The 115,343-nt window shown below is 72.6% G+C and carries 100 protein-coding genes and 2 pseudogenes (1 of these 102 running past the window's edge); 28 read left to right on the plus strand and 74 right to left on the minus strand.

What is annotated here, in order from left to right:
• Window positions 1-77 precede the first annotated feature (77 nt).
• From ACIBEF_RS15310 to ACIBEF_RS15330, 5 genes are all read right to left on the minus strand, one after another.
• A complete protein-coding gene (locus ACIBEF_RS15310; RefSeq protein WP_396793944.1) occupies window positions 78-677 on the minus strand; it encodes a restriction endonuclease subunit S in 600 nt (199 codons plus the stop codon).
• The gene (locus ACIBEF_RS15315; RefSeq protein WP_396793945.1) at window positions 674-4,165 is read right to left on the minus strand and encodes a DEAD/DEAH box helicase family protein; all 3,492 of its coding nucleotides are present in this window, start codon (window positions 4,163-4,165) and stop codon (window positions 674-676) included. Before ACIBEF_RS15315 ends, ACIBEF_RS15310 begins: the two co-directional genes overlap by 4 nt.
• Before the next feature lie 219 nt (window positions 4,166-4,384).
• The gene (locus tag ACIBEF_RS15320) at window positions 4,385-4,867 is read right to left on the minus strand and encodes a hypothetical protein (RefSeq protein ID WP_396793946.1); all 483 of its coding nucleotides are present in this window, start codon (window positions 4,865-4,867) and stop codon (window positions 4,385-4,387) included.
• On the minus strand, window positions 4,864-5,307 hold the full coding sequence (locus ACIBEF_RS15325; RefSeq protein ID WP_396793947.1) for a hypothetical protein: 444 nt from the start codon (window positions 5,305-5,307) through the stop codon (window positions 4,864-4,866). Before ACIBEF_RS15325 ends, ACIBEF_RS15320 begins: the two co-directional genes overlap by 4 nt.
• Before the next feature lie 342 nt (window positions 5,308-5,649).
• Window positions 5,650-5,913, minus strand: a complete 264-nt coding sequence (locus ACIBEF_RS15330) for a DUF6244 family protein (RefSeq protein ID WP_030489032.1) — start codon at window positions 5,911-5,913, stop codon at window positions 5,650-5,652.
• Between the two features lie 328 nt (window positions 5,914-6,241).
• Here ACIBEF_RS15330 and ACIBEF_RS15335 point away from each other — a divergent pair, with 328 nt between their 5' ends.
• Together ACIBEF_RS15335 and ACIBEF_RS15340 are read left to right on the plus strand one after the other, a co-directional pair.
• The gene (locus tag ACIBEF_RS15335) at window positions 6,242-6,526 is read left to right on the plus strand and encodes a hypothetical protein (RefSeq protein WP_396793948.1); all 285 of its coding nucleotides are present in this window, start codon (window positions 6,242-6,244) and stop codon (window positions 6,524-6,526) included.
• 280 nt (window positions 6,527-6,806) lie between these two features.
• Entirely contained in the window at window positions 6,807-7,358 is a 552-nt protein-coding gene (locus ACIBEF_RS15340) for a hypothetical protein (protein ID WP_396793949.1), read from the plus strand.
• Between the two features lie 61 nt (window positions 7,359-7,419).
• Here ACIBEF_RS15340 and ACIBEF_RS15345 read toward each other — a convergent pair whose 3' ends face one another.
• From ACIBEF_RS15345 to ACIBEF_RS15355, 3 genes are all read right to left on the minus strand, one after another.
• Complete coding sequence (locus ACIBEF_RS15345) at window positions 7,420-8,307, minus strand: hypothetical protein (protein ID WP_396793950.1); 888 nt, start codon at window positions 8,305-8,307, stop codon at window positions 7,420-7,422.
• 2 nt (window positions 8,308-8,309) lie between these two features.
• Window positions 8,310-10,856 (minus strand): FtsK/SpoIIIE domain-containing protein, encoded by a 2,547-nt coding sequence (locus ACIBEF_RS15350; RefSeq protein WP_396793951.1) that lies wholly within the window; start codon window positions 10,854-10,856, stop codon window positions 8,310-8,312.
• 97 nt (window positions 10,857-10,953) lie between these two features.
• Window positions 10,954-13,353: a hypothetical protein gene (locus tag ACIBEF_RS15355; protein ID WP_396793952.1), complete on the minus strand. Its 2,400-nt coding sequence runs from the start codon at window positions 13,351-13,353 to the stop codon at window positions 10,954-10,956.
• A 145-nt stretch (window positions 13,354-13,498) separates the two neighbouring features.
• Here ACIBEF_RS15355 and ACIBEF_RS15360 point away from each other — a divergent pair, with 145 nt between their 5' ends.
• The gene (locus ACIBEF_RS15360) at window positions 13,499-15,031 is read left to right on the plus strand and encodes a M1 family metallopeptidase (protein WP_396793953.1); all 1,533 of its coding nucleotides are present in this window, start codon (window positions 13,499-13,501) and stop codon (window positions 15,029-15,031) included.
• 118 nt (window positions 15,032-15,149) lie between these two features.
• Here ACIBEF_RS15360 and ACIBEF_RS15365 read toward each other — a convergent pair whose 3' ends face one another.
• From ACIBEF_RS15365 to gltB, 4 genes are all read right to left on the minus strand, one after another.
• Window positions 15,150-15,638 (minus strand): hypothetical protein, encoded by a 489-nt coding sequence (locus ACIBEF_RS15365; protein WP_396793954.1) that lies wholly within the window; start codon window positions 15,636-15,638, stop codon window positions 15,150-15,152.
• 69 nt (window positions 15,639-15,707) lie between these two features.
• On the minus strand, window positions 15,708-17,105 hold the full coding sequence (locus ACIBEF_RS15370) for an MFS transporter (RefSeq protein WP_396793955.1): 1,398 nt from the start codon (window positions 17,103-17,105) through the stop codon (window positions 15,708-15,710).
• A 174-nt stretch (window positions 17,106-17,279) separates the two neighbouring features.
• Window positions 17,280-18,815, minus strand: a complete 1,536-nt coding sequence (locus ACIBEF_RS15375; protein WP_396793956.1) for a glutamate synthase subunit beta — start codon at window positions 18,813-18,815, stop codon at window positions 17,280-17,282.
• A complete protein-coding gene (gene gltB, locus ACIBEF_RS15380) occupies window positions 18,808-23,511 on the minus strand; it encodes a glutamate synthase large subunit (RefSeq protein ID WP_396793957.1) in 4,704 nt (1,567 codons plus the stop codon). Before gltB ends, ACIBEF_RS15375 begins: the two co-directional genes overlap by 8 nt.
• 144 nt (window positions 23,512-23,655) lie before the next feature.
• Between gltB and ACIBEF_RS15385 the strand changes: the two genes are divergently transcribed.
• Entirely contained in the window at window positions 23,656-24,501 is an 846-nt protein-coding gene (locus tag ACIBEF_RS15385; protein ID WP_396793958.1) for a GNAT family N-acetyltransferase, read from the plus strand.
• Between the two features lie 36 nt (window positions 24,502-24,537).
• Here the strand turns inward: ACIBEF_RS15385 and ACIBEF_RS15390 are convergent, their stop codons facing one another.
• A complete protein-coding gene (locus ACIBEF_RS15390; RefSeq protein ID WP_357222586.1) occupies window positions 24,538-25,725 on the minus strand; it encodes an NAD(P)/FAD-dependent oxidoreductase in 1,188 nt (395 codons plus the stop codon).
• Window positions 25,726-25,734: 9 nt separating this feature from the next.
• Window positions 25,735-26,913: a prolipoprotein diacylglyceryl transferase gene (lgt, locus tag ACIBEF_RS15395; protein WP_396793959.1), complete on the minus strand. Its 1,179-nt coding sequence runs from the start codon at window positions 26,911-26,913 to the stop codon at window positions 25,735-25,737.
• Window positions 26,914-27,015: 102 nt separating this feature from the next.
• Here lgt and ACIBEF_RS15400 point away from each other — a divergent pair, with 102 nt between their 5' ends.
• Window positions 27,016-27,564 carry an NUDIX hydrolase gene (locus ACIBEF_RS15400; protein WP_396793960.1) on the plus strand — a complete coding sequence of 183 codons (549 nt, stop codon included), beginning with the start codon at window positions 27,016-27,018 and terminating at the stop codon, window positions 27,562-27,564.
• A 21-nt stretch (window positions 27,565-27,585) separates the two neighbouring features.
• Here ACIBEF_RS15400 and trpA read toward each other — a convergent pair whose 3' ends face one another.
• Genes trpA through trpC form a run of 3 tightly spaced genes read right to left on the minus strand, consistent with a single transcriptional unit; the run spans window position 27,586 to window position 30,471 of the window.
• The gene (trpA, locus tag ACIBEF_RS15405; protein ID WP_396793962.1) at window positions 27,586-28,389 is read right to left on the minus strand and encodes a tryptophan synthase subunit alpha; all 804 of its coding nucleotides are present in this window, start codon (window positions 28,387-28,389) and stop codon (window positions 27,586-27,588) included.
• A 1-nt stretch (window position 28,390) separates the two neighbouring features.
• Complete coding sequence (gene trpB / locus ACIBEF_RS15410) at window positions 28,391-29,629, minus strand: tryptophan synthase subunit beta (protein ID WP_396793963.1); 1,239 nt, start codon at window positions 29,627-29,629, stop codon at window positions 28,391-28,393.
• Window positions 29,630-29,667: 38 nt separating this feature from the next.
• On the minus strand, window positions 29,668-30,471 hold the full coding sequence (trpC, locus tag ACIBEF_RS15415; protein WP_030334428.1) for an indole-3-glycerol phosphate synthase TrpC: 804 nt from the start codon (window positions 30,469-30,471) through the stop codon (window positions 29,668-29,670).
• 485 nt (window positions 30,472-30,956) lie between these two features.
• Between trpC and ACIBEF_RS15420 the strand changes: the two genes are divergently transcribed.
• Window positions 30,957-31,226 (plus strand): hypothetical protein, encoded by a 270-nt coding sequence (locus ACIBEF_RS15420; protein ID WP_396794044.1) that lies wholly within the window; start codon window positions 30,957-30,959, stop codon window positions 31,224-31,226.
• A 98-nt stretch (window positions 31,227-31,324) separates the two neighbouring features.
• Here the strand turns inward: ACIBEF_RS15420 and ACIBEF_RS15425 are convergent, their stop codons facing one another.
• The 4 genes and pseudogenes from ACIBEF_RS15425 to ACIBEF_RS15440 form a co-directional block, all read right to left on the minus strand.
• Window positions 31,325-31,912: a Trp biosynthesis-associated membrane protein gene (locus ACIBEF_RS15425; protein ID WP_396793965.1), complete on the minus strand. Its 588-nt coding sequence runs from the start codon at window positions 31,910-31,912 to the stop codon at window positions 31,325-31,327.
• Complete coding sequence (locus tag ACIBEF_RS15430) at window positions 31,909-33,462, minus strand: anthranilate synthase component I (RefSeq protein WP_396793967.1); 1,554 nt, start codon at window positions 33,460-33,462, stop codon at window positions 31,909-31,911. The genes ACIBEF_RS15425 and ACIBEF_RS15430 overlap by 4 nt, the downstream gene beginning before the upstream one ends.
• A complete protein-coding gene (hisI, locus tag ACIBEF_RS15435) occupies window positions 33,459-33,893 on the minus strand; it encodes a phosphoribosyl-AMP cyclohydrolase (RefSeq protein WP_396794045.1) in 435 nt (144 codons plus the stop codon). The genes ACIBEF_RS15430 and hisI overlap by 4 nt, the downstream gene beginning before the upstream one ends.
• Before the next feature lie 261 nt (window positions 33,894-34,154).
• Window positions 34,155-34,439, minus strand: a pseudogene (locus tag ACIBEF_RS15440) (phosphoribosyl-AMP cyclohydrolase); the annotation flags it as partial.
• Window positions 34,440-35,031: 592 nt separating this feature from the next.
• On the opposite strand from ACIBEF_RS15440, the gene ACIBEF_RS15445 reads away from it, so the two are divergent.
• From ACIBEF_RS15445 to ACIBEF_RS15455, 3 genes are all read left to right on the plus strand, one after another.
• Window positions 35,032-35,787, plus strand: a complete 756-nt coding sequence (locus ACIBEF_RS15445) for an ABC transporter ATP-binding protein (RefSeq protein WP_396793969.1) — start codon at window positions 35,032-35,034, stop codon at window positions 35,785-35,787.
• On the plus strand, window positions 35,784-36,539 hold the full coding sequence (locus ACIBEF_RS15450) for an ABC transporter permease (protein WP_396793970.1): 756 nt from the start codon (window positions 35,784-35,786) through the stop codon (window positions 36,537-36,539). The genes ACIBEF_RS15445 and ACIBEF_RS15450 overlap by 4 nt, the downstream gene beginning before the upstream one ends.
• Window positions 36,540-36,633: 94 nt before the next feature.
• A complete protein-coding gene (locus ACIBEF_RS15455; RefSeq protein WP_396793971.1) occupies window positions 36,634-37,230 on the plus strand; it encodes a TetR family transcriptional regulator in 597 nt (198 codons plus the stop codon).
• Window positions 37,231-37,385: 155 nt separating this feature from the next.
• On the opposite strand, the gene ACIBEF_RS15460 is transcribed toward ACIBEF_RS15455, so the two are convergent.
• The 3 genes from ACIBEF_RS15460 to ACIBEF_RS15470 form a co-directional block, all read right to left on the minus strand.
• Entirely contained in the window at window positions 37,386-38,135 is a 750-nt protein-coding gene (locus ACIBEF_RS15460; RefSeq protein WP_396793973.1) for a DUF2470 domain-containing protein, read from the minus strand.
• Between the two features lie 84 nt (window positions 38,136-38,219).
• Entirely contained in the window at window positions 38,220-40,001 is a 1,782-nt protein-coding gene (locus tag ACIBEF_RS15465) for an ABC transporter ATP-binding protein (RefSeq protein WP_396793974.1), read from the minus strand.
• Window positions 39,998-41,881, minus strand: a complete 1,884-nt coding sequence (locus ACIBEF_RS15470) for an ABC transporter ATP-binding protein (RefSeq protein WP_396793975.1) — start codon at window positions 41,879-41,881, stop codon at window positions 39,998-40,000. The genes ACIBEF_RS15465 and ACIBEF_RS15470 overlap by 4 nt, the downstream gene beginning before the upstream one ends.
• Before the next feature lie 172 nt (window positions 41,882-42,053).
• Here ACIBEF_RS15470 and ACIBEF_RS15475 point away from each other — a divergent pair, with 172 nt between their 5' ends.
• The 3 genes from ACIBEF_RS15475 to ACIBEF_RS15485 all read left to right on the plus strand — a co-directional run bounded on the left by ACIBEF_RS15475 (window position 42,054) and on the right by ACIBEF_RS15485 (window position 45,722).
• A complete protein-coding gene (locus ACIBEF_RS15475) occupies window positions 42,054-42,683 on the plus strand; it encodes a TIGR03085 family metal-binding protein (RefSeq protein WP_396793976.1) in 630 nt (209 codons plus the stop codon).
• Window positions 42,684-42,810: 127 nt separating this feature from the next.
• Complete coding sequence (locus tag ACIBEF_RS15480) at window positions 42,811-43,758, plus strand: terpene synthase (protein ID WP_396793977.1); 948 nt, start codon at window positions 42,811-42,813, stop codon at window positions 43,756-43,758.
• Window positions 43,759-43,895: 137 nt separating this feature from the next.
• Window positions 43,896-45,722, plus strand: a complete 1,827-nt coding sequence (locus tag ACIBEF_RS15485) for an AMP-dependent synthetase/ligase (protein WP_396793978.1) — start codon at window positions 43,896-43,898, stop codon at window positions 45,720-45,722.
• A gap of 65 nt (window positions 45,723-45,787) precedes the next feature.
• On the opposite strand, the gene ACIBEF_RS15490 is transcribed toward ACIBEF_RS15485, so the two are convergent.
• On the minus strand, window positions 45,788-47,242 hold the full coding sequence (locus ACIBEF_RS15490) for a PLP-dependent aminotransferase family protein (protein WP_396793979.1): 1,455 nt from the start codon (window positions 47,240-47,242) through the stop codon (window positions 45,788-45,790).
• Between the two features lie 59 nt (window positions 47,243-47,301).
• On the opposite strand from ACIBEF_RS15490, the gene ACIBEF_RS15495 reads away from it, so the two are divergent.
• Together ACIBEF_RS15495 and ACIBEF_RS15500 are read left to right on the plus strand one after the other, a co-directional pair.
• Entirely contained in the window at window positions 47,302-47,973 is a 672-nt protein-coding gene (locus tag ACIBEF_RS15495) for a YitT family protein (protein ID WP_396793980.1), read from the plus strand.
• Between the two features lie 101 nt (window positions 47,974-48,074).
• The gene (locus ACIBEF_RS15500) at window positions 48,075-48,536 is read left to right on the plus strand and encodes a hypothetical protein (RefSeq protein WP_396793981.1); all 462 of its coding nucleotides are present in this window, start codon (window positions 48,075-48,077) and stop codon (window positions 48,534-48,536) included.
• A gap of 5 nt (window positions 48,537-48,541) precedes the next feature.
• Here ACIBEF_RS15500 and hisF read toward each other — a convergent pair whose 3' ends face one another.
• The 12 genes from hisF to hisD all read right to left on the minus strand — a co-directional run bounded on the left by hisF (window position 48,542) and on the right by hisD (window position 56,751).
• Window positions 48,542-49,309, minus strand: coding sequence for an imidazole glycerol phosphate synthase subunit HisF (hisF, locus tag ACIBEF_RS15505; RefSeq protein WP_112582731.1), 768 nt, complete (start codon window positions 49,307-49,309; stop codon window positions 48,542-48,544).
• Between the two features lie 73 nt (window positions 49,310-49,382).
• A complete protein-coding gene (locus ACIBEF_RS15510) occupies window positions 49,383-50,378 on the minus strand; it encodes an NADP-dependent oxidoreductase (RefSeq protein WP_396793982.1) in 996 nt (331 codons plus the stop codon).
• Between the two features lie 46 nt (window positions 50,379-50,424).
• Window positions 50,425-50,856 (minus strand): organic hydroperoxide resistance protein, encoded by a 432-nt coding sequence (locus ACIBEF_RS15515; RefSeq protein ID WP_396793983.1) that lies wholly within the window; start codon window positions 50,854-50,856, stop codon window positions 50,425-50,427.
• Between the two features lie 5 nt (window positions 50,857-50,861).
• Window positions 50,862-51,308, minus strand: coding sequence for a MarR family winged helix-turn-helix transcriptional regulator (locus tag ACIBEF_RS15520; RefSeq protein ID WP_396793984.1), 447 nt, complete (start codon window positions 51,306-51,308; stop codon window positions 50,862-50,864).
• A gap of 81 nt (window positions 51,309-51,389) precedes the next feature.
• The gene (locus tag ACIBEF_RS15525; RefSeq protein ID WP_112582733.1) at window positions 51,390-51,779 is read right to left on the minus strand and encodes a RidA family protein; all 390 of its coding nucleotides are present in this window, start codon (window positions 51,777-51,779) and stop codon (window positions 51,390-51,392) included.
• Entirely contained in the window at window positions 51,776-52,501 is a 726-nt protein-coding gene (gene priA / locus ACIBEF_RS15530; RefSeq protein WP_357202526.1) for a bifunctional 1-(5-phosphoribosyl)-5-((5-phosphoribosylamino)methylideneamino)imidazole-4-carboxamide isomerase/phosphoribosylanthranilate isomerase PriA, read from the minus strand. The genes ACIBEF_RS15525 and priA overlap by 4 nt, the downstream gene beginning before the upstream one ends.
• Window positions 52,502-52,515: 14 nt before the next feature.
• Window positions 52,516-52,839 carry a hypothetical protein gene (locus ACIBEF_RS15535; protein WP_396793985.1) on the minus strand — a complete coding sequence of 108 codons (324 nt, stop codon included), beginning with the start codon at window positions 52,837-52,839 and terminating at the stop codon, window positions 52,516-52,518.
• Window positions 52,840-52,875: 36 nt separating this feature from the next.
• Window positions 52,876-53,508 (minus strand): imidazole glycerol phosphate synthase subunit HisH, encoded by a 633-nt coding sequence (gene hisH, locus ACIBEF_RS15540; protein ID WP_396793986.1) that lies wholly within the window; start codon window positions 53,506-53,508, stop codon window positions 52,876-52,878.
• A 13-nt stretch (window positions 53,509-53,521) separates the two neighbouring features.
• The gene (locus ACIBEF_RS15545) at window positions 53,522-53,692 is read right to left on the minus strand and encodes a hypothetical protein (RefSeq protein ID WP_167362522.1); all 171 of its coding nucleotides are present in this window, start codon (window positions 53,690-53,692) and stop codon (window positions 53,522-53,524) included.
• A gap of 58 nt (window positions 53,693-53,750) precedes the next feature.
• A complete protein-coding gene (hisB, locus tag ACIBEF_RS15550) occupies window positions 53,751-54,362 on the minus strand; it encodes an imidazoleglycerol-phosphate dehydratase HisB (RefSeq protein WP_396793987.1) in 612 nt (203 codons plus the stop codon).
• On the minus strand, window positions 54,359-55,432 hold the full coding sequence (locus ACIBEF_RS15555) for a histidinol-phosphate transaminase (protein ID WP_396793988.1): 1,074 nt from the start codon (window positions 55,430-55,432) through the stop codon (window positions 54,359-54,361). Before ACIBEF_RS15555 ends, hisB begins: the two co-directional genes overlap by 4 nt.
• Window positions 55,429-56,751 carry a histidinol dehydrogenase gene (gene hisD, locus ACIBEF_RS15560; protein WP_357259618.1) on the minus strand — a complete coding sequence of 441 codons (1,323 nt, stop codon included), beginning with the start codon at window positions 56,749-56,751 and terminating at the stop codon, window positions 55,429-55,431. The genes ACIBEF_RS15555 and hisD overlap by 4 nt, the downstream gene beginning before the upstream one ends.
• 106 nt (window positions 56,752-56,857) lie before the next feature.
• Between hisD and ACIBEF_RS15565 the strand changes: the two genes are divergently transcribed.
• A complete protein-coding gene (locus ACIBEF_RS15565; protein WP_357202537.1) occupies window positions 56,858-57,565 on the plus strand; it encodes an LON peptidase substrate-binding domain-containing protein in 708 nt (235 codons plus the stop codon).
• On the opposite strand, the gene ACIBEF_RS15570 is transcribed toward ACIBEF_RS15565, so the two are convergent.
• From ACIBEF_RS15570 to mraZ, 25 genes and pseudogenes are all read right to left on the minus strand, one after another.
• Entirely contained in the window at window positions 57,480-58,310 is an 831-nt protein-coding gene (locus tag ACIBEF_RS15570) for a DUF2567 domain-containing protein (RefSeq protein WP_396793989.1), read from the minus strand. The two genes, ACIBEF_RS15565 and ACIBEF_RS15570, sit on opposite strands and share 86 nt — an antisense overlap.
• A gap of 56 nt (window positions 58,311-58,366) precedes the next feature.
• Window positions 58,367-60,046, minus strand: a complete 1,680-nt coding sequence (locus ACIBEF_RS15575; RefSeq protein ID WP_396793990.1) for an AAA family ATPase — start codon at window positions 60,044-60,046, stop codon at window positions 58,367-58,369.
• A gap of 74 nt (window positions 60,047-60,120) precedes the next feature.
• Window positions 60,121-61,152: a hypothetical protein gene (locus tag ACIBEF_RS15580; protein ID WP_396793991.1), complete on the minus strand. Its 1,032-nt coding sequence runs from the start codon at window positions 61,150-61,152 to the stop codon at window positions 60,121-60,123.
• A gap of 42 nt (window positions 61,153-61,194) precedes the next feature.
• The gene (locus ACIBEF_RS15585) at window positions 61,195-62,139 is read right to left on the minus strand and encodes an RluA family pseudouridine synthase (RefSeq protein ID WP_357202546.1); all 945 of its coding nucleotides are present in this window, start codon (window positions 62,137-62,139) and stop codon (window positions 61,195-61,197) included.
• A complete protein-coding gene (gene lspA, locus ACIBEF_RS15590) occupies window positions 62,136-62,753 on the minus strand; it encodes a signal peptidase II (RefSeq protein WP_396793992.1) in 618 nt (205 codons plus the stop codon). Before lspA ends, ACIBEF_RS15585 begins: the two co-directional genes overlap by 4 nt.
• Before the next feature lie 64 nt (window positions 62,754-62,817).
• On the minus strand, window positions 62,818-63,237 hold the full coding sequence (locus ACIBEF_RS15595) for a TraR/DksA C4-type zinc finger protein (RefSeq protein ID WP_091407724.1): 420 nt from the start codon (window positions 63,235-63,237) through the stop codon (window positions 62,818-62,820).
• 225 nt (window positions 63,238-63,462) lie between these two features.
• A complete protein-coding gene (locus ACIBEF_RS15600; RefSeq protein ID WP_396793993.1) occupies window positions 63,463-64,962 on the minus strand; it encodes a potassium/proton antiporter in 1,500 nt (499 codons plus the stop codon).
• Between the two features lie 22 nt (window positions 64,963-64,984).
• A complete protein-coding gene (locus ACIBEF_RS15605; protein ID WP_355007667.1) occupies window positions 64,985-65,290 on the minus strand; it encodes a DUF167 domain-containing protein in 306 nt (101 codons plus the stop codon).
• Window positions 65,291-65,301: 11 nt separating this feature from the next.
• The gene (locus tag ACIBEF_RS15610) at window positions 65,302-66,051 is read right to left on the minus strand and encodes a hypothetical protein (protein ID WP_396793994.1); all 750 of its coding nucleotides are present in this window, start codon (window positions 66,049-66,051) and stop codon (window positions 65,302-65,304) included.
• An 80-nt stretch (window positions 66,052-66,131) separates the two neighbouring features.
• Window positions 66,132-66,941 carry a DivIVA domain-containing protein gene (locus tag ACIBEF_RS15615; protein WP_396793995.1) on the minus strand — a complete coding sequence of 270 codons (810 nt, stop codon included), beginning with the start codon at window positions 66,939-66,941 and terminating at the stop codon, window positions 66,132-66,134.
• Window positions 66,942-66,985: 44 nt separating this feature from the next.
• Window positions 66,986-67,291 carry a YggT family protein gene (locus ACIBEF_RS15620; protein WP_030334503.1) on the minus strand — a complete coding sequence of 102 codons (306 nt, stop codon included), beginning with the start codon at window positions 67,289-67,291 and terminating at the stop codon, window positions 66,986-66,988.
• Between the two features lie 30 nt (window positions 67,292-67,321).
• Window positions 67,322-68,014, minus strand: coding sequence for a cell division protein SepF (locus ACIBEF_RS15625; RefSeq protein WP_238667380.1), 693 nt, complete (start codon window positions 68,012-68,014; stop codon window positions 67,322-67,324).
• Window positions 68,015-68,206: 192 nt separating this feature from the next.
• The gene (locus ACIBEF_RS15630; protein WP_396793996.1) at window positions 68,207-68,950 is read right to left on the minus strand and encodes a YggS family pyridoxal phosphate-dependent enzyme; all 744 of its coding nucleotides are present in this window, start codon (window positions 68,948-68,950) and stop codon (window positions 68,207-68,209) included.
• Window positions 68,951-68,959: 9 nt separating this feature from the next.
• Window positions 68,960-70,075, minus strand: a complete 1,116-nt coding sequence (gene ftsZ, locus ACIBEF_RS15635; protein ID WP_091407710.1) for a cell division protein FtsZ — start codon at window positions 70,073-70,075, stop codon at window positions 68,960-68,962.
• 244 nt (window positions 70,076-70,319) lie between these two features.
• A complete protein-coding gene (locus tag ACIBEF_RS15640; protein WP_396793997.1) occupies window positions 70,320-71,138 on the minus strand; it encodes a cell division protein FtsQ/DivIB in 819 nt (272 codons plus the stop codon).
• Window positions 71,135-72,700 (minus strand): UDP-N-acetylmuramate--L-alanine ligase, encoded by a 1,566-nt coding sequence (gene murC / locus ACIBEF_RS15645; RefSeq protein ID WP_396793998.1) that lies wholly within the window; start codon window positions 72,698-72,700, stop codon window positions 71,135-71,137. The genes ACIBEF_RS15640 and murC overlap by 4 nt, the downstream gene beginning before the upstream one ends.
• The gene (murG, locus tag ACIBEF_RS15650) at window positions 72,697-73,803 is read right to left on the minus strand and encodes an undecaprenyldiphospho-muramoylpentapeptide beta-N-acetylglucosaminyltransferase (protein WP_355007673.1); all 1,107 of its coding nucleotides are present in this window, start codon (window positions 73,801-73,803) and stop codon (window positions 72,697-72,699) included. The genes murC and murG overlap by 4 nt, the downstream gene beginning before the upstream one ends.
• Window positions 73,803-75,194: an FtsW/RodA/SpoVE family cell cycle protein gene (locus tag ACIBEF_RS15655; RefSeq protein ID WP_396794046.1), complete on the minus strand. Its 1,392-nt coding sequence runs from the start codon at window positions 75,192-75,194 to the stop codon at window positions 73,803-73,805. Before ACIBEF_RS15655 ends, murG begins: the two co-directional genes overlap by 1 nt.
• Window positions 75,195-75,648: 454 nt before the next feature.
• Window positions 75,649-76,773 (minus strand): phospho-N-acetylmuramoyl-pentapeptide-transferase, encoded by a 1,125-nt coding sequence (mraY, locus tag ACIBEF_RS15660; RefSeq protein ID WP_030334519.1) that lies wholly within the window; start codon window positions 76,771-76,773, stop codon window positions 75,649-75,651.
• Window positions 76,770-78,167 carry a UDP-N-acetylmuramoyl-tripeptide--D-alanyl-D-alanine ligase gene (gene murF, locus ACIBEF_RS15665; RefSeq protein WP_396793999.1) on the minus strand — a complete coding sequence of 466 codons (1,398 nt, stop codon included), beginning with the start codon at window positions 78,165-78,167 and terminating at the stop codon, window positions 76,770-76,772. The genes mraY and murF overlap by 4 nt, the downstream gene beginning before the upstream one ends.
• On the minus strand, window positions 78,164-79,687 hold the full coding sequence (locus tag ACIBEF_RS15670) for a UDP-N-acetylmuramoyl-L-alanyl-D-glutamate--2,6-diaminopimelate ligase (protein ID WP_396794000.1): 1,524 nt from the start codon (window positions 79,685-79,687) through the stop codon (window positions 78,164-78,166). The genes murF and ACIBEF_RS15670 overlap by 4 nt, the downstream gene beginning before the upstream one ends.
• A gap of 91 nt (window positions 79,688-79,778) precedes the next feature.
• Window positions 79,779-81,986: a peptidoglycan D,D-transpeptidase FtsI family protein gene (locus tag ACIBEF_RS15675; RefSeq protein WP_396794001.1), complete on the minus strand. Its 2,208-nt coding sequence runs from the start codon at window positions 81,984-81,986 to the stop codon at window positions 79,779-79,781.
• A gap of 3 nt (window positions 81,987-81,989) precedes the next feature.
• Window positions 81,990-82,595, minus strand: a complete 606-nt coding sequence (locus tag ACIBEF_RS15680; protein ID WP_396794002.1) for a hypothetical protein — start codon at window positions 82,593-82,595, stop codon at window positions 81,990-81,992.
• Window positions 82,585-83,695, minus strand: a pseudogene (rsmH, locus tag ACIBEF_RS15685) (16S rRNA (cytosine(1402)-N(4))-methyltransferase RsmH). Before rsmH ends, ACIBEF_RS15680 begins: the two are co-directional and overlap by 11 nt.
• A 206-nt stretch (window positions 83,696-83,901) precedes the next feature.
• Window positions 83,902-84,333: a division/cell wall cluster transcriptional repressor MraZ gene (gene mraZ, locus ACIBEF_RS15690; RefSeq protein ID WP_030488958.1), complete on the minus strand. Its 432-nt coding sequence runs from the start codon at window positions 84,331-84,333 to the stop codon at window positions 83,902-83,904.
• 355 nt (window positions 84,334-84,688) lie between these two features.
• Between mraZ and ACIBEF_RS15695 the strand changes: the two genes are divergently transcribed.
• From ACIBEF_RS15695 to ACIBEF_RS15710, 4 genes are all read left to right on the plus strand, one after another.
• Window positions 84,689-85,936: a MurT ligase domain-containing protein gene (locus ACIBEF_RS15695; RefSeq protein ID WP_396794047.1), complete on the plus strand. Its 1,248-nt coding sequence runs from the start codon at window positions 84,689-84,691 to the stop codon at window positions 85,934-85,936.
• Window positions 85,926-86,645, plus strand: coding sequence for a glutamine amidotransferase (locus tag ACIBEF_RS15700; protein WP_355007678.1), 720 nt, complete (start codon window positions 85,926-85,928; stop codon window positions 86,643-86,645). The genes ACIBEF_RS15695 and ACIBEF_RS15700 overlap by 11 nt, the downstream gene beginning before the upstream one ends.
• Window positions 86,642-87,325 carry a TVP38/TMEM64 family protein gene (locus ACIBEF_RS15705; RefSeq protein WP_396794003.1) on the plus strand — a complete coding sequence of 228 codons (684 nt, stop codon included), beginning with the start codon at window positions 86,642-86,644 and terminating at the stop codon, window positions 87,323-87,325. Before ACIBEF_RS15700 ends, ACIBEF_RS15705 begins: the two co-directional genes overlap by 4 nt.
• Before the next feature lie 143 nt (window positions 87,326-87,468).
• Entirely contained in the window at window positions 87,469-88,686 is a 1,218-nt protein-coding gene (locus tag ACIBEF_RS15710; protein ID WP_396794004.1) for a hypothetical protein, read from the plus strand.
• A gap of 154 nt (window positions 88,687-88,840) precedes the next feature.
• On the opposite strand, the gene leuS is transcribed toward ACIBEF_RS15710, so the two are convergent.
• Entirely contained in the window at window positions 88,841-91,681 is a 2,841-nt protein-coding gene (gene leuS / locus ACIBEF_RS15715) for a leucine--tRNA ligase (RefSeq protein WP_396794005.1), read from the minus strand.
• Between the two features lie 402 nt (window positions 91,682-92,083).
• Between leuS and ACIBEF_RS15720 the strand changes: the two genes are divergently transcribed.
• From ACIBEF_RS15720 to ACIBEF_RS15730, 3 genes are read left to right on the plus strand one after another with little or no spacing between them, the layout of a single operon-like run.
• On the plus strand, window positions 92,084-93,139 hold the full coding sequence (locus ACIBEF_RS15720; protein WP_355007681.1) for a MoxR family ATPase: 1,056 nt from the start codon (window positions 92,084-92,086) through the stop codon (window positions 93,137-93,139).
• A gap of 1 nt (window position 93,140) precedes the next feature.
• A complete protein-coding gene (locus ACIBEF_RS15725; RefSeq protein WP_355007682.1) occupies window positions 93,141-94,439 on the plus strand; it encodes a DUF58 domain-containing protein in 1,299 nt (432 codons plus the stop codon).
• A 16-nt stretch (window positions 94,440-94,455) separates the two neighbouring features.
• Window positions 94,456-96,927 (plus strand): DUF3488 and DUF4129 domain-containing transglutaminase family protein, encoded by a 2,472-nt coding sequence (locus ACIBEF_RS15730; protein WP_396794006.1) that lies wholly within the window; start codon window positions 94,456-94,458, stop codon window positions 96,925-96,927.
• Window positions 96,928-97,286: 359 nt separating this feature from the next.
• Here ACIBEF_RS15730 and ACIBEF_RS15735 read toward each other — a convergent pair whose 3' ends face one another.
• From ACIBEF_RS15735 to ACIBEF_RS15775, 9 genes are all read right to left on the minus strand, one after another.
• Window positions 97,287-97,685: a DUF3040 domain-containing protein gene (locus ACIBEF_RS15735; RefSeq protein WP_396794007.1), complete on the minus strand. Its 399-nt coding sequence runs from the start codon at window positions 97,683-97,685 to the stop codon at window positions 97,287-97,289.
• 116 nt (window positions 97,686-97,801) lie between these two features.
• A complete protein-coding gene (locus ACIBEF_RS15740; RefSeq protein WP_357234869.1) occupies window positions 97,802-99,061 on the minus strand; it encodes a DNA polymerase IV in 1,260 nt (419 codons plus the stop codon).
• Window positions 99,062-99,124: 63 nt separating this feature from the next.
• The gene (locus ACIBEF_RS15745) at window positions 99,125-100,297 is read right to left on the minus strand and encodes an alkaline phosphatase family protein (protein WP_396794008.1); all 1,173 of its coding nucleotides are present in this window, start codon (window positions 100,295-100,297) and stop codon (window positions 99,125-99,127) included.
• A complete protein-coding gene (locus ACIBEF_RS15750; protein WP_396794009.1) occupies window positions 100,294-101,061 on the minus strand; it encodes a methyltransferase domain-containing protein in 768 nt (255 codons plus the stop codon). The genes ACIBEF_RS15745 and ACIBEF_RS15750 overlap by 4 nt, the downstream gene beginning before the upstream one ends.
• A gap of 74 nt (window positions 101,062-101,135) precedes the next feature.
• Complete coding sequence (locus ACIBEF_RS15755) at window positions 101,136-101,312, minus strand: hypothetical protein (protein WP_167492956.1); 177 nt, start codon at window positions 101,310-101,312, stop codon at window positions 101,136-101,138.
• Window positions 101,313-101,405: 93 nt separating this feature from the next.
• On the minus strand, window positions 101,406-104,774 hold the full coding sequence (locus tag ACIBEF_RS15760) for an error-prone DNA polymerase (RefSeq protein WP_396794048.1): 3,369 nt from the start codon (window positions 104,772-104,774) through the stop codon (window positions 101,406-101,408).
• Window positions 104,775-105,017: 243 nt separating this feature from the next.
• Complete coding sequence (locus ACIBEF_RS15765) at window positions 105,018-106,580, minus strand: DNA polymerase Y family protein (RefSeq protein WP_396794010.1); 1,563 nt, start codon at window positions 106,578-106,580, stop codon at window positions 105,018-105,020.
• The gene (locus tag ACIBEF_RS15770) at window positions 106,577-107,302 is read right to left on the minus strand and encodes a hypothetical protein (RefSeq protein WP_355007688.1); all 726 of its coding nucleotides are present in this window, start codon (window positions 107,300-107,302) and stop codon (window positions 106,577-106,579) included. Before ACIBEF_RS15770 ends, ACIBEF_RS15765 begins: the two co-directional genes overlap by 4 nt.
• Before the next feature lie 102 nt (window positions 107,303-107,404).
• Complete coding sequence (locus ACIBEF_RS15775) at window positions 107,405-107,854, minus strand: SAV_6107 family HEPN domain-containing protein (protein WP_007463070.1); 450 nt, start codon at window positions 107,852-107,854, stop codon at window positions 107,405-107,407.
• Between the two features lie 445 nt (window positions 107,855-108,299).
• On the opposite strand from ACIBEF_RS15775, the gene ACIBEF_RS15780 reads away from it, so the two are divergent.
• From ACIBEF_RS15780 to ACIBEF_RS15805, 6 genes are all read left to right on the plus strand, one after another.
• The gene (locus ACIBEF_RS15780; protein WP_396794011.1) at window positions 108,300-108,788 is read left to right on the plus strand and encodes a YbaK/EbsC family protein; all 489 of its coding nucleotides are present in this window, start codon (window positions 108,300-108,302) and stop codon (window positions 108,786-108,788) included.
• Window positions 108,789-108,913: 125 nt separating this feature from the next.
• A complete protein-coding gene (locus ACIBEF_RS15785; RefSeq protein ID WP_396794049.1) occupies window positions 108,914-109,633 on the plus strand; it encodes a monooxygenase in 720 nt (239 codons plus the stop codon).
• Window positions 109,630-110,181, plus strand: coding sequence for a GNAT family N-acetyltransferase (locus tag ACIBEF_RS15790; RefSeq protein WP_355007690.1), 552 nt, complete (start codon window positions 109,630-109,632; stop codon window positions 110,179-110,181). Before ACIBEF_RS15785 ends, ACIBEF_RS15790 begins: the two co-directional genes overlap by 4 nt.
• Entirely contained in the window at window positions 110,178-111,077 is a 900-nt protein-coding gene (locus ACIBEF_RS15795) for a carotenoid biosynthesis protein (protein WP_396794012.1), read from the plus strand. The genes ACIBEF_RS15790 and ACIBEF_RS15795 overlap by 4 nt, the downstream gene beginning before the upstream one ends.
• The gene (locus ACIBEF_RS15800; RefSeq protein ID WP_396794013.1) at window positions 111,074-112,201 is read left to right on the plus strand and encodes a glycosyltransferase; all 1,128 of its coding nucleotides are present in this window, start codon (window positions 111,074-111,076) and stop codon (window positions 112,199-112,201) included. The genes ACIBEF_RS15795 and ACIBEF_RS15800 overlap by 4 nt, the downstream gene beginning before the upstream one ends.
• A gap of 12 nt (window positions 112,202-112,213) precedes the next feature.
• Window positions 112,214-113,701: a phytoene desaturase family protein gene (locus ACIBEF_RS15805; RefSeq protein WP_396794014.1), complete on the plus strand. Its 1,488-nt coding sequence runs from the start codon at window positions 112,214-112,216 to the stop codon at window positions 113,699-113,701.
• Window positions 113,702-113,752: 51 nt separating this feature from the next.
• On the opposite strand, the gene ACIBEF_RS15810 is transcribed toward ACIBEF_RS15805, so the two are convergent.
• A complete protein-coding gene (locus tag ACIBEF_RS15810) occupies window positions 113,753-114,442 on the minus strand; it encodes a CDP-alcohol phosphatidyltransferase family protein (RefSeq protein WP_396794015.1) in 690 nt (229 codons plus the stop codon).
• Between the two features lie 44 nt (window positions 114,443-114,486).
• Window positions 114,487-115,343: the 3' portion of a methylenetetrahydrofolate reductase [NAD(P)H] gene (gene metF / locus ACIBEF_RS15815; RefSeq protein WP_396794016.1), read on the minus strand. The gene runs 61 nt beyond the window's last position; the window shows 857 of its 918 coding nt (coding positions 62-918); the start codon falls outside the window, past its right edge; it ends in the stop codon at window positions 114,487-114,489.

Raw genomic sequence — 115,343 nt, forward strand, 5'->3', positions numbered from 1 at the left:
GTCGCTAACCCACTTACCGGAGACCTCTTCAGTTATCGATCACCGCCACGCCGTGACCTCACCCGGCCCACGCCCACTTACGAAACACGGCCTAGTCGTGCACTGCTCGCACCAAGGTTCGCTACTCCCGCGTCGAGCCTTAACAGGACAGCCTCGAGAACAGCGACGATGCGCTGCTGCTCGGCCAGCGGTGGCACCGGGACGGGGAAATTCTTGATCGCCGTCAAGCTAATTGACGCGAGGTTTACACTTTGAAGACCGTTTTGCTGAAACCATCCTTGCCCGAAGCTATTGGCGAACAGGGCGAGCAGCTTCGGCGCCAGGACTCCGCCCTCAACCCTTGCACGGAAGACATGATTTTGATGGATACACTCCTGAATCTGCCCCTCCCAGATCCAGCCTCGCCCAAGCTTATCTCGATCTCCTCCCTCATTGAGAAGCACGTCACCGTGCTGGAGTCGCAATGCCGCCGCTCTGGGCTCCGGGACACGAATGGTGGAGACGTTCGATAGGTCGAGATAACCACGTTGCACGTTGGCAACCCGAAGGTAGGGCACCTCGACGTAACTTGGGTCTGCCTGCCGCTTTGAGTCCTTCGTTACTCCGCCCACAACTTCAGCGATCTCACCGAGAGTGGCCCAAGTCCAAGATGCGGGAATCTCGAACGGATAGGTCACGCGAACAACTCCTGGTTCAGCTCGTTCAACAGCGGCTCAGCGCGCTTACCGAATGCGCCCGCAAACCCGTCGATCCCACCGCGCTCACTGAACGGCGCGCCCTCCAGAGCATCCGGGGTGATCTCCACGCTGACCGCTATCACGTCCTTGATCCTCTCCAGCCACCACGCCTGATCGGCAGTGAAAGTAGCGCCCGCCTGGTCCTGCCGGAGCAGCCACCCACGGAAGCGCTCCTCGACGAGACTGCGGTACGGGCGCAGCTCCTGATCAAGCCCCAACTCATACCGGATGAGGCTGACAAGATCGGTCACTCCCCTGCTGCCGGGTGCCTCCGCGGTACGGCCGAGCAGCACGTACGACTTCCACAGCGACTCTGGCGTCCACGCCTGCGGCGGCCGGGCGATGCGCGCCGCCAGCTCCTTGAGTTGGTCATAGCCCACCCGACCCCGCCCCTCGAAGAAGACCTGTAACGCGGTGATCTCGTCGCGGTGCTCCTCCAGATAGTCGTGCCAGCTCTTCACGGTGACCTGGGCTCGTTCCTCGGCCGGCACACCGGCTGCCGAGATCAGCTTGTCGGCGTTCACCTCGTCGATGGTGATGTCGTGCGCGCGGCGGATTTCCAGGATGCGCTCGCGCAGCGCCGGGTTCGCCGCGAGCGGGCGCAGCGCGCCGGCCAAGAGGTCACGTACAGCGTCCGGGCCAGCTTCCTTGGCCAGGTTCAGCTGCTCGGGGGCGACCGCGTCGACCAGGCCGCGCACGATGCCGGTGAGTGGCTGCTCAGCGAGATCGGCTAGTTCCGCACGCTCGTCGTCGGTCAACTGCTGCTCCAGCCGGGCCAACCGGGCGGCGAGCGTGGCCACCTCGTCCGCGTCGGCGGTCAGCGTGCCGGCCTTCTTGAGCAGGTCGCGCAGCGAGATTTGCCGTTCGGTGTGCCGTTGCAGGGGCACCGCCTCGTCCAAGTCGGCTTCGGTGACACCAACCGCGTCGACGATGACAAACCGGTCCTTGACCTCGGCGTCGGGCGTGACTGCCTGAAACTCCGCCGCGTCGATGGTACGAGCGCCACGACCCTTCATCTGCTCGAAGTAGGTGGCGCTGCGCACCGGCCGAAGGAAGAACACACACTCCAGAGGCCGGACGTCGGTGCCGGTGGCGATCATGTCGACGGTCACCGCGATGCGCAGCTCCGGGCTGTTGCGGAACGCCTGGATGAGGGTGTCCGGGTTGTCGCCGCCCTTGCGGGAGGCGTAGGTGATCTTCGCGGCAAAGTCGTTGCCCCGTCCGAAGACCAGCCGGACCATCTGCACGATCTCCTCGGCGTGGTTGTCGTCCCGGGCGAAGATCAGCGTCTTGGGAACTGTCGTCCGACCGGGGAAGATCTCGGTGAAGAGCCGCTCACGGAACGTCTCCAGAACCAGCTTGAGCTGTCCCTTCGAGATCACCGACCTGCCGACCTGGCTGCCGCCATACGTGAAGTCGTCTTCGAGCTCCTGGTAACGCTCGGCCCGGGTGCGCCGATCGCGCAGCGGCACGACGGTGCCGGCCTCGATGTCGGCGCCCTTCTCGGTGATCTCGGTCTTGATCCGGTACACGTCGAAACTGACGTTGACGCCGTCGGCGACCGCCTGCTCGTAGGTGTACTCCGAAACCAGGTTCTGCTGAAAGAAGCCCAGCGTCTGCTTGACCGGCGTGGCGGTCAGCCCGACCACGAACGCGTCGAAGTACTCGATGACGCCCCGCCACTTGCCGTAGATCGAGCGGTGGCACTCGTCGACCACGATCAGGTCGAACGTCTCCGGCGGCAGCAGCCGGTTGTAGGCGACCTCGGCCGGTTCGTTCAACTCATAGTCGTCATACGCCCGGTCGTCGAGATCCACGTCCGGCAACTCGTCGCCGTGCAGCGCGCCGTAGAGGCGCTGGATCGTGGAGATGACCACAGTGGAGGAGTCGAGCATGCCGGTTCCCGAGAGCCGATCGACGTTGTACAGCTCGGTGAACTTCCGCCCGTCGTCCGGAGTCTGGTAGCCCGCGTACTCCCGCAGGGTCTGCTTGCCGAGGTTGTTGCGATCGACCAAGAACAGGATCCGCGCGGCGCGGGCGTGCTTCAGCAGCCGGTAGCTACTGGTGACCGCCGTGAACGTCTTGCCAGCGCCAGTGGCCATCTGGATCAGCGACCGCGGATGATCCTCGGCGAGGGAGCGTTCCAGCCCGTCGATGGCGTCCACTTGCGCGGGCCGCAGGCCGAGCCGGTCCAGCGCCGGCATCCGCCGCAGCCGCGCCCGCAACGTCGGTGCCGACCGGTCGTCGTCGGCCTCCCGCATCCACCGCGAGAACGTCTCAGGCCGGTGGAAGGCAAAGACCTCCCGGGTACGCGGGAACGGGTCAAGCCGGTTGACGAAGGCGGTCTCGGTGCCCGTGGCGACGTAGCCGAAGGGCAGCGGATCGGCCCGGCGCCATGCGGCGAGCTTCTGTTCGGCGGTGAGCCCTTTGAGGTAGCGATCGAGCTGCGCCTCGACACCGCGCGGCGCGGTCCCCTCCCGCTTCGCTTCGATCACGCCGACCAGCCGCTGGTTGACGTAGAGCAGGTAATCGGCCCGGCCGGTTGCCAGGGTCACCTCCCGCACGGCAATGCCGGTGCCGGCCCAGAGGTTGATCTGGCTCTCGTCCTGGACGATCCAGCCGGCCGCGCCCAACTGCTTGTCGATCTCGACTCGGGTCTGGATCTCGTTGAGCGGTTCGTGGGAGGCGCGTCGGGCGCGGGCGATGAACTCTTCGCGCCAAGCAGTCGAGACCTTGGCAGTCGCCTTGCTGTCCAGCGCCGCCTGCTCTGCCTCGGCTGCCGACGTAAGGCTCGCTACCAGGGCAGCGGCCCGATCGCGGCGGGCGTCGGCATCGCGAACGGCGCGATCTGCGGCGACCATCGCATCCGCCTTGGCCTGCGCCAGCGACGCCTTGCCTTCCAACAACAGCTTGGTCTGCGCCAGTTCGTCCTTGTAGCGCTGAATCTCAGCCTGGAGCCCGTCTGCGATGCTCTGCGGCACCTGCTGAGGCGGCGGGGACGGTGGCACGAAGCCGAGCGGAGTGCGGTCGCCGGTCAGCGCCCGGTGAAACCAGACCCCCAGCTCGAAGCAGGTCCGCAGCATGTCCAGCGCCGCGCGCACCTCACCCAGGTGATCGTGTACGGCCTTGTTGCCCTGATCCCGGAGACGGTCGAACGCGTGGTAAGTCTCCGCCACGAGCGTGCCATCGCCATACAGGGCCTGAACCCGGTGGTAGAAGTCGCTCTTCTGCGGCTTCGCGCCGGTGCGCCTGACGAGATCCTTGGCCATCTCGTCGCCGAAGGCACGGATCTTGAACATCGCGGCCTGCGCGTCGACATAGACGAGCAGCTCAGCGCCCGCGCCGTACCAGACCAGTAGCGGGTGTTCCTTGAGGAACCCGAAGTTGGCAGACTGCTCTGCCAGACGTCGTACCTGTCGAGGATCCACGACACTCCACGTGGCTAGCCTGCGGTGAACACGTCAGGATAGGGATGATCACCGCTTTGCACAGCCCGCACCACGCGCGGTGACAGCTTTCCGACAGCAGGAACGCCGGTCAACTGCGGCTAGGGTCGGTTGCACAGACCGCCTCGATCGGGCTCGCGAGCTCGCCTTGCGGCCCCTTCGTGTGCCCCCACGCTCGTCCCCGTCGAGCAGTTGCGAGCCTCAGCGGACGAGCGGATCGCCTGAGTCCGGCAGGCTGGCGGGATCGGCCGCAGCCGATGTAATCCGCTGCGTTATGGCCCGCAAGTTGTCCGCGGTGAACCGCTCCGGATCGAGCAATACATTGACTGCAACACCAGGCGCAGCCAGCCAGAACGCCTCGGCAGCACCGATGAGTCCGGGAGCCTCGCCGTGCTGAAAGTCGGTGAGTGCCCAGTCAGCGTTATCGCGCTCGTGATACTCGGCCAGGAAGCCGCGAAGCTCGGCGAGGGACCGCAGCCGGTCGCCCCTAAGCACGTGCACCCGCAGGTCGACTCGGTGGCCGTCCTCGATTTGGCGCTCCCAGAACCGGGTAACGAACCTGACGGTGTCCCACTCGGAGGCAAAGTCCGACACCAGGCCGCCGACTTCCGGCGGCAAATAGCCAATGTGGAAGCCATCCAGCTCACCGCCGTCCCGAGTGACCGGGTCAGGTGCGCCCGTCACTTGGCCGCCTCCATGGCCACCTCCATCCGGTCGAGGTAGTCCCACCACTTCTCGTCGTCCCGGCGGCAGGAGGAGAGGAGGTTCGCCGCAACGACAAAGGCCAGAATAATTGCGTTTTCGGTGGGAACTGCGCTGGCGAACGGCTCACCTCTCATCAGCCTCATCAAGAAGTCCGCCACCTCGCGGCGAGTCGGTTGCGCCCAGGATTCCGCCTCGGCGACTTCATCAGCCACGGCCGAAATCTGATCGTCGCTCGGCCGACCCTTATGGATGTCGACCATCAGAAAACCGACAAGGGTGAGGGCAAGCTCGACGGTTGCAGCCGCCGTGTTGTCGTCGTTGAGGCTCCGCAAGCGCTCATCGAGCTTCGGAAAATCACGCTGCACAGCGGCGTGGATCATGGCTCGCATCGCAGCTTCGGTGGAGCTATTGATCTTCACTCTGATTCCTCTCTCGGCGCCTCTTTAACCATGACTTGCCGGCACTGACCGTGGCCGCCGTCGCCAAGAGCGTCCCGGCGACCGCCTTCGGCAGCACTGGCATGAACTCGGCGACTGTCGCCCAAGCGGCCCCACCAGCCGACGCCCAGAAACCGACTGCTTCCGCGCTCACCCGTTCCCGCCGCCTGGCGGGTCGTTCGATGTCTCGCGCATCAGCGTCTCGGCGAGCACGAGCACCCTCTCCTCGGTTCGGAGGGTTCTGAGGCTGCCGGGGCACATGAGGACGAATGATCGGACTCGCCGCTACGGGTGGTTGGTGGATTGCGCTGCCACCACCCGTGGTCAATTTCCCAGCGCTCGTACCTTGGCGATCGTCTCCTGCACGTGCTGCTTGGCCGGGTCGCCACCCTGCGACGCCTGCGCCAGCGCCTGACGGTACGAGTCGATCATGCCGACCAGCGGACCGGCGGCCACACCCTCCAGCGCACCGGCGACGAGGGCTCGCGCCTCGGCGGCGTCCTGTGCTGCCGCTGCGGTCTTGGCCTTCGCCTCGTCCAGTTTCTGCGACGCCGCCGCCAACCTCGCGATGATCTGTGCTGCGCTCACGCGCACCTCCCCGTGATCGACCATCGCCTCCACCACCACATCGGCGGAGACCACATGGGAGCGTACGAGATCCGCGCACCCAGCGCGACCGGCCGCTCGCTCCCGCGTCGCCGTGGGTATCGTCGCCCACGCTGGCGACTCTGACGGAGTTTGCCCACTGAAGCACGACCGAGTCGGAACGCGACCAGATCTTGGACAGTTTCCGTTAGCTCATAACGGAAACTGTCCAAGATCTAGAGTGACACCACGAAATTGGGGCACTGCATCGCGAAGCGACAAACACCCCGACGCCGCCGACGCCCTCCCACAAGCCCTCGATCTCCGGTTCGTGGCGTCCGCCCGGGAACGCTACGACGCGACCGGGCGCGACGTCGACCCGGTGCTCGCTGAGGCGCTGGTGTGGGCGGCGCTCGGTGAGCGTCCGCCCGTGCCCCACGACGCGGCGGCGATCGTCGCGCGGACGGTGCTGTTGCTTGGCCTGCTCGAAGACGAAGGTCTCGCCGACCGCGAACTCGACGAAGTCCTGGTGGCCGCCGCAGATGCTGCCGACGACACGGAGCACGGCGCGGACCCCCAGCAGGTGGGCACCGCAGTCGAGTCCGACCGGCAGTGAGCGCATCGCTGCGGAAGATCGACACGAGAGCTGAAGTCGGGGTATCCCACTGGCGCAGATACCCCGACTTCAGTGAAACCGAGTGGATCACGCCCGGCTGCGGGCCGGGACAGGACGAGACGGGACCAGGCAGCGCACTACGGCGACGGCGGGCCGTTCTGCGCCCGGGTCTCGGAGCACAGTGGACAGGTAGGTAGCGACCCCGGCTCGGGGACCACGCCCGAGTGCGATGCCTCCTAGACTCGGTGACAGCTTGCCGAGGGAGTGACGGGGCTTGACGGTGCAGAGGACAGACACGACATCGGCTGGTCGGGGCCGCCGGGCTCGCGTCATTGGGCTGTCCGGCGCTCTCCTCGGGCTTCTCGCCCTCCTGCTGGCCGTCGCCGTCGCGACCGGTGACGGGCAGAGCATCCTCAGCAGCCTCCAGTCATCGTCGTCGGCAACAGCCGCGCCCAGTCCGAACCCGGCGTCTCGCGCAGCGCTCTACCGGTTGTGCATCGCCAAGATCCATGGCGATGACGCGTTGGTCTTCTTCCGACGGGAGATCCCCGAGGGCCGGTGGGGAGAACCGCTGCGGGGCACTGCCTCGACGGCCAGTGAGCCGTACGTGCTGTGGATCTTCGACGCTCAGTGTGAACCGCACCGGGCGATCGAGGTGCCACGGCGAAGCAGTCGCACGTTCAAGGCCGAGGTGGGTCAGGTCTGGTACTACGCCGAGGCATCAGCGGGGCGGCCGGCCGATGACTGCTCCTGCCGCATCTTCAGCCCTTCGACCAGCGACAGCAAGCAGGAGTTCGGCGACGAAGGCAGCGTCATCTACCACCCGGACTGATCCGTGCCCAACAGTCGGCGCCCGTGTGCGGTGACGACCAGTCGCCACTCCAGGTCGGTCGTCAGCGCAGACCGCGGACCAGCAACAGATAGGCGCAGTAGGCCATCGGCACCACCAGGAAACAGATCAGGAACCCGAGCGGCAGATATCGCGGCGGGGTGCCGGCGACCATCGCCGGCCGCCCCCAGCGGCCCAGCACCAGGTAGCCGCCGAAGAACGCCACCGCCGGCAGCCCCGCGCAGATCCACGCGCCGAGGGTGAACCCGTCCACCAGGCCGACCCCGGAGGCGAGCACCAGCATCAGCACGAGCACCCCGGCCGCCGCGCCGCACCCGGCGTAGACGGCGACCGCCCTCGCCAGCGGCGACCACGTCGGCAGCAGCGCCGGCCGCTGGGCCAGCAACTCCGCCTGCTGCCCGTGCCGGTCGGCCTCATCGGCCATCCGCCGGGCCAGCTCCAACTCCATCGCCGGGTCCGCCGCGACCGCGCGCTGCGCAGGCACCCCGCCGCCCGCCGGGCTCACCGCCGTCGGCAGCGCCAGCCGCGCCTCCCCCGCCGGCAGTTGGGGGTACGCCCCGACCCCCGCCCGCCCCGGCGCGCCGGCTGCGCCGTCGGGATCCCCGTCACCGGTTCCGGGTGCGGTGGCAGCGGAGGTCGACCCGGTGCCGGACGGCGGGGTGGGCCAGGCAGCGGTCTCGCCCGGCGTTCCCGTCCCCTGACCCGCGTTCGGGCCGGGGGGTGCAGCGGGGGCGGCGGGTGGTTGGTCGACGCCGATGGCTCGGCCGAGCTGGTCGAGGCGCTGCCCCTGAGCGGTGAGCCGCTGCTGGAGGTAGTCGACTGCGGCGTGCAGGTCGCGGCGGCGCGCGGACTCGGCGGCGGCGTGCTGTTCCCCGGCGCGGTGCTGGGCGGAGAGTTGCCGGGCCAGGGCCGCGTACTCCTCGAAGGACACTGTCAGCGCTCCCCGTCCGGGTCGTGCCCGTCGCCGACGAACGGGACGATCAGCCGGGTGCGCTGGTCGTGCCTGTCGATCAGCAGTGCCCGGTCGGGGCGGGGCGTGTAGGTCAGGTCGTGCGCTCCGAGGTGCAGGGCCAGTTCGGCGCCGGGCACGTTGAGCGCGACCAGGCAGGCGACGTCGTCGCGGTTCTGGGTGCCGCCGAGGTCGTCGCCGAGGCGGCGCAGCCCTCGCCACCAACCGAGCAGGTGCACTCCCTGCCCGGGGCCCTGACGCAGGACGGTGCGCAGGTCGTCCAGGCCGGAACGGAACGTGCCGGGGTCGGTGGCCCCGAGGACGGGCGCGGCGGCGTCCATGCCGAACACCACCAGGTATTCACGGCCGGTGGGTTCGGCGGCCAGCGCGGCGATCCGGTCGCGCAGCCCGGCCGCGTCGAGGCGTCCGACCGGGTGACCGGCGGCGCGCAGGATGGCTTCGGTGTCGTCGGCGACCGCGTCGGCGGCACCGACCAGGCAGGCCAGCTCGAACCGGGCGTCGCCGGGGGTGTGCTGGCGGGCCAGGCTGAGTGTCGCGGCCCGCAGCACGTCCGCGCCGGTCGGCGCGGTGCCCACCACGGCGAGGTGCCGACCGGGGGTGGAGTCCATCAGGAACAGTGCTGTGGTGCCGTGCACGTCGACGGTCCGACCGACCAGGGCCATCGGGCGTCGACCACCGGGGCGCAACCCGGCGAACGTGCTGTCGTCCTCGATCCGCGCGGCCTCGTACCCCTTGAAGACCGCTGGGGCCCGCGAGCCCGGCGGGCGGGCCTGCCACAGGTCGTGGCGTAACGCGGCGAGGTCCGCCGTGGCGGCGTGCGCGTCGGGGAAGCGCAGCACGGTGTCGGCGCCGACCGCGCCGGCGGCGGTGTTGACCACGGCGGAGCCGACCGGCAGGGCCGCGGCGGCGTCGTTGAGCTGGTCGAGCACCCCACCCCCGCCGGGCAGCGCCACCCGCAACGCGAACTGCCCGAAGATCGCCTCGGCCCGCCCGTAGAGGGCTTCGATGCCGGTCATGCTCTGGCTGGCGAGCACCAGGTGGATGCCGTACGAGCGGCCCTTGCGGGCCAGGTCCTCCAGCAGGTCGACGGCCTCCCGGGCCAGCGCGTCGTTGCCGGCGAGCAGCACGTGGAACTCGTCGATGACCGCCACGATGCGCGGCAGCGGATTGTCCCGGGGCAGGTCGGCGAGCTTGGTGACGCCGTGCCGCTTGAGCGCGGTGGCCCGGCGCTGCGCCTCCCGGCGCAGCTCGCGCAGCACGGCGAGACCGTACTCGCGGTCGGACTCGATGCCGACGGCACGGGCGTGCGGCAGCCAGGACGGGTCCCGGTCGGTGGGCACGAACTCGGTGAAGCTCACGCCCTCCTTGAAGTCGAGCAGGTAGAGCTGCAACTCGGCCGGCGAGTAGCGGGCGGCCAACCCGTAGAGGACGTCGAGGAGGAAGACGGTCTTGCCGGCGCCGGTGCGCCCGCCGACCAGCCAGTGCGGCGTGGCGTCGTCGAAGGCGAGCGTCAGCGCGGTGTCGAAGGATGCAGCGCCGCCGACCCGGCCGACCACCGTCCGCAGGCCGTTGCCGGCGGACTCGGCCCAGCGCCGTTCGGGCAGCAGGTCGGTGAAGGGCAACGCGTCGGCGCGACGGGTGGCGGTGCCGAGGTGCTCGGCGAGCGCGCGGACCGAGGCCGGCGGCGGGTCGCCGTCGAGTAGGACGGGTGCGGCGAGCCCGCTGCCGTCGGCGCTGAACGGGGTGCCGGGTGGGTCGCCGACGTGCGCGTACCCCTGGTTGAGCCGTATTGCTGTGGTGCCGCCCAGTGGCGGCGCGGTCTCACCGGGCAGCCGGGACGGGTGGCCGGCGAGCAGCACGCACACGGCGGCGGCCGGGCCGGCGTGGGTGAGCGCGGCGAGCCGGGCCAGCTCGCGGGGCGGCGGCGCGGCGGTGGCGACCACCACCAACAGGCGGCGGGCGGCGGGCTGGCCGTGCTGCGCGGCGCGGGCGTGCTGCTCGGCGGCGTCGAGCAGCGCGGCCACCTCGGCCTCGCCGGTGGCCGGCGGGTCGAGCACCCCGGCGTCGAGCAGTGGTCGCAACGGGCCGAAGGTGGCGCCGAGCGCGGCGGTGTCGATGCCGGCGACGCGGACCTGGCCGGGCGGCGCGGTGGCGACCATCCGCAGCACCAGCGCCCGCAGCAGCCCGGCGACCTGCGGGTCCCGGGCGTCGGTGTCCAGGGCGAGGTGGTGCCCGCCACCGAGCGGGACCAGCACCGGAAAGCCGCCGTCCGCTGTGGACGCCTCGCCGATCCGCACCGCGGCCGGCTCGTCGGTCAGCGGGGTGACGCCCGGGGCGGGGGTGGCCAGGGCACCGCCGAGACGGGCGAGGCGGGTCACCAGGTCGTCGGCGCCGGCCGGCGCGACGGCGGTCGGTGCCGTCCCCAGGGCGTCGCGGGCGGTGTCCAGATGCGCGCGAGCCGCCCGGTGGGAGTTGACCGCCTGCCCGTACGCCGACGCGAGCCTGCCCACCCTCTGCCCCCAACGCCACGGCCGCCTGGTCCCAGGAACCCTAACGGACACCGGTGGCACCCGGACAGTCCTGCGAGGACGTGTCACGCCGGACGGGTCAGGCGGGGCCGCACGTCGCCGGGCCGGACCCGTCGGCCGCCCCGCAGCGGAACACCTCCACCGGCGCCTTCGCCACGTCGGGCACCTGCTCGACCCGCATCAGGGCCAGTCGCTTGTCGACCGGCTCCCCCGAGTCGGGCGTGAACCGGATCAGCCCGGCCACCCCCGGGTAGCCCTGCCCGGCGTTCTGCCGGAGCACCTCCGCGTGCACGGCCACCGGGTTGACCGAGTCCGGCTCCCAACGTTGCCGCGGGTCGGCGTGGTGCAGCCGGGCGGCGAGGCTCTCCACGGCCCGGATGAGCATCATCGACGCGTCGTAGGCGAGGCTGACCCGCTCACCGACCTGTTCTTCGGAGTCGGGTCGGCAGCGCGGCGGGTCGTCGGTCAGCCGCTGCCCGGTGCGCCACTCGTCGAGGCGGGTGATCCGGGGGCCGAACTGTTGTCGGAGCCCGTCGACGAGGGTGCCGACGTAGAGGTCCTCGGTGAGCGTGCTGCCCTCCAGCGTGGTGTAGAAGACGTGCGCCTCGTCGACCTTCAGCACCTGCTTGGCGTACGCGTCGACCAGCTTCACCTGGTCCTTGTTCGGCGCGGAGATCTGGAGGTAGAGGCGGGAGTTGGCGTCCATCTTGTCGGCGGAGAGGGTGGGCGCCAGCACCGGCAGCCCGACCTGGTTCAGCTCGCGCAGCGCGCGGGCGGTGCTGGTGCGGCTCTCCACCAGCCCGACCACCCCGAGCACCGTGGGGTCGTCCCGGGCCAGGTCGGCCAGCATCGCCACCGCCCGGTCGGCGTAGATCATCTGGCGGCCGGCGTTGGCGACCACGATCCGCAGCAGCGCGGCACCGTCGGCGCCGGCCGACTCCTTCAGCAACGCGTACTGGGCGGTGGCCATCCCTTCGAGCTCCTCGCGCTCGGAGACGTACGACTCCTCGTCCGCGCGGGTCCGGTTGCCGGTGAGGGTGCCGAGGTAGACCAGGGTGAGGAAGGGCCGCCGCCGGTCGCTGCGCTGCCAGACCTCCTCGGCGGCGCGGTTCTGGGCGAAGATGCGCTCCTGAACTGTGCGCAGCCGGTCCTGACCGGGGTCGTTGTTGAACACCTGGGCGGCGCTGTCGCTGTAGCCGACACACTCGCCGCTGCCGGCCACCTCGACCGACACCTGGCCGGTGAGCGAGGGGTGACAGCCCAGCCCCCACCGGCTGGCCACCCACAGGCCGAGCACCGCCACCAGCACCAGGCAGAGCGCCGTCGGCAGGAAGCGTCGCGACCACCACGGCGGGTCGGGCGCGGAGAAGGGCCGCAGCCCACCACGTGACGGTGGGCCGGTGTCGGTCTCGTCGGGACGCAGCGCCACCAGCCAGGTGGCCGGGCGGCGCAGCCGTCGCATCTCCGGCAGCGCACCGGCCCACTCGTCGTACGCCTCGTCGGCCTCGGTCAACGGGTGCGGTTCGGGCAGGTCCGGTGGGGGTTGCCCACCGGCCGCGACGATCAGAAGCGGGTCGTTGCGGCCGGTCTCGGTGCGGACGTCACCGATCAGACGGACCAGTTCCCCGCCGACGTTGCCGGGCGCGACGTGATCGATCAGCAGAGCCGGGTACGCGGTGCGCCGCCAGTCCGACAGACGCCACGGCCGACGCCGGTACGCCTGCCGCAGGTCCTCCAGGAACGCGTGCAGCAGCAGCTTGTTGACCTGGTCGGGTTGCTCCCCGTCGCGCCAGCCGGCGGTGAGACGCTCGGCGAAGCCGAGGAAGGTGACCGATTGCCGGGGCGCCAGATACTGCTGGCGCATGAACCAGTTGTAGTGCCGCCCGAGCACCGGCACCCGACCGGAGACGGCAGCGCGGAAGACCACCCCCGGCACGGCGCGACGGACCAGCCAGAGCAGCACCTGCGAGACGATGCTGACCGCGTCGCCGCCGGAGGGCACCGCCTCCGGCGTGCGCGGGCCCCTGCGGTCGCGCAGCCGGCGGACCAGGGCCGCGCGGCTGTCGTCGGCGTCGATGCCCAGGTTGAGGCTCTGCTGCATCAGCCAGTCGGCGAGCGGATAGTGCCGGAAGCGCAGCCGGGCGGCACCGAAGGCCTCCAGGGAGAGCTGCCGGTGCAGCTCGCGCAGCAGCGCCGGCACGTCCCCGGCGCCGGGCGGCGCGTCGGCGTCCAGCACGGCGTGCGGGACCCGCCGCCGGGGGCCCTGGCCGAGGAACCGGCGCAGCGGCACCATCAGATCCGCGGTGTCGGAGCGGACCAGCCACAGCAGCGGCAGCCGGCGGTCGCCGCGGCGGGGTCGCCGCAACAGCCGGGCGAGCAGCGTGAACAACTCCAACCCGCCGGCCGGCTGGCGTTCCCGACCAGCGGTCGGCTGTCGTTGGCCGGTCAACTCCCGCCTGGGTAACTCCGAGCGCCGCACGTGTCACCTCCGATCAACACAGTGTGACCTTGCGGTGCAACGCACGCCAGAGGGCGACGACCGACGATGGGTGTGGCGGGCCGGCGACGTTCACAGTTGTCGATTAGGTTGGCCTGGCGAACACCCGATGGAGGGAGTCCACCCCGTGCGACGAGTCCTCACGGCGGCCACCACCGCCCTGACCCTCACCACCGCCGGCACCATGCTCGCCGGCACCCCCGCCCAGGCCGCCCCGACGGGCTGGGGCCGTCCGGTCGTCTCCGCAGCGCCGCAACCCGGCGCGCCCGGACTGGGCGACAGTTACTTCCCCGACTACGGCAACGGCGGCTACGACGTCGAGCACTACGACGTCCGGCTGCGCTACGAACCGGCCACCGACCTGCTCACCGGCACCACCACGATCCTCGCCACCGCCACTGAGGACCTCTCGACGTTCAATCTGGACTTCCTGCTCGACGTCGAGTCGGTCCGGGTCAACGGTTGGGCGGCGAGCAGCACCACGGCGGGGGCGCACGAGTTGGTGGTCACCCCGGGCCGCACGGTGACCCGGGGCCAACAGCTCACCATCGTCGTGCGGTACTCCGGTGTCCCGTCGGAGGCCCTGGTCAACGGCTACACCGGCTGGACGCGCACCGACGACGGCGCCCTCGCCGTCAACGAGCCCGAGTCGGCGTGGTGGTGGTTCCCGAGCAACGACCACCCGCTGGACAAGGCTACCTACGACATCTCGGTCTCGGTGCCCACCGGCGTCGAGGTGATCAGCAACGGTGTGCAGCCGAGGCCGCCGCTGGCCGAGGCCGGCAACCGCACCCGGTGGATCTGGCGGACCACCTCCCCCACCGCCACCTACCTGGCCTTCATGGCCATCGGCCAGTACGACATCGTCACCGACACCACCCCGGGCGGCCAGCCGGTGATCAACGCGTACAGCACGTCGCTGGGCGCTCTCGGGCCGGCCGCGCGGGCCAGCATCGAGCGGACCGCCGAGATCGTCGACTGGGAGAGCGGGATCTTCGGCCCGTACCCGTTCGAGGCGCAGGGCGGTGTGGCCGGGCCGATCGACGGCATCAGCTTCGCCCTGGAGACGCAGACCCGCCCGGTGTACGGGCCGGGCTTCTGGCGACGCGGCGCCAACACGTACGTGGTGACGCACGAGCTGGCCCACCAGTGGTTCGGCGACTCGGTCTCGGTGGCCGACTGGCGCAACATCTGGCTCAACGAGGGCTTCGCCTCGTACGCCGAGTGGCTCTGGTCGGAGGAGCAGGGCGAGGGCACCGCCCAGGAGGTCTTCGACTTCACCTACGCCAGTTACCCGGCTGACGACGGCTTCTGGCAGGTGCTGCCCGGCGACCCGGGTGCTGCCCGGGTCTTCGACAACGCCGTCTACGACCGGGGTGCGATGGCCCTGCACCAGCTGCGGCTGGCCGTCGGTGACGACGCGTTCTTCGAGATCCTGCCGACCTGGACCGCCGAGCGCCGGTACGGCAACGGCACCATCGAGCAGTTCCAGGCCCTGGCCGAGCGGGTCTCCGGACTGGACCTGGACGACCTGTTCACCACCTGGCTGTTCACCGCCGGCCGACCCGACGTGGCCAGCGCCGCCCGCAAGGCCGCCGCACCGACCGAACCCAGATCCTGGGCCAAGATCCGCGAGTCCCACGAGCTGATGTCCCACTAACCCCACCCCACCCCGCCCACGTCGATCATGGAGTTGTGGTGCCTGACATATCAGGTAAGGGCGTATCTTCTGCCCACCACAACTCCATGATCGACCGGCGGGGGTCGCGCGGCCGGGGTTACCGGGTCGCGGCTTCTACGGCGCGGATGTGCCGGTACGCGAACCAGAGCGGCGGGAACGCACCGACCGCGAAGGACAGGTCGATGAGCGTCCAGAACCAGGGGATGTCCCGGATCGGGCCGCAGATCAGCGCCAGCGGAACGATGCCGGCGCAGGCGATCATGCCGACCTGCACCACCCAGACGTTGCGCACCGGGTCGCGCAGCGGCCCCCAGAAGGCCACTGCCAGCACCAGGTGGGCGAAGGCCAACCAGTCGGTGCCGTAGAGCAGGAACGGGTAGTCCTCGCCGGCCGTCACGAGCCCGGTGTGCACCCGCTCGATCCAGGCGACCAGCGCGGGCAGTTGGCCGGCGAGCGGATCCAGTACGCGCAGCAGCCAGCGCACCTCGATCTCCAGCGGAAACGCGGTGACTCCACTCAGGAAGAGCCCGATCAGCACGACCCACAGCCATCGGCGGGTGCGCCGTAGCCGCTCCTCAATGTCCATGATCGCAGCGTAACGATGATCTTCAGGCTGCTCTGTCCCGGAAGCGGGCCGCCGAGGGTGACCGCTGTCTCAGCGGTTCGCCACCGGCCCGGCGGTGGCCAACTCCCGGAGCCGGACCCCGCCCGACCGCACCGCACCGGCCTCGGCGGGCACGATGACGCAGACCGCCCCGGTGGGCCGCACGATGCGGGCGGCCCGGAACGCCGCCCGTCGTACCGGATGGCGGGGTCGCGGAACGACGAGCGCGAGGGTTGCCGCACGGCCGCGCTGCCGATCGAGGGCGACGCCCGCCGCCGTCGTGGCGATCGCCGCTGCGGCTCCGGCGAGGACGAGCGTCTGCCGGGGCCCGGCATGTTCGGCGAGCCAGCCGAGCAGCGGGGCGCCGACCGCGGCGGAGACCGAGCCGGTGACCACCAGGGCGGCGAGCACCCGGCCCCGCATCGCGCCGTCGGTGTCGAGCTGGGCGCGGGTGCCGACGGTGGTGTCGATGACCACCGCGGCGGCGGCGATCGGCAGGATCACCGCGGCGAAGCTCCAGGTGCCGGGCGCGAGGCCGGCGATGATCTGCAACCCGCTGGCGACCAGGCCCGCGACGACGAGCGTCCGGTAACCCAGGGAGCGCCGCCGGGCCGCGACGAGCGCGCCCACCACGGTGCCGACCGCGAACACCGTCGACAGCAGGCCGTACCCGGAGGCGCCGGCGTCCAGCGGTCCGTCGCTCATCGCGGCCATGGTCACCTGGTAGTTGCGGCCCAGGCTGCCGAGCACGAACGACAGGGCGAGCGCGAGGAGCAGCGCCGGCTGCCCGCGCAGGTAGGCGAACCCGGCGCGGACCCCGCCCCGCGTCCGGCCGGCGTCCGGGACCGGGAGGCCGGGCACGCCCACCGGGCGTACGGCGAACAGCGCCACCACCACGGCGGCGAAGCTGACCGCGTTGATGCCGAACAGCAGGGCGGGTCCGACGGCGGCCACCACCACGGCACCGAGGCTCATACCGAGGATGCGGCCGGCGGAGTTGCTGAGCGAGCCGAGCGCCAACGCGTTGCCCAGCGTCTCCCGGTCGACGAGGCTGGCGGCCCAGCGCCCCATCACCGGGCCTTCGATCGCCGAGACGGCACCGGTGGCCAGCGAGATCGCAAAGATCAGCGGCAGGCCGCCGACCCCGGTCAGGGCGACCGCGGCCAGTCCGGCGGCGAGCACCGCATGGGCGCACTGGGCGGCGATCAGCAACGGGCGGGCTGGCAGCCGGTCGGCCAGCACGCCACCCCAGACGCTGAGCAGCAGCGTGGGCGCCGCCTGGAGCAGCACGGCGAAGCCCATGGACGTCGCGGAGCCGGTCTCCTTCAGGACGTACCAGTTGACCCCGAGGACCTGCATCCAGGTGCCGATGACGGAGACGAAGCCGGCGACCGCCCAGATCCGGTAGCTGCGGTGGCGCAACGCGGCGAAGGTGGCACCTCTGGCCACGACGAACCTCCAGCGATCGGCAGCATGCTCACTCACACCGATCGCGGCGCGGTTCGGCAGCCGACAAGTCTTGCCGGCTTAAACCTTCTTGCCCACATTTGTGAGCGGCTTCACCAGCGGGAATGCCCGGCCGGTGCGGCGGCGGACCTGCCGCACCGACCGGACACCCGCACCTCAGCGAGCGGCGAGAGCCTGTGCGGCCGGGCCCACCGGGGCCGGCAACGCACCGACACCGCCCAGATAGCTGTGGATGGCCGCGGCGACCGCCCGCCCCTCCGCGATGGCCCAGACGATCAGCGAAGCGCCCCGGTGCATGTCACCAGCCACGAACACCCCGTCGGCGTCGGTCTGCCAGTCGTCGCGGGCGTCGATGGCGCCCCGCGGGTTGCGGGCCACGCCGAACTGGGCCAGCAGCGGCTGCTGCTCGGTGCCCTCGAAACCGATCGCCAACAGCACCAGATCGGCCAGCAACTCCCGCTCGGAGCCCGGCACCACGGTGACGACCCGCCGGCCGTCGCGCTTCTCCACTGTCACCTCGGCGATCCGCACCGCTCGCACCTGGCCGGTGCCGTCGTCCACGAACTCCTGCACCGCCACGGCGAAGACCCGCTCGCCACCCTCCTCGTGCGCCGGGTAGCTACGCAGCACCCACGGCCAGGTCGGCCACGGATCCCGTGCCTCGTCGCGCTCCTGCGGCGGCTGCGGGTACAGGTCGAGCTGGTGCACGCCCGCGGCGCCCTGGCGGTGCGCGACGCCGAGACAGTCGGCCGCCGTGTCACCTCCGCCGATGATCACCACGTGCTTGCCGGCCGCGTCGATCGGCGTGCCGTCGGGCAACACCGCGGGCGCCAGCCGACGCTCGGCGGTGGCCACCACGCCGGCCTGGTCGGTGGCCGCCGTGGCGACCGCGCGATTCGCCGCGACCAGGTGCGCCATCGCCTGGTGTACGCCCCGAAGCGCCCGCCCCGGGGTCTCCGGGGTGTCCCGGCCCTGCAACGCCCCACAGGCCAGCAGCACCGCGTCGTGCTCGGCGCGCAACTGCTCGGCGGTGACGTCAACGCCGACGTTCACGCCGGTGCGGAAACGCACCCCCTCGGCGGTGAGCTGGGCCAACCGGGCATCGATGTGCCGCTTCTCCAACTTGAAGTCGGGAATGCCGTACCGGAGCAGGCCACCGATCGCGTCGTCGCGTTCGTACACCGTCACCGCGTGACCGGCGCGGGCCAGCTGCTGGGCGGCGGCGAGCCCGGCGGGCCCGGAGCCGACGACGGCGACCGACCGGCCCGACGGCGCCGGCACCGCGCGGGGGGTGAACCCGCGCGCCGCGGCGGCGTCGGCGATCTCCACCTCGACCTGCTTGATGGTCACCGGTTGGCCGCCGGAGATGCCGAGCACGCAGGCCGCCTCGCAGGGCGCGGGGCAGAGCCGGCCGGTGAATTCCGGGAAGTTGTTGGTGGCGTGCAGCGACTCCACCGCGGCGTCCCAGTTGCCGGTCCGCACCAGGTCGTTCCAGTCCGGGATGCGATTGCCCAGCGGGCAGCCGTCGTGGCAGAACGGGATGCCGCAGTCCATGCAGCGGGTGGCCTGCTCACGGACCAACTCCTCGCCGGCCGGCGGGTACACCTCCCGCCAGTCGCTGATCCGCACCGGCACCGGGCGGCGGGCCGGCAGCCGCCGGTCGTAGCGCAGGAAACCGTTCGGGTCAGGCACGTGCCACCTCCTGGGCAGCCACCCGCGGGGCGGGCGGCACCTGCGCGGCCGGCGCGCTCAGCGCGCCCATCACCGCGTCGTCGACGTCGCGGCCGGCTGCTTCGGCGGCCCGCATGATCTCCAGCACCCGGCGGTAGTCGCGGGGTACCACAGCGGTGAACTCGGCCACCGCCTCCGGCCACCGCTTGAGCAGCTCCTCGGCGACCGCCGACCCGGTCTCGGCCACGTGCCGTTGGACCAGCTCGTGCAGGAGCGACTGCTCCTGCTCGCCCAACGGCAGCAGGTCGACCAGCTCCGCGTTGACCCGGGCCCGATCCAGGTGGTGCACGAACGCCGTGCCGCCGGACATGCCCGCCGCGAAGTTCCGGCCGGTCGCGCCCAGCACCACCACGGTGCCGCCGGTCATGTACTCGCAACCGTGGTCACCAACACCCTCGACCACGGCGACCGCGCCGGAGTTGCGCACCGCGAACCGCTCCCCCACCCGGCCGCGCAGGAAGACCTCGCCCGCCGTGGCCCCGTACAGGATGGTGTTGCCGGCGATGATCTGATCCTCGGCCCGTTGCCCCGGCTCGGCGTCCGGGTCGAGGAACGGCGCGGCGGCGTCCGGACGGACGATGAGCCGACCCCCGGAGAGGCCCTTGCCCACGTAGTCGTTGGCGTCGCCGTGCAGGCGCAGGGTGACGCCGCGCGGCAGGAACGCGCCGAACGACTGCCCCGCAGTGCCGTGCAGCACGAACTCGACGGTGTCCTCGGGAAGGCCGGCGCCGCCGAAACGACGGGTCACCTCACCACCGAGCATCGCGCCGACGCTGCGGTGCTCGTTGCGCACCGCCACCTCGACCCGCACCGGCGCCCCGTCCGTCAGAGCCGGACGCGCCAACGCGATCAGCTCGTTGTCGAGTGCCTGCTCCAGGCCGTGATCCTGCGCGCGGACCCCGCGTCGGGCCGCGTCGGCGGGCAGCTCCGGCAGGTGCAGGACGGACGCCAGGTCCAACCCGTGCGCCTTCCAGTGCGTCAGCGCCGGGGCCACGTCGAGCATCTCGGTCTGCCCGATCGCTTCCTCGATCGAGGAGAAACCCAGCTCGGCCAGGTACCCCCGGACCTCCTCGGCGAGGAAGAGGAAGAAGTTCTCCACGAACTCCGGCTTGCCGGTGAAACGCTCCCGCAGCACCGGATTCTGCGTGGCGATGCCGACCGGGCAGGTGTCCAGGTGGCAGACCCGCATCATCACGCAACCCTCGACGATCAGCGGCGCGGTCGCGAAGCCGAACTCCTCCGCGCCGAGCAGCGCCGCGACCAGGACGTCCCGGCCGGTCTTGAGCTGGCCGTCGACCTGCACCGTGACCCGGTCGCGCAGCTTGTTGAGCAAGAGCGTCTGCTGCGCCTCGGCCAGCCCCAGCTCCCACGGGGTGCCGGCGTGCTTGAGCGAGTTCATCGGGGAGGCGCCCGTGCCGCCGTCGTGGCCGGAGATCAGGATGACGTCCGCCTTGAGCTTCGCCACCCCGGCGGCGACGGTGCCGACGCCGACCTCGCTGACCAGCTTGACGTGCACCCGGGCCGCCGGGTTCACGCACTTCAGGTCGTGCACCAACTGGGCGAGGTCCTCGATGGAGTAGATGTCGTGGTGCGGCGGCGGAGAGATCAGACCCACGCCGGGGGTGGCGTGCCGGGTCCGGGCGATCCACGGCCAGACCTTGTTACCGGGCAGCTGACCGCCCTCGCCCGGCTTGGCGCCCTGGGCCATCTTGATCTGGAGGTCGTCCGCGTTGACCAGGTATTCGCTGGTCACGCCGAAGCGGCCGCTGGCGATCTGCTTGACCGCCGAACGGCGGGCCGGGTCGTGCAGCCGCTCGACGTCCTCGCCGCCCTCACCGGTGTTGGACTTGCCGCCGAGCCGGTTCATGGCGATGGCGAGCGTCTCGTGCGCCTCCGCCGAGATCGACCCGTACGACATGGCGCCGGTGGCGAACCGCTTGACGATCTCGGTGGCCGGCTCGACCTCCTCGATCGGCACCGCCGGGCGGACGCCGGTGCGCAGGGTGAACAACCCGCGCAGCGAGCCGGCCTGCGCGGCGAGCGCGTCGACCTTGGCCGTGTACTGCCGGAAGACGTCGTACTGCCGGCTGCGGGTGGCGTGTTGCAGCAGGAACACCGTCTCCGGGTTGAACAGGTGCAACTCACCCTCGCGGCGCCACTGGTACTCGCCGCCGACCTCCAACCGGTCCGAGGTGGCGGTGCCGGCCGGCGGCCAGGCCAGCGCGTGCCGAGCGGCCACCTCGGTGTGCACGCCCGCGAGACCCACCCCGCCGATGCGGCTGGGGGTGCCCCGGAAGTAGCGCTCGACCAGCCGGCTGTCCAGGCCGACAGCCTCGAAGACCTGCGCACCGCAGTACGAGGACACCGTCGAGATGCCCATCTTGGACATGATCTTCAGGACGCCCTTGCCGAGCGCCTTCGCGTAGTTGCGCACCGCTGCGGCGGGCTCCACCCCGGCCAACAAGCCGGTGGCGATCATGTCCTCGACCGACTCGAACGCCAGGTACGGGTTGACCGCCGCCGCGCCGTAGCCGATCAGCACCGCCGCGTGGTGCACCTCCCGGCAGTCCCCGGACTCGACGATCAGCGCCGCCCGCGTACGGGTCTGCTCGCGGACCAGGTGCTGGTGCACGGCGGCGGTGAGCAGCAGCGACGGGATCGGCGCCAGGTCGGCGTTGGAGTCCCGGTCGGAGAGCACCAGGATGCGCACCCCGTCCTCGATCGCCTCGGAGACGTGCCGGCAGATCTCGGTCAGCCGCGCCTTGATCCCGGCGGCACCTTCCCGGATCCGGTACAGCCCGGAGACCCGGACCGCCTTGAAGCCGGGCAGGTCGCCGTCCTCGTCGATGGAGAGGATCTTCGCCAGCTCGTCGTTGTCGAGGATCGGGTGCGGGAGCACGATCTGACGGCAGCTCGCGGCACCCGGGTCGAGCAGGTTGCCCTCCGGCCCGATCGTCGACGCCAGGCTGGTCACCAGCTCCTCGCGGATGGCGTCCAAGGGCGGGTTGGTGACCTGGGCGAAGAGCTGGTGGAAGTAGTCGTAGAGCAGCCGCGGTCGGGTGGACAGCGGCGCGATCGGGGTGTCCGTACCCATCGAGCCGAGCGGCTCGGCACCGGTACGGGCCATCGGCCCGAGCAGGATCTTCAGCTCCTCCTGCGTGTAGCCGAAGGTCTGCTGCCGGCGGCGCACCGAGTCGTGCGTGTAGACGGTGTGCTCGCGCGCCGGCAGGTCGTTCAGCTCGATCAGCCCGGCGTGCAGCCACTCGGCGTACGGCTGGGCGGCGGCCAACTCGGACTTGATCTCCTCGTCGTGCACGATCCGCCCGGCGACCGTGTCGACCAGGAACATCCGGCCCGGCTGAAGTCGCCCCTTGGCGACCACGTGGGCCGGGTCGAGGTCGAGCACGCCCGCCTCGGAGCCGAGCACCACGAGCCCGTCGTCGGTCTGCCACCAGCGCCCCGGGCGCAGCCCGTTGCGGTCCAGCACCGCGCCGACGATCTCGCCGTCGGTGAAGGCCACCGACGCCGGGCCGTCCCACGGCTCCATGAGGCTGGCGTGGAAGCGGTAGAAGGCGCGCTTGGCCGGGTCCATACCCGGGTCGTTCTCCCACGCCTCGGGGATCATCATGAGCACGGCGTGTGGCAGGCTCCGCCCGGCCAGGTGCAGCAACTCCAGGACCTCGTCGAAGTTCGCCGAGTCGGACGCCGCGGGGGTGCAGACCGGGAAGACCCGCCGGATGTTGCCCGGCACGTTCGGCGAGCGCAGAAGCGCCTCGCGGGCCTGCATCCAGTTGCGGTTGCCCCGGATCGTGTTGATCTCGCCGTTGTGGGCGATGAACCGGTACGGGTGCGCCAGCGGCCAGGACGGGAAGGTGTTCGTGGAGAAGCGGGAGTGCACCAGCGCGATGGCGCTGTCCACCCGCTCGTCGCGCAGGTCCGGGTAGAACGCCGGCAACTGGTCGGGCGTGAGCATGCCCTTGTAGACCATGGTGCGGCTGGACAGCGACGGGAAGTACGCCGGAACGCCACGCTCGGCGGTCTCCCGCTCGGCCTGCTTACGCAGACAGAACGCCACCCGGTCCAGTTCGAGGCCGCGCAGCGGGGAGCCGGCCGGGCCGTCGGGTGTGTCGGTGAGGCGGTGCGCCGCCAGGAAGAGCTGCCGGACCCGGGGCATCGCCGCCAGGGCGGTCTCACCCAGGTCACTCGGGTCGATCGGCACGTCCCGCCAGCCGAGCAGATCGGCGCCCTCGACCAGTGCGTACTTCTCGACGACCCGGCGGGCACGCGCCTCGGCGGCATCGTCGTCGGGAAGGAAGACCAGCCCGGTGGCGTACTCGCCCGCCGGGGGAAGCGCGACGTCGGCCACCGCGCGCAGGAACGCGTCGGGCACCTGGATCATGATGCCGGCGCCGTCGCCGGTGTTCGGCTCCGCGCCCCGGGCGCCCCGGTGGTCCAGCCGACAGAGCGCGCCGAGCCCGTTGGCGACGACCGAGTGTAAACGCCGGCCGTGCAGGTCCGCCACGAAGGCCACGCCGCAGGCGTCGTGCTCCTGCGCTGGGTCATAGAGGCCCTGGGCGGACGGACGGGGGTGGGGCGTCGGGGACGCCTGCGGGCTGTGGGGGTGCGGCTGTTCTGTGTCCGCGTACGGCTGAGCCACCGGGCCTCCTGTCGTCACTCAGGTTGGATCATGGTGGGGACGACGTCGGCCCGTGGGTCTATTGAGTCTACGTTAGGGCTGGGGTCGCACGGCCACCCGAGATTGATCACACCGTCCACTGGCTGGGACGTGTAGTCTCGCGCGGTGGATCCGCTACACAAGCACGTCTTCGACCGGTTGGAACGCTTCTACGACGCGGTGCCCCGCGACGTCGCCGGTGCGGAGGAGCATGGCGCGTTGGTGCTGTTCGTCCGCGAAGGTGCCGGCTGGCCGTTCTATGCCCGCCCCCGGATCGACGCCCCCGAGCCGCCGTCGCTTGCCGACGTAGTCTCGGTCCGCGAGCGCCAGCGGAAGCTGGGCCTGCCGGAGGCCTTCGAGTGGGTGCACGAGACGACCCCGGAGCTGCTGGCGGTGGCCCGCTCGGCGGGGCTCAGCGTGCTGGAGGCGCCGCTGATGGTGCTCGACCCGAGCGCGCTGCCCGACCCGGCGACGCTCTCCGACGCGGCGGTGCGGGTGCTGGCCGCTGACTCCCCCGGCTTTGCCGCCGATGTCGCCGCACGGCGTGCGGTGGCAGCGGTGGCGTTCGCCGCCGCCGGCACCGCGCCCGGCGAGGCGGGTCCGGCCGAACGCGACGCCGCCGTCACCGAACTCGAACTGGCCGCGCTCGACGAGGAACGCGTCCGGATCGCCGACGGGCGACGGATCTCCGCGCTGGCCGGCACGCCGAACGAGGGCGCGCTGGCCAGCGGCATGGCGATGCGGGTGGACGACGTCGCGGAGGTCGCCGGGGTGGCCACCCTGCCGTCCGCCCGACGACGCGGGCTGGGCGCCGCGCTCACCGCCACCCTGGCCCGGGAACTCCTCGCCGCCGGCACCGAACTGGTCTTTCTCTCCGCGGGCAGCGAGGAGATCGCGCGGGTCTACCTGCGGGTCGGCTTCCGCCGAATCGGCACCGCCTGCATCGCCGAACCCGCCGCCCTCATCCCCTGACCTGCCCCGCTCCACCGACGTGCGTCGCGGCCGAGGTCAGGTCGGTGGGCGCCACTGGGCGGCGGAGGCGGCGGCGCTGGAGAGCAGGCGGGAGTTGATCGTGCCCAGTGCGGCGTCCCGGGCGCGCAGCGCCAACCGGCCCCGGGTCTGGAGCACCGCCGACATCCGCCGGGTCTGCCGGACCACTGTCGCGGCCCGGGGGCGGCGCACCCGGTCGTACGTCTGGACGGCGTCGGGCAGCCGAGCCTCCCGCAGCAGCGATGCGAGCGTCGCGGCGTCCTCGAACGCGAGGCAGGCGCCCTGCCCGAGGTGCGGCGGCATGGCGTGCGCCGCGTCGCCGAGCAGCACCACCCCACCGGGCCCGACCGGAAAGCCGTACGCCCGGGGCAGCGGGCGCAGCTCGCGAACCTCCTGTTGGACCAAATCGGCCGGGTTGGTGGCGTCGAGCAGCGCGCCGACCGGCGCGGGCCAGCCCGCGTACCAGCGACGCAGCAGGGCGAGCTGGGTCTCCGGTGGTTCCGGGCGGGGCGCGCCGGCGGCGGTGGCCACCCAGTAGATGCCGCCCCGGGTGGACCCGCCCGAGGAGCCCCGCTCGCCCAGCGACGCGGCCACGAACCGGTAACCCGCGCCGAGAATCTCGCCGGCCAACGGCTGATCGTCGGGGAGCCGAGGTGCCTGGTACCAGGGGATGACGGCCCGCCAGGCGGCGCATCCGGAGCTGACCACCCGGGACTCGGGCGCGAGTTGGCGGCGGATACCGCTGTCGGTGCCGTCGGCGGCCACCACCAGATCGGCCTCGATGGTGTGCCGCCCGTCGCTGACGCCCGGCCGCTCGCCCGGCTCGACGCGGACATGCCGCACCGTCACACCGGTCCGCAACTCGACCCGCTCGCCGAGGCCGGCGATCAGCGCGTCGTGCAGATCCTCCCGGTGCACCACCACCGGCATCCGGTCGGCCGGAACGGGCCGGGGCTGTACGAGCCAGTGCCCGTCCGGGCGACGGACCCCGCCGTCGGGCAACGGGGTGGCGATGGCGGCCAGGCCGGCGCCGAGGCCGAGGGCCTGGAGCGCGCGGACACCGTTGGGCCAGAGCACCACCGCGGTGGGCTCGGGGCGGACCCGTTCGGCGCGTTCCAACAGGGTGACCTGCCAGCCGGAACGGGCCAGCGCGCCGGCCACCGCGAGGCCACCGACCCCTGCGCCGACCACCACCGCGCTTCGCATCGGTGCCGCTCAGCTGTCCCGGTCGGCGGGACGCGCGCCAGTGGCGTCGGCCCGGTCGGTGCGAACGGCGGACGGAGCGTCCGCCGGCTCGTCGTCGCTCGGCGCGAGGTCGTCGGCTGCCGCGTCACCGGACGGCTCGTCGTCATCCGGCCCGGAGTCGTCGTCGGCCGGCGGTACGACGCCGGTGTCCTGCCAGGCCGCGTACTGCTCCTCGCTCACCACCCGGTAGCCCTCCGGCGCGGCGGCCCGCGTGGGGGTCTCCCGCTCGGAGAGGTCGACCTGGGACAGGTCGGACGTCGGGGGCGGGGTCGTCGTGCCCGCCGGGCCGAGTGGGATCAGGTAGTCCCGAGGGCCACGCACCCGTACGAAGTAGATCAGGGCGCCGAGGAAGACCAGTGCGGCGGTCCAGACGTTGAGCCGGACGCCGAAGATCTGGTTGGCCTCGTCGGTGCGCATCAGCTCGATCCAGAACCGGCCGACGGTGTAACCCATCACGTAGAGCGCGAACGCCCGGCCCCGGCCCAGCTTGAACCGGCGGTCGAGGACGAGGACCAGAGCTGCGACGCCGAGGTTCCACAGCAACTCGTAGAGGAAGGTGGGCTGGTAGAGACCCGGTTCGAGGATCGGCTGCCCGGCGTCGTCGCGCAGCGCGTGCCCGGGGTTGTCCGGGTCCATCCGGTGGATCTCCAGACCCCACGGCAGTGTCGTCCGGCCACCGAAGAGCTCGTTGTTGAACCAGTTGCCGAGCCGGCCGACGGCCTGGGCCAGCGGCAGCCCGGGAGCCAGCGCGTCAGCCACCACGCCGAACGGAATGCCGAGTTGTCGGGCCGCGATCCAGGCACCGACCGCGCCACCGGCGACCGCGCCCCAGATGCCGAGACCGCCCTCCCAGATGGCGAACGCCTTCATCGGGTCGCCACCGGCCCCGAGGTACTTCTCGGGTGAGGTGATCACGTGGTAGATCCGGGCGCCGATGATGCCGGCGGGCACCGCCCAGACGGCGATGTCGAGCACCGCGCCGGGCGCGACGCCGCGCTGCCGCAGCCGGCGCTCCGTCACCCAGCAGGCCAGCACGATGCCGGCGATGATGCAGAGCGCGTAGGCCCGGATCGGCACCGGCCCGAGCTGCCAGACCGCGGTGCTGGGGCTGGGCAGGGCCGCCTGGGGGGAGAGCGAGGCGAGGGTCACGGGTGCACACGCTACCGCTGCACACCCCCGCAGCGGCACCCCGGGCCGCTGGAGGGCGCATCCCGGTGACTTCTGGTTTGCGCCACCGTAGGCTCTTTGTCCATGAGCGCGCTCACCTGGGCGGTCGCCGCGGTCGTCACCGACGACACCGGTCGGGTGCTGCTCTGCCAGCAGGGTCGGGGTGACCGCCGCCACGCGTTGCCCGGTGGGCGACTGCGCCCGGCCGAGAGCCCGGTGCGGGCGGCGCTACGGGACATTCGCGCGGAGACCGGCTGGGACATCGAGCTGACCGGCCTGGTCGGCATCTACCAGGTGAGCCGCCGTTCGGGCGAGGCCGCCGCCGGACGCGCCGGACCGCTGCCGGACGTCCTCGTGCACGTGTTCCGGGCCCGCGCGGCCGGGGTCCGACCCGCCACCGACCCACCGCCGGGCTGCCGACTGTCCTGGCACTCCCCCGACACGCTGCCCGAGGTGGTCACCCCGCTCACCAGAGCCGCCGTCACCGACGCGACCGCCGGCCGCTTCGGCGTACTCCGCGACATCGACTGTGCGCCCGGCACCGTCGCCACCGCGTCGCTGCCGGCGGCCCGCCCACCCGAGGACGGCCGGCCGACGGCCGACCAGGACGCGCGGTGCGCCGGGCCGGGTTGAGCCGGGCTGGGCGACGCGGGCTCAGCGGGTGGGGTTACGGACGCCCTCGGCGAGTTCGGCGCTGAGCGTGCGAAGGGCGGCCAGCCCGTCGGCCTCGGTGGGCGCGTCAAGCACACACCGGACCAGCGCGCTGCCCACGATCACCCCGTTGGCGTAACCAGCGACGGTGCCGGCCTGCGCGCCGGTACCCACACCCAGACCGACGCCGATCGGCAGGTCGGTGACCGCGCGGGCCCGGGAGACCAGCGTCGGGGCGGCGTCGGAGGTACGCGCCCGGGCGCCGGTCACCCCCATCACGGCGGTCGCGTAGACGAAGCCGCGGCAGTGCTGCACCGTCATCGCCAGCCGAGCGTCGGTGGACGACGGCGATACCAGGAACGTGCGGTCCAGCCCGTGCGCGTCCGAGGCGGCCAGCCACTCGTCGGCCTCGTCAGGGATGAGGTCCGGGGTGATCAGGCCGGTACCGCCGGCGGAGGCCAGGTCACGGGCGAAGACGTCCACGCCGTACCGCTCGACCGGGTTCCAGTAGGTCATGGTGACCACCGGGGCGCCGGTGGCCGCCACCGCCTCGATGATGCGCATCGTGTCCGCGGTGCGGACGCCACCGGCCAGCGCGATGTCGCTGGCCCGCTGGATCACGGGCCCGTCCATCACCGGGTCCGAGTAGGGGATCTCCACCTCGATCACGTCGACGCCGGCCTCGACCATGGCGGTCATCGCGGCGATGCTGCCCTCGACGGTGGGGAAACCGGCCGGCATGCAGCCGACCAGCAGTGCCCGTCCGTCGGCGCGGGCCTTGTCGAAGGCCACCCCGATCCGGCTCATCTCACCGCTCCTTGTCGAGGATGCCGAAGTAGTCGCCGGCGGTGTGCACGTCCTTGTCGCCCCGCCCGGAGAGGTTGACCACGATGGTGGGCTCCCGGCCCAGCTCCGCGGCGAGCGTCGGAGCCAACGCGACGGTGCCGGCGAGCGCGTGCGCGCTCTCGATCGCCGGGATGATGCCCTCGGTACGGCAGAGCAGCTCGAACGCGGCCATCGCCTCGTCGTCGGTGACCGGCAGGTAGTTCGCCCGGCCGGTGTCGTGCAGCCACGCGTGCTCGGGTCCGACGCCCGGGTAGTCCAGGCCGGCGGAGATCGAGTGCGACTCCAGGGTCTGCCCGTCGGCGTCCTGGAGCACGAAGGTGCGGGTGCCGTGCAGCACCCCGGCCGACCCGCCGGTGATGCTCGCCGCATGCCGGCCGGTGGCCACCCCGTCGCCACCGGCTTCGAAGCCGTACAGCCGAACGGCCTCGTCGCCCACGAACGCGTGGAAGATGCCCAGCGCGTTGGAGCCGCCGCCGACGCAGGCGGTGACGGCGTCCGGCAACCCGCCGGTGAGGTCCAGGCACTGCTGACGGGCCTCGTCTCCGATGCCCCGGACGAAGTCGCGCACCATTGCCGGGAATGGGTGCGGGCCCGCGGCGGTGCCGATCAGGTAGTGCGTCTCGTCGATGTTCGCCACGAAGTCGCGCATCGCCTCGTTCATCGCGTCCTTGAGGGTGCGCGAGCCGTTGGTGACCGGGACGACTGTCGCGCCGAGCATCCGCATCCGGGCCACGTTGAGCGCCTGCCGCTCGGTGTCGACCTCGCCCATGTAGACCACACACTCGAGGTCGAACAGGGCGGCGGCGGTCGCGGTGGCGACACCGTGCTGGCCGGCGCCGGTCTCCGCGATCACCCGGGTCTTGCCCATCCGCTTGGTGAGCAGCGCCTGGCCGAGCACGTTGCGCACCTTGTGCGCACCCGTGTGGTTGAGGTCCTCGCGCTTGAGCAGCACCCGCGCGCCGACCTTCGCGGAGAACCGCCGGGCCTCGTAGAGCAGCGACGGCGTGCCGGCGTAGTCGCGCAGCAGCGCGCCGAACTCGGCACGGAAGGACTCGTCCTCCATTGCCGTACGCCACGCCCCGTCGAGCTCGTCCAACGCGGCCACCAGGGCCTCGGGAACGAACCGACCGCCGAAGCGGCCGAAGTGGCCGGCGGAGTCGGGCTGCGGGCCGGCCACCGGGGCCAGCGCGTCGGCGCTCATCGGGAATCCTCTCGGTAGGACGTCAGCGCGGCGCGGGGTCAGCGCACCGGCCGGGGCGTTGCCGGGTGGTTGCCGGCGTTGACCAACTCGGCGACCGCCTCGCGGGGGCTCTTCTGGGTGACCAGGCCCTCGCCTACGAGGACCGCGTCGGCGCCCGCGGAGGCGTACCGGATCAGGTCGTGCGGGCCACGAACGCCGGATTCGGCGATCTTGACGACGCTGCTGGGCAGGCCGGGCGCGATCCGCTCGAACACCGACCGGTCGACCTCCAGGGTACGCAGGTCACGGGCGTTGACCCCGATCACCTGCGCGCCGGCCTCCAACGCGCGGTCGGCCTCTTCCTCGTCGTGCACCTCGACCAGAGCGGTCATGCCCAGCGACTCGATCCGCTCCAGCAGGCCCATCAGGACGTTTTGCTCGAGTGCGGCGACGATCAGCAGAACCAGGTCGGCGCCGTGCGCGCGGGCCTCGTGGATCTGATAGCTGGAGACCACGAAGTCCTTACGCAGCACCGGCACGGTGACCGCCGCACGGACGGCCGCCAGGTCGTCCAGCGAACCGCCGAACCAGCGCCCCTCGGTCAGCACGCTGATCGCCCGCGCCCCACCGGCCGCGTAGTCGACGGCGAGGTCGGCCGGATCGGCGATCTCGGCCAGCCGGCCCTTGGACGGCGACGAACGCTTCACCTCGGCGATCACGGCCACGCCGGGCTTGCGCAGCGCCGCGTACGCGTCCATGGGCGGCGGCGCCGCCGCTGCCAGTTCACGGATCCGCTCCAGCGGAACCTGCTCCTGGCGTCGGGCGACGTCTTCACGCACGCCGGCCAGAATCTCGTCGAGCACGCTTACGGACGCTGCCTGGCCGGCCTCGTCCCCCTCCGCGTGCGCATGCTCAGCAGTCACGAACGGACTCCCCTCTCCGGGCGTCATGGGCCGATGCTATGGGCAGCCGACCGACGCCGAATGCCGGGGGTATGGCGCTGCTCACGAAAAGGGCTGCGGCATAATGGCCGACTTGCCGTGAAGGGGTTGTCACGCAGCGCCACCTCCGGTATCGATCACCGTCACGCGGTATGGAGCCTGGCGGCTACGGTCAGACCGGGCCGATCCATCGATCATGCCACCAGTTCCCGCGCGGCGCGCGACAGCAACGACGCCCGTCGATGTTGTGAGCAAGCTCAAGGTCGGCCGGACGGTCCTGGTCACGGCCGAGGCGAGACAGTTGACCGGGCGGTCACCGCGGCGAAACGTCGGCGGGCGAGCATCGTCCTCAGGCAGACTCGATGGCGCGCCTGCCCGACCGTCGCAACTCCTCGCACGAGGTGATCATGAGCATTTCCGAGCCGCACCCGACCATCGGACTGACCACGATCTCGCGGACGGTGGCATCGCTCGCCGTCGGCGTGGTGCACACCGTGGAACGGGCCGTGGTGGGCGAGGGACGGATGCGGACAGCACGGGGCAACGCCTGGGAGGCGGTCTGCGCCGACCGGGCCCGCGCCGACCAGCGTGCCGAACTGAACCGCCTGGTCGAAGAGCTGACCACCGCCCGCGCCGCCAGCAGCCGCACCCGGTGGGAGCGCCAGCCGGTCGGCTGACAGCCCTCCGACCTGCGCGTCAGCCGCCCGTCGCGGCCACCGGGCCAGCCGAGCAGCGGTCCACCGCGCTCAGCCAGCCACCGCGCTCAGCGGGCGCGTCAGTCGGCCGTCGGGTCCTCGCCCCGGTCCAGCGCGTCCCACGCCTCGGTGGTCCGACGCCCCGCCAACGGCGTCGGCGGCCCGGTCGGGTCGCTCTGCGCCGACGCGTCCTGCGGCGCGCTCCGCGCTGGACGCTCGTACCGGGCGCCCATCGCCGGCCAGTCACCGCCGCGCACCGCCGTCCACCAGCCTCCGGCGGCGGCCAACAGGCCGCCGAGCAGGCACAGCGCCGGCGACTGCCGGCTCACAACGCCGCTCACGTCGGCCACCAGCCCGTACCCACCACCGGCCGCCACGGCCAGACCGAGGACGCCGAGCAGCACCCCGACCACCCGACGCAGGCGGCCCCGGGTGGCCAGCACCGCACCGCCCCCGGCCAGGGTCACCAGGGCCAACGCCGGCAGCCAGGGCAGCAGGCTCGCACCGGTGCGGGTGTCGCGCACCGGCGGCAGCGGCACCGGACGTACCGTCAGCTCGACCGACCAACCGCGCGTCGCGGCCCACAGCGCCAGGCCCGCGCCGGCCAGGCAGAGCAGCACGGCGTACGTCAACGCGCGCCGGCCGACGACGGACCGCTCCCCGCTCAACGGGCGGGCCGGAGGGTTTCGGCGGCGGCGATCGCGGCCAGCACGGCCGCCGCCTTGTTCCGCGTCTCCTGGTCCTCGGCGGTCGGGTCCGAGTCGGCGACCACCCCCGCCCCGGCCTGGACGTAGGCACGGCCGTCACGGATGAGCGCGGTCCGGATGGCGATCGCCATGTCCAGGTCGCCGCCGAAGCCGAAGTAGCCGACGGTGCCGCCGTAGAGGCCACGACGGACCGGCTCCAACTCCTCGATGATCTCCATGGCGCGCACCTTTGGCGCCCCGGAGAGCGTGCCGGCCGGGAAGGTCGCGGCCAACGCGTCGAAGGCGCTCTGGTCGTCACGCAGCGTGCCGGTGACGGTGGAGACGATGTGCATCACGTGGCTGTAACGCTCGATGGTGGCGAACTCGGGCACCTCCACGCTGCCGGGCTGACAGACCCGACCCAGGTCGTTGCGGCCGAGGTCGACCAGCATCACGTGCTCGGCGCGTTCCTTCGGGTCGGCGAGCAGCTCGGCGGCGAGGGCGGCGTCGGCGGCGGGGGTGCCGCCCCGCGGTCGGGTGCCGGCGATCGGGTGCAACAACGCCCGGCGTTGCCCGTCCGCGGCACCGGTGACCTTCAGGTGCGCCTCCGGGGACGAGCCAACGATGTCGAACCCGTCGAAGCGCAGCAGGTACATGTACGGGCTGGGGTTGCTGGTGCGCAGCACCCGGTAGACGTCCAGCGGGTCGGCGTGGGTCGTCCGCTCGAAGCGTTGGGAGAGCACGATCTGGAAGCACTCACCGGCCCTGATCGCCTCCTTGGCCGCGTCCACCGCCTTCGGGTAGCCGCCGTCGGGCGTACGGCAGAGCACCTCGCCGGCCGGCGGACGCTCGACCGTGGAGATCATCGGCGGGATGGGCCGGGACAGCGCCGTGGTCATCGCATCCAACCGGCCCACCGCGTGGTGGTAGGCGGCGGCGACCTGCGGGGCGCGGTCCGGTGCGTCCAACGGCGGCAGCACCGCGTTGGCGACCAGGATCGCGGAGCCGCCGTAGTGGTCGAGCACCACCAGGTCGGTGGCGAGCATCATGCCCAGCTCCGGGACGCCCAGGTCGTCCTCGGTCAGCTCGGGCAACCGCTCGAAGCGCCGGATCAGGTCGTAGCCGAGGTAGCCGACCATGCCCCCGGTCAGCGGCGGCAGACCGTCGGACGGGTCCCCGACCGGGCCGGCCAGCGCCGCCACCGTCTCCCGCAGCATCCGCACCGGGTCACCCTCGGTGCTCAGCCCGGCCGGTGGCTGGCCGAGCCAGGTCGCCACGCCGTCGCGCGCGATCAGGGTGGCGCTGCTGCGTACGCCGATGAACGAGTACCGCGACCAGGCCATGCCGGCCGAGCCGACACCCTGCTCGGCCGATTCCAACAGGAACGTGCCCGGTCCACCGGCCAACTTCCGGTAGACCCCGACCGGGGTCTCCGCGTCGGCCAGCAGCCGCCGGGTGACCGGCATCACCCGCCAGTCGACGGCCAGCTCGGTGAAGGTGGCCAGGTCGGGGCTGACGGTGCCGTCGGTCATGGCAGTGCCTCCGGAGTAGAGACGGGCAGCTCGGTGAAGAAGCAGGTCCGGTGGCCGGTGTGGCAGGCCGCGCCGACCTGGTCCACGCTCACCAGCAGCGCGTCCCCGTCGCAGTCTAGGGCGACCGACCGCACGTACTGGTGGTGCCCGGAGGTGGCGCCCTTGACCCAGTATTCGCGGCGGCTGCGCGACCAGTAGGTGGCCTGGCCGGTGGTGAGGGTGCGGTGCAACGCCTCGTCGTCCATCCAGGCGACCATCAGCACCTCACCGGAGTCGTGCGCGCGCACCACGGCGGCGACCAGACCGTCGGCGGTGCGGCGCAACTGGGCCGCGATGGCCGGGTCGAGCCGGGACGGGCGCGCCGTCGCGGGCGCGGCCAGCTCGTTCGGGTAGCTGGGAACGCCGGTCACCGGCGGATCAGGTACGGGCACAGTCACGAATTCTCCCGCACGCGGCGCGGGCACCACCGACCGCTCCCGGTCCGGCTGCGACGGGGGCCCCGAGAGCCAGGGCTGCGACGAGGGCCGAGGCTGCGACGAGGGACCGGACTGCGACAGAGGTGCGGACTGCGACGAGGGACCGGCGGGCCGGGCCAGCTGGGCGACGTAGCGGTCCAGCCGGCCGTCGACCAGGGCGGCGGCCAGGTCCGCGCCGGCCGTGTCGGCGATCTCCTCGGCGTACGGCCGGATCAACGGCAGCGTGCCGGCGACCAGCCGTACGGCGGCGGCCCAGAGCTGCCCGGTCGCGCCCGGGCGCAGCCCGAGGCAGAGCAGCATGTCCGTCCGGTAGCCGGGTGGTGCCACCGGCAGTTCCAGGGCCGCCGCGAAGGCCGCCCGGCGGGAGTGGACCCGCACGGACGGGTTGGCCGGTCGCAGCACCGAGGGGCAGAGCCGCGCCAGGTCGGCGACGGCGAGCCGGACCCCGAGACGGTCGCTGGCCGCGCGGGCGGCGGCGGCCTTACCCAGCGTGGCGATCATCTCTTCCAGTCGGGGCGGCTCGGCGGGCTGGCAGAGCACCGGCAGGTCGATCCGGGGCCGCCAGTGCGGGTCGGCCCAGAGCAGCCGTGCCGGCGCGGTGACCGGCAGCCCGAACGCCCAGTCCGCCGGTTCGCCCAGACGGTGCACCCAGGACCGGATGTCCCGGGCGGCCACCGAGACGTGAGTGACCTGGCCTGCGGACTCGTCCAGGTAGGCCCGGCGGGCCGCGTACGGGGCGCCGCCGACCAATACGTCGAGGTCGACGTCGCTGTGCGCGGTGGCGGCGCGGCGGGCGTGGCTGCCGCGCAGCAGGATGCCGACCACCGGCCGCTCGGCGGCCTGCCGCAACCGCGCGGCCCAATCCTCAAGAAAACCGCTATCCGGTAACGGAGCGTGACCCACCGCGCCATCGTGCCGTACGTCCGATCGACGCGCAATGCCCGTTGGCGGACTTCCTGTCCGGTCCGGAGCCTACTGCCCGTTCTCGCGTTCCGCGCGCGCTTGGGCCGGGCGTCGGCGTGGGCGTTGCGCCCGGCGCGGTATTTCATCTAGCGTTGAGTTCAACAGGTGATGAGTTTTCTGGAGGTGCGTGATGGACGATGCGATAGCCGTCCGAGACCTGGTCGTCGACCGGGGTGGGCGGCGGGTGCTGGACGGCATCAGCTGCCGGGTCCCGCGCGGCGCGGTCACCGGACTGCTCGGCCCCAGCGGCAGTGGCAAGACCACGTTCATGCGCGCGGTGGTCGGGGTGCAGCTGGTCGGTGGCGGGACGGTCACCGTGCTCGGTCAACCAGCGGGCACCCCCGCGCTGCGGCACCGGGTGGGCTACCTGACCCAGGCGCCCAGCGTCTACGCCGACCTGACCGTCCGGGAGAACGCCCGCTACTTCGCGGCCCTGTACGGGCGGGGACGCGCCGAGGCCGACCGGGCGATCAGCGACGTCGGGCTGGCCGAGGCCACCGGTCAACTGGTCGGCACCCTCTCCGGTGGTCAACGCAGCCGAGCATCGCTGGCGTGTGCCCTGGTCGGGGAGCCGGAGCTGGTCATCCTCGACGAGCCGACCGTCGGCCAGGACCCGGTGCTGCGGGCCGATCTGTGGGCCCGGTTCCACGCGATGGCGGCCGCCGGCACCACCCTGCTGGTGTCCAGCCACGTGATGGACGAGGCGGCACGCTGCGACCAACTGCTGCTGATCCGCCAGGGGCGGTTGATCGCAAACGACAGCCCCGCCGCGATCCGCTCCACCGCCGGTGTGGACGACCTCGACGAGGCGTTCCTGCGGCTCATCCGGGCCGGCGAGGCCGCCTCCACCAGCACCGACGCGACAGCCGCACGGGAGACAGCATGAACGCGCGAATTCTCGCCGCCACCACCGGGCGCATCCTCCGTCAGCTCCGGCACGACCGGCGGACCATCGCGCTGCTCGTGGTGGTGCCGGCAGTCCTGCTCACCCTGGTCTACTTCATGTACGCCGACCAACCGACCCCGCCCGGCCAACCCACCACCTTCGACCGGATCGCGCTGGTGATGCTCGGCATCTTCCCCTTCGTGATCATGTTTCTGGTGACCAGCATCGCCATGTTGCGGGAACGCACCTCGGGCACGCTGGAGCGGTTGCTCACCACGCCGCTGGGCAAGCTCGATCTGCTCTTCGGGTACGGCATCGCGTTCGGGCTGGCCGCCGCCGTGCAGGCCGCCGTCGCCGCCGCAGTGGCATATTGGATCTTCGATCTGCAGACCGCCGGCAGCATCGGGCTGGTACTCGGGATCGCCGTGCTCGACGCCGTGCTCGGCGTCGCCCTCGGGCTGCTGTGCAGTGCCTTCGCGCGCACCGAGTTCCAAGCAGTACAGTTCCTGCCAGTCGTGGTGGTCCCCCAACTGCTGCTCTGCGGGCTGTTCGTGGCCCGTGACCAGATGGCCGGCTGGCTCCAGGCGCTCAGCGACGCCTTCCCCCTGTCGTACGCCATCGAGGCGTTGCAGGAGGTCGGCGCCCACGCCGAACCGACCGGCCGGATGTGGCGCGACGTCGCCGTGGTTTTCGGCGCGGTGGTGCTGGCGCTGGTGCTCGCGGCGGCCACCCTGCGCCGACGCAGCGGCTGACCGCCAGCGCCGGGGGGCGGCGGCCGGCGGGGCAGCGGACCCCGGCGTGGCCGGGCCGGCACGACGGGCCGAGGCGGACGAACGAAGGGCGGCGATGACGCGGCGGACCGGCCGGCGACCCGGCAACCCGGGCACCCGGGAGGCGATCCTCGACGCGGCGCGGACGGCATTCGCCGAGCGTGGTTACGACGCCGCCTCGATCCGGGGCATCGCCGGTACGGCGCAGGTCGACCCGGCGCTCGTGCACCACTACTTCGGCAGCAAGGACCAGCTCTTCCTTGCCGCGATGAACTTTCCGGTCGACCCCGCTCAACTGGTGCCGAGGGTGCTCGCCGGCGACCGGGACGGCGTCGGTGAGCGGATGGTGCGCATCTTCCTCGGCGTCTGGGACTCCCCGGCCGGCAGTGCCGCACAGGCGCTGCTGCGCTCCGCGGTGAGCAACGAGTGGACGGCTCGACTGCTGCGCGAGTTCGTCACCACCCAGGTGCTGCGCCGGGTGCTGGAGAACCTCGACGTCGACCCGGTCGAGCTACCGCTGCGAGGTTCCCTGGTGGCCACCCAGATGATCGGCCTGGCCATGATGCGGCACGTGGTGCGCCTTGAGCCGGTCGCCTCGGCGGACCCGGAAACCCTGGTGGCCGCAGTCGGCCCCACGATCCAGCGCTACCTCACCGGCCCGCTGCCAACCTGACCCGACAACGCCCCGCTCACCCTCGAACGCCCCCGCGATCTTGCACTTTCTGTCCCGACCAAAGGGACACAACACACATAACGGCAACCAAAACTGCAAGATCGACGTGGGCCTGGGTGGGGCGCGGCGCGCGCGGGGTGGGGTGGGGTGGGCGGTTAGTGCGGGGGGCGGGCGTTGGCGGTTGGTTGCAGGGGTGGGAGCAGCTGTGGCAGGTCGGCTGGGTCGGTCACCGGGCCTGGGAAGGCCAGGCGGACCCGACGCCGGGCGCCGGGTCGGCCGAGGGCCACCACCAGCCCGTAGCGGTCGATCCGCACCACCCGGGGCGGCCCGTCCGGGGTCTGCTCGGTCAACCCGAGCTGCTGGCGCAGGTACTCCGTCACCTGGGCGCCGTGGCACTCGGCGAGGTCGGCGAGCAGCCGGGCCTCGACCGGGTGCACCGGGTCCGGCTCGGCCTCGGCGTACTCCACCGGGTCGATCCGGTGCACGACGCCGGCCCGCTCCCAGCGGACCTCGACCACCTCGAAGCGGAACAGCCGGAACCGGGTGCCCAGGTCGAGCAGGTCACCGGTCGGCTCGACCGCGGCGAACTCGACCGCCGCGTGGCGGGCCTCGTCGCCGCGCAGCTCGGCCGCCCAGCCGGACACCCAGGCACGACCCAGGCCAGGCGCACCGGCGGCGGGCGGCAGGTCGAGCACGTCGAGTACGACAGCGACGTCGCTGCCCCCGGCGGCCGGTTGCAGGGCGGCGGCCAGGTGGCTGGCCACCGGCACCAGCAGCAGCACCCGCCCGTCCGAGTCGGTGACGTGCCGGGCGTGGTGCGGCCCCGGCCGGTGGGCCAGGTGCACGAGGCCGGGCAGGCGGCCGGCGACGAGGGTACGGACGATCTCGGCGGAGTTGGGCCGCATGGGCGCGACCTCCTTCAAAGGTTAGGCTTACCTAACCCGGAGCCTAGAGCACCCACCCGCCCGCGTCCACCACACCGCCGCACCTCACCGGGTCTGCTCCAGCCAGGAGGCGTAGAGCAGGCCGTACACCGAGTCGGCGTCGCGAACCAGCTCGTCGTGCGGGCCGCGCTGCACCACCCGACCCCGGTCCACCACGATCACCTCGTCGGCGGCCTGCGCAGTGGAGAGCCGGTGCGCGATGGCCAGGGTGGTCCGACCCCGGGTGACCGCGTCCAGCGTCCGTTGCAACCGCACCTCGGTCGCCGGGTCCACCGCGCTGGTCGCCTCGTCGAGCACCAGCAGGTCCGGGTCGGCCACGTACGCGCGGGCCAACGCGACAAGCTGCCGCTCCCCGACGCTGAGCGCCTCGCCGCGCTCCCCGACCGGGGTGTCCAGGCCCGCCGGCAGACCCTCCAGCCAGTCCGACAGGCCCAGCTCGGTGAAGGCGGCGCTCAACTGTTCGTCGGTCAACTCCGGACGGGCGAACCGGACGTTGTCCCCCACCGTCGCGTCGAACAGGAACCCGTCCTGCGGCACCATCACGACGCGGGAGCGCAGCGAGCCGAACCGGACGTCGGTCAGCGGCACCCCGGACAGCAGCACCGCCCCGGCCGACGGGTCCATCAGCCGGGTCAGCAACTTGGCGAACGTGGTCTTGCCGCTACCGGTCTCACCGACCACCGCCACCCGGCTCTTCGCCGGGATCTCCAGATCGATGTCGTGCAGCACCGGCGGACCACCCGGATAGGCGAACCGCACACCGGCGAACCGGATGTCCAGCGGCCCGCCCGGCAGCTCCCGCCCCTGCTCCCCCGGGTCGGCCACGTCCGGCGCGACGTCCAGCACGTCCAGCACCCGACGCCACCCGGCGATCGCGTTCTGCGCCTCGTTGAGCACCTCGGTGGCGATCTGGACCGGCTGGATGAAGAGCGTCACCAGGAAGAGGAACGCCGTCAGCTGACCGATCGACAGCGTGCCGTCCACCCCCAGGAGCACGCCGAGCACCACCACGCCGGCCAGCGCCAACCCTGCCGCCAACTCCCCGACCGAGCTGCCCACGATGCTGATCCGGATCGCCCGCTGCTGGGCCAGCCGCTGGCTGTCGATCGCCTCGTCCAACCGCCGCTCGGTGCGCCCGGCGATCCCGTACGCCCGGATCACCGGCGCGCCCACCACGCTCTCGCCGATCGCGCCGAGCAACGTCCCGGTGCGTTGACGCACCGTCGCGTACGCGCCGCCGAGGCGACGTTGCAACTGCCGGATGACGAACACCGCCGGCAGGAACGCGGCCAGCACCACAAGTGTCAACTGCCAGGAGTACGCCAGCATGACGGCTGTGGTGACCACCAGCTGACCGAGGTTGACCAGCAGGATCACCCCGCCCCACTGGAGGAACTGGGTGATCTGGTCCACGTCGCTGGTGACCCGCGAGACCAGCGAACCGCGTCGCTCCGACTGCTGGTGCAGCATCGACAGGTCGTGCACGTGGCGGAACGCGCGCGTCCGGACGTTGGCCAGCGCGGTCTCGCTGACAGTGAACAGCCGGCGCATCATCAGGTAGCCGCAGATCGTGGTGACCGTCAGGATCGCCGCGGTGATCGCCACCACCGTCCACACCACGTTCAGATTCAGACCACCGACCAGGCCCCGGTCGATGCCCTGCTGCACGGCGACCGGCACGGCGACCCGACCCACCATGTAGACCAACGCCAGGGCCAACGTGCCGGCCAGACCGATCCGTAGCTCCGGGGAGAGCGCCAGGCCCCGACGCAGCGTCTGCCAGGTCGTCTCGGCCCTCTCATCCCGCTCTTCGGTCTTGACGCTCACCGGTCCACCTCGATCTCCAGGCCCGACGGCAGCGGTGCCACGTCGTCGCCGTAGGAACTTTCCTGTGCCCGCTCCACCTCGGCCTGCTCGTAGGCGGTGACCAGGTCGACGTAGCCGGGCACGGTGGCCAACAACTCGCTGTGGGTGCCCCGGGCGACCACCCGTCCCTGCTCCACGTAGATGACCTCGTCGGCGAGCGCGATGGTGGCCCGGCGGTACGCCACCACCAGGATCGACGCGGCGGGAACGCCCGGCTGCGTGGTCGAGGACCGCAGCCCCGCCAGGATGGCCGCCTCCACCCGAGGGTCGACAGCGCTCGTCGCGTCGTCGAGCACCAGCAGGCGCGGTCGACCGGCCAGCGCGCGGGCCAGGGTGAGCCGCTGCCGCTGACCGCCGGAGAGCGAGGTGCCCCGCTCGCCGACCATGGTGTCCAGACCGTCGGGCAGCGCGGCGACGAAACCGTCCGCCTCGGCCAGCCGCAGCGCCGCCCAGACCACCTCGTCGTCGGCACCGGGACGGTCGAGGGCGATGTTGGCGCGGACCGTGTCGTCGAAGATGAAGGGCACCTGGGCGACCAGGGCCACCGTGCCGGCCAACGACACGGAGGTCAGCTCGCGCACGTCCACGCCGTCCAGGCTGACGGTGCCGGAGTCCGGGTCGACGAGACGCACCGCCAGCGAGGCGATGGTGGACTTGCCGGCACCGGTGGGCCCCACCAGGGCCACCGTCCGACCGGACGGCACCGTGAAGCCGACCTCGCCGAGGACCTGCGCGCCGGGCGGGTGCGCTTCGGCCGGCGGGTAGGAGTAGTGCACGTCGGTGAAGGTGAGGGTGGCCGGGCCCGCGCCGTCCGGGTCGAGCACCCGCTGCCCGTACGGCATCTCGCCGGTGGCGTCGAGCACCCGGCGCACCCGGTCCCAGCCGGCGACGCTGCGCGGCAGCTCGGCCAGCACCCAACCGATGGCCCGCACCGGGAAGGCCAGCACGGTGAAGAGGAAGGCCACGCTGACCAGCTCGGTCACGCTGATCGCGCCCTGGCGCAACCGGAACGCCCCGACCACCAGCACGGCCAGGGTGCCGAGGCTGGGCAGCGTCTCCAGCAGCGGGTCGAAGATGCCGCGCAGCCGGCCGACCGCGATCAGCGAATCGCGCAGCTCGCCGGCGCGGCCCGCGAACCGGGCGGTCTCCTGGGCCTCGCGGCCCATCGTCTTGACCACCAGGGCACCGTCGAAGCTCTCGTGGGCGATGCCGCTGACCTCGGCGCGCAGGCGCTGCGCCCGGGCCTGCCGGGGGGCCATCCGGCGGGAGTAGACGACGTTGAGCGCGAACAGGGCGGGGAAGACCGCGAGCCCGACCAGGGCGAGCGCCCAGTCCGTGGCGAAGAGCGAGACGGTCGCGCCGACCAGCATCACCAACGTGCCGACGGCGAACGGCAGCGGCGCGATCGGGTACCAGGCCGCCTCCACGTCCGAGTTGGCGTTGGACAGCAGGGTGCCGGTGGAGTTGCGGTGGTGCCAGGACAGCGGCAGCTCCAGGTACCGACGGGTCACCCTGCGGCGGTAGGAGGCCTGGAGGCGGTACTGCATGTAGCCGGCGCCGAGCCGGCGGCCGAAGATGCCCGCCACCCGCAGCACGCTGATCCCGAACAACGCGGCCGCGGCCAGCGCCAGGGTGCCGGCACCCACCTCGCCGCGTTCGATGGCCGGAAGCGCCACCTCACCGATGACCGACCCGACGACCCGGGCGCTGACAATGATCATCCCGCCGAAGAGCACGCTGCCGACGACCGCCACCGAAAAGATCCGCGGCTGCTCACGGATCGCCTGCCGCAGGACGCCCAGCCCTCGACTGAGAACGTCCCGACTTGTCTTGCTCGCCACGCTCTCCCCCGCCGTAAGCCGCAATTATCTCCCTCATCCTTACTGCTTGGGGCCAGTGCCGCCGACCCTGACTGCATATGTCGACCATCACGTACCGGGCGGCGGCGTGCCGAAGGTGCCGACCGGCGTCCGCCGCCGCGCGCCGACGGACCACCGGGCCTACGATCGGGCCATGTCGCGGTACGCCCGAGCCGAGCGCGAGGCGCTGGCCGATCTTCTCCTGGCCCTCGGGCCGGGCGCCCCTACTGTCAACGAGGGCTGGGCGACCCGCGACCTCGCCGCGCATCTGGTGCTGCGGGAGCGCCGTCCGGACGCGGCGGGTGGTATCGTGCTGCCCCCGCTGCGCGGCTATTCCGAGCGGGTCCGTCGGCGGCTCGCCGCACGGCCCTACCCCGAGCTGGTGGCACAGGTGCGCCGACCACCGCTGTGGAGCCCGGTCAGCAACCCGCTGACCGACGAGGTGGCCAACACGATGGAGTTCTTCATCCATCACGAGGACGTCCGGCGGGCCGGCTCCGGGTGGCAGCCGCGCGATCTGTCCACCGGCCTGCAGGGCGCCCTCTGGAAACGCGCGGCCCCGATGGCCCGGCTGGCACTGCGGCGTTTCCCGGCGGACCTCTACGTGCAGGCGCCCGGCCACGGTGAGGTCTCCCTCGGGCGCGGTGGTGAGCCACTGCGCCTGGTCGGTCACCCGGCCGAGCTGGTGCTGTTCTTCTCCGGCCGGCAACGGGTGGCCCGGGTCCAGCTGAACGGCTCGGCGGAGGCGGCTCGGCGGCTGCGGGCCGCCGACCTGGGAATGTAACTGGCTGTACGTAAACGGTCACCAAACGGCTGTGGAATTTCCCACACCCAGCGAAACATGCAGATACCTCCTCCCGTACGCTTCACCGCGCCGCTCCGCGCCGGGCGGCACGGAGTGGGGGCTCACTGTGCGGGACTTCGCGATCTCGGCGCTGCGGGAGCCCCCGTTTCCCACGGGACGCCACGGGGCCACCGACCAGGTAGCGGCCGAGAGCATCGACTGGGCACGCACGTTCGGGCTGGTCGATTCCAGCCAACGGGTGCATCGCCTGGAACGGGCCGACGCCGCCGGGCTGGCCGGCCGCGCCTGCCTGGACGGCTCGGTGGAGGGCCTGCGGCTGCTCACGGACCTGATCAGCTGGCTCTTCGTCATGGACGACGCCTGCGACGAGGACGGCCTCGGCGCCGACCCGGTCCGACTGGGCCCGGCGATCAGCACACTGCTCGACGTGCTGGACCGGTGCGGTGACCCGTACGTCGCACCGCCCGCCGTCGGGCCACTGGGTGACGCACTGCACGACCTCTGCCGCCGGACCCGACTGCACGATCACGCCGGGCTGCTGCTGCGGTTCGTCAGCCAGATGCGCGAGTACCTGTTGGCGCTGCTCTGGGAGGCGGGCAACCGGGAGCGTCGGCGCGTACCCGAGGTGGCGGAGTACGTGCAGCTACGCCGGCACATCGGGGGCGTGTATCCCTGCCTCACCCTGACCGACCTGGCGTCGACCCGGCCCACCGGGCCGACCCAGCGCGCCAACCCCGGGCTGGTTGCCCTGGACCTGCTGGCGGTGGACCTGGTCTGCTGGTGCAACGACCTCTTCTCCTACGGCAAGGAGAGCCAGGCCGACCCGGACGCGCACAACCTCGTCACGGTGCTCGCCCAGGGCAGCGACGCGGACGAGGTGACGGCGCTCCGGAGTGCGGCAGACCGGTTCAACCAGGGTTTGGCGACGTACCTGGACGCGGAGGAAGCGCTCCGGACCGCCGACGACGACGGGATCCGCGACGCCCTGGCCGCTCGGCGCAACTGGGTCCGAGCCACCTACGACTGGTCAGTGGTGGCTGCCCGGTACGCCTGATCGGCCGTACCGGTTGGTGAGATGGGCCGGCCGGACGATCACCAGGGCTAGCCGATGCACGGTGACAGGCAATACTGTTCGGTAACCATCATGACGTGACGACCGTCACGCCACCACCCCCGAAGGCGGCTACAGCGATGGCTCTCGATGTACCGTACCGCTCCATCCCGGACATGTTCCTCAAGCGCGTGGCGGCCACCCCCGACCGGCACGCGTTCGCGTCCCCGAACCCCGACGACTCGGGGCCTGCCTGGCTGACCTGGGCTCAGGTCGGTCAGCGCGCCAAGGCGGTCGCCGCCGGCCTGCACGGCCTGGGCGTCGGCCAGGAGGACCCGGTCGCGATCCTCGCCAACACCCGGCTGGAGTGGGTGATCGCCGACCTCGGCATCATGTGTGCCGGCGGCGCGACCACCACCGTCTACCCGACCACCGAGCCGGCCGACGCGACGTACATCATCGCCGACTCCGGTTCGAAGGTGCTGTTCGCGGAGAACCCGGCCCAGGCGGCGAAGATCGCCGGGGCGACCCTGCCCGCGCTCACCCACGTGGTGCTTCTCGACGGCGCCGTCGACCCGGACGCCGCTGTCGCGCAGTTGACGCTCGCCGACCTGGAGGAGCGCGGCATCCAGGCGCTGGCCGCCGAGCCGGAGCTGATCGACATGCTGGTGGCCGGCATCGGCCCGGACCACCTGGCCACCCTGATCTACACCTCCGGCACCACCGGCCAGCCCAAGGGCGTCGAGCTGCTGCACGGCGGCTGGTGCTGGGAGGCGGTGGCGCAGGCGGAGGTCGGGCTGCTGCGCGACGACGACCTGCAGTACCTGTGGCTGCCGCTGGCCCACTCGTTCGGCAAGACCCTGCTCTGCGGCGCCATCCACGTCGGCCTGCCCACCTACGTCGACGGGCGGGTGGACAAGCTGGTCGAGCTTCTCTCGGTCATCCGCCCGACGCTGATGTGCGGCGCTCCCCGGGTGTTCGAGAAGGTCTACAACAAGGCGGTGACCACCGCGCAGGGCGCCGGCGGCGCGAAGGCGAAGATCTTCGGCTGGGCCGTCGGCGTCGGCAAGGAGAAGGTCACCCTGGAGCAGGCCGGCAAGCCGGTGCCGGCCGGGTTGAAGGTGCGCTACGGGCTGGCCGAGAAGCTGGTGTTCAGCAAGCTCCAGGCCCGTCTGGGCGGCCGGATGCGGGTGCTGGTGTCCGGTGCCGCGCCGCTCAGCCCGGAGATCGCCACCTTCTTCGCCGCCGCGAACCTGCCGATCTCCGAGGGCTACGGCCTGACCGAGACCAGCGCGGGCAACTTCGTCAACCCGCCGGACGGGCTGCGGATCGGCACCGTGGGCCGGGCCATGGGCGACCTGGAGTGCAGGATCGACACCGACGGGGAGATCCTGGTGCGGGGTCGGCCGGTGATGCGCGGCTACCACAACCTGCCGGAGGAGACCGCCGCCTCGTTCACCGAGGACGGCTTCTTCCGTACCGGTGACATCGGCACCCTGGACGAGCAGGGCTACCTCCGCATCACCGACCGCAAGAAGGACCTGGTCAAGACCTCGGGCGGCAAGTACATCGCACCGTCGCACATCGAGGGCATGTTCAAGGCCATCTGCCCGTACACCTCGCAGGCGGTCGTCGTGGGTCAGGCCCGCAACTTCTGCACGATGCTCGTCACCCTGGACCCGGACGCCATCCGGGGCTGGGTCGCCGGCGGCCCGCTGGAGGGGCGCAGCTACACCGAGATCGTCACGTCGGCTGAGGCCCAGACGATGGTCGAGGAGTACGTCGCCCAGCTCAACTCCAAGCTCAACCGCTGGGAGACCATCAAGAAGGTGGCCATCCTGCCGCGCGACCTGACGATCGAGGACGGCGAGATCACCCCGTCGTTGAAGATCAAGCGGCGTGGGGTGGAGAGCAACTTCGCCGCCGAGATCGACAAGATGTACGCCGGCACCCTCGCCGAGCTCTGACGCGTCGCCGGTGGCCCCGCACTCGAGCGGTGCGGGGCCACCGGCGTTCGTGGCGGCGACGGCGTTCAGGCGATGACGGCCGGCTCGCGCCACCGCTGGCGGCCGGCCCGGTCCAGGTCGTAGCGGATCGCCGCGAGACGCCCGACGGCCTCCACGAGGTCCGCGGCGGGCAGGGTGAAGGGCAGCCGCAGGAAGCGCTCCAGGGTGCCGTCCAGGCCGAACCGGGGGCCGGGGGCCAGCCGTACGCCGACCTCCTCCGCGGCCCGGGCCAGCGCGCTCGAGACCGGGCCGTCCAACTCTGCCCACAGCGTCACGCCACCCCGCGGCACGGTGACCCGCCACTCCGGCAGTTGGTGCGCCAGCGCGCCGAGCAGGGCGTCCCGCTGGACCGCCAACTGGACGCGGCGGTCGGCGACGATGGCCTCGGCGTGGGCGAGCAGGTGCACCGCGACCAGTTGGTCCAACACCGGGCTGGCCATGTCGACCCCGACCCGCACGGCGGCCAGCCGCTGCACCTGCGGCGCGGACGCGCGCACCCAGCCGATCCGCAGGCCACCCCAGTAGGGCTTGCTCATCCCGCCGATGCTGATCACCCGGCTGTGCCGGTCGTAGGTGGCGACCGGGGGTGGCACCTCGGTGCCGTCCATCGAGAGGTCCACGAAGGACTCGTCGATGATCAGATCGGTGCCGACCGCGTGCGCGGCGGCCACCACGCGCTCGCGCAGCGAGGCGGGCATCAGGTGACCCGTCGGGTTCTGGAACTCGGGAATCAGGTAGGCCAGCTTGGGCCGGGTCTGTCGGAGACTGCCCAGCAGCAGGTCGGGCTCCCAGCCGGCGTCGGCGGCGAGCCCGTGGGTGCTGATCCGGGCCCGACGGCCGGCCAGGGCGGCGAGGGCGTTGGGGTAGGTCGGGGACTCGACCAGCACGGTGCCGCCCGGGGCCAGGGCGAGCCGCAGGACCAGATCCAGTGCGTGCTGGGTGCCGCTGGTGACCATGATCTGGTCGGGCGAGGTGGGCAGACCCCGCGCGGTGTACGCGTCGGCCACCGCCTCGCGCAGCTCGATGACGCCGGTCGGGTGGTAACCGGCCCCGCTCAGGTAGCGGGGCAGGTCCTCGGCGGCGGCCCGCGCGGCCGAGAGCAGTTGCGGCGGTGCGGCCAGCGCGGCGACGCCGAGGTCGAGCATCTCCCGGTCGTCCAGCGGGGTCCACAGGCCGGTGCTGGCCACCCGGTGGTTGCCGGGCAGCATCGTCCAACTGCCGGCGCCCCGCCGGCTGGCCAGGTGCCCGGTCTCGCGTAGCTGCCGGTAGGCGGCGGTCACCGTGGTCCGGCTGATCCGCAGCGCCTCGGCCAGCTCCCGTTCGGCCGGGAGGCGGACGCCCAGCGGCAGCCGGCCGTCGGCGAGGAGCCCGCGCACCGAGCCGGCCAGCGCGGCGTAGTCGGGGCTGCGGCGGCGGCCCGGCAGGGCATGCCACTGCCCGAGCAGACGGGCCAATTGGACGCCGCGCACCTGCCCGCTCATAGCCACTCCTCGAATATTGGCTTCTTCCTCGACGAGGATTGGCACCTAGGGTGGCACGCATGGCACTGCTTGGCAATCTGCGGCACCGGCCGGTTCGACGGTTGGTCCAGCTCTACCTCGGGCTCGCTGTCTACGGCGTCAGCATGGCCCTGATGATCCGCTCCGACCTGGGCCTCGACCCGTGGGACGTGTTCCACCAGGGGCTCTCCGAGCGGACCGGGCTCTCCTTCGGCACTGTCACCATCGCCGTCGGTGCGCTGGTCCTGCTGCTCTGGATCCCGCTGCGGCAGCGCCCCGGCCTCGGCACGGTCAGCAACGTCGTGGTGATCGGCCTGGTCGTGGACGCCACACTGGTCCTGCTGCCCGCGGGCGGGCCGCTCGGCGTCCGGATCGCGATGCTGGTCAGCGGGATCGTCGCCAACGGCGCCGCCACCGCTCTCTACCTCGGCGCCCGGTTGGGGCCCGGCCCCCGCGACGGTCTGATGACCGGGTACGTGGCCCGGCGACCCGGCCTGTCGATCCGACTGGTGCGCACCGTCATCGAGGTCACCGTGCTGGCGCTGGGCTGGCTGCTCGGCGGCACCGTCGGTCTGGGAACCATCGCGTACGCACTGGCCATCGGTCCGTTGGCCCAGTTCTTCATTCCGCTGTTCGCCGTGCCGGAGGCCGCCGCACCGGACACTGCCGCGCCCCCGCCGGGCAACTCCGCGCCGGCCGCCCCGGCCGGCTGAACCCTCACCGACCGTCCGCGAACCGGTACGTGGGGGTGGTACCGCGCACCGGTTCGCGGGTGGGTGTTCCCTTCCGCGACGCGTGTCGTCATCATCTGTGCATGGGGGAGAACGGTTGGCGCTGGAACGACGCCTGGATCTTCGTGTCGCTCGTCATCGCGAGCGGCGCCGGACGGCACCGTCGGTCGGCGACAAGCCGACGGCCGGAGGGCGTCCGCCTGACCGACGTGCTCTCCACAGCCGACCACCTCAACCATGCGATTCCGCAGCGACACGAGGTGGAGGCCGCGGTCCAGCGGCTGGTCGGCGCCGGGCTGGTCAGCGTCGCCGACGGCTGGTTCCGGATCACCGCCGAGGGTGAGCAGCTGTGGCGTAGCCGCCCACGCGCGGGTGTGGCGACCATGGTGGACACCGTGCAGGGTGTGTTGACCCGCCGGCACGCCCCGGGCAGAGCGGACTGGATCCTGGACGAGGCCGACCACGCGGCCGCCGTCCAGGAGTACGCGGTCCGTTCGATTCCCACCCCGCGTCGGTCACCGGAGGGGCACTCCGGCGAGCGCTGAGCTGCTCAGCGCACCGGATGGCCGCCGAGGCGCAGTGCGTCCTTGACCTCGGCGACGGTCAGCTCTCCGAAGTGGAAGACGCTGGCGGCGAGCACCGCGTCCGCGCCGGCACCGATCGCCGGCGGAAAGTGGGCCACCTCCCCGGCGCCGCCGCTGGCCACCACCGGTACGTCCACCACCGCGCGCACCGCGGCGATCAGCTCCAGATCGAAGCCCGCCTTGGTGCCGTCGGCGTCCATCGAGTTGAGCAGGATTTCCCCCGCGCCCAACTCGGCGCCCCGGTGCGCCCACCACACGGCGTCGATGCCGGTGCCACGCCGACCCCCGTGGGTGGTGACCTCGAAGCCGCTGGGCGTGCCGCCGTTCGGCGACCGCCGCACGTCGAGGGAGAGCACGAGCACCTGCCGGCCGAACCGGTCGGCGATCTCGGCGATCAGCTCCGGACGGGCGATGGCGGCGGTGTTCACGCCGACCTTGTCCGCACCGGCGCGCAGCAGCGTGTCCACGTCGGCGACCTGCCGGACCCCGCCGCCGACGGTCAGCGGGATGAACACCGACTCGGCGGTGCGGCGCACCACGTCGAGCATGGTGCCCCGGTCGCTGGAGGACGCCGTGACGTCGAGGAAGGTCAACTCGTCCGCGCCGGCCCGGTCGTACGCGGCGGCCAGCTCCACCGGGTCGCCGGCGTCACGCAGGTCCAGGAAGTTGACCCCCTTGACCACCCGCCCGGCGTCCACGTCCAGACAGGGGATCACCCGTACCGCCACCGTCATGCCGCGAGCCTATCCTCCGCACGCACGGCGGCGGTCGACCCGATCGGGTCGACCGCCGTACACGAGTTGTGCGTCACACCTTGACGAGCATCTTGCCGAGGTTGTCGCCGCGCAGCAGGCCGAGGAACGCCGACGGGGCGTTCTCGATGCCGTCCACGATCGTCTCGTCGTAGGACAGCGTGCCGTCGCGCAGCCAACCCGAGACGTCGCGCACGAACGCCGCCCGCACGTCGTTGTGGTCGTTGACCAGGAAGCCGCGCAGGGTGAGCCGCTTGCCGATGACCAGCGCCAGGTTGCGCGGTGCGGCCGGCGGCTCGGTGGCGTTGTACTGCGCGATCATGCCGCAGATGGCGGCCCGACCGTGCAGGTTCATGGCCGAGATGGCGGCCTCCAGGTGGTCACCGCCGACGTTGTCGAAGTAGACGTCGACGCCGTCCGGGGCGGCCTCCCGCAGCGACTCGCGGACCCCGTCGTGGTAGTCGAAGGCGGCGTCGAAGCCCAGTGCCCTCAACCGTTCGACCTTGGCCGGCGAGCCGGCACTGCCGATCACCCGGCCGGCGCCCTTGAGCTTGGCGATCTGGCCGACCAGGCTGCCCACCGCGCCGGCCGCGGCGGAGACGAAGACCGTCTCGCCGGGCTTCATCGCGGCCACCTCCAGCAGACCGGCGTACGCGGTCAGCCCGGTCATGCCGAGCACGCTCAGGTACGCGCTGACCGGGGCGATGCCCGGGTCGACGGGCCGGGCCGCGGCGGCGTCGAGCAGGGCGTACTCCCGCCAGCCCAGCCCGTGCAGGACTGTGGTCCCGACGGCGACGTCCGGCGCCTCGCTGGCCACCACCTCACCGATCGCGGCACCGTCGAGCGGCGCGTCGAGCGCGAACGGCGCCACGTACGACTTGACGTCGTTCATCCGTCCGCGCATGTACGGGTCGACGGACATGTACTGGTTGCGGACCACGATCTGGCCCGGTCCGGGCGTCGGCACGTCGGTCTCGACGAGCCGGAAGGTGTCTTCGGTAGGCCAGCCCTGGGGGCGGCTGGCCAGGTGGATCTCGCGGTTGCTGGTCACGGGGTGGTCGTCCTCTCGTCCGCGGATGGGGGCCTGGGGCCGCGGGTCACGCGGACAGGGTCTCGCGGACGGTGAGGGTGACGTCGACGTTGCCGCGGGTGGCGTTGGAGTACGGGCAGACCTGGTGGGCCTGCTCGACGATCTGCTCGGCGACCTCGCGGGGCGCGGCGGGCAGGTCGACGACGAGTTGCACGGTGAGCCCGAAGCCGCCGCTGCCGTTCGGGCCGATGCCCACCTCGGCGCCGACCACGGAACCGGTCACGTCGGCCTTGGCCCGGCGGGCCACCAGCCGCAGCGCGCTGTGGAAGCAGGCCGCGTAACCGGCGGCGAAGAGCTGCTCGGGGTTGGCCGCGCCACCCGTGCCGCCCATCTCCTTCGGCACTGCCAGGTCGAGTGCGAACGTGCCGTCGGAGGTCTCGACGTGGCCGTCCCGGCCGTCGCCGGTGGCGGTCGCGGTCGCGGTGTAGACAACCTGCATGGTGGTCACTGCTCCTTCTGTCGGTGGATGGTGTCGGTGACCCGGGTGAGGGTGTCGCGCAGCGCGACGAGCTCGCCGAAGCCCAGCCCGGTGGCCTGCGCGATCCGCAGCGGGACATCGCAGACCCGCTCGCGCAGCGCCCGGCCCTGCTCGGTGAGGCCCACCTCGACCCGCCGCTCGTCGCGGGCCGACCGCCGCCGCACCACCAGGCCCGCCCCCTCCAGCCGCTTGAGCAGCGGGGAGAGCGTGCCGGAGTCCAGCCGCAGCTCGGCGCCCAACTCGGACACCGTCGGGGCGTCATCCGGACGCTCCCAGAGCACCAGCAGCACCAGGTACTGCGGGTAGGTCAACCCGACCTCGTCGAGGATCGGCCGGTAGACGTCGGTCAGTGCGCGCGACGCGGCGTAGAGCGCGAAGCACACCTGCCGGCGCAGCACCAGGTCATCCGTCACCACTGAACCGTAGCCCACAATTAAGTTGTGCACAACTTATCGCGCTGCGGGATCACCCGGCGGGCCGCGAGGGCGGTCACCTCAGCGATCGCCGAGGTACGCCTCCAGCTCCACCTCGACCAGGTGCTCCGGGTCCAGCAGACCGGCCACCACCACCAGGGTGGCCGCCGGCCGGACCGCGCCGAAGACAGCGTTGTGCGCCCGGCCCACCTCGTCGGCGTGCAGCCGGTCCGTCACGTACATCCGGGTCCGGACCACATCGCCCGGCTCCGCACCCACCTCGGCGAGCGCGGCCAACCCGATCCGCAGCGCCTGCGCGGTCTGCGCGGCCGCGTCACCGACGTGCACCACCCGGCCGTCCACAGTCGCCGTGCAACCGGCCGTCCAGGCCCGCTCACCGGCCCGGACCACCCGGGAGTACCCGTAGCGCTGCTCCCACGGGCCCCCCGACCCCAGCCGGGTCGTCGTCACGCCTCGGCCAGCGTCCGCAGCGCCTCGGCCACCGTGAAGGCACCCGCGTAGAGCGCCTTACCGGCGATCACGCCCTCCACCCCGGCCGACTCCAGGGTCGCCAACGCCCGCAGGTCGTCCAGGGTGGACACCCCGCCCGAGGCGATCACCGGCCGGTCCGTACGGGCACACACCTCGCGCAGCAGATCCAGGTTCGGCCCGCGCATCGTGCCGTCCTTGGTGATGTCGGTGACCACGTACCGACTCGCGCCCGCCTTGTCCAACCGCTCCAGCACCTCGTACAGGTCACCACCGTCGCGGGTCCAACCCCGCGCCGACAGGGTGTTACCCCGCACGTCCAGCCCGATGGCGACCCGGTCGCCGTACTCCGCGACCACCCGGTCACACCAGACCGGGTCCTCCAGGGCGGCGGTCCCGATGTTCACCCGGGCCGCTCCGGTGCCCAGCGCCGCGCGCAGCGACTCGTCGTCACGGATGCCCCCGGAGAGCTCCACCTTCACGTCCAACTGACGCACCACCTCCGCGAGCAGGTGCGCGTTGGTGCCCCGACCGAACGCCGCGTCCAGGTCGACCAGGTGGATCCACTCCGCGCCGTCCTGCTGCCAGGCCAGCGCCGCGTCCAACGGGTCGCCGTAGATGCTCTCGCTTCCGACGGCGCCCTGCACGAGCCGGACGGCCCGGCCGTCAGCGACATCCACCGCGGGTAACAGGGTGAGGCTCAAGGTCTTCTCCTCGATCAGGTACGACGGTCCAGGGCGATCACCACGATCGCCGGCAGTACGAGCAGCAAGAGCGCGATCAGCGCGATACGCAACGCCAGGTTGTCGACAAACGTCCAGATCAGGAGCAACGCCGCGCCGGTGAGCAGCACGATCGCGGCCCGCTCACCCCTAGTGTGCCGGGCCAGCCGGCCGGAGCGACCCCGCCGCAGCCGCGGCGTCAAAGTGCGGACCACCGCGCGACGGCGTTGCCGGCGGGCGACCTGACGCTGCCGGACCGCCCGTTCCCGGGCCTGCTCCGCCTCCCGCTCGGCCCGTCGGCGGGCGCGCTCCCGGCTCACCGCGACGCCCGTTGCTCGGGCACCGCGCGACGGCGCTCAGTCACCGCTGGGCAACGTGGCGAGCCAGTTGCGCAACAGCGCGGCACCGGTGTCGGCGGACTTCTCCGGGTGGAACTGGGCCGCCGACAACGAGCCACGCTCCACCGCCGCGACGAAATCCGTGTCGTGGTGGGCGGTGGTCACGGTGGCACCGGCAGCGACCAACGCCACCGGGTCGCCCATCGCGTACGAGTGGACGAAGTAGAACCGGCTCTGCTCCGTCAACCCGGCGAACAGCACCGACTCCCGCGGAGCCCGGACCGTGTTCCAGCCCATGTGCGGCAACCGGGCGGCGGCCAACCGGGTCACCCCGCCGGGCAGCAGCCCCAGCCCCTTGGTCACCACGCCGTGCTCGTCACCGTGCTCGAAGAGCACCTGCATGCCCACGCAGATGCCGAGCACCGGCCGGCCGGCAGCCACCCGTTCGGCGATCACCGGACCGGCGCCCAGCGCCTCGATCCCCGCCATGCACGCCGCGTACGCGCCCACACCCGGCACCACCAGACCGTCGGCGGCAGCCGCCGCGGCCAGGTCGTCGGTCACCCGGACGTCCGCTCCGGCGGCGGCCAGCGCCCGCTCCGCCGAACGCAGGTTGCCCGAGCCGTAGTCGAGCACCACCACGTCACTCATGTCGTCACCCCGATCACCCGTTCTCCGGCAGCAGCCGCAGCACCCCGGCGACAGTGGCGAGCACCGCGAGCGCCGCGGTGATCAGCACGGCGGCCTTCGGCGCGCCCTGCCGGTAGAGCGACCAGGTGCCGCCCACCAGCACCCCGGCCAGGATCAGCAGCAACGTCGGCAACGCGGCACCCATCAGCGCCACCTTTCATTCGCGACTGCGGGACTCCGCTGCGCTGCGCTCCTCGCGCTCATCAGAGCGCGCCCTTCGTGCTCGGGATCGAACCGGCGGAACGGGGGTCGATCGAGGTGGCCTCGCGCAACGCGCGGGAGACCGCCTTGAACTGCGCCTCCACCACGTGGTGCGCGTCCGGGTGACCACCCGGACGGGCCGCCCGCAGCACGTCGACGTGCAGCGTGACCCGGGCAGCCTGACCGAAGGACTCCCAGATGTGCCGGGTCATGCTGGTCGCGTACACCGGCCCGATGTACGGGGCGAGCACCGGCTCGTCGTGCACCACGTACGGCCGACCGGAGAGGTCCACGGCGGCCCGCACCAGCACCTCGTCCATCGGCACCGTGGCCGAGCCGTACCGCCGGATGCCGGCCTTGTCGCCCAGCGCCTGGTCGAACGCCGCACCCAGCGCCAGCGCGGTGTCCTCGATCGTGTGGTGCGCGTCGATCTCCAGGTCACCCACCGTGCGCACGGTCAGGTCGAAGCCGCCGTGCCGGGCGATCTGGTGCAGCATGTGGTCGTAGAAGCCGACGCCGGTGCTGATCTCGGCGGCACCGGTGCCGTCGAGATCGATCTCGACGAGGACATTGGTCTCCTTGGTGATCCGTTCCACCCGGGCGGTCCGACTCATTGCGAAGTCTCCATTGCAGTAAGGAAGGCGTCGGTCTCGGCGGCGGTGCCGGCGGTCACCCGCAGCCAGCCGGGCAGGCCGACGTCACGGACCAGCACCCCCTGTGCCAGCAGGGCGTTCCAGACGACGGTCTGGTCACCGCCCACCTCGAAGAGCACGAAGTTGGCGTCGCTGTCGGCGCACCGCAACCCCCGCTCGCGCAGCGTCGCCACGATCCGGTCCCGCTGCGCCATGATCGCGCTCACCGTACCGAGTAGGGCGTCGCGGTGCGCCACCGCCGCGCGTGCGGCGGCCTGGGTGAGCGCGGAGAGATGGTACGGCAGACGGACGAGCTGCACCGCCCGCACCACCGCCGGGTCGGCGGCCAGGTAACCCAGCCGGCCACCGGCGAAGCCGAACGCCTTGCTCATCGTCCGGGTGACCACCAGCCGCGGGTGGCCGGGCAACACCGCGAGGGCGCTGACCGTCCCGGGCCGGGCGAACTCGGCGTACGCCTCGTCCACGACCACCATGCCGGGCGCAACGTCGAGCACCGCGGCGATCACCGCCGGGTCCAGTGCGGTGCCGGTAGGGTTGTTCGGCGAGCAGAGGAAGACAACGTCCGGCTGGTGCTCCCGGACCTGGGCGACCGCCTCCTCGGCGGTCAACCCGAAGTCGACGCCGCGCGTGGCGGGCACCCACCGGGTGCCGGTGCCGAGGGCCAGCAGCGGGTGCATCGAGTACGCCGGAACGAAGCCGAGCGCGGTGCGCCCCGGCCCCCCGAACGCCTGGAGCAGTTGCTGCTGGATCTCGTTGGAGCCGTTGGCCGCCCACACCTGCTCGACGGTGAGCCCGTGCCCGAGATAGTCGGCCAGGTCGGCGCGGAGCGCCACCGCGTCCCGGTCCGGGTAGCGGTTCAGCTCGCGCAGCTCGGCCGCGAGCGCCTTGGCGATCGCCTCGACCACCGGCTCCGGAACCGGGTGGGAGTTCTCGTTGGTGTTGAGCCGCACCGGCACGTCCAACTGCGGCGCCCCGTACGGCGACAGCCCGCGCAGGTCGTCGCGGATCGGAAGTTCGTCCAGACTGGTCACGCCGACCCTCCCGGGAAACGGGCCTGGACCGCCTGGCCGTGCGCGGGCAGGTCCTCCACGTTGGCGAGGGTGACCACGTGCGGGGCCACGTCGCGCAGCGCGGCCTCGGTGTATTCGATCAGGTGCACACCGCGCAGGAAGGACTGCACGGACAGGCCGGAGGAGTGCCGGGCGCAGCCGCCGGTGGGCAGCACGTGGTTGGAGCCGGCGCAGTAGTCGCCCAGCGACACCGGCGACCAGGCGCCCACGAAGATCGCCCCGGCGTTGCGGACCCGCAGCGCCCACTCCCGGGCGTCGACCGTCTGGATCTCCAGGTGCTCGGCCGCGTACGCGTCGACCACCCGCAGCCCGGCCTCGAGGTCGTCGACCAGGACCACGCCGCTCTGCTCACCGGTCAGCGCCGTGGTGACCCGCTCGGTGTGCTTGGTCGCCGGCACCTGCCGGGCCAGCTCCGCCTCGACCGCCTCGACCAGCGCCACCGACGGGGTGACCAGCACGCTCGCGGCGAGCGGGTCGTGCTCGGCCTGACTGATCAGGTCGGCGGCCACGTGCGCCGGGTCGGCGGTGTCGTCGGCCAGGATGGCGATCTCGGTCGGCCCGGCCTCGGCGTCGATGCCGACCACACCGCGCAGCAGCCGCTTGGCGGCGGTCACCCAGATGTTTCCGGGGCCGGTGATCAGGTCGACGGGGTCGCACCGCAGCTCACCGGCCGGGTCCACCGCCGCGCCGTACGCCAGCATCGCCACCGCCTGGGCCCCGCCCACGGCGTACACCTCGTCGACGCCGAGCAGCGCGCACGCGGCGAGCACCCGGGGGTCGGGCAGGCCGCCGTTGTCCTTCTGCGGCGGGCTGACCACCACCAGCGAGCGCACCCCGGCCGCCTGGGCGGGCACCACGTTCATCACCACTGTCGACGGGTACATCGCCAGGCCACCGGGCACGTAGAGGCCGACCCGGTCGACCGGCAGCCACCTCTCGGTGACGGTGCCGCCGGGCACCACCTGGGTGACGTGGTCGGTGCGCCGCTGGTCGGCGTGCACCCGGCGGGCCCGGGCGATGGACTCCAGCAGCGCGGCACGCACCGCCGGGTCGAGCACCCCCTCGGCCTCGGTGATCGCCTCGACCGGCACCCGCAGCACCTCCGGGGAGATGCCGTCGAACCGTTCGCTCGCCTCCCGGATCGCCGGGTACCCATGCTCACGGACCGCCTCCACCAGAGGACGGATGCGCTCGACGGCGACGGACACGTCGAGCTGGGCACGGGGCAGCAGGCGGCGCGGGTCACCGAGACCGTCGCGCAGGTCGATCCGATTCAGCACTCTTGCGAGTCTAGGCGGCCGGTCCGACGCCCACCCGAGCCGCCCGTACGCCGGGACGGTGAGCCGGGCCACGCCGCCGCGGGCGGGATTGGTTAGGCTCGACCATGTGACCGCACGGCTGCCGGTGTTCCCGCTCGCAACGGTGCTCTTCCCCGGGTTGGTGCTGCCGCTGCACATCTTCGAGGAGCGCTACCGGGCGCTGGTCCGACACCTGGTCGGCCTGCCCGACGGTGCCCCGCGCGAGTTCGGCGTGGTGGCCATCCAGGCCGGCTGGGAAGTGGCGCCCGCCGGTCCCGCCGGCGCCCCGGCCACGTCGGGCGTCGGCGAGGTGACGCTGCACGAGGTGGGCTGCACCGCCGAGCTGCGCCAGGTGACCGAATTGACCGACGGTGGCTTCGACATCGTCACTGTCGGTCGGCGTCGTTTCCGGATCGCCGAGGTCGACGACAGCGCCGAGCCCTACCTGACCGCCGACGTCGAGTGGCTGCCCGACCCGGGCGGCCCGGACGAGGTGGCCGATCTGCTGGCCGCGCGGGTGATCGCGGTGTTCCGGCAGTACCTCGGCCTGATCCGGTCCGACCCGGAGGAGATCTCCGAGCAGTTGCCGGAGGACCCGACGGTGCTCTCGCACCTGGTGGCGGCGACCGCGGCGCTCACCGTCGACGACCGGCAACGGCTGCTGGCGATCGACGACACCGCCTCCCGGCTCCGCGCCGAGCTGCGGTTGCTCAACCGCGAGGCGGCTCTGCTGCGTCAGGTGCGGGCGGTTCCGGTGCCGCTGTCGGAGCTGGCGTCCCCGCCGACACCCAACTGAACTCCCCCGGCTCGGGCTCGGGGCGTAGCCCCGGCCACCGCGACCAGCCGGCCAGCAGCGTATACATGACCGCGGCCCCGAACGCCGGCAGCAGCAGGTTGCCGTGCGGCACCGGCAGCACGCCGAGCAGCCAGTCCACGCCACCGGCACGCAGGTCGGCGGGTTTGCTGAAGGCCTGCCCGGCCGGGGCGGTCGCCAGCAGCCGTTCGAAGGTGGCCAGACCGATCCGCCGTCCCACCTGCCAGGCCACCGGCGCGGCGACCAGGGTGCCGAGCACCGCGGCGAGCAACCCGACCGGGCCGCGCCGCCGTCGCAGCACGAACCACAGGGCGAGGGCCACGAGAAGCCCGAAGGCGAGCCCGAGCAGGCTGAACCAGCCGTCGGCGGCGATCGGCTGCTCAGGTTGCGGCTCGGCGTAGATCGCCCCCTCGGCGGTCTTGAGCACCGGGGTGTCCGGCGCGAGCGCGGCCCAGAGCAACCCGAGCGGAACACCCAGCGCGGCGAGCGCGAGCACGGCGCCCAGCACCGTCGCCAGGGCACGCAGCGGACGACGCGGTTCGTCGAACCGCAGCTCCAGCGAACTCGCGTACGCCGCCGAGGGCGGCAGTGGACCCGGACCGGACCCGCCCGGCGCTGTCCCGGCCGACGGGTCGGCCTCCGGCGGTGTCGCGTCCGGCGTACGGGGTGGCATGGGTTGGTCTGGCTCGTCGACGGGCCGCTCACGGTCGGGGTTGTCCGGGCTCACCCGATGATCCTCTCAGGCCCGGTGCCCGGCCGGGGCTCCGGTGGCGGCAGACCAGCTTACCGGGCGAACGGCTCCACCATCATCGCGGCGGCCCGCAGCCACGCCTGCCGGGTCTCCGGCTGGAGCTGGTGGTACTCGATCGACGACCCGGTCTCCAGAGCCGGGTCGTACGGTACGACGGCCACGCCCCTGGTGCGGGTGGCGAAGTGCCGCTCCAGGTCGTCCTGGAGCGTCGAGCGACCCGGGGTCGGGCAGGAGATGAGGGTGATCGCGTTGTCCGCCAACTCGCCCATGCCCTCCTCGTGCAGCAGGTCGAGCATCCAGTCCGCGCTGAACGCCGCGTCCTCCCGGGGCACCGTGGTCACCACGAGCTGGTCGGCGGCCTGCATCACGGTGCGCCAGTTGGGGCTCTCCACGTTGTTGCCGGTGTCGACGCAGACCACGTCGTGGGTGCGCCGCAGCAGCTCCAGCACCCGTCGGACGGTGAACTGGTCCAGTCGCTGGGCGAAGCGCGGGCTCTCCTCGCCGGCCAGCACGTCGTACGAGCCGTCGGAGGCGTGCCGCAGGTAGTCGTCCAGCCGGTCCAGCAGGGTCGCGCCCTCCAGGATCTCGATCTGGGCCAGGTCGCTGATCAGGTGCCGGATCGTGCGGGCGTGCCGGGCGCTGCCGGCGCGCAGGCCGAGGGTGCCGCGCAACTCGTTGTCGTCCCAGGCCAGCACGCCCTTGCCGCGGACACTGCCGACCGTCGCCGCGGCGAGCACGGTGGCGGTCGTCTTGTGCACTCCACCCTTGGGGTTGGCGAAGGCGAACACCCGGGGCGTGCCGAGGTCCCGTTGGAGCACCCCGTTGGCGCGCTCCTGCTCCTGGTCGACGGCCGGTGGACGCCATTCGACCCGGGCCGGGTAGGCACGTTCGGCGACCGCCGAGCCGACCGCCGGGGCGGGTGGTGGCGGGACGGGCACGGCGACCGGCGGCGGGGCGACCGGCGGGGGCGGTGCAGCCGGGTAGCCGGTCTCCGGCTGGTAGCCGGTCTCCAGCAGGGCGTACCGCGATTCCACCGGCGGGTCGCCCGGTCGGTAGCCGTTGTCCAGCAACGCGTAGCGCGACGGGACCGGGTCGGGGCCGCGTGCCGGCGGCTCGGGCTCGGCCCGGTACGCCGGCTCGGCCCGGTAGTCCGGCTCGGCCCGATAACCCGGCTCGGCCCGATAACCCGGCTCGGCCCGATAAGCCGGGTCCGCTCGGTAGTCCGGCTCGGCCCGGTAGCCGGGCGTCGCGCGGTAGTCCGGCTCGGCGCGGTAGCCCGGCTCGGCCCGGTAACCCGGCTCGGCGCGGTAGTCCGGCTGCTCGGTCCGGTACGCCGGCTCCGCTCGATAGTCCGGCTCGGCCCGATAACCCGGCTCGGCCCGGTACGCGGGCTCGGCCCGGTAGTCCGGCTCGGCCCGGTAGGCGGGGTCGACCCGGTAGGTCGCCTCGGCCCGGTAAGCAGGCTCCGCGCCGTACGACAGGTCCGCCGGATGCCCGATGGCAGGTGCCCGCCCGGCGTAGCCGTTGGGGGCCGCACGCCGTGGCAGCGGGTCCGGCGGCGGTTCCTCGCCACGCCGCTCCGGCTCGGTCTGCTCCGCGCCGCGACCGCCCAGCCGGGCACGGTCCAACAACGCGCGCCACCGCGGCGCTGGTTCGGCCGGCCGGCCCCAGCCGGTCTCACTGCCCTCCACGGCCCGCCCTCCCAGCGCCATCGATCTCTGTCTGACAGGCTACGAACCCAACCCTATTCGGACCACACCTCAGAGCGCACACCAGCCGGCGCAGATCACGACGACGGCGATGGGGTCAACGGCTCGGTGAGGGTCGCGTCCGGCGAGGTGGTGACACTCGGCGGCGTCGACTCGGTGGGCTCCGGCGTCGACGGTTCGGGTGACGGAATCGTCACGACTGGTGCGGGTTCCGACGATTCGCCCACGGACGCCGACGGCGCCGGGGCGCTGATCATCGGCGCTGGCCGTTCGGACCGGGTCGGTACGGGGCTCGGCCCCGTGTCGGCCGGCGGGCGCACCACGTCACGCTGCTCCGGCAGGGGTGGCGTGAAGACCGTCCGGTCCAGTCGGTAGACCTCGGGGGCGGGGTCGACCGCCCGTACGTCCGGCCGGGCCGCCACACCGCGCAGCGCCACCGGCGTCGCGCGAACCACCGCCGCGTAGACGCAGGCGCAGCCGGTGCGGTACGCGGCGGCCTCGGCGGCGGCCACCTCGGCGCCGCTGACGTACTGCTCCCGCAACTCCCGCTCGCCAACCCCGTCGCCGTCGACGGCGGCGGCCCTGGCCCGGTAGTCGGCGGCCTCGGTCTCCTTGCGGGCCGCCACCTGCTCCATGCCGGCGACCACGTCGTCGGGCACCCGCAGCGCGGGGATCTTGACGATCTCGGTCTGCCGGCCGGGCAGCGGAACCCGCCCGAAGACGGTGGAGACCCCCACGTCGCCGAGCACCGTCGCCAGCCGCTGCGGAGGCAGGTACGCGTCGAGCGTGACCAGCGCGTACGTCCCGCCCTCGGCGGCCGGGGCGGACGCGGGCAGCGCCGCCAGGTCGGCCGCGGCGGACCGCAGGTAGCCGGGGACGGAGTCGCCGTCGGCAACGCCGACCCGGGTGACCTCGCCGACAGTCCGGTCGCCGACCGGGCTGTCGTCGACGGCCCAGGCGGCGGTGCCCAACACCGCCGCAGCGGAGAGCACCGCAGCCCAACTGAGCACGCCCGAGCGCGACGACCGGTCGCCCAGCCGGGCCACCGCCCGGGTCAGCGGCGGCAGCAACCGCTGGTCCAGCTGCCGCAGCAGGTTGCCGGCGCGCACGGGCGGGATCCCCTCTGTGAAACGGTGTCGGGCGGTCGCCGCTCAGTCACGCAGGATCTGAAGCGCACGTTCCAGGTCGTCAGGGTAGTCGCTGACGAACCGGACCTCGTCCCCCGTTCGGGGGTGCACAAAGCTCAGTTCGCGGGCGTGCAGCCACTGTCGGGCCAGGCCGAGACGGGCCGAGAGGGTGGGATCGGCGCCGTAGGTGAGGTCACCCACACAGGGGTGCCGCAGGGTGGAGAAGTGCACCCGGATCTGGTGGGTCCGGCCGGTCTCCAGCCGGACGTCGACCAGACTCGCCGCCGGGAACGCCTCCAGGGTGTCGTAGTGGGTGATGCTCGGCTTGCCGCCGGACACCACCGCCCAGCGGTAGTCGTGGGTGGGGTGCCGGTCGATCGGCGCGTCGACGGTGCCCCTCAGCGGGTCCAGGTGACCCTGCACCACCGCGTGGTAACCCTTGTCGACCTCGCGGTACTTGAAGGCCCGCTTCAACGCCGTGTACGCCTGCTCGCTCTTGGCCACCACCATGATCCCGGTGGTGCCCACGTCGAGCCGGTGCACCACGCCCTGGCGTTCGGCGGCGCCACTGGTGGAGATGCGGTGCCCGATCGCGGCGAGCGCGCCGATCACCGTCGGCCCGGTCCACCCGGGGCTCGGGTGGGCTGCCACCCCGACCGGCTTGTCGACCACGACGATGTCGTCGTCGGCGTAGACGACCCGCAGGCCGGGCACCGCCTGCGGCACCACCGTCGGCGGTGCGACCGGGGCGGGCAGCGTGACGTCCAGCCAGGAGCCGGCCTTGACCTTGTGCGAGTTGGGCCGGGCGGAGCCGTCGACCAGCGCGTCTCCGGCGTCGACCAGGGCCGCGGCGGCGGTGCGGGAGAGCCCGAACAGGCGGGACACGGCCTGGTCCAGGCGCATGCCGTCGAGGCCGTCCGGAACCGGAAGGGAACGGTGGTCGCCGCCAGCGGCGAACGCCGAGGTCATGCCCGCTCCCTCTGCTCGGAGCCCGGCGCGGCGGCGTCCGTCGTGGCCGGGTCGCTGTCGCGCCCCGCCCGCCGGCCGTCACGCTGGCGGCCGGTCAGCTCCAACAGGACGGCCAGCAGCACGCCGCAGACCAGCGAGCTGTCCGCCAGGTTGAACACCGGCCAGACCTGGCCGTACGGGTCGAAGAGGCTGATCATGTCGACCACGTGCCCGTGGAACGGGGACGGCGCGCGGAAGATCCGGTCGACGAGGTTGCCCAACGCGCCACCGAGCACCAGGCCGAGCGAGACCGCCCAGGGCAGCGAGCGCAGCCGCAGGGCCATCCAGACGATCCAGCCGACCACACCGATGGTGATCAGCGGGAAGACCCAGGTGTGGTCCGCGCCGATGCTCCAGGCCGCACCGCTGTTGCGGGTCAGGCTCAGGTAGACGACCCCGCCGAGCAGCCGGACCGGCTCCCGGTCGGTCAGCGCGGCCAGCGCGAGGTGCTTGGTGACCAGGTCGGCCAGCAGGGCCACCAGGGCGACCCCGGCGAGAATCGCGACGGCCCGGGGCCGGCGGGTGCCGCCGCCCGGATCGGTGCGGCCGGGTTCGGCGGACGGTACTGCGGTCATGCGCTCCCCATCGACAGTCTTGGCGGTGATCGCTCACCGTCTCATCGCCGCCGGGGAACGGACCTCAGCGCCGCTCCTCCAGCTGCTTGCACGTCACACACAGGGTGGCCGACGGGAAGGCGGCGAGGCGCTCGACCGGGATCGGGTTGCCGCACCGTTCGCACCAGCCGTAACCACCCTCGTCGAGGCGCTCCAGAGCGCGCTCCACCTGCGTGATCCGTTCCAGAATGCTGTTGGCGAGAGAGATCTCCTGCTCCCGCTCGAGCGTCTTGGTGCCCGTGTCGGCCTGGTCGTCCCCGGCCGAGTCGGTCAGCCGATCGCGCTGCAGCTCGGTGATCTCACTCAGCGTCTGATCGTACTCGGCGCGAAGCTCGTCCCGCCGCGCCGCCAGCGCCGCCCGGATCTTCTCGGTCTCGGCCGTGCTTCGGGTGGCCTTCGCCACCGGCTTGCGCCCGGCGGTCCTGGTGTCGGATGGCTTCGCCATGGGTCGCTCCCTCGGCCGGGGAACCGCGCGGTCCGCGGCGCCTGGTCAGGGGGCGCCGACAAAGGCGTCCCCTATGGACGAAAAGGGGCGCACGGCGACGATGGCCGCGCACTCCCGAGGTTGGCAAGAATACGGAACGTACAGGCGTCCGACAACGTGCCGCACCGTCGCACCGTCTAACAGCCCCTAGCCCTGCCTAACTGGGGCAAAGGGAACGCTAGCAGATCAATTGGGCACCTCATCTCCGTACTCACCAAACCATCGGGCCAGACGACCCCGCCGACTGACGGCCCGCAACCGCCGTTCCGCCGCGTCCCGCACCCCGGCGGTCGCCACGATCAGCAGACTGTCGCCGGTCTTCAACCGGGTGTCGGGTGCGGGCACGAAGCCCACGCCGTCGCGCAGCACCAGGGTCACCGACGCGCCCGGCGGAAGACGCAGTTCGTCGACGTGCACCCCGGCCAGTCGTGAGCCCGGTGGCACCTCCACCTGGAGCAGGTCCGCCCGCATCCGCTCCAACGGCGCGGTCTCCACGTGGATCTCGGCCGCCTCGGCCGGCGCGGTCACCCGCAACCGGCGGGCGAACGGCCCCAACGTCCCGGTCTGCACCAGCGTGAAGATCACCACCAGCACGAAGACCACGTCGAAGAGCCGCTCCGCGCCGGGCACCCGCTCGGAGAGCGGAATGGTCGCCAGCACGATCGGCACCGCCCCGCGCAGCCCGGCCCAGGACAGGAACGCCTGTTCCCGGAGCCCGACCCGGAACGGCAACGCCGAGACGGCCACCGACAACGGTCGGGCCAGGAGCACCAGAGCCAGCCCGGCGACCACCGCGGGCAGCACCGCAGCGTCCAGCCGGCCCGGCGAGGCCAGCAACCCGAGCAGCACGAACAACCCGATCTGGGCCAGCCAGGCCAACCCGTCCGCGAAACCGAGAATCGCCTGCCGGTGCGACAGGCGGGCATTGCCCAGCAGCACCCCGGCCACATAGACGGCGAGGAAGCCCGAGGCGTGCAGAACCGCCCCCGCGGCGTACGCCAGCACCGTGATGCCGACCGCGGCGATCGGGTAGAGCCCGGCCGAGGGCAGCGCGGCCCGGCGCAGCGCCCAGGTGCCGGCGACGCCAGCGGCAACGCCCACCGCCGCACCGACGCCCAGCTCGTAACAGACCAGCGCGACCTCGTACCACCACGGGTGCGCGAAACCCCGGTGGGACAGCAGCACCACCAGCAGCACCACCGGGGCGTCGTTCATCCCCGACTCGGCCTCCAGGGTCGCCACCAGCCGGGGCGGCAACCGCAGTCGGCGCAGAGTGGCGAAGACGGCCGCCGCGTCGGTGGACGAGAGCACCGCGCCGTAGAGCAGCGCCAACCGCCAGTCCAGCCCCAGCAGCAGGTGCACGGCCACGCCGACCACCACGATGCTGACGACCACGCCGACAGTGGAGAGCGCGGAGGCCAGCCCGAGCACCGGGCGCAGCGTGGTCCACCGGGCGGTGAGCCCGCCCTCCGCGATGATCACGATCAGCGCGCAGAAGCCGAGGGTCCGGGTCAGCTCGACGTCGTCGAAGCGGATGCCCAACCCGCCCTCGCCGATCGCCACACCCAGAGCCAGGTAGACCAGAAGGCTGGGCACACCGAGCCGGGTGGAGAGTCGCACCGCGCCGACGGCGACCAGCAGCACTGCCGCACCGAGCAGCAGCGCGATGTCCAACCCGGGAGTCACGGCTGCCTTGCCTGGGCTGTCCTCACTCGGCGGATCCGTCGCGCAGACGGCGCAGCACCTCGGGCAGGTCCGGGCCGGGCCGATCGACGAGGAAGAGCTTGTCCCGGCTGGCCGCGCCGGCACGCAGCGACACGACGGCCGGCCGGACGCCCAACGCGCCGGCCAACGCCCGCCGGGCGGCCTCGGTGGCCCGCCCGTCGACGGCCGGGTCGTGGACCGCGATCACGAGGGCGGGCCCGTGCGGGCCGTCGAAGCGGCCACCCACCCGGTCCCGGGAGGCGCCGGGCTTCACCCGTACCGCCACTGTGAGCGTGTCCTGCGCGGGCACCGGGCGCCGCTTCAGATCGGACGGGCGTCGGCGAGGAGAGCGGTCGCCGGCGCGCAGTGCGCGCACGGGGTGAAGCCAAGGTCCACGGCCTCGGCGACCGGCAACGTCTCGGGCTGCCAGCCGATCAGGTGGGGGCAGCCGTCCAGGTGGTAACGGGGGCGGCCGTCGACGACCTCGACAGCGTCGAGCAGTCGGGCCACCCGGGCCGCCTCGGCGGGCGTGATCTGCTGGGCGGCCGGCTCGTCGACCGCCGCGACCGCCGGGTCGAACACGTCGCCGGTCGACGCCGCGAGGGGCGACGCCGGGCTGACCGGCCGGGCCCGCGCGGGCACCTCGTCCGCCGCACCCACCATCGGCGACGCGTCCTCGACGCGCGGCGGGTCGACCGGCGACACCTCATCGACCGGCGGCACATGGTCGACCGGCGGCTCGGGTGGTTGCCGCCACCCGGTGCCGCCGGTACCAAAGGTCGTGGGCACGTGCTGGACCGGCACCTCCGGCTCGACCAGCGGCGGCCCGTACGCGACACCCGGTGTGGCCTGGCTGGCCGTGCGGGGCGCGTCGGGATTACGCCGGTCGGTCCGGCCGGGATCCGCCATGGCCCGGTTGGCGGCTGCCTGGCGGGCACCCACCACCAACGCCACGGCGGCCAGCAGACTGGCCGCGATGGAGATGACCAACAAGAAGCTAGAGCCACCGGCCAAACCGAGCACCAGTAGCACCACAGCGACGAGGATGAGCAGGAGACTTGCGACTATCACGGCTCACCCCCGCCGCGTCGAACCGTCCAGGCGGGGCCGGCGACCGTCACCATTGGCGGACAGCGATCGCCGGCCGGTGCTCAGCGTCCGGCTTCGAGGGCGCCGGAGCGCCCGCCGCCGCCGTATGAACCAGCGAGACCCGCTGCGGCCAGCCCGTTGCCGCCAGCGACCCGGCCGGCTTCGGAGCGGGTCATCTCGGCCTCGAGGCCCTGGCCACGACCGTCGAGGTCCCGCAGCTGGCTCTCCAGGTACGCCTTGAGCCGGGTGCGGTACTCGCGCTCGAACTGCTTGAGCTCCTCGATGTGCTTCTGCAGCGCCGTGCGCTTGGCGTCCAGGCCGCCCATGGCCTCCTGGTGCCGCTGGCGGGCGTCCCGCTCAAGGGCGTCAGCCTTGGCGCGCGCCTCCCGGGTCACCTCCTCGGCCTTGCTGCGAGCCTCGGAGAGCAGGCTGTCGGCCTCGCGGCGAGCGTCGGACACGTGGTCGTCGGCGGTGCGCTGGGCCATCATCAGCACGCGCAGGGCCTGCTGCTCACCGTCACCGGTGACGCCGCCGGCCGGGCCGCCGGTCGAGCGGACCTGCTCCAGCTCGGCCTGCATCGCGCGGGCAGCCTGCTCGGCCGCCGACTTGTCGCGCTGCACCCGGTCCAGTTGGGCCTTGACATCGTTGAGCTCCGCCGCCAGTCGGGCGTCGCCGCCGGGGCCGGCGGGGGCGCCGCCACGGCCGCCGCGCTCCACCTGGGCGCGCAGCTCGTTGTTCTCCTCGATGAGACGGGCGAGCTCGCGCTCGACCTCATCCAGGAAGGCGTCGACCTCCTCCTCGTCATACCCCCGTTTGCCGATCGGCGGCTTTTTGAAGGCGACGTTGTGGACGTCGGCCGGGGTCAGCGGCATCGAAACTCCTCGGGTCAGTTGCGGCCGCGAAAGCGCGTCGGTCATCAGGCAGATGCCCTGATCGACGGCCCTAACACGAACTCCATCAGCACGAACAGGATAACCAGGAGCACAAGGGAGGCCAGGTCGATGCTCACGGTACCAATTCGCAGCGGAGGGATCACACGCCTCAACGCGTTGAGAGGGGGATCAGTGACGCTCCACACGGATTCCAATCCTGCCGATGCTCCACGCCCCGGTTGCCAGCGACGGCCGTACTGCAGGACGGCGCTCAACACGAACCGGGACAGAAGAAGGAGCAGGAAGACATAAAGGATCAGGTACAGCACTTGCAGTAAGATCGACAACACGGTCAGCGACGTCCCTCGGGTCGGGCGGGATCAACTCAGACTGAAAAAGCCGCCCTCAGCGATCTTGGCTTTGTCCTCTGCGGTGACCTGGACGTTAGCCGGTGAGAGCAGGAACACCCGATTGGTCACGCGCTCGATCGTACCGCGCAGGCCGAACGCCAGCCCGGCGGCGAAGTCCACCAGACGGCGGGCATCCGCCTCATCCATCTCGGTGAGATTGATGATCACCGGGACACCGTCGCGGAAGTGCTCACCGATGGTGCGCGCCTCCCGGTAGGTGGTGGGGTGCAGCGTGGTGATCTGGTAACGCTGCTCCTCCTCGGGCAGGGCCCGCTCACGCGACGTGACCTGCGGCGCGAGGGCCAGGTTGTCCCGAGTGTGGTAGGTCAGCGCACCGGAGGTCTCGCCCGCCGACGACCGGGTGATCGACCGGACGCTGGACCGCTCGATCCGCTCCGGCCGCTCACCGTCGCCGCGCTCGGACTCGCTCAACCGCCCGCTCGACCGCTCGGAGAGCCGGCCCCGCCCGCTGTCGCGCGGCCGGGGAGCCGGCGGCTCCTCGGCGTCGTCCTCGTCGTCGTCGGCGAACTCCTCGGCGTACCGGCTCTGCCGGTACCGCGAGTCGCGGTAGCCACCCTTGTCGTAGCCACCGTCGTCGTAGGCCCGCTCGTCGTCTTCTTCGACCAGACCGAGCCAGACCCCCGCCTTGCGCAGTGCACCCATCCCGCGCCCTTCCGTCCGCCGTGCGGCACGCGCCCCCGTGCCATGTCGCCCGTCGCGAGTGGACAACCATGCCCATCGGACCGGAACAGCAATCCCCCCGGCGCGCGATTCGCGTCGCGCGCCACGACCCCCGACCGGGAGACGCCCGCCCCTAAAACAACACTGATGTAATTTGCTTGTCTCGCGGTCAGGCTACCGCAGCGTGGGACGCATTCCGAGCAACGCGCTACCGACGCGGACATGTGTCGCGCCGTAACGGATCGCTATGTCGAAATCCCCGCTCATACCGGCGGACAGCGCGGTGGCTCCCGGATGGACAGCCCGAAACGCGTCGGCGACCTCCGCGAGCCGGGCGAACGCCCGCTCCGGCTCCCACCCCAGCGGCGCGACAGCCATGAGACCCACCAGACGCAACCCTGTCGCTTCGGCGACCGCCTCGGCCACCGGCTCCAGACCGGCGGCCGGATCCGCCGAGCCGGGCAGGGCGCCGCCCCGGGCCGCGTCGCCGTCGATGCTCACCTGGACCAGAGCGTCGAGCGGCTCCTGCCGGTCCGCGGTCGCGGTTGCCAACGCCCGGGCCAGCCGGACACTGTCGACGGAGTGCACCACGTCGGCGTAACGGACCACCGAGCGGGCCTTGTTGCGCTGCAACTGGCCGATGAAGTGCCAGCGGGGACGCACCCCGGCGGCGGCCATCTCGGCGGCCTTGCCGGCTGCCTCCTGGTCGCGGTTCTCCCCCATGTCGGTCACCCCGAGCCCGGCCAGCGCCAACACGTCACTGGCCGGGTAGGTCTTCGTCACCGCGATCATGGTCACCTCGGCACGGTCCCGGCCGGCCTGCGCGCAGGCGTCGTCGACCCGGGACCGGACCTGGGCCAGACCGGCCGCGAGTTCGGCGTGCCGATCTGGTCGTACCGTGGCTGAGCTGTCGGTCATCGGCGGTGCTCAGGACCCGTTCTTGAGGAAGTCGGGAACATCCACGTCGTCGAAGAGCACGCGACGCGGCGATTGGGCCGGAGCCGGGTTGGTGGCCGGCGCAGGCGCCGGGGTGCTCTGCGGTGCCGGCTGGTTGGTGTTGGTCTTGCGGGTCGGCTCGGCCGCCTTGTACGCGGGCGTGCCGCCGTCGAAGCCCGCCGCGATGACAGTCACCCGCACCTCGTCACCGAGCGCGTCGTCGATGACAGCGCCGAAGATGATGTTGGCGTCCGGGTGAGCCGCGTCGGTGACCAGCTGGGCGGCGTCATTGATCTCGAACAGGCCCAGGTCGGAGCCGCCGGCGATGGAGAGCAGCACGCCCCGCGCGCCGTCCATGCTCTGCTCCAGCAGGGGGCTGGAGATGGCCGCCTCGGCCGCCTCGACCGCGCGGTTCTCGCCGCGGGCGCTGCCGATGCCCATCAACGCGCTGCCGGCGCCGCTCATCACGCTCTTGACGTCGGCGAAGTCCAGGTTGATCAGACCCGGGGTGGTGATCAGATCGGTGATGCCCTGCACGCCCGAGAGCAGCACCTGGTCGGCCGTACGGAACGCGTCCATCATGCTGATGTTGCGATCGCCCAGGGCCAGCAGCCGGTCGTTCGGGATGACGATCAGCGTGTCGCACTGGTTGCGGAGCTCGTCTATCCCCGTCTCGGCCTGCACCTGGCGGCGCTTGCCCTCGAAGGAGAACGGCCGGGTCACCACGCCGATGGTCAGCGCGCCGAGCTTGCGGGCGATGTTGGCCACCACGGGCGCGCCACCGGTGCCGGTGCCGCCGCCCTCGCCGCAGGTCACGAAGACCATGTCGGCACCCTTGAGCACCTCCTCGATCTCGTCGCGGTGGTCCTCGGCGGCGTTCTTCCCGACGTCCGGGTTGGCCCCGGCCCCCAGGCCGCGGGTCAGCTCCCGACCGACGTCGAGCTTGACGTCGGCGTCGCTCATCAGCAGCGCCTGCGCATCGGTGTTGATCGCGATGAACTCGACGCCCTTGAGCCCAACCTCGATCATCCGGTTGACGGCGTTGACGCCGCCACCCCCGATGCCGACGACCTTGATGACCGCCAGATAGTTGTGCGGAGGTGTCATCTCCGGTCCTTTCCTTCGAGATTGGCTTCGGCCGACCGGTTACGGCGTGGCCAGACCAGCGGCCGACGACAGCTGTCTCCAACGAGGATCAGGGGTGAACCCTAACCCTCTACTAGAGGCTTACAGTTATGTCAACCACTGAAGCTCTTCGGGGCAACGTAAGCGCCACCGCGCCATGAGCCAAGGACCCGGGCGGCGTGTCGCCGCGCGGAGCGCCACGGGTCACGCCACGCACGCTCCCTGGTCAACGAAAGGTCACCACATCCGGTGCGCTCACGTCGATCCGGTCGGCGTCCTCGTCGAGCAGCGCGGTGGCCACCCGAGCCTTGTCCGTACCCCGGGTCGCGTCGCCCCAGACCACCGTCCGGTCGCCGCGCAACCGCAGGCTGATCCGGGCCAGCCCCGCCACGTTCACGTCCACCAGCTCCGCGCGCAGCTGCGGCGTCAGCGCGACGAGCACCTCCAGCGCGGCCCGCGTGCCCGGGTCGTCGGCGGCCGGCCGGACCACAGTCACCTGTGGCAGGTCGCCCGGGCGTCGCTCCACCGTCCGGAACGCTACCCCGCTCCGGTCGATCAGGGCGAACACCTCGCCCTGCGGCACCACCGCCACCGCTGTCCGCTCGGTCACCCGCACCACCAGCGCGCCGGGCCAGTCCCGGGAGACCGTGGCCCGTTCCACCGCCGGCAGCGCACCGACCCGACGGGCGACGGCGGCCAGGTCCACCCGGGCCAGCGGCACCCCGTCCGGCACCCCTGCCGCGTCGTGCACCTGCACCGGCGTGACCAGGTCGGCACCCTCCACGCGCACCTCCCGCACACCGAACAGCCCGGTGCCGAGCACCGTCCAGGCGACCAGCCCGGCCAGGGCGAGCACGCCGGCGGCCACCGCCCACGGCAGCGCCGCACGCATGCGACGCTGCCGGGCACGGGCCATGAACCGGCGGGTCGAGGGCGGCACCGCGTCGCGGCCCGCCCGGACCAACTGCCACCGCCGGGCCGGACCGCGGCGCGGAGCGCCACCGTCGGCGGCGCTGGTCCGCCCTCGGGCCGGGCCGGGACTCATCCGGCCGTGGGCGCCGAGCCGCCGGGCACGGCAGTGCCACCGAGAGCCGCGCCGTCGCCGCCGGACGTCGCCCCACCCGGCACCGGATCACCGATCGCTGGGGTGGTGGCCACCGGGTCGACGGTCGCCGTCGGTGCCGAGCCGGCCGCACGCTCGCCCAGGGCGGCCAGCAGTTCGTCACCCATCAGCGAGATCGGCGGGGCGCCCATGGTGACCACCACGTCCCCGGCGCGGGCGCGACGAGCCACCTCGATCGGGGCCTGCTCCCACGACTCCACGAAGACCTTGCGCTCGGCGGGCAGATCCACCGCCGCGATCAGTGCCGCCGAGCCCTCGCCGGGCTGACGCAACTCACCGGGCCCGAAGACCTCCAGGAGCACCACCTCGTCGGCGATGGCCAGCGCCTCGGCGATCTCCGCCTGGTTGTCGCGGGTGCGGTACAGCCGGTACGGCTGGAAGACGACGATCAGCCGGCCGTCCCCGGCGACCTCGCGCAACGTCTGGTTCGCCAACGTCATCGAGGTCGGGTGGTAGGCGTACTCGTCGTAGACCAGCACGCCGTCCGCGACACCCTTGCGCTCGAAGCGCCGCCGCACCCCGGGAAAGACCGCCAGCGCGGCCTCCGCCGCCTCCAGCGGCAGTTCCAGCAGGTACGCGGCCAGCACCGCGGCGGCGCTGTTGAGCCCCATGTGCCGACCCGGCACCGGCAGCCGGAACTCGCCCAGCGACCGCCCGTCGATCGCGGCCAGGTAGCGCACTCCACGCGCGGAGGAGACCATCTCGGTCAACCGCAGGTCGGCGTCGGCGGCCTCGCCGTAGGTGAACACCCGTCGTCCCTCGGACCGCAGGCTCTCGGCCAACCGCCGACCGCCCGGGTCGTCGACGCAGGTGATGATGAACCCGTCCGGGTCGGTGAGGCGGGCGAACTCGACGAACGCCGCCTCCAGCGTCGCGTAGTCGCCGTAGGTGTTCAGGTGGTCCGCCTCGACGTTCGTGATGATCGAGACGTACGGGCGGTAGATGAGGAACGAGCGGTCGCTCTCGTCCGCCTCGACCACGAAGTGCTCGCCGGTGCCGTGGTGGGCGCCCGAACCGACCTCGGAGATCTCCCCACCGATCACGAAGGACGGGTCCACACCGGCCTGCTGGAGCACCATCGTCACCATCGAGGTGGTGGTGGTCTTGCCGTGCGTGCCGGCGACGGCCACCGCGCGACGGCCGGTCATCGCCGCGGCGAGCGCCTCCGAGCGGTGCAGCACCCGCAGGCCACGCCGACGCGCCTCGACCAGCTCCAGGTGGTCCTGGGGAATGGCCGACGAGTAGACGACGGTGTCCACGCCGTCGAGGTTGCTCACCTCGTGACTGAGGTGGATGGTGCCGCCGAGCGCCCGCAGGCCGGCCAGCGAGGGCCACTCCCGCAGGTCGCTGCCGGAGACCCGGATACCGCGGGTGAGCAGCAGCCGGGCCACGCCGAGCATGCCCACCCCACCCACTCCGATCAGGTGGACGGCGCCCAGGTCCTCGGCGGTGAGCGTGCCGGCCGGCGTGAACTGCGCGGTCATCGGGCCACCGCCGCCAGCACGAAGGAACGCAGCGCCTCGTCGCCGTCGCGCCGGCCGTAGGACCCGGCGGCGGCACCCATGTTGTAGAGCCGCTGTGGATCACGGATGAGCGGGATCACGGTGCGCTCCAGCCAGTCCGGGGTGAGCTCCGCGTCGTCGACCAGCAGCCCACCGCCGGCCTCCACCACGGGCAGCGCGTTGCGCCGCTGCTCCTGGTTGCTGTGCGGGTACGGCACGTAGATCGTGGGCAGCCCGATCGCGGCCACCTCGGCGACGGTCATCGCCCCGCCCCGGGCAAGCATCAGGTCGGCGGCGGCGTAGCCCAGCTCCATCTCGGACAGGTACGGCAGCGTCACGTACGGCACCGGCAGGTCGGTGGGGATCGGCACCGGCTCGTTGCGGGCGCCCATCACGTGCAGCACCTGCACGCCGTTGCGGGCCAGCTCCTTGGCCGCCCCGGAGACCGCCAGGTTGATGGAGCGGGCGCCGGACGAGCCGCCGGACACGAAGAGCACCGGCAGGTCCGGGCGGAGCCCGAAGTGGGCGCGGGCGGCGTTACGCAGCGCGTACCGGTCCAGACCGGCGATGGCGCGGCGCAGCGGCACACCGACAACTGTGGCGTCCCGCAGCGACTCGGCCTGGCTCGGCTGGTTCGGGAAGCCGACGGCCACGTTCTTGGTGAACTTCATGCCCAGCTTGTTGGCCACGCCCGGCGGCACGTTCACCTCGTGGATCACCATGGGCAGCTCGCGGCGCCACGCGGCCAGGTAGGCCGGCACCGAGACGTACCCGCCGAAGCCGACGACCACGTCGGCGCGCACCTCGTCGATCACCTTGCCCGCGGCGCGGGCCGCGGTCCACATCCGACCCGGGGTGCGGACCAGGTTCATGTTGACCGACCGGGGCAGCTGGTACGCCGGGATCTGCCGCAGGTCGTAGCCCTGGGGCGGGATCAGGTCGTTCTCCATGCCCCGTGGTGTGCCGAGGCAGGTGATCCGGACGCCCGGGTCGTGTCGGCGCAGGCAGTCGGCGAAGGCGAGCAGCGGGTAGACGTGCCCCCCGGTGCCACCTCCCGCGAGCACCACCGAACGCAGCGGACCCATCAGCGTCTCCTCTCGCTCGCCGTACCACCGCGGCTTCGGTCCTGTCGGACCCCGCGCGGCGCGGCCTGATCGTCATGGCGCCGCTCGCGGGACCGGGGTACGGACCCTCGGCCAGCGGGCGGCGTCGCCGGCCGGCGACGCCGGCCGGGAAGCGGCGGCAACGGGGCCCAGAGTAGTCGGACCCACCGGGCCGGCGGACGGGCATGCAGTGCTCTGGCCGCATCGGGTTCGGCGCGGGCGAAGGACGCCAGCATGCCGATGCCGGCCAACGTCACCACCAGGGCACTTCCACCGTCGGAGATGAACGGCAACGGCAGACCGGTGATCGGCAGCAGCCCCACCACCCCGCCGATGTTGATCACGGCCTGGCTGACCAGCCAGGTGGTCACGGCGGTGGCGGCGAGCCGGCGGAACGGGTCGTCGACCCGCCGGGCGATCCGGAAACCGGTGTACGCGAGGACCGCGAAGAGGCTGAGCACCACGACGCACCCGATCACGCCCAGCTCCTCGGCGATGATCGCGAAGATGAAGTCGTTGTGCGCCTCGGGGAGCCAGTCCCACTTCAGGCTGCCCTTGCCCAGCCCGACACCGAACCAGCCACCGTGCTCGATGGCCAGCCGCCCCTGGTAGAACTGGAGGCAGTCGTTGAGTTTGCAGGTCTCCGGGTCCGGTGGGTTGAAGAACATGTCCAGCCGGGCGAGGCGGTAGTTGTCCGCGCCGCGCTCACCGGAGCCGGCACCCAGTGAGGCCACCGCCACGAGCAGGCCGATCCCGACCAGCCCGGCCGTGGCCAGGGCCCCGAAGACCCGCATCCGCACCCCGGCGGCCCAGAGCAGGCCCACGACCAGGGCCAGCAGACAGAGCATGGTGCCCGTGTCGTTGTAGCCGACCAGGACGAAGAGCAGGCCGACCACCGGGAAGAGCGGGGTGGCCAGTTCGCGCCACCATCCGAGCGCGGCGCCCTTGCGGGCGACGAGGTGCGCACCCCAGAGCACCATCGCGAACTTGGCCAACTCGGAGGGCTGTAGCTGGATCCCGCCGACGAACAGCCAGTTCAGCCGGGCCTCGATCGGGCCGAAGCTGGCCGACGTCTGACTGGTCAGCCGGGCGTAGGCGACCAGCAGGTTGAGCACCACCAGGAGGGCGACCGAGGCGAACAGCAGCGGCCGCCCCAGCGAGCGGTAGGTGCTGGCCGGCAGGCGCTGGCAGACCCAGAACGCGCCGATGCCGATCACCGCGAAGATGGCCTGCTTGGTCACCGAGGCCGAGGCGTTGCCGTCCTCGGCGTAGTCCTTCACGCTGGTAGCCGAGAAGACCATGGTCAGCCCGATCAGCAGCAGCAGGCCGGCGCAGGACAGCAGCAGGTAGTAGGAGGTCAGCGGCCGGTCCAGCAGGCCGCGCAGCGCGGCGAGCCCGCCGGCCGCGTCGAACCCGCGCGGCGGTGTCGCCGTTACGGCCTCCGGCCCGCGTCCCGCCGCCCCGGGCTCCCGTGCCCCGGGTCCGGGTCCGGGTTCGCGGGCCGCCGCGCCGCGCTCCGGACCGCGCGCCCCGGCCGCCACCGGCGTACGCGCCGCGCTCGGCGACCGTCGCGGTCGTCCGACAGTCTCATCCTCGGTGCCGATTTCCTCCCCCACCCCGACATCATCACCGCTGAACACGCCCCACCGCCCCACAACGCCCCACCGGGCGTGTCGAACCCGCCCTCCCGCCGTCCTCCCGCCGCCCTCCCGCGTCGATCTTGCACTTTATGCACCGGCAAAACACCCAGGAGAGGACGTTCCGCCAGCCGAAAGTGCAAGATCGACGGGATGAGGGGGTGGAGGCGCGGGGCGTCGGCCCTGCGGGTCAGGTCATGTTGGCGAGGAACTCGCTGTAGAACAGGCCCAGGGCGATGGCCACGCCGATGCCGGCGATGATCCAGAAGCGCACCACGATGTTGACCTCGCTCCAGCCGGCCAACTCGAAGTGGTGCTGGAGCGGAGACATTCGGAACACCCGTTTACCGGTGGTCTTGAAGGAGATGATCTGGATTACCACGGACATCGTGATGATCACGAAGAGCCCGCCGATGATCGGCAGCAGCAGGATGGTGCGGGTGGACATCGCCATGCCGGCGATCAGACCGCCCAGCCCCAGCGCCCCGGTGTCGCCCATGAAGATCCGCGCCGGGGAGGTGTTCCACCAGAGGAAGCCCACACAGGCTCCCGCCGCCGCCCCGGCGATCAAGGCGATCTCCAACGGGTCGCGCACCTCGTAGCAGTACGGCTGGGTGTAGTTCGGGTCGGCGCACCAGTGCCGGTACTGCCAGAACGCGATCAGCGCGTACGCGGCGAGCACCATCACCGACGCGCCGGTGGCCAGGCCGTCCAGGCCGTCGGTGAGGTTGACGCCGTTCGTCGCGGCCATCACCACGAAGATGAAGATGATCACCGCGCCGACCTTGCTGACCTCCAGGAAGTCGATGTCCCGGATGAAGCTCAGCGTGGTGCTGCCCACCGTCTCGGTGTTTGTCGCCAGGCCCGAACCGTTGGTCATCGTGCTCGGGAACCACAGCGCGATCACCCCGAAGACCGCACCGACCAGGATCTGCCCGAGCAACTTGCCGCGCTTGTTCAGCCCGGCGCTGTTGCGCTTGCGCACCTTGAGGAAGTCGTCGAGGAAACCCACGGCGCCGGAGAAGACCATCAGCCCCAGCAGCACCAACGCGGTGATGGTCGGCTCCACCTGGGCGATCTGCTGATCCGGCAGGGTGGTCAGGGCGAGGTGCCCGGCCACGTACGCGATCACCGTGGCCAGGATGAAGACCACGCCACCCATCGTGGGCGTGCCCTTCTTGCCCTGGTGCATGGCGGGGCCGTCCGACCGGATCGGCTGACCGGCCTTGAGCCGGGTGAACACCTTGATCGCGATCGGGGTGCAGAAGAGCGAGACGAGGAAGGCCACCCCGATGGCGACGATGACCGCCCTCATCGGGTCGGCTCCCCACCGGCGTCGGCGCGCAGTGCGTCGGCCACCTCCCAGGTCCGGTACCGGGAGCCCTTGACCAGGACGACGTCACCCGGTCGTAGCTCGCTCCGCAGCACCTCGACGGCCGCCGCCTGATCGGTGAGCAGCACCGACTCTCCTCCCCAATTTGCTACCGCTGTCGCGCCTTCGTGGATCGGCGCGGCCGGCTCACCCACCACGAGCAGCCGGTCGACACCCAGCTCGGCCGCGAGTTGGCCGACCTCGGCGTGGCCGTCGTACTCGAACGGGCCCAGCTCGGCCATGTAACCAAGCACCGCGACGGTACGCCGCCCCTGGCCCATGCTCGCCAGCGCCCGCACCGCGACCGCCATCGAGGCCGGGTTCGCGTTGTACGAGTCGTCGATCACGGTCACCCCGTCGGGGCGGTCGAAGACGTCCATCCGTCGGGTCGAGACCAACCCCAGCTCGCCGAGGGCCGTGGCCAGCTCGGCCAGCGGCATGCCCAGCTCCCGGGCGACCGCCGCCGCCGCGAGGGTGTTCCAGACCTGGTGGCGGCCGGCCAGTCGGAGCCGCACCGGCGCGCGCCCCTCCGGGGTGACCAGGGTGTACGACGGGTGACCCCGCTCGTCGAGCGTGACGTCCTCGGCGCGCACGTCGGCGTCGGGCGCCTCGCCGTAGCGGACCACCCGGGCCTGCGTGCGGCCCGCCATCGCGTCCACCAGCGGGTCGTCGGCGTTCAGCACGGCCAGCCCGTCCGGCGGCAGCGCCTCGACCAGCTCGCCCTTGGCCACGGCGATGGCGTCCTGCGAGCCGAACTCGCCGATGTGCGACGTGCCGACGTTGAGCACCACGGAGATCCGGGGCGGCACCAGCTCGCACAGGTAACGGACGTGCCCGATCCCGCGCGCGCCCTTCTCCATCACCAGGTACCGGGTGTCCGGGTCGGCCCGCAGGGCGGTGTACGGGTGCCCCAGCTCGTTGTTGAACGAGCCGGGTGGCGCCACGGTGGCCCCGAGCCGGGAGGTGAGCTGCCCGATCAGGTCCTTCGTGGTGGTCTTGCCGGACGAGCCGGTCACGCCGATCACGGTCAGCCCGGTAAGCCGGTCCACCGCCGCGCGGGCCAGTCTGCCCATCGCGGTCAGGGCGTCGTCGACAAGCACCATCGGCACCCCGGGCACCTCTCGGCTGCCGAGCACCGCCACCGCGCCGGCCTGGATCGCCGTCGCCGCGTAGTCGTGTCCGTCGACCTTCTCCCCCGGGAAGGCCACGAACAGCGAGCCGGGCCCCACCTTGCGTGAATCGAACTCCACCGAACCGGTCACCGTGGCGGTCGGGTCGGCGGCGACCAGCCGCCCGTCGACCGCCGCGGCCACGTCGGCCAGGCTCAGCGTGATCACCGCTGACCCGCCAGGTCCCCGAAGCGGGCCCGCAGCGCCTCGGCCAACTCGATGCTGTCGTCGAACGGAAGCACCTGACCCGCCACCTCCTGGCCGCGCTCGTGGCCCTTGCCGAGCAGCGCGATCACGTCGCCCGGCTCCGCCAGCCGCACCGCCTCGTCGATCGCGGCGCGGCGGCCCGCCACCTCGATGATCCGGGCGGCCGTGCCGGCCCGGTACGCCCCGGCCAGCACCTCGGCGCGAATCTCCCCCGGATCCTCGGTGCGCGGGTTGTCGTCGGTCACCAGCACCACGTCGGCTCCCTCCGCCGCGGCGGCGCCCATCACCGGCCGCTTGCCCCGGTCCCGGTCCCCACCGGCGCCGATCACACAGATCAGTCGGCCGGCGCTCAACTCGCGCAGCGCGGCGAGCGCGGCCACTATCGCGTCCGACTTGTGGGCGTAGTCGACCACCCCGCGCACCGGCGCGACGACGTCGACCAGCTCCAGCCGGCCCGGGACGCCCCCGCAGGCAGCCACACCAGTCGCAGCGGTCACCGGGTCCACCCCGGCGCCGACCAGTGCGGCGATGGCGAGCAGCGCGTTGGCCACGTTGTGCCGGCCGGGCAGCGCGACACCGGCGGACACTGCCACGCCGTCCGGGCCGTGCGCGGTGAACCGCTGCGCGTACCCCTCGCCGCCCACACCGTCGGCCCACCAGGTCGCGCCCTGCTCACCGGCCGCCGAGTAGGTGACGGTGCTCGGCTTGAGCAGCGGCTTCAACGCCGGGTCGTCGTGGTTGAGCACCTCGACCGCGCAGCGCCCGTCGAAGAGCTGGGCCTTCGCGGCGAAGTAGTCGTCGCTGTCGGCGTGGAAGTCCAGGTGGTCGGAGCCGAAGTTGGTGTAACCGCCGACGGCGAACCGGACCCCGCCCACCCGGCCCATGGCCAGCGCGTGGCTGGAGACCTCCATGACCACGGCGGTGACCCCACGCTCGCGGGCGGTGGCCAGCATGGCGTGCAGGTCGGTCGCCTCGGGGGTGGTGCGGACACTGTCGATCACCAGATCACCGAGGCGGGTCTCCACCGTCCCGACCAGCCCGGTGGTGTGCCCGTCGGCCCGCAGCCCCGACTCGATCAGGTACGCGGTGGACGTCTTGCCCGCGGTGCCGGTCACCCCGATCACTGTGAGATCGGCGGTCGGGTCGCCGTACACGGCCGAGGCCAGCTCGCCGAGCACGGCGCGCGGGTCGGGCACCACCAGGGCGGGCAGGCCGGTTCCCGCCGCCAACTCCGCACCGGCCGGGTCGGTCAGCAGCGCCACGGCACCCGCCTCGACGGCGCCGGCGGCGAACTCCGCCCCGTGCCGACGGGCGCCGGGCAGCGCCGCGTACAGGTCGCCGGGGCGAACCTCCTGGCTGGCGTGGGTGACCCCGGAGACGACCACCGCGGCGGCGTCCGCCGGAAGGTCGACGGCGAGCCGGACGGCGAGATCACCGAGCCGGACTCCGGTCACGGTACGTGGACGTGGATTGCCGGGCACGGCGTCAGACCCTACCCGGTCGTCCGGTTCCGGCCACACAGCCGCCCCGGTGGTTCGTCGGCACTCACCGATGATGTCCCGCCATCGCTGCTCAGCGCGGATAGACCACGAACTTGGGCGCGGATCCGCCGGTCGAGGGCGGCACCCGGTAGTGACGCAGAGTGAACTGCATCATGTCGCGGAACGCAGGATTGGCGATCGCCGCGCCCCCGCCGTTGGGCGCGTACACGAAGACCGCGATCACGTAGCGGGGATTCTCCGCGGGGGCCATGCCGATGAAGGAGGACACCTTGTCGGGCTCTATCTTGCCGTTGACCAGCCGCGATCCGGTGCCGGTCTTGCCGGCGACCCGGTAGCCGGGCACCGCTGCGGTGACACCGGTGGCGCCGTCGACGGTGGTGACGGCCTCCAGCATGGTGCGCAGGGCCGCCGCGTTCTGCGGGCTGAGCACCGACCGGGTGACCGGGGCCGGCGCGGGGGTGCGCCTGCCGTCCGGGCCGATCACCTCCTTGACCAGGTGCGGCTGCACGTACGTGCCGTTGTTGGCGATGGCGGCGTACGCGGCGGCCATCTGCAACGGGGTGGCGTCGACGCTGTGCCCGATCGGCACCGACCCACGCGACGATCCGCTCCACTCGTCTGCCGGCAGCAGTCGGCCGCTGGCCTCCCCGGGCATCCCCTCGCCGGTGGGCTTGCCCAGCCCGAACCGCTTCTGGTAGTCGATCAACCGGTCCCGGCCGAGCTTCTCGGCGATCGTGATGGTGCCGACGTTCGACGAGTAGGCGAGCATCCCGGGCACGCTCATCCGCCTGCCGTTGGCCGGATGGGTGTCGGAGAACCAGGTGTCGCCCATCTTGATGTTGTTGGCGATCGGCAACGTGGTGTCCGGCGTGATCACGCCCTCCTGCAACGCCGCGCCGTAGGTGATGGCCTTGTGCACCGAGCCGGGGTCGACCACGAAGCTGGTCGCGGCGTCCTCCCGGGCCACCGGGTCGCTGGGCGTCGGCTTCGCCGCGTTGTACGTCGGGTTGCTGGCCTGGGCCAGCACCGCACCAGAGGGGATCTCCATGACCACCGCCGCGCCGGTGCCGCCCGGCGCCTTGGCCATGCCCGCGCTGAGGATCTGCTGGGTTCGGAACTGCAGGTCGCGGTTGAGGGTGAGAGCGAGCGAGCTGCCCGGCTTGGCGGGAGTGGTCCGGCTGTAGCCACCGGGAATCGGCGCGGCGAGGTCGCCGAGGCCGGCCTCGTACACCCGTTTGCCGTCCTGACCGGCGAGCACGTCGTCGTAGCGGGCCTCCAGCCCTTCCAACCCGACCATGTCCTGGCTGGTGAAGCCGATCAGGTTGGCCGCCAGGTCACCACCGGGCACCTCACGGCGCTCGTCGCGGTGCACCCCGATGCCGGACAGTTCCAGCGCCTGCACCCGCTTGGCGGTGGAGATCTCCACTCCCCGCGCCAGGTACACGAAGCGGGACGGCTTGCCGTCCTCCAGCTTGCGGGGCTTCATCTGCTCGACGAGCTTCGACACCGCGATGCCGAGCAGCGGGGAGAGCGCCTTGGCGACGGCGGCAGAATCCTCCACCTCGGTCGGGTCGGCGTACACGTACCGTGCCTCGACACTGCGGGCCAGCGGCGCGCCGGTGCTGTCGTAGATCGCGCCCCGCGGCGCCGGCAGCTCGACGGTGCGGAGGCGGTCGCTGATGCCGCCCCCGGCGTAGGCCGGAGCGTCGACCGTCTGGAGGAAGATCAGCCGGATCCCGATGGTGGCGAAGAGCGTCAGGGCGAGCACTGTGCCCAGCCGCAACCGCAGCCGCGAGTCGGCCAGCTTCGGCGGGCGTCGTGGCGTGCGCGACGGCCGCCGGGCCGCCGGTCGGTCCGTGCGCCGCGGCGCGCGTGGCGTGATCCGGCGACGCGGCGGCGGCTCGTCGCCACCCGGGCCACGGGGGGTACGCGGTACGACGGTGCGCACCACCCCGCCGCGTCCGGCTGCCGGAGCGTCGCGCCGGCCGGCCCGGGCGGCGGCCCGACCGCCGTCGAGCACCTGCAACGCAGGCCGGAACGGGTCACCGGACCGGGTGCTGCGCGGCGTACGCCGCTGCTCGGCGCCCTGACCGCGCGACGGCGTGCCGCGCTCCTCGCGGACGGTGCGACCCCTCGGGGTGTACGCGCGCGCGCCGGAGATGCCCCCGATGCCCGGCTCGCCGGTGCGTGGCTCGCCGTCGGCGGGCCTGGCATCACGTGCAGAACCGCGCCGGGACCCCGTAGGGTCCCGGCGCGGCTCGTCCGACCTTGGTGGCACCGGTCAGCCTCCCGCACCCTGGCTCGTCACCGACGGCTGGCCGTTCGCCGGCTGCGGCACACCGATCGTCTTGCCGTCCGGCAGCCGGATGTAGCCCGGCTCCCCGGCGTCGACCAGGCCCAGCCGCTTCGCCTCGGCGGTCAGGTTGCCCGGCGCCTCGGCGTCGGCGATCTGCTTGTCCAGTTGCTGCTTCTCCAGGTCCAGTCGAGCCTGCTGCTGCTGCAACCGCTCCAGCCGGAACGCGTTCTCATTGATCTTGGTGTTGACCGCCAGGATGCCCAGCACCCCGCCGACCACCAACACCACGATCAGCGCCGCGAACGGCGCACGCGGCACCGAGATCGGCGGCGGCGGCGCCACCCGCAGCCGCGGCGGCCGGGCACTGGTGGCGCTGGTGGCCTTCTCGACCGGGCGCAGTGCGGCGGTGCCCTGAGTCGGGAACTCGCGCGCCCCCCGGGCGCGAGTCTCCCCCTGCCGATTCGTTCGATCGATGCGTGACGTACCGTTACCGAGGCGCGGAGCCCGCTCCGCCGCGGTCCGGCCCCCCGACCGCGGTGCGCGCTGCCCGCCGCCGGTGACGTCCCGGCGGTCGCGCTTGTCAATGCTCATGTCCCTCCCCCTCAACGTCCGTCCCTCTAGCCGTCCCGGTGCCCCTGACCCCCCACGGATCAGGCGGACCCCGTGCCCGGTTGGTGCATTCCCTTCACCCGTCGGCGAGACCGTTCGCGGTCGGTCCGCCCCTGCTCTGTCGCGTTCGGGTCGAGTCGCTCCGCGGCCCGCAGCCGCACCGAGGCGGCCCGCGGATTCGCGGCGACCTCCGCCTCCCCCGGCAGTTCGGCGCCCCGGCTGAGCAGCCGGAACGTCGGACCGGACCCGGGGAGCTCGACCGGGAGGTCAATCGGGCCCTTACTGCGGACCCGGTCCGTGAGAGCCGCCTTGGTGGTCCTGTCCTCCAGCGAGTGGTAGGACAGGACCACCATGCGACCGCCCACGGTCAGTGCGTCGAGTGCAGATGGCAACGCTGTCTCCAGCGCTGCCAACTCTCTGTTTACCTCGATCCGTAAAGCCTGAAACGTTCTCTTTGCCGGGTGCCCACCCGTTCGTCGGGCTGGGGCCGGAATGGAATCCCGAACCAGCTCCGCCAGCAGCGCGGACGAGGTGATCCGGGCCCGCTCCCGCTGCCGGATGATCGCCGAGGCGATCCGGCCGGCGAACTTCTCCTCGCCATAGACCCGCAGCACCCGGGCCAGGTCCGGATGCGCGTACGTGTTGACCACCTCTTCGGCGGTCACCCCCCGGGTCTGGTCCATCCGCATGTCCAACGGCGCGTCCTGGGCGTAGGCGAACCCTCGGTCGGGCGCGTCCAACTGCAACGACGAGACACCCAGGTCGAACAGGATCCCGTCGATGGCCGGATAGCCCAGCCGGTCCAGTACGTCCGGCAACTCGTCGTAGACGGCGTGCTCCAGGTGCACCCGGTCGGCGAACCGGGCCAGCCTGACCCGCGCGTGAGCGAGCGCCTCGGTGTCCCGGTCGAGCCCGATCAGGACCGTCTCCGGATGCGCCTCGAGCACCGCCTCCGCATGCCCGGCCAGACCGAGCGTCGCGTCGACGTGGACCGTCCGGCCGCCTCGACCCAGCGCGGGGGCCAGCAGCTCGAGACACCGCTCGAGCAGCACCGGCACGTGCGTGCCGCGCAACTCCCCCATGATGACCCCCACTGGTTGAAACGTCCGTTCGTCTCGTGCGCCTGTCGTCGGACGGCGCTGCCGTCGTACCGCCAGATCCCCATCCGCTCCCGCCTGACACCGGACCGTCGCCCAATGACTGGATCGTGCGCCTGGCACCGGGGAAGTGATGCCAGGAACTCGAAAGCGGCTGGAGATCTCGCAGTACGTCGGGTGCCGTTACCGCCCTACAGACCGCCGGGCAGCACCCCCTCCTCGATGTCGGCGAAGTCGTCTTCGCTCTCGGCGAGGTAGGTCTCCCAGGCGACCTTGTCCCAGATCTCCACCCGCGTGCTCGCGCCGATAACCACCAGCTCGCGGTCCAGCGCGGCATAGGCCCGCAGGTGAGCCGGAATGGTCACCCGGCCCTGCTTGTCCGGAACCTCGTCGTGCGCGCTGGCGAAGAAGACCCGGCTGTAGGCCCGGGCCGCCTTGTGGGTCATCGGCTGTGCGCGCAACTGCTCCGCGATCCGCTGGAACTCAGGGGTCGGGAAGACGTAGAGGCAGCGCTCCTGCCCTTTGGTGACCACGACACCCCCCGCCAGCTCATCCCGAAACTTGGCCGGAAGGATCAACCGGCCCTTTTCGTCCAGGCGCGGAGTGTGGGTGCCGAGAAACATCGGCCCAACCCCCTCGCCCTTGAGCGGCGTTCGCGGCGCCGCTGACCCCCCGGGCCGGTGAGCCCTCCCGGCCTCACCATTGGTCCCCACTCTACTCCACTTCCCTCCACCCGCAACCAAATTCGCCCGCGTGGCGCGCCTGACCCGGGGGCAAAACCGCACGTCACAGGGGGTGGAGCGGAGTGGAGGGCTTCAGCCGCCCCTCGGCGTGGTCCGCTTTCCGACATTGATCGACTCCGTCCGGGGGACGCCGACCCGGCCGCCCGCGCGGTCACCACGGCCGAACGGTTCACCGTCGGCGGCGATCTGGCGAGGCCGGCGGTCCGGTAACCTCGCTCGCGTGACGGACGCGAAAATGCCCCTACGGGCCAAGGTGGCCAGCTCCGTGTCACGGACCGCCGCGGCGCTCTCCCGGGCGGCCGGCCGTGGCGACGGTTCAGTGATCGGCGGGTGGATCGGCCTCAAGATCGACCCGGACCTGCTCGCCCACCTGTCGGCCGGGCGCGCGATCGCGCTCGTCTCCGGCACCAACGGCAAGACCACCACCACCCGGTTGACCTCCGCCGCGGTCGGCGTGCTCGGCCGGGTCGCCACCAACTCGTTCGGCGCCAACATGCCCAGCGGGCACACCTCGGCGCTGGCCAAGGCCGGCAGCACCCCGTACGCGGTGCTGGAGGTCGACGAGCACTACCTGGCGCAGGTGCTGGAGGCGACCGAGCCGCACGTGGTCGCGCTGCTGAACCTCTCCCGCGACCAGCTCGACCGCGCCAAGGAGGTCGCCATGATGGCGCAGCTCTGGCGTGCGGCGCTGGTCCGGCACACCAACGTACGGGTGGTGGCCAACGCCGACGACCCGCTGGTCGTGTGGGCCGCCACCCCACCGGGTGACCCCGCCCGGGGCATCAACCCGCCGCACGTGACGTGGTTCAGTGCCGGCCAACGGTGGCACGACGACTCCTGGGTCTGCCCGGAGTGCGGCTCCACCATCCAGCGCTCCGGCGAGCAGTGGTGGTGCACCGGCTGCCCGCTGCGCCGACCGGAGCCGCACTGGGTCGTCGAGGACGAGGGCGTGCTCGATCCGACCGGCGCCTGGCACAAGGTCTCCCTCCAACTGCCCGGCAAGGTCAACCTCGGCAACGCGGCGACAGCGCTGGCGGTGGCCGCCGAGTTCGGCGTCCGCCCGGTCGACGCGGTGTCCCGCCTCGGCATCGTCACCTCGGTGGCCGGCCGTTACGCGCAGGTCGACAAGGACGGGCGCAACATCCGGCTGCTGCTGGCCAAGAACCCGGCCAGTTGGCTGGAGGCGTTCGACATGGCCGCCAACGCGCCGACCCTGCTCTCCATCAACGCGCGCGATCCCGACGGTCTGGACACCTCCTGGCTCTACGACGTCGACTTCGCCCCGCTCCGGGGCCGGCAGGTGTTGATCACCGGCGACCGGGCATACGACCTGGCGGTTCGACTGGACGTCAACGACGTGCCGTTCCAGCACGTCCGCACGTTCGACGACGCACTCCGGTCGGTCCCGCCCGGGCGGCTGGAGGTCATCGCGAACTACACCGCGTTCCAGGACATCCGAGCGGAGTTGGACCGTGTCATCTGAGAGTCTGCGCATCGTCTGGATCTACCCCGACCTGCTCTCCACCTACGGAGACCGGGGCAACGCCCTGATCCTCGCCCGGCGGGCCCGTCAGCGTGGGATGCCGGTCGAGGTGCTGGAGGTGCGCTCCGACGAACGGCTGCCCGCGACCGCCGACATCTACCTGGTCGGTGGCGGCGAGGACGGCCCGCAGGCGCTCGGCGCCCAGCGGCTGCTGGCCGACGGCGGCCTGCACCGCGCCGTCGCGCAGGGCTCGGTGGTGTTCGGCGTCTGCGCCGGCTACCAGCTGCTCGGCACCTCGTTCTTCGCCAAGGGTGTGCAGTGCCGCGGGCTGGAGCTGCTCGACCTGCACTCCGACCGGGGTGAGAGCCGGGCCGTGGGCGAGCTGGCCGGTGAGATCGACCCCCGGCTGGGCCTGCCCCCGCTGACCGGTTTCGAGAACCACGGCGGCCGCACCCACCTCGGTCCGGAGGTCTCCCCGCTGGCCCGGGTCACCGCCGGAGTGGGCAACGACAGCGCCACCGAGGGCGCGTGGCGCGGCAAGCTGCTGGGCACCTACTCGCACGGGCCGGCGCTGGCCCGCAACCCGGCCCTGGCCGACCTGCTGCTGCGCTGGGCCACCGGGGCACACCAGCTCCCGCCGTTGGACGACACCTGGTCGGACCGGCTCCGCAACGAGCGCCGCTCCGCGGTGGCCGCCGCTCGGGCATGATCCGTGCCGTCCGGCGGCTGCTCCGGCAGCCGTCGGCCGCCCGGTTCGCCCTGCTCGTGCTGCTGATCGGCGGGTGCGGGTTACTGCTGCTGCTGGTGCCCCGGCCGGATCCGGCGCAGTTGCCGCTGGTCGCCGACCGGCTGGGCGACCTCGCCCCGGTGGCGGCGATCCTCGGTGGTGCGCTACTGCTTGTCGCGCTGGTGCCCCGGACCTTCATCACGCTCGCCGCAGGTGCGATCTTCGGTCCGCTGGAAGGCGCCGCGTACGCCCTGGGCGCCGCGCTGGTGGCGGCGGCGATCGGGTTCACTGTCGGCCGGTTGCTCGGTCGGGAGTTCGTCGCCGAACGGGTCCGCGGTCGGCTGGCCCGCCTCGACGGCTGGTTCGCCCGGCAGAGCGTGGTCGGTGTGGTGACCGTCCGGCTGCTGCCGATCGCCGGCTTCGGCCTGGTCAGCTACGGCTACGGCACGACCGGCGCCCGAGTGCTGCCGTTCCTGGCCGGCAGCGTGATCGCGTCCGCGCCGACCGCCTTCGGGTACGCCGCGATCGGCGCTGCGGTCAGCTCCCCCGGCCACGTCAACTGGTACGCCGCCGCCCCGGCCAGCCTCGGCCTGATCGCCAGCCTCGTGCTCGTCCACCAGTGGTGGCGCGCGGAACGCCGACGCCGCCGTATGCCGGTCTGACCCCGCGGCGGAGGGCCGAGCAGACCCGGGCCGGCTGCGGACGTCGATGACCAGATGCTGTCGGTTCGGCGGTGGTAACGGCCGGACGACGATCTCGCCGGCAGGGCATCGGGCAGCGCCAGCGCGATCTAGCGTCTGCGGCCATGAAGCCCTTGCCCCGCGCCAGGATCGGCTCCCGGGCCGTCGCCCTCCTTGCGGCCCTCGCGACGGCGCTGCTCGCGGCGTGCACGGCGGGCGACCCGTCGGCCTCCTCGTCGTCGCCGGCAGCGGCCGAGGCAATTCCCGCGACCCGGGTGACCGCTGCGCCGCTCGCCGACTTCTGCCCGGTCGCCATGCCACCGAGTTGGCAGGACGCGATCCGTGACAGTCGCCTGCCGCAGGAGCCCGGGGAGCGGTGGGCCGCGCTCACCCCGGCGCCGGACGGCCGCTCGGCGTTCGCGACGGTCACGCGTGAAGGCCCCCTGACGCTCGTCTGGCAGCAGGAGAACGGCCGGCGGAGGGAGGTGGCCACCATGCCGGACATGTTCACCTTCCCGCTGTTGGCCGTCTTCGACGGGCGCTGGCTGGTGTACGCCCGCAGCGACCTCGGGCGGGCGGCGCCCCACGGTGGCGGTGGCGCCGAACTGTTCGCCTGGGACGCGGAGTCGGATGCTGCGCCACGGCAGCTCGCAGGCACTGCGAACCTCGCCGCCCGCCCCTGGCTGCGCGACGGGAAGCTCGCCGTCACCCGGACACTCGGCGAGGACAGGGCCGAACTGGTCCTGCACGACCTGGCTGCCGGGACGGTCCGGACGGTGGCCACCGGCGCGGTGACCGGCGTCGGGTTCCACGGCGTCGACCTGCTCTGGTTCGATCGCGCCACGGGCCGCCTGAATGCGCTCGGCCCGAACCAGGAGGCTGCATCTGTGCCGCAGCCGAGTCCGCGGCCGGATGCCCCCACCCGCGTGACCACCGACGGCCAGACCACGGCCTGGGTGTCGCGAGACGGTCGCACCCTGAGCGTCTGGCGACCGGCCTGGACGGCACCGGTCCGCGTGTTCCGGGTGCCCGCCCCTTCGCCGCCTCCGCCCGCCACTGCCGCGCTGCCACCGGGTGTCGAGCCCCAGGGCGTCGCCGCCTTCGACCGGGTTGCCTCGCCGATGGCCGTCGGGGACCTGGTGGTGTTCGAATTCCACCAGGGCTGGTACGTGGCCGACCTGCGGACCGGCTCGTACGTGCGACTGACCGCCGACTACGTCCACGCGGAGGTCGCGGGTGGGGCGCTGCTTGTTGCCTCGGACGACAACTCGACCCCCGAAGAGCCGAACGCGTACTCGCTGCTGCGCCTGGACCGCATGGCACCGCTGCCCTCGTGCTCCTGACCGAGGAGTCGCCGCCGGGCGTCAGACGGACGGCGGACGAGTCGGAGCGTGATGACTCAGAGACATCTTGATGTCTCTGAGTCATCACGCTCGTTCCAGTGTTCGCTTCGGCGGACGTCACGGTGCGTGCCGCTCACGACGCGGGGCACCGTTGTCAGGCGACGACCGAGACCATCCGGCCCTTGACCACGATGACCTTGCGCGGCTCCTTGCCGTTCAGGGTCGTCGCCACCGCGTCCAGGGCCGCCGCGCGGACGCTCTCCTCGGAGGCGTCGGCGGGGACCTCGACGCGGCCGCGGACCTTGCCGTTGACCTGCACCGGGTAGGTCACCGTGTCGGCCACCAGCAGAGCCGGATCGGCGGTCGGGTAGTCCGCGTACGTCAGCGAGGTGTCGTGGCCCAGCTTGCGCCACAGCTCCTCGGCCAGGTGCGGGGCGAACGGCGCGACCATCAGCACCAGCGGCTCGGCCACCTCGCGGGGCGTGGCCGACAGGCCGGTCAGCCCGTTGGTCAGCTGGATCAGCTTGGCGATCGCGGTGTTGAACCGGATGCCGTCCATGTCACCACGGACCCCGTCGATCACCGTGTGCAGCAGCCGGCGGGTCGCCTCGTCGGCCGGGTCCTCGGTGATCCGCAGCGCGCCGGTCTGCTCGTCGACGACGGCCCGCCACACCCGCTGCAGGAACCGGTACGACCCGACCACCGCCCGGGTCTCCCAGGGGCGGGAGACCTCCAGCGGGCCCATCGACATCTCGTACACCCGGAAGGTGTCCGCGCCGTACGCGGCGCACATGTCGTCGGGGGTCACCACGTTCTTCAGCGACTTGCCCATCTTGCCGTACTCGCGGTTGACCACCAGGTCTTCCAGGTAGTACGCGCCGTCGCGCTCGACCACGTCCTCGGCCTGCACGTAGCTGCCGCGCGAGTCGGTGTACGCGTACGCCTGGATCATGCCCTGGTTGAACAGCTTGCGGAACGGCTCGAACGACGACACGTGCCCCAGGTCGAACAGCACCTTGTGCCAGAACCGCGCGTACAGCAGGTGCAGCACGGCGTGCTCGGCGCCACCCACGTACAGGTCGGTGCCGCCGCAGTCGCCGTCGGCGCGCGGGCCCATCCAGTACCGCTCGTTCTCCGCGTCGACGAACCGCTCGCTGTTGATCGGGTCCAGGTAGCGCAGCTCGTACCAGCAGGAGCCGGCCCACTGCGGCATCACGTTGGTCTCCCGGGTGTAGCGCTTCGGCCCGTCACCCAGGTCCAGTTCGACCTCGACCCAGTCGCGCCGCCGCGACAGCGGGGTCTCCGGGTTGCTGCCGGCGTCGTCGGCGTCGAACGTCTTCGGGGAGAAGTCGTCCACCTCCGGCAGCTCGACCGGCAGCATCTCCTCCGGCAGGGCGATGGCCGCGCCGGTCTCGTCGTAGACGATCGGGAACGGTTCGCCCCAGTAACGCTGCCGCGAGAACAGCCAGTCGCGCAGCCGGTAGGTCACCGCGCCGGTGCCGTGCCCGTTCGCCTCCAGCCAGGCGATGATCGCCGCCTTGGCGTCGGCGACCCCCAGGCCGTTCAGGTCCAGGCCGCGCTCGGGCGCGGCGCTGTTGATCGCCGGGCCGTCCCCGGTGTACGCCTTGCCGTCGAAGCCCTCCGCCGGCTGCACGGTACGGACGATGGGCAGCTCGAAGACCTCGGCGAACGCCCAGTCCCGCTCGTCCTGCGCCGGCACCGCCATGATCGCGCCGGTGCCGTAGCCGGCCAGCACGTAGTCGGCGATGAAGATCGGGATCTGCCCACCGGTGACCGGGTTGGTGGCGTACGCGCCGATGAAGACGCCGGTCTTCTCCTTGGTGTCGGACTGCCGCTCGACGTCGGTCTTGGCGGCCGCCGCCTTGCGGTACGCCTCGACGGCCTCGGAGGGGCTGGCGTGCCCACCGGTCCAGGCGTCCCTCGTCCCGTCCGGCCAGTTGGCCGGGGCCAGCGTGTCGACCAGCTCGTGCTCGGGCGCCAGCACCATGTAGGTGGCCCCGAAGACGGTGTCCGGGCGGGTCGTGAACACCCGCACCGGTGCCGCGCTGGTCGGGAAGTCGACGTGCGCGCCCTGGGAGCGACCGATCCAGTTGCGCTGCATCAGCTTGATCGGCTCGGGCCAGTCCAGGCTGTCCAGGTCGTCCAGCAGCCGGTCACCGTAGGCGGTGATCCGCATCATCCACTGCTTCAGGTTGCGCTTGAAGACCGGGAAGTTGCCCCGCTCGGAACGGCCGTCGGCGGTGACCTCCTCGTTGGCCAGCACGGTGCCCAGCCCCGGGCACCAGTTCACCGGCGCCTGCGAGACGTACGCCAGGCGGTGGTCGTCGACGACCTGGCGGCGCTCGGCGACGCTCAGCTCGGCCCAGGCGCGACCGTCCGGCGTGGGCCGGTTACCGCCTTCGAACTCGGCGATCAGCTCGGCGATCGGACGGGCCCGGCCAGCGTCGCGGTCGTACCAGGAGTTGAAGATCTGCAGGAAGATCCACTGGGTCCAGCGGTAGAAGTCGGTGTCGATGGTGGCCACCGAGCGGCGCTCGTCGTGCGCCAGCCCCAGCCGGCGCAGCTGCGCCTTGTACCGCTCGATGTTCGCGACGGTGGTGGTCCGGGGGTGGGTGCCGGTCTGCACCGCGTACTGCTCGGCGGGCAGGCCGAACGCGTCGAAGCCCATCGCGTGCAGCACGTTGCGGCCGGCCATCCGCTGGTAGCGGGCGTAACAGTCGGTGCCGATGTAGCCCAGCGGGTGGCCGACGTGCAGGCCCGCTCCGGAGGGGTACGGGAACATGTCCAGCACGTACAGCTTCTCCGCGCCGGCGCGTGGGTGGGTCGGGTCGGCCAGCGGGCCGGTCGGGTTCGGTGCGTGGAAGGTGCCCTCGCGCGCCCAGGTGTCCTGCCAACGGATCTCGATCTCGTCGGCCAGGGCCGCGGTGTACCGGAACGGGGGGATGTCGCCCGCCGGTGCGGCTGCCTCACTCATCGTCTCTCCTCGCTTCGCTTCGCTTCGTCTCGGCACCACCGGGCCGGGCCGGCGGAGGGCACAAAAAAGCCCCTCGCGCAGGAGGGGCCGCCGTGCTGTCGCTGGGTTCAGCGCATCAGCACGGCCCGGTAAGAAGCAGGAAGACTCCGGCCATGCCCGCAGTGTACCTCTTCCGCGGTGTGCCCTGCCGGCCCCCGGGCGGTGTCGGACCCGTTCCCCCGAGCTGGCGAATATCGGTGCGTAACCGACGGACTACCTGCGGGGGTCGGCGATAACGACAAACATGGTTAGCCTGAGAGACTAGTGAGATTCCTGCGGCAAACGAGGCTCGACGTCGCGAACCCAACGGCGGGTCCAGGTGCTCTCTACAGAGCTGCCGTGACGGCGACGAGGAGGAGGCCCGTGACACAACAGACCTGGGACGAGGTGGGCGGCCTGTTGCCGCACGACGAGTTCCGAGCCGCCAGCGAGGCCATCGTGGCCAACATCGAGCAGGTCATCGAGGGTAAGACCGCCACCGTGCGGCTCGCCCTGGCCGTCCTGCTCGCCGAGGGTCACCTCCTGATCGAAGACGTCCCGGGTGTCGGCAAGACCAAGCTTGCCAAGGCCCTCGCGCGGTCCATCGACTGCACGGTGCGACGGATCCAGTTCACCCCCGACCTGCTGCCCAGCGACGTCACCGGGGTCAGCGTCTACAACCAGGAGACGCACGACTTCGAGTTCCGCCCCGGCGCCGTGTTCGCCAACCTGGTGGTCGGCGACGAGATCAACCGGGCCTCGCCGAAGACCCAGTCGGCGTTGCTGGAGTGCATGGAGGAGCGGCAGGTCACCGTCGACGGGGTGACGTACCAGCTCCAGACCCCGTTCATGGTGATCGCCACCCAGAACCCGATCGAGATGGAGGGGACCTATCCGCTGCCGGAGGCGCAGCGCGACCGGTTCACCGCCCGCATCGCGATGGGTTACCCGGACTCCAACGCCGAGCTGGCCATGCTCGACGGGCACGGCGGCACCGACCCGCTGCACGAGCTGCGCGCGGTCTCCGACGCGGCCATCGTCCGACAGCTGATCGCCACCGTCCGGCAGGTGCACGTGGCGGACGCGGTCAAGCAGTACGCGATCGACCTGGTCACCGCCACCCGCGAGGCCCCCGACCTCCGGCTCGGCGCGTCCCCCCGGGCGACCCTGCAACTGTTGCGCACCGCCCGGGCGGTCGCCGCCCTGGAGGGCCGCGACTACGTCCTCCCCGACGATCTGCAGGCCCTGGCGGTGCCGGTGCTGGCCCACCGGATCATCCCGACCGCCGACGCGCAGCTCGCCCGGCGCACCACCGACGCGATCGTCTCCGAGCTGGTGCACCGCCTGCCGCTGCCACACGACAGGCAGCGCAATCCGTACGACACCCGGCCCCCCGCCACCGGCAACGGTCGCGCACCCTACGAGCCGCGGAGGCCATGACGTGCGTGCCGGGCTACGCGGGCTGACCACCCGCGGGCGGTCCTTCCTCGCCGCTGCGGTCGCGGCGGCGATCTCAGCCGGCATCCTCGGCGAGAAGGACCTGCTCCGGGTGGCTGTGCTGTTGGCCATCCTGCCGTTGCTGGCCGCCGCCTACGTCGGGCGGAGCCGCTACAAGCTGGCCTGCAACCGTTCGCTGGACCCGCACCGGGTTCCGGTCGGCGCCAACTCCCGGGTGGTGCTGCGCCTACAGAACCTCTCCCGGCTGCCGACCGGCACCCTGCTCCTGGAGGACCGGCTGCCCTACGCGCTGGGCAGCCGGCCCCGGGTGGTGTTGGAGCGGCTCGGCGCACACCAGGCCAGCTCGGTGGCGTACACGGTGCGGGCCGACGTTCGGGGCCGCTACGACGTGGGCCCGCTGGTCGTCCGGATGACCGACCCGTTCGGCCTCTGTGAACTCACCCGCTCCTTCCCCAGCACCGACCACCTGACGGTCATCCCGCAGGTCACCCCGCTGCCGTCGGTCCGGCTTCCCGGGGAGTACGCGGGCAGCGGCGACAGCCGGGCCCGTTCGGTGGCGGTGCACGGCGAGGACGACGCGGCGACCCGGGAGTACCGGCGCGGCGACGACCTGCGCCGGGTGCACTGGAAGTCCACCGCCCGCACCGGTGAGCTGATGGTGCGCCGCGAGGAGCAACCGTGGGAGAGCCGCGCCACCGTCGTCCTGGACACCCGGGCGTACGGCCACCGGGGCGAGGGGCCGACCGCCAGTTTCGAGTGGTCGGTCTCGGCCGCCGCGAGCATCGCCGTCCACCTGCGGCAGGCCGGTTACAAGTTGCGCCTGGTCACCGGCTCGGGGGCAGATGTGGACGCCTCGGAGGCCGGCGGGGACGGCACGCTGCTCGATCACCTCGCGGAGGTCCGACTGGACCAGCGTGCGGAGGTCACCGGCCTCGTGCAGCGGGTCCGCCAACGCGCCGACGGCGGTCTGATCATCGGCCTGTTCGGCACGGTGAGCGTCGCCGAGGCCGAGGTACTGGCCGGGCTGCGGGGCAACGGCGCCACCTGTGTCGGCTTCCTCCTGAACAGCTCCACCTGGCTCAGCCTGCCGGAGAAGGCGCGCAGCGAGGCGGAGCACGCCCACGCCGCCGCCGTTCTCGCCATGTTGCAGAGTGGCTGGCGGGTGGTCGGCGTCGACCACGGCGGCCGGCTGCCGGCGTTGTGGCCGCAGGTCGGTCGGGGCGCCCAGGGGTTCGCCCTGCGGGCCGCGCTGGCCGAGACGGTCGCCGGCGGTGTGCGATGAACGGAAGGCTCCCCTCATGATCAGCAGTCGGAACATCGGCATGGTGGCGGCCGCTGCCACGCTGCTGGCCGCCGCGCCGCTGTCGGCGATCTTCCAGGGCTGGACATGGTTGATCGAGTCCATCATCGCGGTCGCCGTGGTGGCCGGGGTGGCCGCGCTGACCCGCCTCGCCCGGGCACCTCTGTGGGGTCAGGTGCTGGGCATGCTGGCCGGGCTGATGCTCGCCCTGACCTGGTTGTTCCCCAGCGGCCAGGAACTGTTCGCGATCCTGCCCACCCCGGGCACGTTGGCGTACTTCGGCGACCTGCTCGCCGGCTCCATGCAGGACATGCGCTCGTACGGGGTCGAGGTCCCGGACACCGACCCGTTGCTGTTCATCGCCGTACTCGGCGTCGGCGGGGTCGCCGTGCTGGTGGACGTGCTGGCCGTGGGGCTGCGCCGGCCCGCACTGGCGGGGTTGCCGATGCTCGCCATCTACTCGGTGCCGGTCGCCGTCTACGTGGACAGCGTCCCCGCCGTGCCGTTCGTGGTGGGCGCCGCCGGTTACCTCTGGCTGCTGGTCACCGACAACGTCGACCGGGTGCGCCGCTTCGGGCGGCGGTTCACCGGTGACGGCCGCGACGTCGACGTGTGGGAGGCCTCTCCGTTGGCGTCCGCCGGCCGCCGGCTCGCGGCGGTCGGGGTGGCCCTGGCGGTGGTGCTGCCGCTGGCGGTGCCCGGCATGACCGGCGGGCTGCTCGACTCGCTCAGCCGAGGGCCGGGCAACGGCACCGGCAACGGGTCCGGCTCGGGCGGCACGTCGGGTCGGATCGACCTGTTCGCCTCGCTCGCCGGCCAGCTCAACCAGTCCCAGGTAGCCGACCTGGTAAAGGTGAAGACGTCCGAGCAGAGCCCGTTCTACCTGCGCTACGCGGTCGCCGACGAGCTGCGCCCCGCTGGTTTCCAGGCGCGCAACCCCAGCGGCCGGTCGGTCAACGGGAGCCTGCCGGACCCGGCAGACCGGGCCGGTCCAGGCGTCCAGCAGACCACCTACAAGGCGACCGTCGAGGTCACCAAGAGCCTGAGCATGGCGCTGATGCCGGTGTACGCCGAGCCGACCCGCACCGACGACCTCAGCGACAACTGGCTCTACGACACCAACCAGCAGGTCGTCTTCTCCAACCGGGAGAACTCCCGCGGCCGGAAGTACTCCTTCGACTACGTCCGCTCGACCTTCACGCCCGAGGCGTTGCGGGCCGCGCGATCACTGCCGACCGAGCACCCCGTACGCCGACAGATGACCGCCACCCCCGGGCCGGTGCCCGAGGTGGAGGAGCTGGTCAAGGGGCTGATCCAGGGCAAGCGCACGGACTACGACCGGGTGCTGTCGATCTACCAGCACTTCTCGGCGGACAACGGTTTCAGCTACCGGTTGAGCACCGAGAGCGGCAGCAGCGGTCAGGACATCGTCAACTTCCTGACCAACAAGGTGGGCTACTGCCAGCAGTACGCCGCCGCGATGGCCTGGCTGGTCCGCTCGGCCGGCATTCCGGCCCGGGTGGCGTTCGGGTTCACCAACGGCAGCAAGCGCGACGGTGACACCTTCACGCTGACGAACCTCAACCTGCACGCCTGGACCGAGGTCTACTTCGACGGGGCTGGTTGGGTGCCGTTCGACGCCACCCCGGCGTACGGGGTGCCCGGCTCCACCCGGTCGGCCTGGGCACCGGACACTGACGCGCCGGAGGCGCCCAGCCCGAGCTCCGGCGCCACGAGCGCCCCGACGGACCCGGGCGCCTCGACGGAGTCGACCGGCCCGGACAACGCCGACCGGGACACCGACGACGGGCTCGCTCTCGGCGGGACGACGCCGAACGAGCAGCCACCGGTCTGGCCCTGGTGGGCAGCGGGGCTGGTGGCCCTGCTGGTGCTGCTCGCGGTGCCCGCGCTGCGCCGGATGGCCCTGCGCCGCCGACGCAGTGGCCGCGCGGCGAGCGGGGCGATGGCCTCCGCCAGGGTCGACGGCGACAGCGAGCCGGGGGCACATCCGGTGGTGGTCAGCGCGGACGCCAACCTGGCCCGCGCGGACGCGCACGCCGCCTGGGCGGAGCTGCTCGACACGCTTGTGGACTTCCGGGTCCCGGTCGATCCGACCGAGACGCCCAGGGCGACCGCGGACCGGCTGGTCCGGGACTCCCTCGACGATGACGACGCGATCGGGTCGGCGCGGCTGCTCGGCCGGGCGGAGGAGCGGGCCCGCTACGCGCGGGACCCGCTGACCGGTGAGCCGTTGCTGCCGGCGCTGCGCGCGGTCCGTGCGGCGCTCGCGACACGGGCGGACCGACGGACCCGCCTGCGCGCCGCCGTGCTGCCGCCCTCGGTGCTGCTGCGCTGGCGCACCACGATGGCCGACAGTTCCAGCCGGATGGTGGCGCTCACCGGGCAGGCCCGGTACCGACTGCTGCGGTGGAACCCTCGACGGCTGCTGGCCGGCCGGGCAGCTCGCTGACCGACCGGCTCCCTGGCAGGGGACGGCGGCCCACCCGCCGCCGTCCCAGGCCCGGCCGGCATCCCTGCGCCCGGCTCAGCGTCTCCAAGATCAGGTGATGAGAAGCAAGATCAGGTGATGAGAAGTAGGCACGGCACGTTGCAGCGACCTACTTTTCATCACCTGATCATGCGTCGGCTTCCGGCGAGCGGCGCGGCAGCGCGACAGCGCGGCGCGAGCCGGGCCGGCGGGGCTGGCCCAGCCGGGGGCCGGCGGGGCGGGCAGCGGTAGAGGGCGTGCGGATACGACGGAGGTCGCCGGGGGCTGTGCCCGGCGACCGCTCGTCGCGGCGTACGGCCCGCTTCAGCAGCGGGACCGGCTCAGCGGTGCCCCTCCGGGCGCTGCCGCCACCTGTCCTCCATGCGGTCCAGGATTGACGACCGGCGACCGGATCGGCCACCGCGGGGACGACGACGACTCGTCGTGCCGCCCACCACGTGCAGGTCGGGTGACTGCGACCGCCGGTGCGACTGCACCGCGAACGCGGCCGACGCCAGCATGACGACGAAGCCCGCCACCGCCAGTGGTGGAGTCTTGATCACCGCGCCATAGACCAGTAGAGCCAAGCCAGCGATGATGACGCCGGCGGCGACGAGCAGGCGACGCCGCGCATGGAAGCGCGGATCGCTGGCGCGCACGGCCGAGGCGAATTTGGGGTCCTCGGCAAGCGACCGCTCGATCTGCTCGAACAGCCGCTGCTCGTGCTCCGAGAGCGGCACGGCACTCCTCCCCGGTCACGTTGGTCGGGCCCGTTCGGGCCGTCAGACCGTGGCAGCCAACCGGCTGCTTACCCGCAAGTCTACGAGGGGGGTCGCGCGTCGGAAAGCGGGACGACCTATGGGCGGGGTGGATTTTCGTTTCGACGGGGATCACGGTCGCCCATCAGACTGGCCGGACCTATGACGGACCGCCCGAAACGGGCAGCGGCGGCGTCCGCGGCAGCTTCCGCTTCGCGCCAGCCGCGCTCGGGCGCGCCGAGGGTGAGTTGCCGGGGTGCGCCTTGGGCCGGGGCGAGCCCTTCCACCCGGACACCGACGAGGCGGATCCGCTCGCCCGGGTCCAATGCGGTGTAGAGCGCCCAGACCGTGTCGAACATCTCGCGGGCGGTGTCGGTGGGAACGTCGAGGGTGCGAGACCGGCTGACGGTGCGGAAGTCGGCCAGCCGGACCTTGAGTGAGACGGTGCGCCCGACCTGCCCGGAGCCGCGCAAACGGACACCGACCTTCGCGCTGAGCGCCAGCAACGCACGGCGGATCTCCAACGGGTCGGCCACGTCGACGTCGAAGGTCACCTCGGCGCCGATCGACTTGTCGACGTGCTCGGGGCTGACCCCGCGCGGGTCGCGCCCCCAGGCCAACTCGTGCAGGTGTGACGCCGAGGCGGCACCGACGGCTCGGCGGAGCATGCCCACCGGCGCCTCGGCCAGGTCGCCGACTGTGGTCAGGCCGAGCCGGCGGAGCGCCTCAGCGGCGCGCTCCCCCACCCCCCACAGGGCGTCCACCGGCAGCGGGTGCAGAAAATCGAGCACCTGCCCCGGGGGCACGACCAGCATGCCGTCCGGCTTGGCCCTGGTGGAGCCCAGCTTGGCCACGAACTTTGTCGGCGCCACCCCGACCGAGCACGTCAGCGCCTGCTCGTCGGCGACCCGGCGGCGGATCAGCCGAGCGATGGTGGCCGGGGAGCCGAAGAGCCGACGGGCACCTGTCACGTCGAGGAACGCCTCGTCGAGGGAGAGCGGCTCGACCAGGGGCGTGACGTCCCGGAAGATCTGCATGACGGCCCGGGAGGCGGCCGTGTAGGCGGAGAAATCCGGTGCCAGGTAGACCGCGTGGGGGCAGCGGGCCCGGGCCTGACTGGTCGGCATCGCGCTGCGGACGCCGTACCGGCGGGCCTCGTAGCTGGCCGAGCTGACCACCCCGCGCGGGCCGACACCGCCGACGACCACCGGCCGGCCACGCAGCTCTGGGCGACGGCGCACCTCGACGGCGGCGAAGAAGGCGTCCATGTCGACGTGCAGGATCGGGCTGGCGGAGTCGTCGGCGTCCGGCCCGAAGCGCGGATCGTCGCCCCGGGGCAACGACTGGCTGCGGCCCATCCCGGCAGGTTAACCCGGAGGTACGACACCACCATCGGCCAGCGGGCCGAACCGCCCTCGGGATCAGCCCCGGACGACCAGCAGCGGCACGGTCAACTCCGCGGCGGTGTCCGACCCGTGGTAGGCCACCAACTTCGACGCCATCGGCCGCTCGGTGCGACTGGCCATGACCGCGTACGTGTCGTTGCAGATCACCACCACGTCGCCGATCCGACCCAGGTGCTCCTCGGCCACCGGCCCGAACCAGCCGGTGGCCACCATCTCGTCGCGGGTGCGTACCCGGGCCGTGGCGCCCAGCACCTCCGACCAGGCGGCCCGCACGTCGTCCACCGCGCCCGGCTCGACGTGCAGGTAGCGGACCCGGGCCTCGCCGGCCACCAGCCGCACGCCAGCGCGCAGTCGCGGATCAGTATCCAGGTCGAAGCGGTGCCCGGCAGGGATGTCGAGCTGCCCGTGGTCGGCGGTCACCAGCAGCGCCGCGTCCGGCGGCAGCCCGTCGACCAGTCGGGCGACCAGGGCGTCCACCTCGGTCGCGGCGACCCGCCAGGGTGCCGAGTCGACGCCGCTGACGTGGCCGTGCCGGTCCAGGTCGGCGTGGTAGCCGGAGACCAGTGTGGGCCCGGCCCCGGCGGCCAGCGCGGCCAGCATGGCGGTGGCCACCGCGTCCGCGCCGGCGGCGCCCCGGAAGTCGCCACCCCGGTTGGCGGCCACTGTCAGCCCGCTGCCGCCGAACTCCGGCCGGCTCACCACGCTCGTCGTGACCCCGGCGGCGCGGGCCCGCTCCAACTGGGTGGGCACCGGCTGCCAGCACAGCGGCGACGGATCGGCGGCCCAGTCGGTGTGGGTGAGCACCCGATCGGTGCCGGGCACCCGCACGGTGAAGCCGAGCACGCCGTGCGCGCCCGGCGCGACACCAGTGCCCAGCGACACCAGGCTGGTCGGGGTGGTGGACGGGAAACCGGCGATGAGCGGCCGGCCCACGGTCGCGGCGAGCCCGGCGACAGTCGGCGCGTACGGCGCCGCGACCGGTAGCTGGTACCAGCCGAGCCCGTCGACGAGCAGCACCGCGATCCGGCGTACCCCGGCCAGCGCGGGCCGGAGCCCGAGCGGGTCGGTCGAGCCGGGCACCCCGAGCACGGCCAGCGCGCTGGGCAGCACGTCGGCGAGGCGTCCGCCGCCGTGGCCCGGCCCGAGGACCTCCAGCGGTGCCGGCTGGCCACCGGCCTCGGCGATCATGCCGGCCGGCGGGCGAACAGGTGCAGTTGTGCGGCCAGGTCCCGGTACGGCGGTTGGGCGGCCAGCACACGTTCCAGCTCGACCACGGCCGTGGACTGCCCGTCGGCGACAGCGGCCGGCAGCAGGTCGGCCAGCACACGTACCCCGTGGATCTCCTCGACCACCAGCCCGGCGGCGCCGAGCAGCGCGGCGGCGCCGGGGGCGTCGTAGCGTCGGCGCAGCGTGTCGCGCGGGCCCGCGGTGCCGGCCGGATCGGCGGCCAGGGTGGTCGCGACGTCCAGGTGCCCGTTCATCGCGCGGCCCAGCACGGCAGCGGCCCGGCCGGCCACCAGCACACTGGCCGCGCCACCCGGGCGCAGCGCGGTGGCCAGCGCGGTCACCACCGGCGTCGGGTCGTCGACCACCTCCAGGACGGCGTGGCAGAGCACCAGGTCGACGCCGGCCGGCTCGACCAACCCGGCGAGGGCGTCACCGTCGCCCTGCACGGCGGCGATCCGGTCGGCCACCCCGGCCTCGGCGGCGCGGCGGGTGAGCGCGGCGAGCGCATCGGGGCTGGCGTCGACGACGGTGACCCGGTGCCCGGCGCGGGCCAGCGGAACGGCGAAACCACCGGTGCCGCCGCCCACGTCCAGCACTGTGAGCTCGGCGTCGCCGCGCCGGTCCAGCTCGGCACGGAGCACCGACCAGATCACGGCGGTGCGGGGTGTCAGCGGCGGCTCGGCGAACCGGCCTCGGGTCTGCTCCACCCGGCCGAGCCTAGTCACTCGGCCCGGTGGTGGTGTGGGCGTGTGGCGGGGGCGCCCACCACACGCCCGATCGGTGCGTGGCGCGGCGCCGGTCAGGCCTCGGTGCCCTCGGCCTCGTCCTCCGCCCGGGACCGGCGCTCGTTGGCCACCGGACCGTTCGTCACCTCGTACTCGCGGGGGTCGGCGAGGTGCGACGGCACCCAGCCGGTGCCCAGTCGGGTCCGCCGGGCGTTGGCGATTCCACCGGTGTACGCGTGATTTCCCGTCACTGTCGTTCCCCCTCACGGATCACGGGCCGCTCTGCCCGCTCGGGACGAGTCTCCCGCTCGACGGCTCGGGAAACCGTAATGTGGATCACTGAATCAGCGGAAGTCCCGGGAGGCCGGACGCACCGGTGGCTCGATGGCGTCCAGTCGGTCGGCGACCAGGTTGGTCACCCCCTCGTGCCGCTGCAACCGCCCCCGGACCACCAGCGCGGCACTGGTCCGCGCCACCCGCCGGTAGCGCTGCCACAGCCCCGGCGAACAGGTGACGTTGAGCATTCCCGTCTCGTCCTCCAGGTTGAGGAAGGTGACCCCGCCCGCGGTCGCCGGACGTTGCCGGTGGGTGACGATGCCGCCGACCCGGATCCGTTGCCCCGGCTCCACCCGGCCGAGCCGGGCGATCGGCACCGCGCCGAGCACGTCGAGCTGACCCCTGATGAAACGGGCGGGGTGGCTCTCCGGCGACAACCCGGTGGCCCACACGTCGGCGACCAGCCGGTCCACCGCCTCCATCCCGGGCAGCGTGGGCGCCGCCGCGCCGGTCACCGTGCCGGGCAACCGGCCCGGTCGGTCCTGGGCCGCCGCACCGGCGGCCCACAGCGCCTGCCGCCGGGTCAGCCCGAAACAGGCGAAGGCGTCCGCGGTGGCCAACGCCTCCAACTGCGCGGCGGTGAGACCGAGCCGCCGGGCCACATCCGGCATGTCCCGGTACGGCCCGTCGGCGACCCGTTCGGCCTCGATCCGCTCGGCCACGTCGGCACCGAGCGTGCGCACACTGGACAGGCCGAGCCGGACGGCGGGGCCGCCCAGCCCCCAGGCGTGCGGCGGCTCCCCCGGCCCGCTGCCCCACCGGGTCTCCGGGGTGGACTCCAGCACCGCCAGTGCCCCGCTGGCGTTGATGTCCGGACGACGGACCTCCACCCCGTGCCGGCGGGCGTCGTCGACCAGGGTCTGCGGCGAGTAGAAACCCATCGGCTGGGCGTTGAGCAGCGCGGCCAGGAACGGCGCGGGGTGGTAACGCTTGAGCCAGGAGCTGGCGTAGACCAGGTAGGCGAAGCTCATCGCGTGACTCTCCGGGAAGCCGTAGCTGGCGAACGCGGTGAGTTTGCGATAGACGTCGTCGGCCAGCTCACCGGTGATGCCCCGCTCCGCCATCCCGGCGTAGAGCCGGTCGGCGATCCGGGTCATCCGCTCGACCGACCGTTTGGCGCCCATCGCCCGGCGCAACTGGTCGGCCTCGGCCGCGTCGAAGCCGGCCAGGTCGATGGCGAGCTGCATCAGCTGCTCCTGGAACAACGGCACACCCAGGGTCTTCTCCAGGGCGTTGCGCATCAGCGGGTGCGCGAAGGTCACCGGTTCCTGGCCGTTCTTGCGGCGGATGAACGGATGCACCGAGCCACCCTGGATCGGGCCGGGACGGATCAGCGCCACCTCGACCACCAGGTCGTAGAACTCGCGGGGCTTGAGTCGGGGCAGGGTGGCCATCTGGGCCCGACTCTCCACCTGGAACACTCCGACCGAGTCGGCCCGGCAGAGCATGTCGTAGACCTCCGGGTCGTCCAGGGTCATGTCACCCAGGTCGAGCCGGGACCCGATCATGTCGTAGCCGTAGTGCAGGGCGGAGAGCATGCCCAGGCCGAGCAGGTCGAACTTGACCAGGCCCACCGCGGCGCAGTCGTCCTTGTCCCATTGCAGGACGCTGCGCCCGGGCATCCGCCCCCACTCCACCGGGCAGACCTCGATCACCGGCCGGTCGCAGATCACCATGCCGCCGGAGTGGATGCCCAGGTGCCGCGGGAACGTCTGCAACTCGTTGGCGTACTCCACCACCTGCTCGGGGATGTTCTCGACATCGACAGTGGCGACCGAACCCCACCTGTCGATCTGCTTGCTCCAGGCGTCCTGCTGCCCCGGGGAGTAGCCGAACGCCTTGGCCACGTCCCGCACGGCCGACCGGGGCCGGTAGGAGATGACGTTGGCGACCTGGGCGGCGTGCTCCCGGCCGTAACGGGTGTAGACGTGCTGGATCACCTCCTCCCGGCGGTCGGACTCGATGTCCACGTCGATGTCGGGTGGGCCGTCCCGTTCCGGGGCGAGGAACCGCTCGAAGAGCAGTTGGTGCCGGACCGCGTCCACATTGGTGATCCGCAACGCGTAGCAGACCGCCGAGTTGGCCGCCGAACCCCGACCCTGGCAGTAGATGTCCTGGTCACGGCAGAACGTGACGATGTCGTAGACCACCAGGAAATAGCCGGGGAAACCCAGCTCCTCGATCATGTTCAGTTCGTGCTCGAGTTGCGCGTACGCCGTCGGGTGCGCCTGCGGCGGCCCGTAACGCTCGTGCGCCCCGTCAGCTGTCAGCTTCCGCAGCCAACTCATCTCGGTGTGCCCCGGCGGCACCGGGTACGCCGGTAGCTGCGGCGCGACGAGTTGGAGGTCGAAGGCCAACTCGGCGCCGAACTCGGCGGCCCGCGCCACCGCACCCGGGTACGCGGCGAACCGGGCCGCCATCTCCGCGCCGCTGCGCAGGTGGGCGGTGGCCGCCGCGGGCAACCAGCCGTCGATCTCGTCCAGGCTGCGTCGGGCCCGGACCGCGGCGACGGTGGTGGCCAGCCGACGCCGGCCGGGGCTGGCGTAGTGCACGTTGTTGCTGGCCACCGTCGGCAACCCGGCCGCGGCGGCCAGCTCGGCGAGCGCGTCGTTACGGTCGGCGTCGACGGGATGACCGTGGTCGGTCAGCTCCACGGCCACCGTCTCCGCGCCGAAGAGCGCGGTCAGCCGGTCCAACTCGCGGGCCGCCGCGTCCACCCCCTCGGTGAGCAGCGCCCCCGGCACGTGCCCCTTGCGGCAGCCGGTCAGCACCAGCACATGGTCACGCAGCTCGGCGGCGACCTCCTCCAGGTCCCCGTAGTCCGGGCGGCCCTTCTCCCCGCCGCGCAGTTGGGCGCGGGCGATGGTGGTGGCCAGCCGGGCGTACCCCTCGTGGCCGTGCGCGAGCACCAGCAGGTGCGCGCCGTGCGGGTCGGGCTCGCCGTTCTGCGGGCCGGGCAGGCCGAGGGACAGCTCCGCGCCGAAGATGGTCGGCAGGCCCAGCGTACGAGCTGCCTCGGCGAAGCGGACCACCCCGTAGAAGCCGTCGTGGTCGGTGACGGCGAGCGCGGTGAGCCCCAGCCGGGCCGCCTCCTCGGCCAGCTCCTCCGGGTGGCTGGCGCCGTCGAGGAAGCTGAAGTTGGTGTGCGCGTGCAGCTCCGCGTAGGGCACCACGCCGTCGGGGCGGGTCAGCTCCGGTGGCTGGTACTGCTCCCGGCGGCGGCTCCAGGCCGGGGAGTCGCCGCCATCGGCGTCCACGGCGAGCGGGTCCACCACGTGCAGGTGCCGCTCGCCCCGGCTCCCCCGCTTGTCTCCGGCCCGCCCGGAGAGCACCCGCTCCAGCTCCGACCAGGGCATCTTCGGGTTGTGGAAGCTCATCCGGCCGCTCCGGCCGCTCCGGCCGCTCCGGCCGCGTTGCTCGGCCCGGTACTGCTCGGCCGAGGGATGCTGGGCGACCGGGTCGACGACGAACACGACGGCGGTCGCCCCGACGGCGGCGAGAGGTGCGATGAGCGTGATGACTCACAGACATCAAGATGTCTGTGAGTCATCACGCTCATCAGGACATCTGCTCCCCGGCCAGCGCGGAGCCAGCCGACGCCGGACAGGGATCGACCTGACTTAGTCATAGATCGCTTCCACCAACCACTGCCCCGACTCCACGGCCAGCAGCAGGGCAGCACCGTCGGCCAGGCTGACCTGGAACCGGGCCCGACGGCGGGCCTCGGCCGGCGCCCACCAGCGCTCGTCCACCGGCCACGGCCCGGCCCAACCCACGATCTCCGCTGGCTGACCGGTGCCGACCACCAGTCGGGCGGGCGCGGCGCTCACGGCCAACCGCGCGCTGATCACCACCGGCTCGCCAGCGGCGTCGTGCACGGTCGCGGCGAGCGGACTGGGCAGCACCACGGCGGGCGCGGGCGGTGGCAGCCGGCCGGGCCACGGCGGAGCTTCGGGCCGGGCCGGGAGGCGTTCGTCGCCCCACGGCACCAGTCGTACCTGGTCGGCCGGGGCGCGCCCACCCCCGAGCACCGCGGTGACCACCGCCTCCGGGCCGAGGATGCCCTGCACCCGGCTCAACGCCCGGTGCGCGCGTTCCCGCTCCTCACCGGTCTCCCCCCAGAGGCCGGCCTGCAGACCGGCCTGGGCGATCACCCCGTCCGGGATCAGTCGCAGCCGGATGATGCCGGCCGTCGGCCGGGCCGGTCGGGCACCGGCGCGGCCGTTGCTGCCGGAGAGCCACCCGTCGAGCTGCCAGCGCACCCGGTCGGCGATGGCCGCGGCGGTGAGCAGGCCGTCGTGCCGCCACACCCGGTGCAGCTCCTGCCCGTGCTCGGTGACCGCCTCGATGCCGAGCCGGGTGCAGGCCAGGCCGTGCCCGGCCAGCCGCTCGTGCAGCTGCTCGGCCAGCGCCCGGGCCACGAACGCCGCCGCGTCGACCCGGTCGATCGGGTCGTCGTACTCCGCGGTCACCGTCAGGTCGGCCGGCGGCTGCCGGACGGCGAGTGGGCGGTGGTCCCGCCCGGCGGCCAGCCGGTGAGCCAGCGCACCGTCGAACCCGAACCGGGCCAGCACGTCGCCGGCCGGCAGGGCGGCGAAGTCGCCGAGGGTGCGTACTCCCAGCCGGCGCAGCAGGTCGGCGAGCGCCGACCGCCCGAGCGCCTCGACCGGCAACCCGGCCAGGAACTCCGGTGTCCCACCCGGTGCCACCACCCGGCCGGCGCGAGCGGCCAACCCGGCCGCGAACACCCCGTCGGCGATGCCGACCTGGCTCTCCACCAGGCACGACTGCGCCACATGCTCGATGATCCGCTCAGCGGCCGCCTCCTCGCCGCCGAGGTAACGGCCCGGCCCCCGGGCGGCCACCGCGCAGGCGCCCGGACGGACCACCTCGACACCGGCGACCAACTCCTCCACCGCGGCGACCACCGGTTCGAACGCCCGGGCGTCCCGGCCGGGGTCGTACTCCACGACGGTGAGCTGCGGACAGCGCCCCTGTGCCTCCCGCTTGCGCAGACCTCGACGCACCCCCTCGGCGCGGGCCTGCTCGGAGCAGGCGACCACCCGGTTGGCGTGCAGCACGGCGACCGGGCCGGTCGCCGGCACCCCGTCGACGATCTCGGCGGCGAGCACCGGCCAGTCCGGGCACCACAGCAGCAGCGTGCGTGCCGGCGCGCCGGTCACCCCTGACCGACCAGCGCGAGTGGCGCGGCCGATCGACCCACGGGCGACGGCAGCGTACGAGGGATCACCCGGGTCAACTCGTCACCCGGGAGCCAGACCTTGATCTCCTTGGGCCGGGCAGCCGCCCCGCGCCCGCGCGCCGAGACGGTGATCTCCCGGCGGCGCAACCGCCCCCGGCCCAGCCCGAGACCCTCCCAGACTCCCCGGACCACCTGCAGCGTCACGTCCGCGCCGTCCCACCGGCCGTACGGGACGAGCACGCTGCCGCGCTGCCGGGCCCGGGCGGCCAACCGGGTGGCGACCGAGGCGGAGACCGAGGCCGGCACGGTGGTGACCACGACGTCCACCCCGTCGATCAGCGCGGCGACCACGGTGGCCCACTCGGGGCCGGGGTTCGGCACCAGGGCCAGCCGGTCCAGGGCGATGCCCAGCTCAGCCGCCGCGCCCGCGCCGAACGTCGGCACCCCGACCACGGCGCACCACGAGCCGGCCCGGGACGCCTCGGCGAGCAGGGCCAGCATCAGCGAGGTGCCACCGCTGCGGCGGGGCTGGCCGGCGGCGACCGCGATGGTGCTGCCCCGGCGCAGGCCCCGGTTGGGCAACAGACCGGTCAGCTCGGGCACCACCGGCAGCACCCGGTGGCCACCGACCGGGTCGGGCGCGCTCGCCGGGCGCACCAGATCGGCCAGCGCGGCGGAACCAGCCACCATGCGGCCCGCCATTGGACCAACTCCCCCGTCGTTGCTGTGGATCAGATCAGGATCGGCACGCCGTGCCACCGGCCGCCCGGCTCCCCTCGCGGGGCGGCCGGTGGCACGGCGGGATCAGGCGGCGAGGCCGTCCAGGGCCGGTTGGTGGGCCACGCCGAGCGCGGTTTCCACCACCGTGACGAACTGTTCGGCAGCGCGGAGCAGATCGTCGGCCTCCCGGGCGCTGACCACCCGGGGGATGCCGGCCTCGGCGGCGGCGCGCTTGCTGGCCCCCGCGGCGAAGAACCGGGACCACTCGTCGAGCTCCGGAGCGACAGCGCAGAGGAGGACCCAGACGCTGGTGATCCGGTTGCGTCGACTCGGCGCGGGGCGGGCCCGGGCGGCGAGCAGAGCTGCCGCCGCGCGCAGGGCGGCCAGGTGGGCAGCCGCGTAGCGCAGGCCGTCAGGTCGGGTCTGGCCGGCCTCGACCAGCCCACGGCGGGCCAACGTGAGGAGTTGGGCGGGGGTGCGGTGCGGCAGCACGTGCGCCGGCACCGTCGGTGCCTGAGCCGGGTTGGTCGGCATGGGTGTCTCTCCTCCACGTGGCCGAGACGTCACTGCGGCGGCTGATGCCACCGACGAGACGCCGAGGTCGGGTGGTGCGGAGGAAGACGCACCGGGTGTGGCCGGCCGGGTGTGGATGCTTCCCCACACCACACCCGGCCGGCGGACCGGCGGGTGCGTCGCCCGCCGCCCGGGGGTCGTGGGCGGCGAGCGACGCTCCTGCCTAATTGGGACCAGGCTCGCGACTGCCCGGAAACCCAGGTGCGGCCCGCGGAGCCGCACCGCCCGGAGGTGGCGCCGCGAAACGCCGCGCTCCGGCTGGTTGGAACGGGCGTTCGAGGCAATCGAACACTCGTTCTAACTGCTGCTGACAGTACACCTCCCCTCCGACGAAAATGCAACGTGTGACGCGCCGAGCGTGCCGGCCGACTGAACCGGCCACCAACGGACCGGGAAGAATGGCGGGATGCAGCCACACCCGAACGTACGGGCGGTGCAGGACGCGCTCACCGCCGCCGGCACCCTCGACGGCGCCGGTGAGCCCAGCGTGGTCCGTCTGCTGCCCGACGCGGTGCACACCGCCGCGGCGGCCGCCGAGGCGCTCGACGTCGAGGTCGGCCAGATCGCCAACTCACTGATCTTCGACGCGGACGACACGCCGTTGCTCGTCCTCACCTCCGGCGCACACCGGGTCGACACCGCCGGCCTGGCGGCATCGATCGGCGTCACCCGACTGCGTCGGGCCACCCCGGAGTTCGTCCGGGCCCACACCGGGCAGCCGATCGGCGGGGTCGCCCCACTCGGGCACCCGTACCCGCTGCGCACCCTGGTGGACACGGCGCTGGCGGCGTACCCGGAGATCTGGGCCGCGGGCGGCGTAACCCAGGCGGTCTTCCCGACCACCTACCCCGAGCTGTTGCGGGTCACCGCCGGCACCCCCGCCGAGGTGGCGTGAGCGAGCGGAGCGAGCGAACCAGCAGGCACAGCAGCGACACGTTCGCACCGCCGCGAAGCGGTGGCGCAAACGAGCGGAGCGAGCGAACCAGCAGGCACAGCGGCGACGTCAGCGCGGCTCCGGAGTTGGTCACGCTGCACGTGTGGCGGACCTCCCCTGGCGCGCTGCCCCGGGCGCTGACCCGGATGGCGGTGGACCCCCGCCGGTTGCGGGCCCTCCCCGGCGTTCGTTTCGGCAAGCTGCTGGGCACCGGAACCGGCACCGACTTCGGGCCCCGGGACGCCGACCTGACCCGGTGGGCGGCGCTGACCGTCTGGGACTCCCCCGCCGCGGCGGCCGGCTTCGACGACTCTCCGGTCGGGCGGGCCTGGGCGCGCATCGCCCACGCCCAGGCACGAATCGACCTACGCCCGTTGACCAGCCGGGGCGAGTGGTCCGGCCGGCGGCCGTTCGGCGACCCGTCGGGCGGCCGGGTCACCGGCCCGGTGCTGGCACTGACCCGGGCCCGGCTGCGGGCCCGGCGGGCGGCCACCTTCTGGCGGGCGATCCCGCCGGTGGCCGCCGCTCTGCGCGACGCGCCCGGGCTGTTGGCCCGGTTCGGGGTCGGAGAGGCCCCGTTGGGTTGGCAGGGCACGGTGAGCGTGTGGCGCGACCCGACGGACCTGGTGGCGTTCGCGTACCGTCACCCGGAGCACCGGGCGGCGATCATGCGAACCCCCACCGCGGGCTGGTACGCCGAGGAACTGTTCGCCCGGTTCGAGGTGCGCGACGTGGTCGGCGACCGGTCGGTGCTCGGATGGGTCGTCGACGGCGGCCCGGAAACGGTGAAGGGTGGACGGGCATGAGGTTGGTGCGCTGGACGCCGGACGATCTCGTCCGGCGGCTGGACGACGTGGTGGCCGTCTACGGCGAGGCGATGGGATACCGCACCGACCTGCTGGAGGCCCGGCGCGGTTACATCGCCACCCACGTCCGCCGACCGGGTTTCCGGGCGGTCGCCAGCCTGACCAGTGAGGGTCACCTCGCCGGCTTCGGCTACGGCTACCTGGGCGCCTCCGGTCAGTGGTGGCACGACCAGGTGCACCGCGCGCTGAACGCCCCGACCCGCACGCGCTGGCTCACCCACTGTTTCGAGGTGGTCGAGCTTCACGTCCGGCCACCGGCGCAGGGGCACGGCCTGGGCACCGGGCAGCTGCGCGCGCTGCTCGGCATGGCGGAGGGCGACACCGTGCTGCTGTCCACCCCGGAGGCCGACGAGCAGACCTCGCGGGCCTGGCGGTTGTACCGACGGTTCGGCTTCGTCGACGTGCTGCGCGACTTCCACTTCCCCGGCGACGAGCGACCGTTCGGCGTACTCGGTCGGGATCTGCCGCTCGAGCCACCGGCGTCATGACCCGGCGGATCTCCTGGACGCTGCTCGCCGTCCTGGTCCTCGCCCAGATCTGCTACCCGCTCACCACCGGCGCCACCCGGGCCGGGCTCACAGTGGCTACCGTCGTCCTCGGTTGGCTGCTCTCGGTCGGCCACGCGCTGCTCAGCCGGGGCCCACGGGTGGCGGCGGCGCTGGTCGCGGTGGCCACCGGCGGCGGGTTCGCGATCGAGGCGATCGGGGTGGCCACCGGCGTGCCGTTCGGCAGCTACGACTACTCCGGGGAGCTGGGTCCCAAGCTGGCCGGCGTGCCGCTGATCATTCCGCTGGCCTGGACCTGGATGGCCTGGCCGGCCTGGCTGGCAGCGGTCCGACTGACCGGCGGCGGGACCACGACGGCTGGCGGCAGCGGGCCGACAGCCGGCGGCAGCGGGCCGACAGCCGGCGGCAGCGGGCCGACGGTGGGTCGATGGGTGGGGCGGATCGCGCTGGCCACCGTGGGGCTGGCCGCCTGGGACCTCTTCCTCGACCCGCAGATGGTGGCCGAGGGCTACTGGGTCTGGCGCGACGCCACCCCGGCCCTGCCCGGCCTGGCCGGCATCCCGGTCTGCAACTACCTGGGCTGGCTGCTCTTCGCGGTGCTGATGATGAGCGCGCTGCGTCCGCTGGCCGGGCCGGCCGCCGAACACACCGATCGGCGGGACCACCCGATGCTCGCGCTCTACCTGTGGACGTACTTCTCCAGCATCCTGGCCCACGCCGTCTTCCTCGACCTGCCCGCCTCGGCGCTCTGGGGCGCCGCCGGCATGGCGGTGACCGCCGTACCCCTGGCGGTGACCCTCCTGCGTGCCCGCCGGGGCGGTGACCCCGGTCGGGAGGCCCACCAGCCACACCGCCCCGGCGTCGACGCGACCCGATGACCGTCCTGCTCGCCCTGCTCATCGCCGTCGCCGCGTTGACCGGACACACCTGGCTCAACGCCACCCGGTGGCTACGCCGACCCACCGACCGGCCCGACGAGGTCGACGAGCCGGTCACCGTGCTGCTGCCGCTGCGCGACGAGGCCACCCGGGTCACGCCCTGCCTGCGTGCCCTGCTGGCCCAGCGCGGCGTACCCGGGCTGCGCGTCGTGGTCCTCGACGACGGGTCCACCGACGGCACCGCCGACGTGGTCCGCGCGGTGGTCGGCGACGACCCCCGGGTCACGCTGCTCACCGGGGTCGCCCCACCACCGGGCTGGCTGGGCAAGCCGCACGCCTGCTGGCAGCTGGCCACCCGGGCCGATCCGGACGCCACCGCGCTGGTCTTCGTCGACGCCGACGTGGTGCTCGCCCCGCACGCCGTGGCCGCCGCCGTCACCGAGTTGCGCGCCGCCCGGGCGACGCTGCTGTCGCCGTACCCCCGGATCGTGGTGGCGACGGCCGGCGACCGGTTGGTGCAGCCGCTGCTGCAGTGGCTCTGGCTGACCTTCCTGCCGCTTCGCGCGATGGAGCGCTCGCCGCGGCCGTCGCTGGCCGCGGCGGGCGGGCAGTTCCTGGTGGTGGACCGGCGCGGCTACAACGCCGCCGGCGGGCACGCCGCGGTCGCCGACAAGATCCTGGAGGACGTCGAGCTGGCCCGGGCGGTCAAGCGGGCCGGTGGGCGGATCGCCCTGGCCGACGGCTCCCGGCTGGCCACCTGCCGGATGTACGACGACTGGCCGCAACTGCGCGACGGGTACTCGAAGTCGCTCTGGGCGTCGTTCGGGCACCCGGGCGCGGCGGCGGCCGTGGTGGCGGCGCTGCTGCTGCTCTACACCGCCCCACCGCTGATCGCGCTGACGGGTGCGGCGGCCGGCGCACCGATGGTGGCCACAGTGGGCCTGGCCGCGTACGTGCTCGGGGTGGCCGGACGGGTGCTCACCGCCCGCGCGACAGGTGGCCGGTGGTGGCCCGACGCGCTCGCACACCCCGTGTCGGTCGTGGTCCTCGGTTGGCTGACCCTGCGGTCGTACCATCTGCGAAAGCGACGCCGCCTGACCTGGCGGGGCCGCCCGGTCAGCTAGGGAGGACGCGGCATGGCGCGGATCGTGGTCGTGGGCGCCGGGGTGGGTGGCCTCGCCACCGCCGCCCGGCTGGCCGCCACCGGGCACCAGGTGACCGTCTTCGAGCGGGCCGACACGGTCGGCGGCAAGCTCGGCCGGTACACGCACGACACCCCGGCCGGGTCGTTCCACTTCGACACCGGGCCGAGCCTGCTCACCCTGCCCGAGGTCTTCCACGACCTGTTCGAGGCGACCGGGGCGAAGCTCGACGAATACCTGGACCTGGTTCCGCTGGACCCGATCGTCCGGCACGTCTTTCCCGATGGTGGCCCGACCCTGGACTCGTGCGCCGACCCGGAGGAGTTCACCGCCCGGATCGGGGCCGCGTTCGGTGACCGGGCGGCGGCCGACTGGCAGCGGCTGTGGCGCCGGGCGGCGCGCGTGTGGAACGCCTCCTCACGGGACATCCTGCGGCGTACCGTCGACTCTCCCCGCGATCTCGCGTCGCTGGCCTGGCGCGTCGGCGACCTGGCCGCCATCGCCCCGGGCCGCAGTCTGCGCGGCCTGGGCCGCCGGCACCTGTCCGATCCGCGGCTGCGGATGATGCTGGACCGGTACGCCACCTACACCGGCGCCGACCCACGTCGGGCACCGGCGGCACTGGTCGCGGTCCCCTACGCCGAGCTGGCCTTCGGCGGCTGGTACCTGCGCGGTGGTCTGGGCACGCTCGCCGACGCGCTGCTGACCCGCTGCCTGGACCTCGGCGTGGTCGTGCAGACCGACGCCACTGTCACCCGGATCGACGCCACCGGTGGCCGGGTGCACGGGGTACGCCTCGCCGGCGTCACCACCCCGGTACCCGCCGACGTGGTGGTGGCCAACGTGGACGCGCTCACCGTCTACCGTGACCTGCTGCCGCACCCGCGTCGACTGACCACGCTGACCGACCGCAGCCTCGCCGGCTTCGTGCTGCTGCTCGGCGTCTCCGGCAGCACCGGGCTGGCCCACCACAACGTTTTCTTCCCGGACGACTACGACGCCGAGTTCGACGCGGTCTTCGGTGACCCCGGGCGCGGTGTACGGGCCCGGCCGGCGGCCGACCCGGCGGTGTTCGTCACAGTCGCCGACGACCCGATGGTCCGCCCAGCCGGACACGAGGCGTGGTTCGTGCTGGTCAACGCCGCCCGACAGGGCACCGCGGCGGGCGCTGTCGACTGGCGACGCCCGGGGCTGGCCGACGCGTACGCCGACCGGATCCTGGACGTGCTGGCGCGGCGCGGCACGGACGTGCGCGACCGGCTGCTGTTCCGCGAGATCCGCACCCCGGCCGACCTGGACGTGGCGACCGGCGCACCGGGTGGGTCGATCTACGGCACCGCCGGTGGGCTGCTGCGCCCGGCGAACCGGGGCCCGGTTGACGGGCTGTGGCTGGTGGGCGGCTCCACCCACCCGGGCGGTGGGTTGCCGATGGTGACCCTCTCCGCGCAGATCGTCGCCGACGAGATCGGCCCCGCCTGGTAGACCCGGCGGCCCGGCTGCTCAATCGGTGTCGAGCCGGGCTGGCCCGGCCGCTCAATCGGCGTCGATCAGGGTGCGACGGATGCTGGAGAGCAGTTGCCCCAGGCCGAAACCGGCCAGCAGCACCCAGACCGCGGTCGCCATGGTGATGGTGCCAGCGGCCAGGTCCGGCTCGATCAGCCCGGCCAGCCCGGCGACCAGCAAGCCGACCAGCGCCACCGAGACCCGGGTGGGGCGTTCGCCCACCGTCACCGCGCCGATCTCCCGCATGCCGGCGGCGACCGCCCGCGCCCGGACGTACTCGTGCAACCAGGACAGCGCGCCGCCCGCGACCACCAGCCCACCTGGTGCGCCCACCAGCCAGAAGGCCAGCAGCCACGCCACCTCACCGAGCCGGTCGGCGACCGAGTCGTAGACGTAGCCGAGCCGGGTGGTGCGGCCGGTGGCGACCGCCACCGCACCGTCCACGCTGTCCGCCACGGCGGCGAGCAGCACGAACAGCGCGCCGAGGAACGGCCCGTCCCCCGGCCGGCCCACCAGCAACGGTACGCAGAAGCAGAGCAGCACCCCGGCCACGGTGACCGCGGTGGGGCTGACCCGCAGTCGACCCAGCACGTATCCGACGTGGTACGCGAATCGCAGCCAGGCCCGCACCACCGGCGCGGCGACCCGAGGGTCGAACCCGCCGTGCAACCGCGCCCACGCCGTGGCGTACTGATCCCAGTTCAGCTGTGTGCCCACCACGGATCAACCGTCGTGCCGGGCAACAGGTGTCGCAGACGCAGCGTTCACACGCGGGCGCCGGCCTTCAGGTTCCGCCAGACCTCGCGGGTCGCGGTGGACCGGTTGAGGGTGATGAAGTGGATTCCCGGCACGCCCTCGTCCAGCAGTCGGCGGCACATCTCGCTGGTCTGCTCGATGCCGAGCCGACGGACGGCGTCCGGGTCGTCGGCGACGCGTTCGAAGCGGGCCGCCAACGCCGGTGGGAACGGCGCACCGGACAGCTGCACGGACCGCTCGATGGTGCTGAACTGGGTCACCGGCATCACCCCGGCCAGGATCGGAGTGTCACAGCCAGCAGCGGCCACCCGGTCACGTAGCCGCAGGTAGTCGTCGGCGTCGAAGAACATCTGGGTGACCGCGAACTCCGCGCCGGCCCGACACTTGCGGACGAACTGGGCGGTGTCGCTGGCCACGTCGGGCGAGCGGGGGTGCTTGTACGGGAAGGCCGCCACGCCGACGCTGAAGTCGCCGGCGTCGCGCACCAGCCGGACCAGGTCCTCGGCGTAGTCCACGCCCTCGGGGTGGCGGATCCACTCACCGCCCGGGTTGCCCGGGGGGTCACCACGAACGGCCAGCACGTTGCGCACCCCCACCCCGGCGAGCCGGCCGACCACGTGCCGCAGCTCGGCGACGGAGTGGTTGACCGCGGTCAGGTGGGCCATCGGCAGCAGTGTCGTTTCGGTGGCGATCCGCTCGGTCACCGCCACTGTGGTGTCCCGGGTCGAACCGCCGGCGCCGTACGTGATCGACACGAACGACGGGCGCAGGGACTCCAGCTCGCGGATGGCCTGCCAGAGCAGCTGCTCCCCCGCCTCGGTCTTGGGCGGGAAGAACTCGAACGAGAAGGTCGGTTGGCGCTCAC

It is taken from the genome of Micromonospora sp. NPDC050795 (assembly GCF_044456785.1).
GTDB lineage: Bacteria > Actinomycetota > Actinomycetes > Mycobacteriales > Micromonosporaceae > Micromonospora.

Bases quoted from the DNA above. Each gene is read 5' to 3' on its own strand.
- ACIBEF_RS15365 (WP_396793954.1), bottom strand. From the start codon at position 15,638: ATGGACATTGAGGAGCGGCTACGGCGCACCCGCCGATGGCTGTGGGTC.
- ACIBEF_RS15390 (WP_357222586.1), bottom strand. From the start codon at position 25,725: ATGCGAAGCGCGGTGGTGGTCGGCGCAGGGGTCGGTGGCCTCGCGGTG.
- ACIBEF_RS15400 (WP_396793960.1), top strand. From the start codon at position 27,016: ATGAGCGCGCTCACCTGGGCGGTCGCCGCGGTCGTCACCGACGACACC.
- trpA (WP_396793962.1), bottom strand. From the start codon at position 28,389: ATGAGCCGGATCGGGGTGGCCTTCGACAAGGCCCGCGCCGACGGACGG.
- trpB (WP_396793963.1), bottom strand. From the start codon at position 29,629: ATGAGCGCCGACGCGCTGGCCCCGGTGGCCGGCCCGCAGCCCGACTCC.
- ACIBEF_RS15420 (WP_396794044.1), top strand. From the start codon at position 30,957: ATGAGCATTTCCGAGCCGCACCCGACCATCGGACTGACCACGATCTCG.
- ACIBEF_RS15430 (WP_396793967.1), bottom strand. From the start codon at position 33,462: ATGACCGACGGCACCGTCAGCCCCGACCTGGCCACCTTCACCGAGCTG.
- ACIBEF_RS15445 (WP_396793969.1), top strand. From the start codon at position 35,032: ATGGACGATGCGATAGCCGTCCGAGACCTGGTCGTCGACCGGGGTGGG.
- ACIBEF_RS15450 (WP_396793970.1), top strand. From the start codon at position 35,784: ATGAACGCGCGAATTCTCGCCGCCACCACCGGGCGCATCCTCCGTCAG.
- ACIBEF_RS15455 (WP_396793971.1), top strand. From the start codon at position 36,634: ATGACGCGGCGGACCGGCCGGCGACCCGGCAACCCGGGCACCCGGGAG.
- ACIBEF_RS15460 (WP_396793973.1), bottom strand. From the start codon at position 38,135: ATGCGGCCCAACTCCGCCGAGATCGTCCGTACCCTCGTCGCCGGCCGC.
- ACIBEF_RS15475 (WP_396793976.1), top strand. From the start codon at position 42,054: ATGTCGCGGTACGCCCGAGCCGAGCGCGAGGCGCTGGCCGATCTTCTC.
- ACIBEF_RS15485 (WP_396793978.1), top strand. From the start codon at position 43,896: ATGGCTCTCGATGTACCGTACCGCTCCATCCCGGACATGTTCCTCAAG.
- ACIBEF_RS15490 (WP_396793979.1), bottom strand. From the start codon at position 47,242: ATGAGCGGGCAGGTGCGCGGCGTCCAATTGGCCCGTCTGCTCGGGCAG.
- ACIBEF_RS15495 (WP_396793980.1), top strand. From the start codon at position 47,302: ATGGCACTGCTTGGCAATCTGCGGCACCGGCCGGTTCGACGGTTGGTC.
- ACIBEF_RS15500 (WP_396793981.1), top strand. From the start codon at position 48,075: ATGGGGGAGAACGGTTGGCGCTGGAACGACGCCTGGATCTTCGTGTCG.
- hisF (WP_112582731.1), bottom strand. From the start codon at position 49,309: ATGACGGTGGCGGTACGGGTGATCCCCTGTCTGGACGTGGACGCCGGG.
- ACIBEF_RS15515 (WP_396793983.1), bottom strand. From the start codon at position 50,856: ATGCAGGTTGTCTACACCGCGACCGCGACCGCCACCGGCGACGGCCGG.
- hisH (WP_396793986.1), bottom strand. From the start codon at position 53,508: ATGAGTGACGTGGTGGTGCTCGACTACGGCTCGGGCAACCTGCGTTCG.
- ACIBEF_RS15545 (WP_167362522.1), bottom strand. From the start codon at position 53,692: ATGGGTGCCGCGTTGCCGACGTTGCTGCTGATCCTGGCCGGGGTGCTG.
- hisB (WP_396793987.1), bottom strand. From the start codon at position 54,362: ATGAGTCGGACCGCCCGGGTGGAACGGATCACCAAGGAGACCAATGTC.
- ACIBEF_RS15575 (WP_396793990.1), bottom strand. From the start codon at position 60,046: ATGGCGCTGGGAGGGCGGGCCGTGGAGGGCAGTGAGACCGGCTGGGGC.
- ACIBEF_RS15585 (WP_357202546.1), bottom strand. From the start codon at position 62,139: ATGACCTCGGCGTTCGCCGCTGGCGGCGACCACCGTTCCCTTCCGGTT.
- lspA (WP_396793992.1), bottom strand. From the start codon at position 62,753: ATGACCGCAGTACCGTCCGCCGAACCCGGCCGCACCGATCCGGGCGGC.
- ACIBEF_RS15595 (WP_091407724.1), bottom strand. From the start codon at position 63,237: ATGGCGAAGCCATCCGACACCAGGACCGCCGGGCGCAAGCCGGTGGCG.
- ACIBEF_RS15615 (WP_396793995.1), bottom strand. From the start codon at position 66,941: ATGCCGCTGACCCCGGCCGACGTCCACAACGTCGCCTTCAAAAAGCCG.
- ACIBEF_RS15625 (WP_238667380.1), bottom strand. From the start codon at position 68,014: ATGGGTGCACTGCGCAAGGCGGGGGTCTGGCTCGGTCTGGTCGAAGAA.
- ACIBEF_RS15630 (WP_396793996.1), bottom strand. From the start codon at position 68,950: ATGACCGACAGCTCAGCCACGGTACGACCAGATCGGCACGCCGAACTC.
- ftsZ (WP_091407710.1), bottom strand. From the start codon at position 70,075: ATGACACCTCCGCACAACTATCTGGCGGTCATCAAGGTCGTCGGCATC.
- ACIBEF_RS15640 (WP_396793997.1), bottom strand. From the start codon at position 71,138: ATGAGTCCCGGCCCGGCCCGAGGGCGGACCAGCGCCGCCGACGGTGGC.
- murC (WP_396793998.1), bottom strand. From the start codon at position 72,700: ATGACCGCGCAGTTCACGCCGGCCGGCACGCTCACCGCCGAGGACCTG.
- murG (WP_355007673.1), bottom strand. From the start codon at position 73,803: ATGGGTCCGCTGCGTTCGGTGGTGCTCGCGGGAGGTGGCACCGGGGGG.
- mraY (WP_030334519.1), bottom strand. From the start codon at position 76,773: ATGAGGGCGGTCATCGTCGCCATCGGGGTGGCCTTCCTCGTCTCGCTC.
- ACIBEF_RS15680 (WP_396794002.1), bottom strand. From the start codon at position 82,595: ATGAGCATTGACAAGCGCGACCGCCGGGACGTCACCGGCGGCGGGCAG.
- mraZ (WP_030488958.1), bottom strand. From the start codon at position 84,333: ATGTTTCTCGGCACCCACACTCCGCGCCTGGACGAAAAGGGCCGGTTG.
- ACIBEF_RS15695 (WP_396794047.1), top strand. From the start codon at position 84,689: ATGCCCCTACGGGCCAAGGTGGCCAGCTCCGTGTCACGGACCGCCGCG.
- ACIBEF_RS15705 (WP_396794003.1), top strand. From the start codon at position 86,642: ATGATCCGTGCCGTCCGGCGGCTGCTCCGGCAGCCGTCGGCCGCCCGG.
- ACIBEF_RS15710 (WP_396794004.1), top strand. From the start codon at position 87,469: ATGAAGCCCTTGCCCCGCGCCAGGATCGGCTCCCGGGCCGTCGCCCTC.
- leuS (WP_396794005.1), bottom strand. From the start codon at position 91,681: ATGAGTGAGGCAGCCGCACCGGCGGGCGACATCCCCCCGTTCCGGTAC.
- ACIBEF_RS15730 (WP_396794006.1), top strand. From the start codon at position 94,456: ATGATCAGCAGTCGGAACATCGGCATGGTGGCGGCCGCTGCCACGCTG.
- ACIBEF_RS15740 (WP_357234869.1), bottom strand. From the start codon at position 99,061: ATGGGCCGCAGCCAGTCGTTGCCCCGGGGCGACGATCCGCGCTTCGGG.
- ACIBEF_RS15745 (WP_396794008.1), bottom strand. From the start codon at position 100,297: ATGATCGCCGAGGCCGGTGGCCAGCCGGCACCGCTGGAGGTCCTCGGG.
- ACIBEF_RS15760 (WP_396794048.1), bottom strand. From the start codon at position 104,774: ATGAGCTTCCACAACCCGAAGATGCCCTGGTCGGAGCTGGAGCGGGTG.
- ACIBEF_RS15770 (WP_355007688.1), bottom strand. From the start codon at position 107,302: ATGGCGGGCCGCATGGTGGCTGGTTCCGCCGCGCTGGCCGATCTGGTG.
- ACIBEF_RS15775 (WP_007463070.1), bottom strand. From the start codon at position 107,854: ATGCCGACCAACCCGGCTCAGGCACCGACGGTGCCGGCGCACGTGCTG.
- ACIBEF_RS15780 (WP_396794011.1), top strand. From the start codon at position 108,300: ATGCAGCCACACCCGAACGTACGGGCGGTGCAGGACGCGCTCACCGCC.
- ACIBEF_RS15790 (WP_355007690.1), top strand. From the start codon at position 109,630: ATGAGGTTGGTGCGCTGGACGCCGGACGATCTCGTCCGGCGGCTGGAC.
- ACIBEF_RS15795 (WP_396794012.1), top strand. From the start codon at position 110,178: ATGACCCGGCGGATCTCCTGGACGCTGCTCGCCGTCCTGGTCCTCGCC.
- ACIBEF_RS15800 (WP_396794013.1), top strand. From the start codon at position 111,074: ATGACCGTCCTGCTCGCCCTGCTCATCGCCGTCGCCGCGTTGACCGGA.
- ACIBEF_RS15805 (WP_396794014.1), top strand. From the start codon at position 112,214: ATGGCGCGGATCGTGGTCGTGGGCGCCGGGGTGGGTGGCCTCGCCACC.